The following is a 102,571-nucleotide window of genomic DNA, read 5'->3' on the forward strand; positions in this document are numbered from 1 at the left end:
TGGAAAGTACGTTGCGATCCTGGGCGGAAGCTATGGTGATGATGCTTATATTATCGCAGAACTCGTAGCAGATCCTGTTTATGAGACGGACAATCCCGCCTTCGAGAAGGGTGCAGTCGTATACAGGATACAGGTTGATGAAGGCTCATACTCCCAGACAACAGACAGACGTATCAGACTTTATAATCCCTATAATAACGCTGAGGTTAAGATATACAGGGATGGCAAGTGGGATGCTGTTTCATCAAAAGCCATAGGAAAGTATCTTGAGATCGAGCTTGAAAGTGAGGAAGCGATTTTTGCTATAGTACAGACCACTCCGCTGTTAACACGAATCCTGTATCTCGTAAGCCTTGTTGCGGTTGTTCTTTTAGTGTTGGCTATCGTCTACGCAGCTATAAAGAGGCGTGTAAAGAAAAATAATGCCAGAAATAGCGACAAGAATAAGATTGAGACGGATGAACCTACTTCTGAAAAGAATGAAGATTTACGGGATGAAAGGCAGGAAGAAGAACAGGATAATAAGCCGGAAGATAAACCCGAGAATAAGAGCAGCAAAAACTACTCAGGAAGAGGCAAAAAGAAGCGCCATAGAAGACATTAAAAATGGCAAGAGGAATAGCTGATGAGAAAATTTGATCTTTTAAAAAAAGTAACATGTACGGCGATATTGGCAGTTTTGACGATGGCATGTCTTATTCCCGGAGAAAAGGCATCCGCAGCTTCATCTGTGATCATGCAGACAAAGCTTTCCACAAACAGTGCTACCGTTAACTGGTCCAAGGTGACCGGTGCTAAAGAATATTACCTGGGACTTGGAGAGACCAAGGACGAGGCTGATACAGCAGCTATGGAGCACAGGGTTGTAGAAGGCGCTGATAAGATCAATCACACCTTCACAGATTTAAAGCCCGGTATGAATTATTATCTGACCTTAAGATACCGTTTCACAGGAGAGGATGGTGAAGCGGAAGCCAGGGCCGGCGGAGCAATGATAAAAACAATACCTGACAAGGTTACAGGAGTAACTCAGGCAAAGTGGTATACATTCAAAAAGAAAGTGTATATCACCTGGGAGGCTCAGACAGCTGGCTATTATAAGTATGTATTCATGAATAAGTCAGGTAAAAAGATCAAATCAGGCGAAGCTTTTACCAATTCCTATGACAGAACTATCGATAATGATAAGTGTTATTCCTTCAAGGTTAAGGCTGTTGCCATAATAAACGGTAAAACCTACGAAGGAGCCTGGTCTGACCGCATATATCTTTTTGCGCAGCCCATGATTAAGTCATATAATTATGGCAACGATTTTGACCTGAAAATAGAGGGTGGAAAGCTAAAGCTTAATTGGGACAAGGTAAAATACGCAAACGGCGGATACAGAATCTATGTGTCAAAGAGTCGTGATAAGGGATATGTTCAGGTAGCCAGAGCCGGAAAAAATAAGAGCGGCGCTGTGGTAAAAAAATTTAAGGGCAGCTCCTATAAAAAGAACGGAACCTATTACGTATATGTACAGGGGATAAGGAAGTCCGGAGGAAGAACCGGTACCAGCGGCATTGGATATGTGTGGTCTTATAAGAAGGGGACGGTAAGAAGAACTTATTATCACGGAAAATACTAAAATGCTTCTGTGCGGCCCCGGCGTTGCATCTGCCTATAAAAAGTTATAAAATCATGCGGTATATGTATGTCAGAAGTTTTAAAAAATGAGGTTAGAGGAATTATGTACGAGATCGGAAGTGAATTTAACTTTGAGAAAGCATCCAGGAGGCAGGACCTTGTGGCGTTGCTGTCTGAGACGGCACAGAATAATGACAGATACGCAGAATTTCTTAGATGTGGACGCGATGCCATAGGATTTGTAGCCGATGATATCATTGCTAAAAATAAAGATGAGATCCGAGTACTGATGCCGGCTCTGGCCTGTGATTCAATGGTAAGACCCTTCGAAGTCAGGGGAATTAAGGTGGAGTATTATAAGCTCAGCCCTGAATTAACAGTCGATGAAGGTTATCTTACAGAGAAGATAAACAATATCGCAGGAGAAAAAATCACACCCGTTGTTTTGATAATGAACTTTTTTGGCTCAGCGGGCATTGCAAATGTTTCCAAAGCAATTAAGGATGCCTGCAGAGGCGCGATCATAATTGAGGATGTGACACATATTCTTCTGGAGCCTGAAAAATATATCGTAAAGGATATCCTTGCAGACTATCATGTTGGAAGCATTCGCAAGTGGCTTGGAGTGCCTGACGGTGCTGTTGCCATAAGCAGTACGGAATTCGTGATGGGAGCTCTGACCGGAGAAACAGATTTTACAGGACTTAGAACGGAAGCGCTTATTGAAAAATCCGAATACCTTGATAATGGAGATCAGGAATTAAAGGCACATTTCAGGAAGCTTTTATCTGATGCAGAGGATTCCTTAAGTGATGGCCTTGATCCCTATCATATGTCAGATGTAAGTGCTGAATATTTAAGTGACCTTAATATTGAAAATATAAAAAACAGAAGACGTGCCAATTACAAAAATCTGTACAGACTTCTTAAGGAGGCTCCGCTTTTCGATAAGGCATACAGACTTCTTCCGGAGATACCTGCTAATAATGATGAGTACGAGTATACTCCGTTCATGCTTCCTATAGTGCTGGATATTGATTTTATGAAAAGAAGTGCCATCACTGATGAAGGAAAGAACATCACCCGTGATGGATTCGAGAGACGCCTTGCCAAGAGAGGTGTTTATGCTCCTGTTTTATGGCCTATATCAAAGGAAGCAGCTGACACCTGTGCTAATTCAGGCAGCTTTTCAGATAATATGCTGGCGTTTTGGATAGACCAGAGATATAGCCGTTTTGACATGGAGCGTGTGGCTGAGATTTTAAGAGACGAGCTCAGCAGACTATAAAGTAACGACTTGGAAAGATTATTATATGCGACTTAGTGTAATTGTGCCTGTTTACAATATGGCAGGCGACGATAAATTAAAGCATTGTCTCGATTCTCTGGTAGGACAGACTCTTCCTGACGGAGACATCGAGATTATTGCCGTTGATGACTGTTCAACGGATGATTCATTTGCGCTGATGCAGGATTATGAGAAGAATTATCCGGGAAGATTCATGGCTATTCACAGCCCTGTTAATCATCATCAGGGCGGCGCCAAGAATATCGGTCTTGGACGGGCAAAGGGTGAGTGGCTCGGCTTTATCGATGCAGATGACTGGGTGGTTCCCGATTATTATGAGAGGCTCCTTAAAAAAGCAGAGGAAACCGGAGCTGATATGGTGGGCTGTGACTACAGTCTTGTGGATACTTACACATTTGAACCCGGACAGGTGGTTCACAACAACACCGCCGATCAGACAGGAACCATGGATGAGGAGAAGTACAGAAAGCTTCTTCTTGATACAGGAAGCCTGGTAGTTAAGATTTATAAGAGAAATATTGTGCTGGGTGACAGAACTCCGGATGCTGATGGTAAGATCAGTGTTTTTCCGGAGGACATTTTTTACGAGGACAATGCTGTCAGCAACACCTGGATGCTGAGAGTAAAGCATTTTGAATACATACAGGAACCCCTGTATTTCTATTATCAGCATGATGCTTCCACGGTGCATACTGTCTCCAAGAAAAATCTTGAGGACAGAATGGTAGCGGGAAGACAGATTCTTGCTGAAGCCAGGGAGAATGGATACCTCGAGAAATACAAGCCTGAGATAGAGTTTATGTACACAGTTCTTTTCTATGTAAATACTCTGTTTTCAGCCATGCCAAAGCGCATGAGGATCGAGGACTGCTATAACTTTACGAAAAAAATGGGAATTGAAATGAAGGAGGCTTTTCCGGATTTTCAGGAGAATCCCTACTATAAAGAGAGAATCCACGCGGAAGAAAAGAAGCTTATCGGAATGCAGATGAAATCACATATGCTGTTCTATGTATATTACAGACTTTTGTGGATGTATAGAGATTTAAGGAGTTAATTTGCACGAGAGAATTTATGTGTGCCACACCTTCTATCATGTTTATGTGGCATGCCTTAAGGAATTTCATATATTACATCAGACTCATATTGAAGGACAGGCAGCAGGTAAGGGAAGTGAAGCAGCCGGCAGAGCAACACTGGTTCTGTCCAAGATGAGTAACAAATTTGGAAGTATGGTGGACAGAGCAAGGGAATGCGGCCTTTTTGAGGAAGTTATTGAGTATGATGAAAAGGTTGATACATTTTTTCCTGAGCTTAAGCCTCTTCGTACAAACACCGGAAGTCTTCCAAAGAACATGCTGAACAGAATAAAGTTTTGCAGAAGATTTGCACAGCTGCAGGAGCCTTATGTTCCGGTGGACTTCACAAAATACAAGGACATATACGTATTCTGCGATTCGGACCCAATAGGCTACTATCTGAATTATAAGAAGATCAGATACCATGCTCTGGAGGACGGACTTAACTGTATTAAATACGGAGATCAGGCCCGCTATGACAACAACGGACACTTTAAGTTCAAGGCGTGGCTTGCTTCCACAGGTCTTATTTTTATACAGAACGGCTGGGGAAGATACTGCATAGACATGGAGGTCAATGACATATCAATCCTTGACTATCCATGTCCCAAGTACATTGAGGTACCCCGCGAGCCTTTGGCAGAGGAGCTCACACAGTCCGATAAGGACCTTATGCTGAAGCTCTTTGTGGAAAATATGGACGAACTAAGGGATCAGCTTGAAAAGGGAAAAGATAAGCCAAGAGTACTTATTCTTTCAGAGCCTCTCTGTGACCTTGAGACAAGAGAGCGTCTTTTCAGGGATCTTGTTACAGAGTATGGAAGTCTTAATGGCAAAGAGGCCATCGTAATGATCAAACAGCATCCCAGAGACTACCTTGATTACAAGGCAAAGTTCCCGGATGTGATACTTCTTGCCGGAACATTTCCCATGGAAATGCTCAACTTTATCGATGGGCTAAAATTTGATAGACTAGTATCCGTATACACGGTGGTGGATTCAATAAAGTTTGTGGATGAGAAGCTCTTCCTTGGCGATGATTTTATGGACAAATATGAAGCGCCGGAGATTCACCGACTTAATGAACAGATAATAGATAACTAGGAGAAACATGAAAAAAATTTATCAGAAAATGATGGTGCTGCTTGATGCCCGTCAGAAGAAGCAGATGGTGCTTATAGTTTTAATGATGCTGCTGGGAGGTCTTCTTGAAACCCTGGGAATAGCTATTCTGCTTCCCGCAATGACAACGGTAATAGACCCGGATAAGGTGTCTGAGAGTGAGAAACTTTCCATGGTTTATAACATTCTTGGATGCAACAGCATTACGCAGTTTGCAATAGTAATTTTTGTGGCGCTGATAGCGGTTTTTGTTATAAAGAATATCGTTCTGTTTTTCATAAATGTTGTACAGCTTAGATTTGTTTATACCAACCAGTTTGCGACTTCAAGACGCATGATGATCAATTTCATGCAAAGACCCTATGAGTATTATCTCAATGCGGACACCTCTGTTATTCAGAGAAATATCACTTCAGATGTAAACAATATGTACGGACTTATCTTAAGCTGCCTTCAGCTTATTTCAGAGGTTATTGTTTTTGCGTGTCTTGTTGTAATGCTTCTTTTTATAGATGCCAAAATGACAATATCTATAGCAGTTTTGCTTGGTACCGTGCTTCTTGTAATTAAGTTCATTATCAAGCCTATCATGGTCAAGGCAGGTCAGGATAACCAGGATTACTACAGCGGACTTTTCAAGTGGATAGAAGAGTCTGTTATGGGTATCAAGGAGATCAAGATTGCCAATAAGGAAAACTATTTCATAAACGGCTATGCGGATTGCGGTGCCGGTTATGTGCATGCAGTACAAAAATATAACCTTTACAATTCAACTCCCAGACTTCTTATTGAGACAATAAGCGTAGCCGGAATGGTTGGGTATATGCTGGTTGTGCTTATGAGGGGTGAGGCGCTTAAGGATATGATAGCCTTAGTCGGTGTTATGGGCGCGGCTGCCACAAGACTTATTCCAAGTGCTAACAGAATCAACAACTACCTTACATCAATAGCTTATTTTGAGCCGTTTTTCATGAATGTAAGTGACAATCTTCAGACAGAGATCAATGATTCAAGCATCTCCTATAAGGCTGAGGATTATATGAAAATGGGAGAGGTGGAAAAGCTCCCTGTTCATAAGACAATTGAGCTTAAAAACATCACCTACCGTTATCCCAATTCAGAGGCCTACGTCCTTAAGAATGCTGACATGGAGATTCCTGTTGGTAAGGCTATAGGTATCGTTGGAACTTCAGGTGCAGGTAAGACAACAATAGTTGATATCATGCTTGGACTTTTGAAGATAGAGACCGGAGAGATCCTTGCTGACGGTGTTGAAGTAAGAGAGCATTATCCGGAGTGGCTTAAGAACATCGGATACATTCCGCAGACAATTTTTATGCTGGATTCTACCATCAGGAAAAACGTGGCCTTCGGAGTTCCGGATAAGGATATAGACGACAACAAGGTCTGGGCAGCTCTTAAAGAGGCTCAGCTTGATGAATTTATCAGATCACTTCCTGAGGGTCTTGATACATCTATCGGTGAGAGAGGTATCAGATTATCAGGTGGTCAGAGACAGCGTATCGGTATTGCCAGAGCTTTATTTGAGGATCCCGAGGTGCTTGTGCTTGATGAGGCAACCAGTGCCCTTGATAACGAGACAGAGGCAGCTATCATGGATTCCATCAACAGACTCCATGGCAGGAAGACGCTTATAATAATCGCTCACAGGCTTCAGACAATTGAGAAATGCGACATCGTATACAGAGTTAACGGACAGAAAGTAACTCAGCAGAGGTGAGGGGAGAAACTATGATAACGCTTTGGACCATCAGGGATAAAGTATTCAGACTTAAAAAATATCAGGAACCCATGGAAAAATGGCTCTTTCCGATTATTCTGCTCTTTTATCCTCTGATCGGGGTGACCCAGGGAGTGGATATCACTGATACTACCTATAGCCTTGGCAATTATCAGTATGGTGATGTGCTTGACCCCATGTGGATGATCGCCACATATATTCCCAATGTACTGGGAAGACTTTTTATGGTACTTCCCGGTGGTGACACCATGCTTGGAATGAACATTTACTGTTCATTTATTATAAGTGCGACAGCACTTGTGGCTTATTACCTTCTTCAGAGATGGATGCCCGGCTGGATGACCTTTATCGGCGAGCTTATAGCTATTAACCTGTGCTGGTGTCCAAGAGTTATTCTGTATAACTATCTTACATATTTCTGTTTTACTACAGGTACGCTTCTTTTGATGCATGCGATGACAGACTATGAGCTTACAAGGTGGAAGTTCATTCTTGCAGGAGCGGTCCTGGGACTGTCTGTTATGGTGAGATTTCCTAATATCATGGAAGCTTCCATGATTCTTATTCTGTGGTACTACGAGACAATCCATAGGCGCGATTTTAAAGAGATTTTGAGAAAAACCGGTCTGTGCATACTTGGATATGCGATAGGCTTCCTTATTCCTTTTATAGCAATATGTATTAAATACGGCATGGCGGCATATCCGGGAATGATCACATCCTTATCAGAGATGTCCAAGGGTGCATCCGATTACACTGCTATAGGTATGCTTGGCGCGATATTGAGAGCCTGGTATACCAGCTTTGCACACATGGCTATTATGGTTCCCTGTATGATAATGGGAATTATAATGATGATGTTAAAACCGGGAAAGTATTACTGGATAAAGAGAATGCTCTATATCGCCGGTATTCTGGTGCTGTTCTACTACTATTACACCGATGGAGTATTCACAAGGAGCTATCATTATTATGACTCCATGTTTGAGCCTGCAATGATGTTTCTTATTTGCGGGGCATGCTTCTTTATAGTAGGCGTGACCAGAAGGATTCACGGACAGGCATCGGAGAGAAGCCTTTGTCTTGCATCTCTTCTTATAATGATAATTACTCCTCTTGGAAGTAATAATTACACCTATCCTCTTTTGAACAATCTTTTCGTAGTTGCTCCGTTTATTATGTGGATGTTCAGAAGAATGAGACAGGCAGCAGGACCAAGCGAACTGAACTTCTCCTGGAAGGCAGTTTATATGGCTATTCTTGTGCTGTTATTTGTTCAGGGTTCACTTTTCCACTTAAAGTACAGCTTTGTTGATGGAACTGACGGAACAAAGAGGGCTTCCCTTGTTGGAACCAAGGACCTCCCCAAGGCAGCAGGGATGTTTACTACAGAGTACAATGCTGAGACACTCTCTGAGCTCCATGAAGCTATTACTGATTATGATCTGGAGGATAAAAAGCTCCTTCAGTTTGGAAAAGCACCGGGACTTTCATATCTTCTTGATATGGAGCCTGCTATTTTCACAACATGGCCCGACCTTGATTCCAATACAACAGAGAAATTTGCGGATGCTCTGTCAGGGTTTGAGGGCTGCAATCCTGAAGATTTACCTGTTGTGATCATCAATCCTGATTTTGAGGGAGAGGTGCTTGCAGAGGAAAAATATGACCTTTTATTGGACTTCCTCGAGACTTGGAAGTATAATAGTGTCTTTGATAATGATCGCTTTGAAGTTTTTGCGATCGAATGATTTGTTTTAGGAAGAGGAAGTTATGAATAATTTAATGCAGCAGATAATGAAGTTTGGACTTGTGGGCGTATTTTGCTTTTTTGTAGACTACTTTATTTACATTGGAGCAAACCTTGTTTTTGAAAATGTTGGTATTGCAGCCGCTTTTCCCAAGTACTACCTCGTATCTGCTCTTATCGGTTTCACTGTTTCAGTAGTAGTTAACTATATTCTTAGTTTTAAGTTTGTATTTGTACGTCGCGATGACATGAGCAGGAAGAAGGAATTTGTGATATTCCTTATCCTCAGCATCATCGGCCTTGGTGTTAACGAGCTTTGCCTGTTTGTGGGAATCGACCTTATTTATATGCACTGGGCATGGCTTAAGGGTATAATGAGTGAAGGCTTTGCTAAGAATATTTTCTTTAAATTCGGTGCTACAGGCGTAGTTATGGTATACAATTTTATTACTCGTAAAATTTTCTTGGAACAGAAGGACTAAACTATGAGAATAAACTTTAATGTGCCTCCCTATACCGGGAAGGAAATGGATTATATCAAGGATTGTGTGGAGAACCAGAAGATCTGCGGTGATGGTGAATACACCAAGAAAGATAATGAATGGTTCGAGAAAAAGACAGGGGTAAGCAAGTGCCTTCTTACTACCTCCTGCACCCACGCTACAGAGATGTCTGCAATCCTTGCAGGAATAAAAGAGGGTGATGAGGTAATCATGCCTTCATATACATTCGTATCAACTGCCAATGCATTTGTACTCCGCGGAGCCAAGGTTGTATTTGTGGATATCCGTCCCGATACGATGAATATCGATGAGAACCTTATCGAGGCTGCCATCACAGAGAAGACAAGAGCTATCGTTCCCATGCACTATGCAGGTGTTGGCTGCGAGATGGATACCATCATGGATATCGCAAAGCGCCATAACCTTTTTGTTATTGAGGATGCTGCCCAGGGTGTGATGAGTACCTACAAGGGTAAGGCACTTGGCTCAATCGGTGACTTTGGTAATTACAGCTTCCATGAGACCAAGAACTACAGCATGGGTGAGGGCGGAGCCCTCCTTCTTAGAGATGAGACCTATGTGAATGATGCGATAATCGTAAGAGAGAAGGGGACAAATAGAACCCTTTATCAGCTCGGTAAGGTTGATAAGTACACCTGGCTTCAGCCCGGATCATCTTACCTTCCCAGCGATATGAACGCTGCATATCTTTATGCGCAGCTTCAGGTTGCTGACGAGATCAATGATGCCAGAATGGCACATTACAACAGATATTATGATGCCTTTAAGGATATGGAGGAGGCAGGTCTTATAGAGCTTCCCTATGTTCCTTCAGAGTGTCAGCACAATGCGCACATGTTCTACATTAAGTGTAAGGACTTTGAGGAGAGAGAGGGTCTTATCAAGCATCTTAAGGCCAATGATATCCTCCCTGCTTCGCATTATGTTCCGCTTCACACTTCAACTGCAGGACTTAAGTACAGCAGATTCAACGGTGAGGATAAGTACACAACCAAGGAGAGCTTACGACTTCTTAGACTTCCTATGTACTACAGTCTTACTGATGAGGATCTCGATGAAGTAGTTATGCGCGTCAAGGAGTATTACAAGGCTAATTAAACAAATAACACTACGATAGATAATTTGTCTGACATGGAAAATAATAGAAAATCCCTATCATACAATTCTATAATTACAGGTCTCATGACTGCTGCTTATGCGGTGATCATGGGACTTTTGTACGCTTATTACTATGATCTCAACGATGATGTTCTAATGAAGGATATACTTTCCGGAGTATTTACCGGAAGTCCTGAGGGTCATAATATTCAGATGCTCTATCCTATAAGCTTCGTGATAAGTCTGCTATACAGAGTCTATGGGAAAACTGACTGCTATGGACTTTACCTTATTTTGTGTCAGTATATAAGCCTTTTTATAGTCAGCAGCTTCTCATCAGGGGTGATTGCGGAAGCAGTGCTTATGAGGCTTAAGAAAAAGAGCTTTAAGGGCAAGGAGCTTCTTGTAAGAATTGCTTCTGCGCTTATCGTGTTTATTGTGATCACGGCTCTTGTTCCGGGGCATCTGCTTATAGTGCAGTATACCTTTACGGTGGCTATGCTGTGCGCTGCAGCTGCAGTTCTTATTTTTGAGAAAAGGGATGCGGCAGCAGTTGTTCTGATCATCCTGGCGTTCATGACAAGGTCAGAGATGACGCTTTTGATGCTACCCTTTGTGTTTCTTGTAATTTTTTACAGGCTTATAGATGAGAGAAGGATTAAGCGCGAGCTTACGGTAGCAGCGTTTATCCTGGCAGGACTTCTTGCTTCCGAGGGGCTTCATTTTGTAGGTTATTCCTCTCCTGAATGGAAGGAGTTCACTTCGTTTTTTAACAGTAGAACTGATATTTACGATTTTTATCAGATACCGGATTATGAAGAAAACAAAGAGTTCTATGATTCCATTGATTTAAAGAAGAGTGAATATGAGCTTCTTGTTAATTACAATTTTGGACTGGATGATGCTATTGATGCTGGAAAGATGGCGCAGATAGCTGCTTATTCAAAGAGCATATGGCAGGGAGAGGGCCTTGTAGCAGGAATTAAGAGAGCGCTTCCTTTGTATTTATACAGGCTTAGAGCTGTCGGAACTCCGCAGAGCTATGAGTATCCTATGACAGATGCACCCTGGAATATTTTTGTGGGGCTTATGTATCTTACAGCCCTGGTTATCATGCTTGTAAGCTATGCTGATGAAAAGAACCTTGGCTTACGCATCTGGAATTCTGTGTGGAAGCTGATACTGCTTTTTGCAGGCAGATCTTTATTATGGATGTACATAATGGTACGTGGAAGGGATCCCATAAGGATAACCCATTCACTGTATTTTATAGAGCTGACATTGCTAACGCTTATTGCAGGGGAGAGGCTCCTTCACCTTGTAGAAAAAGCAGCTGTTAAAAGTAATGAAAAAGAGGATTATCCGTATATTCCGGCACATGCTTTTTCAGGCTTCTGTCTTGTGCTGGTTGTTGCTGCTTGTGCTGTTTATATACCTGTTCAGCTTTTTGTTTTGAGAGCTGAGTGTGACGGCAGGGGAGAATATAATAAGGCCTACGAAGAGCTTGATAAATATTTTAAGAATAACTCGGACAAGCTTTACCTTATTGATGTTTACACATCCGTATCCTATGAGGATAATGGATACACATATTCTCAGAAGATGCTGACGAATGTGGATAACAGCCTTTCTAACTGTGTGATGATGGGCGGCTGGGCATCCAAAAGTCCTGCGGAGAAGGATAAGCTTCATAATCTTGGCTATGACGAAAGCATGGAGGATATAGCTCTTGGTGACAACGTATTTGTAGTTACCGATAAGGACATGGATATGGTGTGGCTTAAGAACTACTATCTTGATAAAGAAAAATCCGTAGCCGTTACCAGAGAGGATGATGTGGCAGGAGAGTTTGTTATCTGGAAGGTAAAGCCTGCAGAGTAAGAAAAGAGATATTATGACAGATATAATCGGTAAAAAGGTGATTCTGAGGGATATAACCTACGAGGATACCCCACTTATAGTAAAATGGAGAAATAACCCCAGAGTCAGAAATAATTTCATATATAGAGAGACCTTCACGGAAGAGATACACAATGGATGGATGAAGAACAAGGTGGAAACAGGAGAGGTCTGCCAGCTTGTTATTCTTGAAAAGGCAGATGAAGATGCCGCAAAAAGTACAAGACCTGTAGGAAGTGTATATCTTCGTGATATTGATATGGAGAAAAAAACCGCCGAGTATGGTATTTTTATTGGTGAGGACGACGCCACAGGTAAGGGCTATGGGAATGAAGCGGCAGAGCTTATGTGCGATTATGCAGCTAAGGGGCTTGGTTTAAAAAGGCTTATTCTCCGCGTATTTTCATCAAACGAAGCTGCCCGCAAAAGCTATGAGCATGCAGGCTTTGTAAAGACAGAAGATATGCCCGCCGTTCAGTGCTCTGACGGAGCCCTTGGCGATATGATACTGATGGAAAAGATACTGTGAAATGGTGTAGAATAACTTTATGCGAAATAAATTAGTAAGTTTTGTGATTCCCTGCTATCGCTCGGAACAGACAATTGAAAATGTAATAAATGAGATCGAAGGCGCAATGGACATGCTTGTCCTTTACAGCTATGAGATTATCCTTGTAAATGATTGTTCACCTGATAATACCTGGGATAAGATCTGCCAGCTTGTTAAGGAGCATGATGAGATACGAGGCTATAATCTTGCAAAGAACTTCGGACAGCACGCTGCCATAATGGCCGGCCTTAATGCATCAAAGGGAGATATTGTTGTATGCCTTGATGATGACGGGCAGACTCCTGCTGACGAGGTTGGTAAGCTCTTGTATCAGATAGAGATGGGAGCAGATGTTGCGTATGCAAGATACTCTCAGAAAAAGCACAATCTTTTCAGGAATTTCGGAACAGCAATGAATGAGTGGATGGCTCACGTAATGCTGGGAAAACCTAAGGACCTTCATGTTTCCAGCTATTTTGCTGCAAGAAGATTTGTGGTTGATGAGATGCTTAAGTACAAGAGCTCATATCCGTATGTTATAGGTCTTGTCCTTAGAACTACCAGAAATATTGTCAATGTGGATGTCACTCACAGAGCAAGGGAGGTAGGAACCAGCGGTTATACCTTCTCCAAGCTTATGGCACTTTGGATAAACGGATTTACTGCATTTAGCATTAAGCCGCTGAGACTTGGAACGCTGATGGGAGGAATATTCGCCTGCATCGGTTTCCTCTACGGTATTTATACTGTGATCAAAAAGATCATGTATCCGGAGCTTCCGGTGGTGGGCTTTTCGGCACTTATGTCTGCTGTAACCTTCATGGGCGGAATGCTGATGCTGATGGTAGGCATGGCGGGTGAGTACATCGGAAGAATTTACATTTCACAGAATAATAATCCGCAGTATGTTATCCGTGATGAGGTTAAACATGAGGAATCAAAAGAGTAAGAATAAGACCTGGCTGATGCCGGTCTTATTTGGCGTATGCATGTCCCTTGGGATAGTGTGGGGCTACCAGCTTGAAAGCTCGGATCACATAGATATCGGCAACGTAAAAATGCTTCTTTTGTTTTTGGGGCTTTCTGTTTTCATAACCCTTGCTGTGAGATACAGCTGGAATAAGCTTCTTTTGAGAAGTCGAAAAGAGAAGCAGGGAATAACCTTTGTTTCAGGGAGAACCGACAAAGGTCAGGAGCTGAAAAAGGGCTATACAAGTGATGAGTTCTTAAAGGTATGGATGATAATTGCGGCTCTGAACTTCGTGGTTTTGCTGGGAGTTTATCCGGGTTTTTTCGTGTATGATGCCCAGACCGAAGTAATAGAGGTACTCTCAAGGAGCTTTAATACACATCATCCCCTTTTACATGTGCTTCTTCTTGGAGGGAGCGTTGCCTTCTTCCATAAGTTTACGGGAAGCTATAATGCCGGAATCTTTTTCTATATTTTAATGCAGATGCTGGTTATGACATGGATTTTCACCTATGTGATCAGCTATCTGAAAAAACACGGCGCAGGAAAAAAATACAGGGCATTCACGGCTGCATTTTTCGGAGTGTTCCCGACCATTGTCATGTATACGCTGTGCTCCTGTAAGGATGGCTTCTTTTCTGCATTTTTGATATTATCCGTCATTCTCATGCTGGAGTGGGAAGAGACAGAGGGCAGAGGCCTCAAGAGAAGAAAAGCCTGGCAGATAATCATAAGTGCAGTTCTTATGATGCTCTTTAGACATAACGGCTTTTATGCATATCTGGTATTTGCAGTGATTGTCATTGTGGCTGCCAAATTTGTAAAGGAAAAGGACAGGTACCACAGAGTGACATTCCTCATAGCGCCTGTCATAATATATTTTTGTATAAACACTATAATTGGTGCGGCTCTTTCTGCAGAGACAGGAGAGCATCAGGAAATGCTAACTGTGCCTATCCAGCAGCTTGCAAGAGTTTACTATTACGATAAGGACAGCTTTACTGAGGAAGAAAAGGAAGTGCTGTATACATACCTGAGTGAAGAGGCACTGTCCCATTACACACCCAGGATATCGGATATACTAAAGATGTATTTCGACAATGCTGCCTATGAAAAGGATAGCAGGTCATTTTGGAGGCTGTGGCTGGGGAAAGGTCTGCAGAACCCAATGAGCTATTTGAACGGATGGTTTTTAACATCCTATGGATATTGGTATCCGGGGGCAGTTATCAACGTATATCAGGGGAATACGGTATTTACCTTTACATACACTGACAGCTCATATTTTGGTTATGAGGTTGAGCTTCCGGGCGAGAGGAAAAGTCTTATTCCATTTATTGATGCCTTTTACAGGAAGCTTTCAATAGAGAAATTCCAGCAGAATATTCCGGTGGTTTCACTTTTGTTTTCACCGGCTGCATATTTCTGGCTTTTTATTTATCTGCTGATGACAGCAGGAGTTATAAGAAGAAAACTGGGAATGTATCCGTGGCTTCTGGTACTTCTTGTTTGGCTTACTATCCTGCTTGGGCCTACATACCTGGTCAGATATACAATATATTTGTGGTATAGTGTTCCGGTTTTGGTGTATACTGTTTTACTGCATAATCACTATGCGGTGGAGGATTTATGAGAAGAAAAGTTATTTACAGAAGTGTGGCTATAAGAGCAGTGATACTTATTTTTGCTGCTCTGTTTATACTGTCTGTTTTTCCTTTTAGAATCTGGCAGAGAACAATTACTGAAAATGGTGGCGGCGAGATCATTCAGACCTCGGAAAGAGTTAACGACTACCATGATGTGGTTCAGAAGTTTATAGCTCAGTATGACAGACTTGAGTCCATAGATATTTATGTAGAAGAGATAGAGCTCGGTAATTATATGAGCATGGTTTTCTACAATGAAAATATGGAAGAAATATACCAGAGAGGTGTGTATCTGAGAGACGCAGAGCTTCCTGGATATGTTCATGTAAGAGTGGGCCTTGATCTGAATGTAGGTGAGACCTACACCATGATCTTAAACGGTGCTTTTTCAACCTTCTATGTAGCTTATGAGCATGCAGGGGAGGATACTTCACCCTACTTTGTGTCATTTGCTTATCATGACACAACTGTTCAGGGGCTTCAGCTTGCTGCAAACTACAATTACAGACAACCTCTGACAAAGGGAATGTCACTTCTTATAATTGCAGGTATCATGGCGATCGCTGCAATACTTATCCTTCTTGAAAGAATGATCTTTAGAGATAAAAAGGATGAGCTTATTACTATCCATCGTGTTGTAAGAGTGGTTGGTAATCCCATAGCTGCAATTTCCATGATCGTGCTCATGGTTCTTATCTATCCCGTAAAGTATTTTGACAGCAGACCCATAGAGAATGCTTTTCTTGAGCTTGGAGTTTTGATAACATATGTCCTTGTGTTCTATGCGATCAACCATGAGAGTGATGCTACTCTTGATGAAAAGCTCTGGCATAACGTAAAGCACTTTGCACAGATGGGAATTATTGCTGCGGCAATCTGGTTCTGTTGTGAATATATGAATGCGCTTTTTACGATATATCAGACCCTTGCAGAGCGTAAGGAGATGATATGCCTTCTTCTGTTTTTATGCTTTGCACTTCCACTTGAGCGAGTACGCAGCATAAGAAATGCAGTATATGCGATTGTTGCTGTTGTAGCAGGAATATGTTACAGATCAGCACACCTGATGCCTGAGACAGAGAAAGAATACGATCTTCACAATGCAGCTATGACCTATGGAGTTATCATTGCTGTACTGGCAGGGTTCCTTATCTTTAATATTGCTGCGGATATTTATGGCAGGATTAAGGAAGAAGGCGGTCGTAAGCTGTCAGGAGTTAAGGTGAGCACTTTTGGAGTGCTTTTCGTAGTATTTCTTGTGATCCTGGTGGTGTTCAGAAATACCAGATGGTGGGGAGTTGCAATAGCAGCCTTTGTCATCGGTCTTATGCTTTGCTATAAGCTATATGGATTTAAAGCGTATCCGGAGCTTGTAGTTGGCGGACTTTTGCTGAACTTTGTAGTTTCTATGATATACTGCTGGATGCACAGAAGCTTTGCGGCTTTTAACACAGGAAGATATGCATTCGTTTTTCATACAGTAACAATTACTGCCGAGTACATGACAGTGATGGAGTGCGCTGCGGCTGTACTTCTACTATATAAGATATACACTACAAGAGAGCTTACTTCTTTCAGAAATCGCTTTAGATATCTCTGGAAAGAGTTCATTCTTTTTGGATTTGTATCCGCTTACATGATCTTCACTATTTCAAGAACATCCTATCTTGCATGTGTGGTTATGATCATGTGTATGCTGGCGCTTATGTCAACTGATTGCAAAAAGGGCAAGCTTAAGTATCTGGGGATGCAGATTGGAACCATGATCCTCGCGGTTGTTCTTTGCTTCCCTTCAGCCTTTGCGCTGCAGAGAATGTTCCCTGCGATAGTTGCCCGTCCCAAGAAGTTTCTTGTTGAAACCGGGAACTTTGGTTTATACGGTGGCGGTCAGCCTGACAATCATCTTTACATGAACATTGAGAGATTCGTTGATCTTTTTGCTGAAAAGATCCTGAATGTCGACATTATGGATTACAACTATCCTGAGGATGATAAGAACTTTAACAGTGAGGGATACTCAACTGTGGGTGAGAACGGTGTTCCCCTTACAGAGGAACAGTCCAGAGCGATGGTGTACTCACTTCCTGAAATCGTTGCCTCCAAGCAGACATCACCTGAGATAAAGGAATATCTCATGGAGACAGGCGGTAATGAGCTCTTCGAGAGAAGACGACTTGAGGAAGAGGCAGCTGCTGCACAGGCTGAAGCTTTGGCTGAAGAAAGTACTGAAGCTCCGGAAGAAACAAACGAGGAGCAGGAAGATCAGACTACAGAAGATGGAATTGAGGAATTCTCAAACGGTAGAATTACGATTTTTAAATCTTATCTCCAGCAGATGAATCTTTTTGGGCATGATGAGATGGGGGCAGTTCTTCCGTCAGGAGAGATTGCGGTTCATGCTCATAACACCTACATACAGGTTATGTATGATAACGGAATTCTTAGCGGAATAGTATTTTTGCTTGTGATGGCCTTTGCATTTTTTGGCGGAGCAGCATATTACATTAAGCACAGGGATGATGTTCCCGGAGCAATACTTCCCTTTGCAATGACTGTGGGCTTTGGAGTTGCTGCTATTTCCGAATGGGTATTCCAGTTTAGTAATCCCATGACTATTGCACTTGTTTTTTCACTTATGCCAATCGCATTTAAGAAAAATAATAAATAATTATCGGTGATAATAGGCTTGGTATTATGTAAAGCTAATTTATGATAGAATAAGAAGATATGAAATCAGAGAAGAAACCTTTTAATTTTGCAAAATTTTATAGAAGAGCCGGACTTATAGTTTATGATGTGCTAAGTATCATAATTGCAAGCTATCTGGCGCTCCTTATGAGATACGAGTTCAACATTGATCTTGTGCCCTATGAATTCATGGATCCGGTTACGGACTTTTTGGCTATCAATGTTGTTGTATCTTTGGCATATTTTTATCTGTTCAGACTTTATAACAGTCTGTGGGCGTATGCCGGAGAGACAGAGCTTCAGAATCTGGTTATAGCCTGCGTTGCATCAGGCGTTACCAATGTGTTCGGCCTTCAGTTTTTCAAGGTGGGAAGACAGCCTGTTCCTCAGAGCTATTACTTCCTGTACACATTTATTCTGATAACGCTTATTTTCATAAGCAGATTCAGCTACAGATTTATCAGAAGCGTAAAGCACAAGACAGAGAATCGTAAGAACACTACCTCTGTAATGGTGATCGGTGCCGGTGAGTCTGGTAACATCATCATTAAGGAGATCGTGAACAGTAATTTCTCTACAATGGTCATCAGATGTATCATCGATGATGACAGAAGTAAGTGGGGACATTATATCCAGGGTATCAGAGTAGTGGGCGGACGCGACAAGATCCTTGAGTGTGCCGATCTCTATGATATCGATGAGATTATCGTTGCAATTCCTTCACTTTCAAGAAGTGAGATGAAGAAGCTCCTTGATCTCTGTAAGGAGACTAACTGTAAACTTCGTTCACTTCCGGGTGTTTATCAGCTGGTTAATGGTGAGGTTAATGTAAGTAAGCTCCGTGAGGTCGAGGTAGAGGACCTTCTCGGAAGAGATCCTATCGCGGTTGACCTTAATCAGATCGCTGGCTATGTAAGTGGCAAAACTGTTCTTGTTACAGGTGGCGGCGGTTCAATCGGTTCCGAGCTTTCAAGACAGATTGCAAACCATAAGCCCGGAAAGCTGATCATCGTAGATATCTATGAGAACAATGCCTATGATATTCAGCAGGAGCTTAAGAGGGATCATCCCGAGCTTGATCTCGAAGTTCTTATTGCTTCTGTAAGAAATACAAACAGAATCAACAAGATCTTTGAGCAGTACAGACCTGAGATTGTTTATCATGCAGCTGCACATAAGCATGTTCCGCTTATGGAGGACAGCCCGAACGAAGCAATCAAGAATAACGTATTTGGTACCTTCAAGACAGCTATGGCAGCAGCTATGAACGGCTGTCAGAAATTCGTTATGATCTCCACAGATAAGGCTGTTAATCCCACTAACATCATGGGTGCAAGTAAGCGAATCTGTGAGATGATAGTTCAGACCTTTAATAAGCACTATGATACAGAGTTTGTTGCAGTAAGATTCGGTAATGTTCTCGGTTCAAACGGATCAGTTATTCCGCTTTTCAAGAAGCAGATAGCTGCCGGCGGACCTGTTACGGTAACAGACCCTAATATCATCAGATACTTCATGACTATACCTGAGGCAGTGAGCCTCGTTATGCAGGCAGGCGCTTATGCAAAGGGAGGAGAGATATTCGTCCTTGATATGGGTGAGCCTGTGAGAATCCTTGATCTTGCTGAGAACCTTATCAAGCTTTCAGGCTACAAGGTTGGCGAGGATATCAAGATTGAGTTTACAGGTCTTCGTCCCGGAGAGAAGCTCTACGAAGAGATGCTTATGGACGAGGAAGGAATGCAGGATACTGCTAACAGAATGATTCATATCGGTAAGCCTATCGATATGGACGATATGAAGTTCTTTTCACAGCTTGAGGAGCTAAATGGGGCTTCAAAGGCTGAGCACGCAGATGAGATAAGAGAGATAGTCCAGAAGATTGTTACAACATATCATCCGGAGGATAATGCGGATTCGCATTCAATCGAGCACCAGAGAGCGCTTGAGCGTGCAGCAGAGCTTATAAACGAGACGGAGTAATATTATGGACAGTAGATTTGACGGAATTAAGAGATTTGAGAAAAAGGTGTGGCTTGCGTCTCCTACCATGCATGGTGATGAGCTTAAGTGGGTAACGGATGCCATTGAGAAAAACTGGGTTTCCACAGTTGGTGAGAATATAAATGAATCTGAAAAGCTTGTTCAGGAAAAGATCGGAAGAAAATTTGCTGTAGGCTTAAGCTCAGGAACAGCAGCACTTCACCTTGCAATCAGACTTGCAGGTGAGAAGCTGTATGGACCTCAGCCCGCTAATGTCGGAACCTTATTAGGGAAAAAGGTATTTTGTTCCGATATGACTTTTGATGCTACAGTAAATCCTATAGCCTATGAGGGCGGTGAGGCTGTTTTTATTGATACTGAAACTGACAGCTGGAACATGAGCCCGGAAGCACTTAAGAAGGCTTTTGAGATTTATCCTGATGTTAAGCTTATTGTGGTTGCTTATCTTTACGGAACTCCCGGTAAAATTGATGAAATTAGGAAAATAGCGGACGAGCACGGCGCCCTTATTGTTGAGGATGCAGCCGAGTCCTTTGGCGCATCATACAAAGGCGTACAGACCGGTAAGTTCGGTGATTACAGTATTATATCCTTCAATGGAAACAAGATAATAACAGGAAGTTCAGGTGGAATGTTTGTTACTGATTCCGAGGAGGATTGCCATAAGGTACGTAAGCTCAGCACCCAGGCAAGAGAGAATGCTCCCTGGTATCAGCACGAGGAGCTTGGCTATAACTACCGTATGTCCAACATCGTTGCAGGTGTTGTGAGAGGTCAGATGCCTTATCTCGAGGAGCATATCGCTAGTAAGAAGAGAATTTACGACAGATATAAGGAAGGACTTAAGGATCTTCCTGTTTCAATGAATCCTATTCCGGATGACACAGAGCCTAATTACTGGCTTAGCTGCATTGTGATCGATAAGGATGCTATGTGTCCTCATGTAAGATCAGAAAAAGAGGTTTTGTATAAGAGCGAGCCCGGAAAGAGCTGCCCTACAGAGATACTCGATGTTCTGGCAAGCTTCAATGCAGAGGGAAGACCTATCTGGAAGCCCATGCATATGCAGCCTATGTACAGAAATAATATTTTTGTTACTACCGAGGGAATTCTTCGTGGTAGAAGCAATGCTTATATCGATGAGGGCGTAGCAGCAGATGTCAGTGCTGACATTTTTGAGAGAGGTTTATGTCTTCCTTCTGATAATAAGATGACCGAAGAAGAGCAGGATATCATTATTGATATCATTCACAGATGCTTTAAATAAAGAAGTGAGGGATTTTTGATATGAGCCTTTCACGCTCACACAGAAGAAAAAGAATATTGCTCATAGTAGATGCGGTTTCGCTTACCCTTGCTTATGTACTGATGATAACCATCAGATTTAACTGGCACTTTAAGAAGGAGTGGATGGTACCGCTCTATTCCATGATCTTTGTTATGGAGATTCTTTTTGCCACACTTGTAAATGTGTACAGGGGCAGAAGACTTGATTACAAGGCTATTGAGGATCTGGATCCCCTCGAGACCTTCACTGAGGTTTTCAAGAATCAGGTGATGCTGTTTGTGTTTTTGCTTGTGGTTCTTATGGCATCCAAGAATACATACCTGGTATCAAGGCTTGCAATGGCCTATCTTGTGGTTATTAACTTTGTCCTGGTATTTGCATTCAGGCTTATCTACAGAGGAATACTTATAAAAATGGGTAATCCTGATCTTCACAGAAGAAGACTGGTTGCACTAACCTATGCCAGGGATATGGATTATGTTAGGGCAAATCTCGAAAAAGACTTAGGGCTTGAATTTGAGCTGGAAGACATTTTTCAGCTTGATGATGCTTATGCTGAAGAAGCTACAAGGAATATTGACGATTATGAAGCTGTTATTAACAGAGAGCAGCTTGTAAGTAAGGTGAAGGAAACCGGCTGCAGTGATGTATTCCTGTGCATTCCTGATAAGCTTGATATTGTTGATTTTGTAAGAACAGATCTTGTCAGAAGGCTTGCCAACGAAGGAATAAACACATATTACGGACTTTCTCTTGATGGCCTCTGGGTGACAAGACATCTCATAAGAGGAATTGGTTATTTCCAGACTTCATATTATTCCGCAATGTCAAAGAGGTGCTCTGTTCTTGGTGTTAACTTTGCAGTTTCAAATGTAGAGAATGCAGTGCTTTATGTGAGAAGCCACATAAAGGAGCTGTTCGGAAAATATATTTGCTTTTGTAATGTTCATACTACGGTTGAAGCCAGCGATCATGCAGATTACATGGAGATTCAGAATGCTTCGGCGCTGACATTTCCTGACGGACAGCCGATTGTAAACAGAATTCAGAAGGCAGGGTTCGTAAAGGCAGAGAGAATAGCCGGTCCTGACTTTATGGAGACAATGTTTTCATCCACCATGGATGGTAAGCTTTCTCATTTCTTCTACGGATCATCCGAGGAGACAATAGAGCTTCTTAAGGAAAAGCTTCCCAAGAGATTCCCGGGGATGGATATAAGAGGTTTTTATTCACCGCCGTACAGAGAGCTTACTCCTGAGGAAGATGACGAGGTTATTGAGATGCTAAATGCCTCCGGTGCAGACTTCATCTGGATCGGACTTGGAGCTCCCAAGCAGGAAAAATGGATGGCAGCGCATGAAGGTAAGGTTCATGGTGTCATGCTGGGAGTTGGTGCAGGATTTAATTTTTTTGCCGGAAATATCAAAAGAGCGCCTATGTGGGTTAGAAAAATAGGTATGGAATGGCTTTACAGACTCTTCCAGGATCCCAAACGTCTTCTCAAGAGATACTTGGTTTCAAATGCAAAGTTTATCTGGAGAGCTTATATCATGCGGAAATAGTGGGTTTTATTTCTATACAGTTTCCGCTGACACGCTTTAAACCAGCAAAGTGTCCGCGACAGAAAGACAAAAGTTCGCCAGTGCTTGACTTATTTTATCATTTTGATATAATTTAATCTTGCTGGTGAGATTATTTTACTAACATACCCGACTAGCGAACGAAATGTCGGTATGCTATCGGTTTCATATATTGTTAATAAGATTTCGTTCGGTAGTATAATCTCGGTGTAGAAATTCAGATATTAATATTGTATACTTACATCTAGAACAACGGCGTTCCGACTTGCAAAGTGTAAGTTAGGAGCGCTTTTTTCGTATTTACAGGTTGTTTGTCGGAGATTTGATATCCGGCTTAGAATAGGATTTTAGTAGTAATGAGTATTTTGCATAATCCATACAAGGGAGATTATGATCACGCTCCCGAGATGGATAAGCGGGGGAGGTTCCGGGACAGATTCTTCTATAAAGGGGATATCTATGTTCTTCCTTTTGGCGAAACAGAGAAAAAGAAGACGTATCTTCCATGTGTAGTATATGGAATATTGATGTTTGCGGCTCTTGTTGTACAGGGGTTGCTTAATCAGACATCTTCACGAACAATTTGGGTGGTGCTCCCTTATTTTTTTCAGTTTTTGCCGGTGCTTTTCTTTTTTATTGGAATAGTTGAATATTTGGGTGCGACTCCAAGGATGACGAGAAGGCAATATGATAAGGGTGTGGGACGAATGCATTTTTGTGGTGTTGCAGTTATAGTTCTTGCGGCAATAAGCGCCTTATGTGAAGTAATCTATCTGATTTTAAGAAGAGGCCAGTATGATGTTCGCCTTGAGCTCATTTATCTGGCGCTTCACTTACCGGTGATTATAATAGCTTGTCTTTTTGCGAGATATTATAATAAATACTTTTCCGGAATTTCAGTTGAATCCGGTAAATGATTTCTATAACAATTACTTATGGTTGCTTATAGATTATTTATATTAGAAGGTTTAATTAAATAACTATATACTTTCAATCGTGATTTCGGTGACAACCACCAAGGTGGATGTACATAAATATTTGGGGAAGAGAACCCCAGAACGGAGGGCAATATGAAAAAGTTAGGCAAATTTCTGGCATTAGGACTTGCCGGAACAATGGTTGTTTCAGCTGTTGGCTGCGGTGGCAATGCTAACAATGGCGGCGACACTAACACAACAACAACCGAATCTGCAGATACAGCTGAGGCTACTGCAGACGCTTCTACTGAGGAGAGCAGCGATGCTGCTGAGGCAGAGTCAACAGAGGAAGCAGGAGACGCTGCACAGAGCACAGGAAGCGGAGCACCGCTCGTAATTGGAGAGTCTGAATTCTCTGAGAAGTTCAGTCCTTTCTTTGCAAATTCAGTATATGATAACAATGTTTCACAGATGACAACACTTCCTTTACTTACAGTTGACCGTTTAGGTGAGATGATTCTTAATGGTATCGAAGGTGAGACAAAGGAATATAATGGTCAGTCCTATGAGTACAAGGGACCCGCAAACTGCGTGATCACAGAGAACGAAGATGGTACAGTTGATTATGCATTTGAGCTTCGTGATGATATCAAGTTCTCTGATGGTGAGCCTCTTACTATCGATGATGTTATTTTCTCAATGTATGTAGTTGCTGATCCTTCTTATGATGGAGCTGCTACATTCAGTGCACTTCCTATTACAGGTATGGAAGACTACAGAAAAGGTTCTGATACACTCTTCAACCTTCTTGTTAAGGCTGGTGAGGACAACACAGACTTCACATACTTCACAGAAGATCAGCAGAAGAAGTTCTGGGAGACAGATTTCCCTGCAGCTAAGGAACAGTTCATCAATGATATCGCAGATTACTGCACAGCAAACGGTGCTGTATCTGATGATGAAGATATTGCCAAGGATCCTATTGCCAATGCAATGGCAAACTGGGGCTATGGTACAGTAGAAGGCGGCGTTCTTACAGCTCCTTCAGGTGCTACATTCGATGTTAAGGGTGGCACAGCTCCTACAGTAGATGATTTCTGGAATGAAATCGTTGCAGCTTATGACGGAGACGTTATGGCAGCTACTGACAAGGAGAAGGCTGGCGACGGCATCCTTGATATGCTTTCAGATGATTACAAGAACTCAATTGAGACAGGTGATTCAGCTCCTTCAATCACAGGTATCGAGAAGACAGGCGACTACTCAATGGTTGTTCACATGGACAAGCTTGATGCAACAGCTATCTACTCACTTCCTGTTGAGATCGCACCTCTTCACTACTATGGTGACAAGGCTGAATACGATTATGATAATAATAAGTTCGGATTCACAAAGGGTGATCTTTCAACTGTAAGAGCTAAGACAACACAGCCTCTTGGCGCCGGTCCTTATGTATTCGACAAGTTTGAGAACAAGATTGTTTACTTCACAGCTAACGAGAACTACTATCTTGGCGCTCCTGTAATCAAGGAAGTTCAGATGAAGGTTACTCAGCAGTCTGATGCTGAGCCTGCTATCGTTCAGGGTACACTTGATGTTGCTGAGCCTTCAGCTAACAAGTCAACTCTTGAGCAGATCGCCGGTGATAACTCAAACGGCGAGCTTACAGGTGACAAGATTTCTACTTCACTTGTAGACAACAATGGTTATGGTTACATTGGTATGAACTCACAGAACGTTAAGGTTGGTTCTGATGCAGGAAGTGAAGAGTCTAAGGCACTTCGTAAGGCTATCGCAACTGTTCTTGCTGTTCACAGAGACGTAGTTGTTGATTCTTACTATGGCGATGCAGCTAACGTAATCAACTATCCTATTTCTAACACATCATGGGCAGCACCTCAGGCATCTGATCCTGATTATAAGGTTGCTTTCTCAACAGATGTTGACGGAAATCCTATCTATACAGACGGCATGAGCGAAGATGAGAAGTATGATGCAGCTCTTCAGGCAGCACTTGGATTCTTCGAGAAGGCTGGTTACACAGTAACAGATGGTAAGCTTACAGCAGCTCCTGAAGGTGCTAAGCTTTCATACGAAGCTATGATTCCTGCTGATGGTAAGGGTGATCACCCTTCATTCGGTATCCTTACAGCAGCTAAGGAAGACCTTGCAAAGATTGGCTTTGATCTTATCATCAATGACCTTTCAGATTCTTCAGTTCTTTGGTCTGCAACAGAAGGCGGCACAGCTGAGATCTGGTGCGCAGCTTGGGGCGGATCAATGGATCCTGATATGTATCAGATCTATCACTCAGAAGGTGGTTCTGCATACATGTACAAGATTAACCAGCCTGAACTTGACGAACTTGTAGTTGAGGGTCGTTCAACAACAGATCAGGCAGTTCGTAAGGCTATTTACAAGGAAGCTCTTGATTATGTAGTAGATTATGCAGTAGAAATCCCGATTTATCAGAGACAGAACTGCTCAATCTATTCTTCTGAGCGCGTAGATGTTGAAAACTCAGATATGCTTCATGACGAGACAACATACTACAACTTCTTTGCTACAACAAGTGCTCACGACGGAATTGAGAGACTTATGACTAAGTAATTCGTATTTATAAATTCGAAAATGAATTTAGAGTTTTCGATGTGCTGAGAATCTGCTACAATAGTAGAGCTTTTAAGACAATCAGTTGCATAAATAATGCGCATAACTTTGTCCGTGGGGGTTATTTAGCTCCCGCGGACATGTTATGTACTTTTTTACTTCATAACTTTAAATCAACAGAGAATAGTTGCACTATTTAGAAAATGGATTAGAAAATTATATTTCGCCAAGCGAAATTTTTAGATATATTAACAATCCCCGAGGAATAATTTTTCAGGTGGAAGATATTTTATTTAGAAGGAGTATAGACAACAATGAAGAAATTCATACTTAAACGTCTACTCATATCAGTAGTATTATTGTTTTTCGTATCTATGATCATTTATACCATCATGAGATGCATGCCTACATCATATGTTGAACAGCAGGCTATGGCTTTATCTACTAAGCCGGGAGCAAAAAGCTACTCTGAGTGGGTTGAACAGTTAAATGCCCAGTATGGCTTGGACACGGGGGTAATCCAGGGATATTTCAAATGGGCATCAAAGGCAATAACACTTGATTTTGGTGATTCCTGGTTCTGGAATCAGCCTGTATTGCAGAAGTTCTCCAGCGTAATCTGGTATTCATTTGCACTGGGACTTGTTGTATTTATTTTGGAAATAATAATCGCTATACCTGCGGGAGTGGCTGCTGCAAGAAGACAGTATTCTGCAACAGACTATACCGTTACGGTTATCGCACTTATCGGAATTTCACTTCCGAGTTTTTTCTTTGCGACGATTTTGAAATATATTCTTTCTGTAAAGCTTGGCTGGCTTGACCTATACGGAATAGTTGGAAGATTTCATGAATCATATTCAGACGTGGGTAAAATCCTTGATATGGCTCGTCATATGATCATGCCTGTTATTACACTTACTGTTGTAAGCGTAGGTTCTCTTATGCGTTACACACGAACAAACATGCTCGAAGTTCTGAATGCAGATTATATCAGAACAGCAAGAGCTAAGGGTCTTTCTGAGGACAGAGTAGTTAATTATCATGCTTTCAGAAACACACTTATACCAATCGTAACACTTCTTGGCGGATCACTTCCCGGACTTTTCTCCGGAGCCATGATCACTGAGACTTTGTTCCAGATTCCCGGTATCGGTTATACATCATACCAGTGCGTAGTACAGGGCGATATTCCTTTCGTTATGTTTTACATGGTATTTATGGCAGTCCTTATTTTGCTCGGTAACCTTATCGCAGATATTCTCTATGCGGTAGTTGACCCGAGAGTCAGAGTAAACTAAGGAAAGGAGGCGGATGTAATGTCAGAAGAAAAGAAAAACGAAGTTAAAAAAGAAGAAATGCATCTTGATGATGCTAACAGAGTCCGTGTCCTCTCTCCGGGAATGATGGTTCTTAAGAGATTCCTTAGAAACAGACTCGCTATTGTAGGAATGGTAATTATTGTTGCAATGTTCCTGTTCGCCTTTGTAGGCGGTGCTCTCTATCCTTATTCAGAGAGCCAGGTGTTCTACAAGTCTGAGCAGGTAATGAAGGAGTTTGCAGGTGCTACTGTTATCGATCAGTTCCAGTTCCAGATAGCTGATGGAGCAACTCTCCCTTCAGATATTAATTCAAAGGCACTTATTGCTGCTTCCAAGAAAAAGTACGTATTCGAGACCCGTGGCGGTCAGATGATGGGAATGTCACCGGCTGCTGAGGATTCAGATGTTTATCTTATCTATTCACTTGAGCCTGCGCAGGTTTTCCTCAAGGGCAATAAGGAATTTGATGCTGCTGTAGAGGCAGGAAGAGCTGACTTTGAGCAGGATGGAAAGATTTACATGTTCGACGGTGAGGATTTCAAGGCTGATGTATATGAAGCTACTGAGCTTGCGGTTGCAAGTAAGAGATCATTCACAGGATACAGCAAGGATACAAAGTTCTCATATGAGTTTTACAGAAATGCTCTTGTAGCAGTAGCTACAGGTGCAACTTCTTTCGAGGCTGACGGCACAAGCTACACAGTTAACGATGAAGGTCTTGTAGAAGCAAACGGTGAGGGATACGCAGTTGTTTCAAATATGAACTTTAATGCTATCGATCCCGGAACCTTCCTTGATCCTACATATAAGGCAACAGCTCTTGAGGCATTTGAAGCTCAGGGCAATGCAGGTTCATTCGAGTATCCTGATGCTGACGGCAATATGGTTGAGTACAAATTTGAGGTTAAGACAGGTCAGTACACAATTAAGAAGTACCAGGAGACAAGACTTATCGATATTTATTCAGCTCCTTCCAAGGCACATCCTGTAGGAACAGATGCTAACGGTATGGACCTCCTTGCACGTCTTATGTATGGTGGACGTATTTCATTGCTTATCGGCTTTGTAGTAGTATTTATCGAAGTATTTATCGGTATGGTAATCGGTGGTGTAGCAGGTTTCTTTGGCGGATGGGTTGATAACCTTCTCATGAGACTTGTTGACGTAGTTTATTGTATCCCGGCCATGCCTCTTTACCTGATCCTTGGTTCAATCATGGACTATTATCAGGCAAGCCCCAGAGCACGTATTTATCTGCTCTGCGTAGTTATGGCTATTATCGGCTGGGTAGGAATTGCCCGTATCGTAAGAGGTCAGATCCTTTCACTTCGTGAGCAGGAGTTCATGGTAGCTGCTGAGGCACTTGGTATCAGCACATACCGTAGAATCTTCAAGCACCTTATACCTAACGTTATTCCTCAGCTTATCGTATTTGCCAGTATGGGTCTTGGTGAGGTTATCCTTTCAGAGGCTTCACTTTCATTCCTTGGTCTTGGTATCAAGTACCCTGCTGCTTCATGGGGAAGTATCATAAATGCGGTTAACGATTCATACGTAATGACCAATTACTTATTTGTATGGCTTCCTGCAGGAACATTTATCCTTCTTACAGTTCTTGCATTTAACTTTATTGGTGATGGTCTTCGTGACGCGTTCGATCCAAAGATGAAAAGATAATTCTGACAAGCGGCAGTACAAAATCTATGCTTGCATAAGATTTTGTGCTGACATTTGTCAGATAAGAAATCATGAGGAAGTAGAGCGAAAGCTCGGATTCCGAATGATTTCTAGTCTTGCGAGAGTGCAAAGCACGAAGCAAGACGCATTATCTGTATGTGTATAGGAGACAAAAATGGCTAAAAATTCAAATTACATCTCGGCTAAAGAGTCTAGAAGGATTTCACGCGAGAACCGTAAGATCACATCCGAGATTGAGAAAAAGAGAAACAGAAAGCATATTCCTGAAAGTGAATATGTTACAAAGATGAAGAACCCCGATAACTGTGTTGAGTTTGACAATGTTCACACATATTTCTTCACAGATATCGGTACAGTTAAGGCTGTTGACGGTGTATCCTTTGAGGTACCCCAGGGTAAGACAGTAGGTATTGTTGGTGAGTCAGGCTGCGGTAAGTCAGTTACCAGCCTTTCACTCATGCAGCTTGTACAGAGACCTGCAGGTCAGACTGTTGAAGGTGAGATCCGTTTCAATGACGGAGAAAGAACAATCAATGTTGTCAATGCACCTGCATCAGCTATGCAGAAGCTCCGTGGTAACAAGATGTCAATGATCTTCCAGGAGCCCATGACATCCCTTAACCCTGTATTCAGAATCGGTGCACAGGTTGATGAAGTAATCGCTCTTCACAATCCTGATATGACACCTGAGCAGGTTAAGGCAAGAACAATCGAGATGCTTCAGATGGTTGGTATCGCTAATAAAGAGGGTGTCTACCAGATGTATCCTCATGAGCTTTCAGGTGGTATGCGTCAGCGTATCATGATCGCTATGGCTCTTGCCTGCGATCCTAAGCTTATTATTGCGGATGAGCCTACAACAGCGCTTGATGTTACTATCCAGGCTCAGATTCTTGACCTTCTTAGAAACCTTAAGGACAAGATCAACAGCTCAATCATGCTTATCACTCACGACCTTGGTGTTGTTGCAGAGATGGCTGATTATGTTGTAGTTATGTACGCAGGCCGTGTTATTGAAAAAGGTACAGCAAGAGAGATCTTTAAGGATCCCAGACATCCTTACACAATCGGTCTTATGAAGTCTAAGCCCGTTGTTGGTAAGCATGTGGATAAGCTTTACAATATTCCCGGAAACGTACCTAATCCGATTGATATGCCTGATTACTGCTACTTTAAGGATCGTTGTGAGATGTGCGTAGAGAAATGTTCCGGAAAGTATCCCGGAGTTTACAAGATTTCTCCCACTCATGAAGTAAGCTGTTACAGATGCGAGGATTTCGCAAATAATGCAAAGACTGAAGAAGGAGGTGCAAAGTAATGAGCGATAATATACTTGAAGTAAAGCACCTCAAGAAATATTTCCCTATTAAGGGTGGTTTCTTCGGTGGTGTTACAGGAAATGTAAAGGCCGTTGATGATGTATCATTTACTATCCCTCGTGGAACAACAATGGGTCTTGTTGGTGAGTCAGGTTGTGGTAAGTCCACAACAGGAAGAACTATCTTAAGACTTCTTGAGAAGACAGAGGGTGATATCCTTTTCAATGGTGAAGATATCAGTAAATATGATAAGAAAAAGCTCCGTGAGCTTCGCACGAAGATGCAGATCATTTTCCAGGATCCCTATTCTTCACTTTCTCCCCGTCTTCCTATCGGTGAGATTATCGGAGAAGCTGTTCGTGAGCATGGACTTGTGCCCAAGGCAGAGTATAACGACTATATTACAGAGATCATGAAGGAATGCGGTCTTCAGCCCTATCATAAGGAACGTTATCCTCATGAGTTCTCCGGTGGTCAGAGACAGCGTATCTGCATTGCCAGAGCACTTGCAGTTAAGCCTGAGTTTGTAGTATGTGACGAGCCTGTATCAGCTCTTGACGTTTCTATCCAGGCGCAGATCATCAACCTTCTTAAGGATCTTCAGGAGAAGAACAATCTCACATATTTGTTCATCTCACATGATCTTTCAGTAGTTGAGCACATTTCAGATGCTGTAGGTGTTATGTACCTTGGAAGTCTTGTTGAGACAGGTAAGACAGAGGATATATTTGCAGAGCCTCTTCATCCTTATACAAAGGCACTTTTCAGTGCTATTCCGATGCCTGATCCGGATATTAAGAAGGAGAGAGTGCTCCTTGAGGGAGATATTCCTTCACCTGCTAACCCGCCTAAGGGATGTAAGTTCCATACAAGATGTCCTCACTGCATGGGCATTTGTAAGGAGCAGGATCCTCAGCCCAAGGATATGGGGAATGGACATGTAGTTAGATGCCATCTTTATGATGACAAATAAAACATGACAGTATCAATTCTGATCTATATTCGTAGAATGTAAAATTGATATAAAGAAATTCTGAAAAAACAGGGAGAAATATTTCTCTCTGTTTTTTTTATGTATAATTATATTGTAAAAGTATGCTTTAGGAGTCAGTATATGATCACTTTATTGAGTCTGGGGATCATGGCGGTCGGCATTCTGGCTATACGGGCAAGAAGTATCAGCCGTACTGTTGGTACGATCTGGATTGATCTGCAAATTGATGTGACAATCGCATACATTATTCTTATCTGGGCGCTTGATCTGTATGGAAGGTACATCGGGTTTAACAGCGACATTAAATATGTTGCAAGTGAAACGATGCTTGTGATCGCGCTGAATACCTATCTTTTGTGCGCCTTTAAGATAACAGTGGGACTTGTAAGATATCGTGAAAAAAGTCCATTGTTATCAGTTGTTCCTTATGCTCTTGGCGTAATCAATCTCCTGGTATTAAATCCAATAAATCATATTGCATATTTTGAAGATGTCAGAGGAATAATTACCTTTGAAAGAATAGTATTTATTGTGGTCAGTTCTTTCTTCGGACTTATTTATGCTGTTTTGTCGATTTTCCTTGCATGGAGACATATAAGACGTCTTGGTAAGGTGGCAGCATCAGTTATTACGGCCCTTGTAGTACTGGTAGATATAATGCTGATAATGAATGACCGCATCACAGATTTTAAATACATGGGCGCTGCCTTTGCTGCCTGTGTAACCTTCAACCTTGTTATGCTTTATCTTGTGGATAATCCTACAGATCCAAAGACGGGAATATACAATCAGAAGGCGTTTTTCAGGGCAGTAGAAGAGGATCTGATATTAAACCCTGTCATAGAATATCAATTGTGCGTTCTTGATATCAGAGACTTCCAGGATGTAAACGAGAGATTCGGTTTTGAGCGCGGAGATGACATCCTAAGGCGTATTGCGGCTGCCATGAGAAAACAGTTTTCATGGGAGGTTGAGCTTGCATATCTTGGAGAGGATAATTTTGTAGGGCTATTCCCGCAGGGCTCATATTGGATGCTTCAGGGTGTATTGTCGCTGGATGAGATGTATCCCGGTGAGGATATGGATTATAATCTGTCATTGTATTCAGGTGTCTACCCTATAACTGACAGAACCATGAATCCGCAGCTTATGATAGACAGAGCAAGATTCGCCATGCAGAAGATACGCTATGAATATGATAAGCATGAGCACATTTTTGATGAGAAGCAGAATCATGATTTTGAAATGCTGGCTTATATGCAGCACAACTGCGACAGAGCTATACATGAGCACGATTTTATGCCATACTTCCAGCCTATATATGATGCTGAGACAAAGAAGGTATGTAGTGCAGAGGCATTGGTAAGATGGAAGGACAGACAGTACGGTCTTATAAGTCCCGGTGATTTTATACCTTTATTTGAGCGTAACGGCTTCATTAACAAGCTTGATATCTATATGTGGGAAGAAGTGTGCAAACAGATAGCAGAGTGGCGTAAAGAGGGAATATTGGTGCCTCCGATATCTGTAAATATATCCAGAAGAGATTTGCAGCTTGATAACCTCTATGAAGTCATATTGGATATGATTAAGAAATATCATCTTTCGCCCAATGATATTAAGCTTGAGATTACGGAGAGCGCCTTCGTTGCAGAGAATCAGAGATTTTTTAATACAGTAGATCTCCTTAAAGAGGTCGGCTTCAGAATCCTGATGGATGACTTTGGAAGTGGATATTCCAGCTTTAACACATTCAAGAATGCCCATGTTGATATCCTTAAAGCGGATATGAAGTTCATGGATGGAATAGTATCATCTGAAAAGGGCAAGATTGTTATAAATACAATCGTTGAGATGACTAAGAAGCTGGATATGCCAATAGTTGTAGAAGGTGTAGAGACAGAGGAACAGTACGAATACCTAAGATCCATAGGCTGTGAGATGATTCAGGGCTACTATTTCTCAAAGCCTGTACCGGCAGAGAAGTTTAAGGAACTTATTGAGTGATGAACATAGAGACATAATAAAAGGCGTCGCAGTAATGCGGCGCCTTAATTAATGCGGATATTAAATTATTCAATAACGAGCTGATCCCATGTATCGGCAGGAACAAGAGCAATATAAGTCTTGCCGTTGTTGATCTCAAGCTCGTTAGCCTGTGAATCAAAGAACTGCGTCTTTACAAGCTCACCTGTCTTTGTCCAAACGATATCTGTTGCCTTACCATTTGTGCAGTAGTAACCGGGCTGGTTGATATCGATACAGTTGTAGATGAGGTAACCGTGATCATCAAGCTGGTTGAAGGTACATTTCTGAAGGATTACGTTCTTGAATGAAAGAACTGCTCCGTCTTCACCATCCTTGTGAGGGTTGCCATAATCATAGTACTCATACTCCTGAGTATCAGGGTTGTATACGAGCTTTGAGCTGTTATGCTCGAAAGGAATGATATCGATTGTGTTAGCATCAAGGCACTTAGCATAGCCCTTGTTCTCAAGGTTTATCTCATTACCCCAGGGAGTGAAGTTAAAGTGTGCTTCCTGGATTCCTTCGGGAGCAAATTCATTGTAGGTAGTTGAGAAATTGCTTCCTGAGAAGTTGTTTTCAAGATCGCCGGCGAGAATGTATTCTGTGTACTCTCTCTTCTTACCGTTATCTACACGAGAGAATGTTCCTGAGAAGTGGTTTGTTCCCCATTCCTTAGCAAGATAGGGATCAATGTGAACCTTAGGACCACCATCGTGGCAAAGTACTGCGTTCCACTCAGCTGAAAGAATGATGTTTGTGGGACGTGTGCTTCGGATAGAACCGAGCTGTTTAATAGCACCCCAATCCTTTACCAGACACATAAGACGTGTAATTCTGCCATTCTGTGTACTGTTCATCATTTCATAAACAACATCACATTCTGAAATACCAAAGTGAGGAAGTGCAATTGATTCGTTATCAACCATTGCAGCTATAGGACGCTGGTCCTTAATTGTCTCACTGATAGGTTCACCTGTGAGCTCACTTCTGTACATTCCTTCAGGAATCTCAGCAGAAACGATCTCGGGCTCAGCCTCTTCCTGTACTTCAGGCTCTTCTGAAGCTTCCTCAGCAGAATTGTCCTCGATAGACTCCCATGAAAGGCCTTCAGAAGAATCCTCCGCAGGCTTTTCCTTGCCACACCCAACAGCTGTTGTAAGTATCATAGCTGTAAGAGCGAGGCTTACGACACTTTTATTAAATTTCATAATAAATCCTCCTTAAAAAATGTGTAGGAAATGACACATCCTTATCATTTTAACAGAAAAGGTATAAAGGAAAAAGCCCAATTTTCAATTTTTGAAATTGGGCTTTAACATCTGTGTATTTATGAAAAATCTCTGCGCTTTCTGTCAGCTGCTTCGATAAGCATTCTGAGTTCATCCTCATCTCTGGGGGTTCCGTGGGAGTAACCACTTGTGTAATGTATTGGCTTATCAAGCTCCGGTACACTGAGGGTTGCCATATTTCTCTCCCAGATAGAGAGACGCTGAAGGGCGTCACTTAATTCAATATCCTGAAGAATGATAAGGAATGAATCTGAGCCGTATCTGTAGGAATGGCTCTCCGTAAGATGAGTTTTAATACAGCTTCCCACCTGGCCAAGAACGGCATCTCCGGTGGCCTGTCCATATTCCTCGTTTATCTTCTTGAATTCATCCAAATCTAGCATGACCACAATGATGTGATGATTCTGATATGAAGTGAAGTCGTCTCGAAGAGCATAACGGTTTTTCATATTGGTTATATTGTCGTGGACAGGCAGATTCTGAAGCATGTCATTCATGGTTTCAATGCGATGGATACGCTCCAGCTCGGTGGCCTGCATCTTGAATTTGTTAAAGGACCCGATGAGAGTAAGAAGCGAAAATACTATGTAATTAAACAGGTTAATATTCTTAGCTCCATCAAAAGAATACAGGATTAAATAAAATATAAAATATGATCCCCAGATCAGAACGGAACCGACTGCCGGAGGAAGTAGTATGAAATTCACAAGACAGAAAATGATTGCGAAGAAAATAAACATCTGCTGACCGTGATTATATTCATAAAAGGATGCAAACATACCAAAAAGGATGTACATCAAAAAGTATGCAATATAGCAGAAACGATAGGCACTAAAGGGGCGTTTTATATCCTTGAGCGCATAGTGGCTTATAACCAGTGCTATGGCACTTATTATTACTGAGTAAATAGCGCCGGGACCAATGAATGGATTGAGGAGCTTTTCTCTGTCAAATAACATATAATAAGCAATGACAAAGCATTCAACAATGGTGAAGGCAAAGGCAATATCGTGTGTGGACTGGATATTTTTGCGGTATAAGCCCTCCTTTATTGATGGATGTATATATGGATTCATGTAATTTTTGAATTTATTCCATTTGTCGGAAAAAGTTGCCATTCTTATCTACCTTCGCTAATATATTGATGCAGGCTAAATTAAAGCCAAAGAAAATTATACCATGAATACGGTATTTCCTTAAATAAAAATAATTATTGAGACGGGAGATTTTTGAGATGTTTTACGAACTTTTAATTGGACGGTTTACTCAGTTCCAGCTTTCAGCTATCGGAATGATCGTGGCATTTATATTCACATTCATAACTCTGAATATGAGATTTTCGTTCCTTCCGCAGGACCAGGGCAGAGCATTTGCCGTAAACGGCGCTCTTTCCAAGGGAAAGCTAAGGGGTGTGGGACTGGTCTTTGTGATAGATTTCATCCTGATGGCTGTATTATTCCTTCCGCTTTCCGTGGAGTTTCTGATCTATCTGGGACTGATCTTCCTGATCATGCTGAGCGGGTATATGGATGATGCATCAGACAAGCCCTGGAATGAATATAAAAAGGGACTCATTGACTTTGCTATCTCAGTAGGGACTATGGTGACCTTTTTATCGCAAAACAGCACAACTGTAACGGTGTTTTCATTTGAATTTACAATTCCTTATCCTGTTTACTTTATTCTTGGAGTTATTCTTATATGGATTGCTATCAACGTCACCAACTGCTCGGACGGTGTAGACGGTCTGTGTGGATCATTGGTAATCGTAACAGTGATGTCCTTTGTGATCATGTTTTCCGAAACGCTTGGAAGCATAGGAACAGCCGGACAGATTTTATGTGCTGTGCTTTTGGCATATCTGTATTTTAACTGTTCACCTAGCTCAATGCTTATGGGTGATGCCGGATCAAGAGCGCTTGGATTTTTCATAGCTCTTCTTGCAATGAAATCGGGACATCCCTTTGCGTACATTATGCTTTCTCTGGTTTTGATCATAGATGGAGGGCTTGGACTTCTTAAGATATCTCTTATCAGATTTTTGAAGCTCCATGTTATGACTAACTTAAGGACACCGATACATGATCATATGAGAAAAAATCTGGAGTGGTCAGACACGCAGGTGGTAATAAGATTTGTGATAATTCAGGTAGTTATTTCTATTCTTTTTGCAGCATTATAAAATAAAACATTTAAAGACGCCCTCCTGTTCAACCTGACAGGAGGGCGCTTTTTTTAAATTACGTAATTTTTGTTTTTTAGACGTTCTTCAAATTCTTCAAGGGACAAGGGCTTATCATAATAGAAGCCCTGAACCAGATCGCAGCCTACGTTCTGGAGGAATTCAATCTGATCCTGTCTCTCAACACCTTCCGTGATGACCTCGATATCAAGCTCCTTAGCCATCTGGATAATGTTCTTTAGAACAATTTCATCACGTTTTGTCAAAGTGTCGTTATCTATGAAGGACTTGTCAATCTTGATGGTGGATACAGGAAGATCTCTTAAAATACCAAGAGAAGAGTAGCCTGTACCAAAATCATCTATTGAGCTGGCGATATGCATTCCGTTCAGTTTATTCAGGAAATCAGCGATAAGTCCTTTTTCCTTCTGAGTTGCAGTCTCGGTAACTTCAATCTGTATATATTTAAGATCAACATTGTATTTCTTGGTGATCTCAAGAATCTGGTCTGCCAGATGCTCTTCTGCGAGATCACTTCTGGAGAAGTTTACGGAAACAGGCACAGGTTCAATACCTTTATCAATCCAGTGACGGATTGTCTTACAAACATCCTCCATAACATAGATATCAAGACCTATGGAATAGCTGTTTTTTTCAAGAATGGGTACGAATTCAGCGGGATAGACATACTCACCCTTGCAGAGCCAGCGGGAGAGAGCCTCCGCACCCACAAGAGTGTGGGTCTTGGTATCAACCTTGGGCTGATAGTAAACCTTAAATTCGTTATTTAAGAGACCATCTTCAAAGCGGTCTTCAATCTGCTTTTCACGGTAAACCCTGGTGCTCATCTCCTTGGTGACAAAGAGGAAGGGCTCGTTTGCAAGTGATCTTGCAACGCTGCACGCTATTGAGCTTCGGCCTATTATCTGGCCGGGAGCCTTTAATGAATCATCGATGTCGTATACACCTGCAACAGCGCTTATGTGAACGGGAAGTCTTTCGCCGTCACGGATACCGAAAACTTCGGTCTTTTCGAGGAGCTTTAAGAAATCGCCGGTGCGCTCCTTGCGGATGAGAGCAACAAAGTTGTCACCGCCAAGGTGTCCGATGGTCTCATCCTCCTTGCAGAACTCCAGAAGCGTTCTGGCATATCTGCGGATAATATTATCGGTTTCTTCACTGCCAAAGCGTCTGTTTATAAGGCCAAAGCCTTTTAAATTAAAATAATAGGAATTGTAATTCTTTATTTCTCCGGCAAACATCTTTTTTGTTGCAAAAGCGATGAATCCGCCGGAATTCGGAAGACCAGTGAGATACTGAGTCATGGAACTCTTCTGAACAAGCTCGATAAGTCTGTAGCGGTCCATGTGGATGAGGAAAATCTTAACGGCAGACTGAAGAAGCTGTCTCTCATCAGAGCTCCAGTTGGTCTCGATTGGAGCATAAACATGAGCCGTAATCACACCGTTCTCAAAGGTGCGTGTGGACTCTTCAAGCCATACTATCTCTGTAACTTCATCAGATGCCATTTCTCCAAGGTAAACCGTCAGATGTCTGACTTCGCCAGTGGGGGTCTGCCTGGTTTCAGGAATATTCAGATCAAGAATTATCTGTGAAATATTAAGAGATGGCCCAATCAAAGAAAAGGCCTGCCCTGCGGCGCGAAGGGTATCTTCGGAATCGGATAATAGCTGAATGAATTTGTCTAGAATTTTGGTTTTATCCATGTGTGCTCACTTTTTTGCAGGGTTGAATGCGACCATTTCTATTGTCCTACAAAACAATAATGAAAACAAGTAATTATTTTAATGTTTTAAACAGGCTTTAATTATCCGTCATTTTACACAATTTAAGGGAAGAATGTTCGGCAAAGGTGCTAGGACACAAAAATATAAATTATTGATAAAATAATAATATTCACAGTTTATAAAAATTTAACATTTGGTAGTAACCAAAGTCTCATGGGGGGAGAGTAATGGGAATAACTATCAGACAGTACTCATCGGTCGTGGTGACGATCAGTGAGCGCGAATCCGAAGCAGTCAAGCTCGCGGTGTCAAATCTGATCCGCGATTTCAAACGCGTGCTTCAAATTAATACAGAGGTATATGATCCTGACTCTCAGCAGATACTGGTGGGAACAGTTGGTGTGTGCGAAGACTTTGAAGAAGAGGATCTTGTCGGCCTTTTCAGTTCTCATGGCAGAAGGCGAAAGGAAGCTTATGTTATCAGAGACAGAAGAGGAAGGCTTGTTATTGCCGGATCAGACAGAAGAGGAACTGTTTTCGGAATCTATGAATTTTGCAGAACTGTTTTAGGGGTTTCACCCTGGTATTTCATGGCAGATGTACCGATTCATCCCAAAACTGAGATTTCTTTACCGGACGATTATCATGTTTCGGATCACCCAAGTATAGAATACAGAGGTATTTTCGTAAATGATGAGGAAGAGCTGGATCATTGGGCTCAGCGCTATCTCGGAGAGACTACCATAGGTATCAGGACCTATGAGAAAATTTTTGAGCTTATGCTGAGGCTGAAGATGAATTATATCTGGCCGGCTATGCATGTAAATGCTTTTAATGCCAACCCTGAAAACGCGAAGCTTGCAGACAGGATGGGCATCGTGGTAGGTACCTCTCACTGCGACATGCTGATGCGAAGTAACAACAAGGAATGGAGACCATGGCTTGAAAAGAAGGGCTATGGCGGAGTTCCCTATGATTTCACTGCTTCTGAAAAGAGCCGTGATGCCATAATCGAGTACTGGCAGGAGGCTGTTGAGCAGAACAAGGACTATGAAGTTACATATACTCTCGGAATGCGCGGAATAAATGATACCGATATTGAGCCTATAGCTCTGGCTGGACTTCGCGGAGAGGAACTTAGAAACGCTAAGATAGAGCTCTTGGAGGACGTAATAAGGGCTCAGGAGCAGATTCTTGATAATACACTTGAGCACACTCCTATGAAAATTTTTGTGCCATACAAGGAAGTGCTTGAGCTCTATGATAACGGACTAAATATTCCGGATGATTTCACACTCATTTGGGTAAATGATAATTACGGACATGTAAGGCGTTATCCCAATGAGACGGAGAAGAGACGTCCCGGTGGAAACGGACTTTACTATCACAATTCATACTGGGCACCGCCCGGAGCATCATATCTTTTCCTTTGCTCCATTCCGCTGTCTCAGACGAGAAATGAGCTCAAGAAGGCATACGAGGAGGGAATCCGTAAGCTTTGGGTGACCAATTTTGGTGCCATTAAGCCTCTTGAGCAGCAGATGACTTACTATGCCCAGCTGGCTTGGGATATAGGTAAAACAGAGACTATATGTGCGGATGAAATAGAGTTTTTGGCAAAGTGGATAGATGAAACCTTCAGCGGACATCATGGAAAGAAGCTTGCTCCCATGCTTGTTGAATTCGATCAGCTTACAAACGTAAGAAAGGTTGAGCAGATGGATGTGGATACCTTCTCACAGACCGCATACACTGACGAGGCCGTAAGCAGAATCCACCGCTACGAGTATATGTTCAAGACCGGAAACAGGATTTACCATTCACTTCCGGACAATGAAAAGGACTCATTTTTCCAGCTGATACTCATGAAGATACACGCAGCATACTATACCTATGCCATGTATTACTATGCTGACAGAAGTAATCTGTGCATAAAGCAGGGGAAGACCCACAGCGCAGCAGATTACACTACAAGGTCACTGGCCTTTGATCATGCAAGACGAAGCATGCTGTATTACTACAACCATGTGATGGCTGATGGAAAATGGGATGGCGTAATGACTCCCGAGGACTTCCCACCTACACGAACAGCCATGCATCCTGCATGTAAGCCGCCAATCATGAAATCAGATGACCATCTGATAGTGACATGTCAGAACGAAGAGAATTACCTGACTTTTGTTAAGCCTGTTGAAAAGTGGTTTGAGATAGCAAATGCAGGTGAAAACGAGATAGTTGTCACTGTTGATCTGCCTTCATGGCTGAGGGTAACAGATGAAAGTATAGTCGGCTTTGAGGGTCACGGAGATATAAGAATAAACGGTGAGGAGAGACTTCTTCTTGAGGTTGACTGGAATCAGGTTTCAGACATGATAGAACAGATGACCAAAAAGGGAGAGGTAAAGCCTGACGATAATGTGGTTTCAATAAAGGATGCCATTCATGTGATGGCTCTTATGACCGGAGAAAGCCATGTGATTCCTGTGGAAGCCAAGCTGTTTAGGGGTATAACTCTGCTTGGCCAGGGAAACATCGTATTCCCGCCCCACATGGAAGATGACGGAATGCTCAGAATTGAGGCTGACATGGTCAGAGACTTGTCCGGTGCCTGGGTAAGAATTCCCAATCTTGGCAGACAGAGAGGATCACTTGTAGAGGCGAGAACTGAGGGTGCAACTCTTACATACGAGGTTACTGTAACAAGTGAAGGCGCATTCCTTTTAGAGCTCCACAGATTCCCGTCCCTTAATTCTGTTGGAAGAATCAGGATCGGGGTATCGGTAGATGAGAATCCCATGGAGGTTGTGGAATCCGAAGCCAATGATGAATATAAGGGCGAGTGGAAGAGCAATGTAAGAAATAACGTTGATAAGCTCTATTTAAGACTACCCAACATCAAGCCGGGATCCCACAGAATTATATTCCATGCGGTAGATAAGTATTTCTCCTTCTCCAGATTCGTTATTTATACAAGAGAGCGCCAGGAGAATAACCTTGGTATAAGAGGCGGAGATTTAAGACTTCCGCTTAGCTTTGATGCAGCGGGCTTCTGCTGGGATTTCTATGGCAAGGAAGCTTACGAGCTGCCTCCAAGACCTGTGTATTATGCCTTCAGAAAACAGAAGGGCAATTGCCTTGAAATGGGTGAGCATATGGAGTTTTTACCTCACTATGGATCACCTATACCTGCTAAGGATATTGTTGCAACCGGTGAGCATACCGCCGTGGAAAAGGATGGAAGAATATTTATAGAAGCAGCTTCAGCCCTTATGCAGTCCAAGGCTGCATATACCGAGGGTGCAGGATGGGATTACTGCAATGCACCGTCTCATGGTGAGAGCGGGCTTGCCATGTATATCAGGGATGAAAAGGCGCTAAAGAACTACAAGGAAACAAGCTGGGGTGGTGTAAGTGCCATTAAGAAGGCTCCGTCTCTTCATTACAGCGTTGAGACAAGAGGTGGAAATTACAGAATATGGGGTAAGTTCCTGATGTGGGATGCCGAAAAGGCACACTTTACAATAGGAGTAGACGATAAGATTTACTCAGAGCAGGATCTCTATGGTGGACAGTCAATTTGGAGATTCTCTGCGGAGAATATCTGGCGATGGGTACCACTTATGGATGTGAAGCTAAGAGGTGGAAGACATATTATCAGATACTTCTCATTATCCGCAGGAGTCAGAGTTGAGCAGTTCTATCTGACTGCGACAGATGAGCTCCCGCCGGCAATCGTGTAATTAAAAACATCTTCTCTTCTATAGGGTGTTTATAGAGGAGAAGATGTTTTTTTATGCATTAGTCGGTAATACTGAAAAATGCCAGTGCACTTCCCTGTCCCCAGGGATAGTGACCATAAATCTGCCTGTGCACTGCAAGATCCTCACAGCTGCTCAATGACTGAAGTACAGAGCCGTTTTCAGTGTTCTCAAGGAGAAAATCCTTAGCCCTTTGAATGGCCTCTTTTGCCTCTTCACTTAGCTCTTTTGCATGAGACTGGAACATACCGCTTCTTAGCCAGTTTGCCATGGAATATGCGATCATAGCTGTTGCGGAGGTGTCGGCTTCACCCTCTACTGCGGGAAGGAGCCATGAAAAACCGCCATCAGGTCTCTGATATTCCAGTGTCACCTTTATCAGGCTGTAGAACTCAGACATGAGCTTTTCGGAGGTGCTCTTTAATATGGCGTCGCCGATAGGGCCATCGCCGTGATTCTCTTCTTTATTGATGTTGGAAAGTATTTCGGAATATCCAAGCATAAGCCAGCCTACAGCTCTTCCCCAGCCGATGATACCAGCCTTTTTTTCTTCTGCCAGAGAAAAGGCATGATAGGGCAGGCCTGATTTTTTATCGAAACCGTTATTATAGAAATTGATCAGTTGCTTTGCTGCAAGGGCAATGGCATTTCTCTTATGAAAAACTGTTCCGTATTTTGCGAGGAACATTGCTGCCTGGCCTGCGCCGTCTGCGTATATCAGGTCATTTCCCCTGGCGGGATTGTAGATGATGCTCTCTTCATCGTTTTTAGTAGCCTGGGAGAGGAAATTGGCTATTTTTGCAGCACCGTGATGGAACTGCCTCTCTCCGGTAGCTTCATAGAGCTTGATCATGGTTATGCCGGCAACAGAGTCATCAACAAAGGATACCTCCTTGCCGCTTTTTATCCATTTATCTATATATGCGCGAAGATTACCAATTATTTCAGAATTAAGCTCTTTGGATATCAGCTCGGAGGTGCTGTCGGAAGGAGATGTGGCAGCTTCGGAAAGACCAAGCATCAGTAATCCGGCAGGCCAGAATATGGGATCGCGGTTAGTTACGCCTCTTTTCAGAGCCTTTTTTGCAACATCCTTTAAGGCATCTCTGGCAGAGTAGTTATTGATTTCCGAAAGATCCTTTTCTGTAACCCTTATAATTTGTTCGATGGTTTCTTTATTCATGCTTTTCCCAGCTTTCTTAATACAATGCCTTTAAGATACTCATATTCCTCAGTCTTGTGGTAAATGATCAGGAATACAGCGTTAAATACTACAGTAACGATTACGATCATCAGGGCAAAGGAGAGGATCGTTATATTCTTCATGATCACGGTACCAAGCAGATACAGAACAAGGATTGTTGCTGCCTCTGTGATAATATACTTTGCGCTGTCTGCAAAGTAGGATATTGAGCTTTTATCAAAGCATACCTTGTATATGATTATGGGCTTTGTTATGTTAGCGATAAGGCCGGACACAACAGTTCCTACATAAATTCCGGCAAGTCCTATCTTTTGAACCAGAACGATGGAAAGAACAAGGTTTACAATGCCCTGTATCAGAGCAAGATATTTATCCTGTTCAAAAACACCGGCAGCGGTCTTGTAATTTGATAGAACGATTCTGTCGCCCTTAAAGTAATAGTCAGTTAAAAACAGGTAAACAGCCAGGTTCCCAAGCATCCAGTCCGGTCCGTATTTTTGTACTATCCATAGGTAGATAAGGGGCTGCAGAAGAATGAAAAATCCGCAGGCTGAAAATCCGTAGACCCAGGAAGCAAAGAACCTATAAACCTTGAAGGTCTTGAACTGCTTTTTCTTGGATTCCGTTGCTATAAGATTACCAAAGCCTGAAATTACCGAGTTGAAAATAATATTTACAAAATTGGCAATTGTTCCGGTGACCATGGTGTAGTTGCCGACAACAGCGGCCATGCCGACTTCTATAAATGAGGAAATGATCAGGGTGTCTGTCTGGAGTCTTGCGACATCGCCAACCTTGTGTAATACAAGAGCTCTGGTTTTTCGCCATATCTCCGAGTGCTCCTCCGTGGAGAGCGGCGTTACATTTTTATCGGTCAGATATGGATAAAGTCTGTTCAGATAATTATTTACAAAAAGCTTTTGAATGAGCTGAACCGCTGCATCAGCAAGAAGATACAGATACAGGTTCGGAATCACCAGAAGGATTATGATTTGGAAAAAAACCGTGATAATCTTGGTGATCGTATTAATATTGGTCTGTATGTAGTTTTTCTGCTCAGCATTAACGAGACTGTATTTATAAGAAACAAAATAAGTACTTACCGTATTGAACAGAAAAATGAGATAATAAAGTGTCATATCCCTGACGGTAATCTCGCCGGGCTTTTTGACAAAGTATTTTAGAAATGGAGTGAGGGCAAGGCCGATAACAGCTACAACAATGGCTATTGTGTGATATGCCTTGCGATACATCTGCATGTAGGACTTGACCTTTTCGGTGTCCTTTCTGGCTACAGGTGCATATAGACTGAAATTAAGAGCAGTTCCTATTCCGAGCTCTGCCATTGACAGAAGTGATAGGATATTGCTATAGAGATCATTGACACCAAGAAGGTTCCTGGACAGGCGTGCGATGAAGATGGTACGCAGGATAAAGGACATCAGCGCTGTTGCCAGCTGTCCTACATATCCGAATGTTATATTTTTGGCAGCAAGCTTTGTTCTGCCCATAAATTGACCTCCAGGACTTTTTTAACTATCATGTTATTATATCATTTTAAGGAGAAATTTTAGCAATGAAAGAAAAAAATGTAAAACTTAATGGTAAAACCGTTCTTATCACAGGTGCTGCAGGCTTTATCGGATCACACCTTGCGGTAAGGCTGCTTGATGAGTTTGAAGATATAAAAGTTGTCGGCTATGACAATGTAAACGACTATTACGATGTAAGACTTAAGGAAGAGAGACTTGAGAATCTTTCAAAGTATGAGAACTTCATTTTTGTGAAGGGAGATATTGCGGATAAAACAGCTGTTGATAAGGTTTTTGCTGAGTATAAGCCCGCAGTTGTTGTAAATCTTGCAGCTCAGGCAGGTGTCCGCTATTCAATCGAGAATCCCGGCGCTTATATCGAAGCAAACGTGATCGGATTCTACAATATCCTTGAGGCATGCAGACATTCAGAGCCCAAGGTAGAGCATCTTGTTTATGCTTCCAGCTCAAGTGTATATGGCGGAAATACAAAGCTTCCTTTCTCAACAAAGGATCAGGTTGACCATCCCCTTTCACTTTACGCTGCTACCAAGAAATCCAATGAGCTTTTTGCTTATTCATACAGTAATCTCTATGGCATGGCTACAACAGGTCTTCGTTTCTTTACTGTTTACGGACCTATGGGACGCCCTGACATGGCACTTTTCCTCTTTGCAGACAAGCTTCTTAGAGGTGAGACAATCCAGATATTCAACTATGGTAATTGTAAGAGAGACTTTACCTATGTGGATGATATCGTAACCGGAGTTGTCAATGTTATGCAGAGTACACCCGATGAGGATGAAAAGGGCAACAGATATAAGGTTTACAACATTGGTAACCACAACCCTGAGAACCTTATGGATTTCGTAGATTATCTTCAGCAGGAGCTTGTTGCTCACGGAGTGCTTCCTCAGGACTTTGATTTCGAGGCTCACAGAGAGCTTCTTCCCATGCAGCCCGGTGATGTAGAGGCTACATTTGCAGATGTTGACGACCTTATGAATGATTTCGACTTCAAGCCGGATATGCCTCTTAAGGAAGGTATTCACCGTTTTGTTGACTGGTATGCAGGATATGTAAAGCGCAGAGACGCATAAATCGGGGGACTATGGACAAAATTATGCAAAGCCGTATGGACCGCGGCTTTTTCAGACATCAGGATGAATATGAAGCAAAAGCCCTCGAGGTACTTCGCTCAGGCTGGTATATCCTTGGCAAAGAGGTGGAGAACTTCGAGGAGGAGTTTGCCGCTTATGTAGGAACCAAATACAGTGTAGGTCTTGCCAGTGGACTTGATGCCCTCTGGCTTGCCTTCAAGGTTCTTGGCATAGGGAAAGGTGATGAAGTAATCGTTCAGGGAAATACATACATAGCAAGTGTTATGGGTATTACTATTAATGACGCAACACCCGTTTTTGTTGAGCCTGACGAATACTTTCAGATCGATGTAGATAAGATTGAAGAGAAGATAACCGATAAGACCAAGGCAATACTTGTTGTTCACCTCTATGGACAGTCCGCGAAAATGGACAGGGTTCAGGAGCTCTGTAAAAAGTACAATCTTAAGCTTGTTGAGGACTGTGCTCAGTCTCACGGAGCATGCTTTGATGGTAAGATGACAGGAAGCTTTGGAGATATCGGATGCTTTTCCTTTTATCCCTCAAAGAATATGGGAGCCTTCGGAGACGCGGGTGCTATAACCGCTAACGATCCGGAGCTGGCTCGACTTATGAAAATATACCGCAATTATGGCAGTGAGAAGCGCTACCATAACATGGTTGTAGGGGCTAACTCCAGACTTGATGAGATGCAGGCAGGGCTGTTAAGAGTTCGCCTTAAATATATTGATGAAATAAATACCGAGCGTTCTGAAATAGCTAAAAAGTATGCTGAAGGTATTACCAATCCGCTTGTTATTAAGCCTCAGGTAAGAGATGGCGCTACAAGTGTATGGCATCAGTATGTCGTAAGAGTGAAGGATTGCAGGGATGAATTTATGGACTACCTTGCTCAGAATAACATAACAACCATAATTCATTATCCTATTCCGCCTCATCTTTCAGAGGCATATAATTATCTTGGCCTTAGTGAGGGAACACTTCCCGTTACTGAGTGCTATGCGAACGAAGTTCTTTCGCTACCCATATATGCAGGAATGACTGATGAAGAACAATCGTATGTTATCGATTGCATCAATTCATTTAAATAATCCCATCCGGAGCAAACCATGAAAAGGAATATTAAGCTCAAAGCATTAAGGATAACTCTGTTTCTGGTAAATGTAATAGTAGTTCTTCCCATACTTATTCTGGCTTTTTATAATGTGCCTTCGGCTGATGATTTCAGCATGGCGTATGAAGTACATGAGTCTTATGTATCGGGAGGCTTTTTTAGCGCGATAATAAAGGCTATATACATGGGAATCTGGTATTACTTTAACTGGACCGGAGTTTACTTTAGCAATACGCTTACAGCGCTGGCGCCCAGTGTTTTTGGTGAACATTTTTATTTTATCGGAACCTGGGTGGTTCTTTTTATGTTTGCTTTGGGACTGTGGTACTTTTTCAAGCAGCTTTTATGCGAAACACTCCGTGTGGAGAAGCATCTGGCAGGATGCATAACAAACATTATGTTTTTCCTTCTTGTTCAATGTATGCCTGTCGGAGCTTCAAGAGTGGAAGGCTTTTTCTGGTATAGCGGAGCAATCAATTATCTCTTTATGTTTGGTTTTGCGCTTCTTTGGCTTGGAATGATTTTGCACCTTGCCAGCCTTGAGTCTGTGAAGGGATATCTGGTTCCGATATTGTCAGTTATGGGATTTCTACTTGGAGGTGCCAATTATATGACATCTCTCAGTCTTGCAATAATATCGGTGTGTATTTTAATCATTTCAATAATAGCAAGTGTTTCTGTAAAAGCTCCTCTTGAAAAACAGATCGAATTAAGAAAACATGAGATATTTAAAATTGCAGAGAGGTTTGATGGCCTTAAGCGGGCATATATTCCTACTATCTGCATGCTTGTAGGTTTTGCTTTATCGGCAATTGCACCCGGAAATAAGGTAAGATCTGACTCGGCAGCCTTTAATCCGATCAAAGCTATTCTAATGGCTGTTTACTATACTATGGATGCCATGCTTGGAAAGTGGTTGACCTGGCCGACGATTATTTTGCTTGTATTTTTGATTCCTTTTTTGTGGAAGGCAACAGGCCGCATCAAACGCTTTTATGGCTTTGAGCATCCGGCTCTTTTTACAGCCTTTTGCTTTTTGCTTTCAGCAGCGTCTATAACTCCGCCGATCTATGCAACAGGAAGCATTGAGGCAGGAAGGATCCAGGCTTTGTTCTACATGCAGGGAATGATTCTCCTTTCTTTGATAATAGGCTACATGTGCGGCTGGATACGCTATGTCATTAAACCTGCCAAGCTTATTGACGGAGATGTACTTGCTAAAAGAAAGCCAAAGGATTTTCTGGAGGACGCTTATCTTGGACAGCATGCCACCAGAGTGGTCTTTGCGGTTTCAGCAGCCTTTATCGCAGGCTCACTTCTGGCAGTAAAGCCTGAGCCTGACCTGTATACAGGTACTGCAGCGCTTGAGGATATTTTCAGTGGTGATGCTTATTGCTATATGAAGGAATTTGATGAAAGACTTAAGGTTCTTAAGGATGATAATGTAAAAGAAGCAGAATTTAGTGCTTTTTCTGTGCATCCGCAACTTTTGTTCTTTTCAGATATCACAAAGGATGAAGGGGACTGGCTTAACAAAGCCATGGCTGAATATTATCATAAGGACAAAGTGGTTTTACAGAATGACTAAATCAAAAAGGTGGGGACTTTCTTGGGAAGAGATAGTAAAAACAACAAAAATACAGAGGCTGTTGGCGGAGTAACGGGATTTGACAGAGCTCTTACAGGCTTCGTAAATTCCAATATTGATAAGATCGCGCTGGCTGCTTTGGTGCTTATAGGAGTTCTGGTGCGTATTTTTCTTATTCCGGAAACAGAGCTGTCACCTGACTATAACAGCTATTATCTGCCCTGGACCCTTGCTTATAGGGACTATGGCTTCTTAGGCGGACTTTCCAAGGATATTGGAGATTATTATGTTCCCTACAATGTGATGTATGCTATTTGCTCGCTGTTTCCCTGCGAGCCCTACATACCTATTGCTTTGTTTTCCATGGCAGCTGAGTTTGTGAGCGCATGGTTTGTAAGAAAGATTCTTCTGCTCCTTTTAAATGAAAAGGGTGTTGATGAGAAGAGGGCTGGTCTTATCGCTTCCTTTGCCGCTGCTATCACATTACTTTTGCCCTTTGTTATCTGGAATGGAGCACTTTGGAAGCAGTGTGATGCCATTTATGTTGTATTTCTTGTGATTTCTGTTTATTACCTTTTAAAGGACAATTACAGGGCAGCATTTATTTTCCTTGCTGTTTCCTTTAGCTTTAAGCTTCAGGCGATTTTCTTTGTGCCGCTTTTCCTGGTACTTTATTTTGCAAGAAAGAAATACAGTATACTGGAGTTTTTATGGATTCCTGCTATGTATCTTATAATGGGACTCCCCTGTGTGCTATGCAGACGAGGACTTCGCGCAACCTATCTTGCGTACTTCCTGCAGACCCAGGAGGTGTCCACGGAAGGCTATGGAATGGTATCCTATTATCCCAATTTCTATAACTTTGGTCTGGATAACTATGATGAGATACTCACGAAGCCTGCTATTTTACTTGCTGCAGCGGTTTTGGGCGTGTTTGCGGTTTATGTGATCTATCACAGACAATTTCTTGAAAACAAAGAGAATACTCTTTACTTTGGGCTTTTTATGGCATGGACCTGCTGTATGTTCCTGCCTGGAATGCACGAAAGATATGACTATGCAATAGTTCTTCTGATGACTGCATATTGTCTTGCTATACGCAGAGACAAGCTGTGGGTGGCAGCACTTATGAATGTTAATTCAATGCTTGTGTATATCGCTGTTCTATTCAAGGAGATGGTGGTTCCGATCACAGTGATATCAGCGATACAGATAGCCATCTACGCGTTTGTCGCATTTGATCTTGTAAAGAGGATTGGAGGAGAACGTGCATAAAATTCTTCAAAAGCTTTCAATGATCTTTTTTATACCGTTTACTGTATTAAGCTTGCTGATTCTTGGAGCAAGCTTTTTTACAACTATATACTACGACATAGATCAGGGAGCGGATCTTCCAAGATTCGGGTCGGAAAAATATCTGCTCCTTTTGGTAGGAGTCTTATTGTTCCTACTGGCTGCATATTTTGTAGGCAGAGTTAAGCCCGGGAAGGTTCTTCCTGTAGCGCTTTTACTTGAAGCAGTAGTCTGTCTTTTTATTATTTTTACGTCAAAAGCGGTGGCGGTTACTGACGGACTTACCCTGGATGAGATTATAAATGCATTTAACGCAGGTGATTACAGCAGTTTGGATAAAGGTGGTTACATGTTCGTATATCCTTTTCAGATTGGATATGTGGCTATAGGTCAGATAATCGGCAGAGTGTTTGGACCAAGCAATTATCCGGTTTTCCAGGGGATAAACCTTGCTGCTATTTTAATCTCCTTTGTGTATTTGAATAGGACCACAAAAGAGCTCTTTGAAAATGAAAAAGTATGCAGCATATTCGCACTTTTGTCATTTATGATGTTCTTTTTGTTTGCGTATGTGACCTATGTTTATAACGATGTATGGTCAGTTGCTCCCGGAATCATGGCAATCTGCTATGAAATCTGCTACCTCAAAAGGCATAAGATAAAGGATGAGCTTCTGGCGGCACTATTTCTGGGTGTAGGGTGCCTTTTAAAAACAAATCTCTACATAGCACTTATAGCTATGGCAATATTGCTGGCTGTTGACTGCATTGACGGAGTGTTATTAAAGTCTGACGAAGCAGGAAAAAAGAGCGTAATAAATATTGCCTTTGTGATTCTTTTAGCTGTCTGTGCTCTTTGCCCCTTGAAAATTCTTGGTGCAGGCTATGCCAAGGCAGCAGGCCTTAGCGAATACCCGGCCGGTGTTCCAAGCTCAACCTATTTTGCCATGGCGATGCAGGAGGGCGAAGGAGAATGGGGATGGTATAACGGATTTAACAGGAATACCTTTGATGAAAATGATTACGACAGAAATATGACGGATAAGGCAGCTAAGGAAGCGATTTCGGCAAGGCTTTCCGAGTTTAAGGACAGGCCCCTTCATGCAGTTAGATTTTATGTGAGAAAGTTTCTTACTCAGTGGGCTGATCCAACATTTGTATCCATGAGGAATTATGAGCTATCCATGCGACATTCTGATTCTCAGTCAGGCTTTGCCAGGTCGCTTGTGAGTGGCTTCTGGTCCAATGTTTTTCAGGGAATAATGGATATAGCACATTTCCTTGTTTATCTTGGAGTTTTCATCTACTGCGTGGTTACCATAAAGAAAAAGAGCCTTGATCTTACTCAGGCTCTTCCGATACTCTTTGTGTTTGGCGGTATGCTGTTTCATGAAATCTGGGAGGGCTCTTCCAGATATATAATCAGATATTATCTGATGCTGCTTCCCTTTGCAGCCTATGGAATAAATACTGCAGTTGATTTTGTTTCTTCAAAGCTTTTCAGGAAGAGTTAAGACCCGTTCCCTGAAATAACAACGAAGTTCCCGAAGGTTCTGACATTCATAAGCTCGGAAGCATCTTCCTTATCAGCGCCTACAAGGCCAAGCTGTGAGACGTGGAGTATGAAAATATCTCCAGCCCCAAGATGCTCACCTGCACTGTCTCCTATATCTTCGGGAAGACCAAATTTAAAATGCGTAAAGGAATCAGCGATGCGAAACTCAGCATCCGGATCCTTATAATGAACCGTCTGAAGGAAATCTTTGGGCGGTGTTTTTGTGTAATAAAGCGCGATCATAAAAGGTGCAGAGACATGCTCATAGGTGGAGTATATCGTAGAGCTGTCACCAGCGAGCTTGTCAGCATAGGCGCAGGCTTCTCCGTAACCAGGCATATAGCTCTCTGCGCTCAGGCTGTTGAACTCAGTAATGTATGTATTTGAAAATAATATAGATGCTACTACAAAAAGAAGTGGTACTACTGCCTTTGCAAGTATGGCAGCGTATTTCTTTACAGCTGAGGCGGAATTCTTTTCAATTGTGACAAATTCGCCAACTACAAATATGAAGCCCCTTGCAAGATAGTAAATCACAGGGATGAATATCAGCACCATTCTTGTGATATCCTCTTCCACAAAAAGTCCGAAAATCAGAGAGGGGAAGAAGAGTGTATGAATAACAAGGTCAATCAGTTCACCTCTCCTTGAGCGGATAATACTTATTACGATTCCCAGTAATGACATAGGGAAGGTAAAGGCATAAAATGGCGGAAAGCCAGGTATGTAATTTAGTATCTGCTCGGATGAGTCGCCAAGTGTCAGGTTTTTGATTATAGTAAAGAGGTTTTTGCCTACAGAAAGAAGAATGCCTGAACCTGAAGCGAATACGGACCTTTTGGCAGTAAACTTCGTTATTGTGAAAAACGGAGTAACTATTGCGGGAAGGTCTAAGGCATTGATTATATAAAAAGTAAAGAGCGGTGCTGTAAATAAGGCAAATACCAGCACTCCGACTATTATCTGAAAGGTTGTCATCCGCTTGTTTTTCTTAAATATTATGCACATCAGAATGAGATGTGCCGGTATTACGAAGGTGGATGCGCCGTAGCTGTAAAGCGAAATCGCATACAGAAATGCGGAAAGTGCGTAGAGCAGTGTGGCAGCAGTATTGGATGCGCTAAGAGATCTGCTCTTTTTTCTATCTCTGTATTTAAATAAAATACCGATATTCTCGAAGGCTGAGGAATCCTTCTGCTTTGTGGATGCGATGACAAATACCAGAAGGGCTGTAAGAACCCAGAAGGGGGTGGTGTTACTGTCAAGACTCCATCTTGAGAGCATGATGTGCCAGGGGCAAAGAGCGATGACACAAAGGCTTACAAGTGGTATCCACAAATATTCTCCCGTGACATACTGAAGGGATGTTGCACTCTCGCTTTCCAGTACGGATTCCAGACTGAGTTTTTTTATCAGAAGAAATGCTATTACAAGTGTAAGACATCCAAGAAAAGCCGGAAGAGCACGCAGAGTTAATGCGTTACTTCCAAAAAGAAAGGTAGTAACAGCGTTAAGGTATATCATCAGAGGGCTTCCGCCGCCTGAACCATAGGTGATTGGATAAACAGGGTATCTGTTGCCGTCACGGTCTATTCCAAAGACTGAGAGAATATATGCCTCATATCCAATAGAAGCTTCATCCTGATGGAGTCCCTCCGGGATTTTTGCAAGCCTATATAATCTAAGAGCGGTACCAATCACTATGATTGCCACCGGTAGAATGATCGTATATATCTTATTGTAGGTAATGCCTGACAGATTTATCTGTGAAAAGGATGACTTATCTCTTTTTGAGTAGAGAAAAAGCGAAATTATGATAATGCCCAAATAGCTGATAAGGAATACCGGGTTAATAGTCTGCATAACTTTCTCCATGGTAAAACATGCGTTATATAGCGGTAGTTCTTTAATTATAGGTAACTGTGAGGTGGCAGTCAAACGCTAAGTTGAAAAAATAATTACCTATGATATAATAAGCGCTGTTATAGATATTTATTTGGAGGAAATAAAATGCCAATCAAGGTAAACAGCTTTTTGGGTAAATTTGGATGGTTCGCTAGGAAGCATTTTCCTATGCTTGCAAGTGAGGCATATCTTAAGCTTCAGTTTGCTACCCGTCATAAGCAGCAACAGGATTATATAGATTATTTCATGAATGCTAAGGAAGTTCCGATGCCAAACGTGGTAAACATCGAGACTATAAACAGATGTAATTCCACCTGCGCATTCTGTACAGCTAATGTACATGCTGAGAAGAGACCTCTTTGCAAAATTGATGATGATCTTTATAAGAGCATTATCGACCAGCTTGCAGACTGGGGATATAAGGGACACCTTACACTCTATGGAAATAATGAGCCCTGGCTTGATACCAAGATTGTTGAGCGTCATAAGTACGCAAGGGAGAAGCTTCCGGACAGTTTTATTTTCATGAGTACTAACGGACTTATTCTTGATATCGATAAGGTTAAGCAGATTAAGCCCTATATCAATCAGCTTATTATTAATAACTACAGCATGGAGTTTAAGCTTCATAAAAACATCCAGGAAATTTATGAGTATGTTAAGGCTAATCCCGATGAGTTCAAGGATCTGGATATCGAGATTCAGATGAGATATCTCCAGGAGGTTCTTACTAACAGAGCGGGATCAGCACCTAATAAGCAGGCTACAGAGAAGGTAATAAAGGAGACCTGTCTTCTTCCCTTCACAGATATGTGGATCATGCCTAACGGAAAGCTTGGATTGTGCTGCTGTGATAACTTTGAGGTTACTAATTATGCAGACCTTGCTACCACAAGTCTTAAGGACGGATGGGCATCAGAGGAGTTCATGGCTGTTAGAAGGAAAATCGCATCTGGCAGACAGAATGAACCCTTCTGCAAGCACTGTGATTTCATAGATGCAGGCTTCCGTATGACAATAGTTAAGGCTATTCTTGAAGGAAGAGATCCCAATAAGCTTGGTGGTCACGAGAGAATGGGACTGTTTAAGAAGGAAGACTGATAGGCAATCGGAGGGATTGTGAAAACAATAGCAGGAAGAATCGCAACGAGATGGCACTACATCCTCGTAGGAATGTTTATTATAGCTGCTTCTTTGATGTATCTGATAGTCGGTGAAAACAGCTATATTGCAATACCCGATAATCTGGACCTCTTTGTGGCCCAGTATAAAATGATGAAAAACACAGGGACATTCTGGGCACATGCCGTGGATGTCCCGTTTCTTAATGGAATCAGCAGGGACAACCTCCCGGGTGAATTCTATTTATACAGCATACTTTACATGATATTCCCTACATATATAGCGTATATTGCGGGGTATATCCTGAAAATAATAATAGCGCTGGTTTCATGCCTCCTTCTTTGCAGGGATTTCCTTCCTGATGAGAAGCCCGGAGATATTGCATGGATCTGTGCGTTTGCCTATGGAATCCTCAACCTGTTTCCGGCATTTGGAATATGCTTTGCATCTATTCCGCTGGTAATTTACTTTTTGAGGAAAATCTACAGACTGGGATTTTCAAAGCCTGCCATAAAGTACTATGTTTTATTGTTCCTTTACCCGGTAGTTTCCTATTTTTCTTATTTTGGAATGTTTATTCTGGGATATCTGGTACTGGCTATAATATGGAGACTTATAGCGGATAAAAAGCTTTCACTTCCGCTTTGCGTTGCACTTGTAATTCTCTCAGCGGGTTTTGTGATCTTTGAATACAGACTCTTTGGAGCGATGCTTTTTTCTGATGAGGTGACAATAAGAAGCACCATGAAGGATGCATCCATGAGCTTCTCAGAGATTTTTGCACAGTGCGCTGATGTATTTAAAAATGGAATGATGCACGCTGATGATGCTCATTCATATTTTGTTTTGCCTGTATGCACCTTTTACTTTTTCTTCCTTAATATCCGCTATATCATCAGGAAAGATTTTAAGGGAATGGTGCATGATATATATAATTTGTTTGCTGTTCTTCTCGTATTTAACAGCTTTGTCTATGGTATATACTACAGCGAAGGAATGAGAGATTTTGTAGCGCTTGTTCTTCCGCCGCTTACCGGATGGCAGTTTAACAGGACTATATTTTTTAGTCCGTTCCTATGGTATGCTTCGCTTTTCATAATATGTATCAGAATGGCGAAGAGGGAAAATGTAATTCTGAGGCTCCTTGCGAGGATGCTTCCCGTGGCAGCAGTTTTTGTAATTCTGCTTGGATCAAAGCATTACAATGACCTCTACGACACGGCTTATGGAACTCTTTACAAAATACGAACCGGACATGAAGTGGACAGACTTAATTATTCGGAGTTTTATTCTTCGGAGCTATTTGATACAATAAAGAACGATGTCGGCTATAATGAGTCCGACTGGGCCGTTGCATACGGAATGCATCCGGCAGTGCTGGAGTACAACGGCATTTCAACCCTTGATGGGTATCTTGGATTTTATTCTCAGGAGTACAAGGAGAAGTTCAGGAGGGTCATTGCCCCCGCTCTTGAGAGAAAAGAGAACACCAGAATCTATTTTGATGACTGGGGTGCAAGGTGTTACCTTTATTCCGGAACAGATGATTCCATTGTTATGGCAACAAGGAGTATGACCGGGGTAACGGATAACAACATTTATATTGAGGATAAAGCTCTTTCTGATCTTGGATGCAGATACATCTTTTCCAGAATTGAGCTTGAAAATGCGGATGAGAAGAATCTGACTCTCAGGGGAGAATATGAGGATAGCTCATCGCCGTATAAAATATATGTTTATGAACTAAAAAAATTTAAAACGAGAGGTTAGAGATGGATAAGATAGCAGTTCTTGTTCCCTGCTACAATGAAGAGCAGACAATTGAAAAGGTTATTAAGGATTCAAGGGAGGCTCTTCCTGATGCGGTGATTTATGTATATGATAATAATTCGTCAGACCGCACAGCAGAGATCGCTGAAGCTAATGGCGCAGTTGTTCGTCATGAGTACATGCAGGGAAAAGGAAATGTTATTAGGAGGATGTTCAGAGAGATAGACGCTGAATGCTACATCATGGTTGACGGCGACGATACATATCCTATGGATTCTGCTCCCGGAATGTGTGAACTGGTTCTTGAGAAAAATGCAGATATGGTTGTAGGTGACAGACTTTCATCTACATATTTTACGGAGAATAAGAGACCTTTTCACAATTTTGGAAACAGCCTTGTAAGAGGAAGTATCAATCATCTTTTTGACTGCGATATCAGAGATGTCATGACAGGATTCCGCGCTTTCAGCTTTGAATTTGCCAAGACATTCCCTGTTTTGTCTACCGGATTTGAGATTGAGACCGAGATGACTATTCATGCAGTCAACAACCATATGCAGATTGAGAATTATATCATCGAATTCCGTGACAGACCTGCCGGATCTGAATCAAAGCTCAACACATATTCGGATGGCATGAGAGTGCTCATGACAATTGCCAGACTTTACAGAGACTACAAGCCAATGGGATTTTTCTCTATTGTTGCTCTGATTTTGGCACTTATTTCCGTGGGGTTCTTTGTTCCGATCTTTGCGGCATATCTTGAGACGGGATTGGTTGCGAGGTTCCCTACTCTCATCGTATGCGGATTTGTAATGCTTGCTGCGATTTTGTCATTGTTTGCAGGTATGATATTGCACAACATGACAATTAACCACAGGCGTGAATTCGAAATGCGACTTATCAGTCTCCATTCCGAGAAGAAAAGGCTATTGTAATCCGGCCTTTTGCGTTAGGAGGTAATCTATGAAAAAAAGATTTGCTACAAGTATTTTAGCTATAGTAATGGCAGCTACAGTTTTTGGATGCGGAGATCCTTCAAAGCTCACATCCAAAAAGAATGACACTACAGTTAGTCAGGAGCAGGAAAGCGTTGCTGATTCCAGTAATGCGGCAAGCGCAGCAGACGCTGCATCATCTGAAGAGATAACTCAGGAGCAGAATACTGAGAATCAAAATGGTGACAGCGCAGTTACTGATGGTGATACTGCTTCAGCAAGTGCAGATATTTCTGTTACAGAGGAAGAGATCGTTGTACCTGAGGTTCCCACAGAAGAGGTTCAGCAGCCTGTTGAGACTACAGAAGTAGAAGAGACCAAGGAAGATGAAGAAGATAAATACTATGATATAGTTTTTATCGGAGATAGTCAGTTTGATAATGCAAGAGGAACAGGTTCTGATATTCCCGCATATACCTGCTCACTTCTTGGTAAAAAGGTGAAATTTTACAACCTGGCGATTGGCGGAACGGCAGCATCTCTTGGAAGGGAGATGTCCACAGATTTAGAGACCTTTGATGATTCAAGCTTCATTGGAATCTGCTATGCACTTGCAGGTAAGATTAAAACAGATTTCCTTGATCAGTATCCTGCAGGAAATGAGCTTAAGAAGGTTAAGCCTAAGAATGTTGATCTTTACATCATAGAATATGGTGCAAATGACTATATAAACGGAAAAGATCTGTACAACTCATCAGCAGGACTTGATCCTCATACATATAGTGGAGCCCTTTCAGCAGGTATTGGTGAGTTACAGGCTATAAGCCCTGATGCAGATTTTATTCTTTGCGGACCCTCCTATGGTTATTGGTATAATGGCGAAGGCGTATTTATCGGTGACAGCTTTTCTGTAAGTAAAGGAATTGGTACCCTTTCAGAATACGCCAATACTGCCAGTAATCTGGCAAGCTCTATGGGAATCACATACTTTGATTCCATGTATGCTTCCCAGTTTGACTTAAAGAATGAGACAGCAGAGGATTATCTTGCCGACGGTCTGCACTACAATGAAAAAGGACGACAGATCTACGCAGCTGTTCTTGCACACACGATTCAGAAGCTTAGAGGTAAGGACGACAGCGAGATGCCTTATCTGGAGATCAATAGCTTTGACTTCTGGGCATATAAAGATAGCCTGAAAAAATAATGATATTTTAAGAAGTGTCGGTTTATAAAGCCGACACTTCTTTTATTTACATAATTTTGGTATACTGTTATGTAATTTAGGCGGAATTATATCCGCACATTTTTATACTATGAGGTCGAACAATGCAGTTGATTTCTTTCGAGTTTTTAATCTTTTTGCCGGCTATGGCGCTCATCTATTTTTTGATTCCCGCTAAGTTTCGACATATCTGGCTTTTTTTGATTAGCTGGGGATTTTATCTTTCACTGGATTTACGAGGATTTCCGATTCTTTTATTTACATCGCTTTCTGTATACTTTGGCGCAAGGATCATGGAAAAGTTTGAAGATGCAAAGCGGAAGGCTGTTCTTGCTGTTGTGATCATTTCAAACCTGATAATACTTGGTCTTTCCAAATATAGTGGACTGACCTTCCTCTCAGCTGTGGGAATGTCATTCTTCATGTTCATGGCCATAGGCTATATGGTTGATGTTTACAGGGGAGACCTTTACGCAGAGAAGAATTTCTTTATTCTGGCGCTGTTTATTTCCTTCTTCCCTCAGATTACATCAGGTCCCATAGAGCGTGCAGGACACATGCTCAGACAGTTCAGGGAGCCTAACGACTTTTCATATGAGAGAATGAGAGACGGCCTGCTTCAGATGATGTGGGGCTATTTCATGAAAATGGTGATAGCAGACAGATGCGCTATTATCGTTGGAACAATATATGGTGATCCTGTTAAATATGCAGGAACGGCCACACTTATTGCTTCAATTCTCTATACCTTTGAAATTTACTGTGACTTTGGCGGATACAGTAATATTGCCATTGGATGTGCCAAGGTTCTGGGCTTTGATCTTATGAAGAACTTTAATGCTCCTTATCTTTCGGCCAACGTGCAGGAATTCTGGAGAAGATGGCATATCTCCCTCTCATCATGGTTTAAAGATTACGTATATATTCCTCTTGGGGGAAACAGGAAGGGTAAAACAAGAAAATATATCAACATTTTGATAGTGTTTATATTGAGTGGAATCTGGCATGGCGCTAATTATACCTTTGCAATATGGGGACTTCTTCACGGAGTTTACCAGGTTGCAGGTCATATGCTTGCACCGGCAAGAGAGAAGCTTTGTGAAGTATTCAAGGTACAAAAGAACAGCTTTTCACACAGGCTTATAAAGATTATCATCACCTTCATGCTGGTAAATATTGCATGGATATTCTTCAGGGTTCAGGATATCAAGGCTGCTGTGTACATGGTTCTTAATATCTGGAAGCCTGCACCGTGGTTTATCTCAAAGGGCACAATTTATGAGCTTGGCCTGGACAGACCTAACGTGCTTCTACTTATGGCATCCATTGGGCTTCTTATAGGTGTGGATATAGCCAATAAATATGGAATTAGCATAGCAGAGAAGATCAAAAACCAGGGCATATGGCTCAGGTGGCTTATATATATTGCAGCTGTGGTTCTTATCGTAACCTGTGGAATATGGGGACCCGGATATGATGCTGCCGGCTTTATTTATCAGAACTTTTAAGGAATTACGTCATGAAGAGAAAACTGATTCTTATTATAAAAACATTTATATTTCTTGTGCTGCTTGCAGGCGTACTTGTAACGGTAATGCTTGTGACTGAGCGCAAGACCAGTTACATGAAAAACAAGGACTTCTTTGAAGAAGCAAAACAAGACCATCTTGATGTACTTTTCATCGGATCGTCGCATGTTATAAACGGTATAAATCCGCTGGATCTTTATGAGGAATATGGAATAACATCCTACAATCTTGGAGGTCACGGAAGCCTGCTAAAGGAGAGCTACTGGCAGCTTATAAGAGCGCTTGACTACTGCAAACCCGATTATGTGGTTGTTGACTGCTTTATGATGGACAGAAACTATGAGTACATTGATGAGATGTACGAGGAGACTCCCGAGGAATTCAGACAGGCAGCCATAAGTCAGCTCCACCTCAATATGGACGCATATCCGCTTAGTAAGCTCAAAATGGCAGCAGTTAAGGATCTTGTACATGATCCGGAGATACAGAAGCAGTATCTGTTTGATTTTATCGTGTATCACAACAGATGGAATGAACTGGAGCAGAAGGATTTCCAGAAGCTTACAGGAAAATCCGAGTACAACATGCTCATGGGTGCTGAGATGAAGCACGAGCTTGAGGATGATATTACCTACGACTACGAATATGATAATGAGGCAAGACTCCCGGAGCACACCGTGTGCGAGGAGTACCTTATGAAGATCATAGATGAGTGCCAGAGAGACGGCATAGGAATTGTTTTAACTTTCCTTCCCTTTGCCGGAGAGCCTCAGGATTTTCAGTCCGCCAATTCAGCAGCAGACATAGCGGAGGCCTATGGAGTGCCTTATATCAACATGCTTCAGATGGGAGACATAATCGATCCCAAGGTTGATCTGAGCGACCCCGGTCATCTGTCAACTACAGGAGCTAAGAAGGTTACTGATTATATCGGGGCATGGCTTTCTGAGAATGCCGATCTTCCTGATCACAGAGGAGATGCAGAGTATTCAAAGTGGGATCAGCTCCTTGCGGATTATAATGACGAGCTTAAGGATAAGTCAGTAAGATACAGACAGCTTTCCACACAGCTCAACATGCTTTCGCTTAACAAGGCCAGTGCTATCCTGTATCTTACAGAGGATTCACCTGCATTACAGGATCCGTGGTTTAGACATATTGTTTCAAATTTGTCGGGAACGGATAAAATAGAACAGGCTGCCAATAATCATCAGCAGTATTTCCTGCTTGTAGACAGGGCTTCAGGCAATATTTATGAGGCTGTGGACTATGAGTCAATCGAAAATATGACCACCTCAATGGGAGAAATGACATATATTCCTATTGAGAAAAGATTCCGTTTGTTGTATCTTACATCAGATGAGAACAATAATTTCTTATATGATGATGATCATTTAAGTGAGGATGTTCAACTTATAACTTATGATAATGAAAGCGGTGAAGTGCTCTCTCATATATACTGTGAGTCTTCTCACAACTATGAGATAGAGGAATGATCCGTGAAAGAGAGAGGTTTTATGAATAAAATTTGTATCGTAGGAATAGCTGGAGGTTCTGCTTCCGGAAAGACCACCATCGTAAACAGAATCAGAGAACAGTTTGGTGATGATATCGTGGTAATAAGCCATGACTCATACTATAAGGCTCACAACGATCTTTCTTATGATGAGAGATCAAGACTTAACTACGATCATCCGTCATCTTTTGATACAGAGCTTCTGATTCGTGATGTAATGAAGCTGAAAAATGGCGAGGAAGTTGATATCCCGGTTTATGATTACGCTATTCACAACAGATCCGAGCAGACCGTACATGTAATTCCCAAGCCGGTTATACTTCTTGAGGGTATTCTTATTCTTGAAAATAAGCAGTTAAGAGATCTTATGGATGTAAAGGTATTCGTTGACACTGATGCAGACGAGAGACTTATGCGCCGTATCAGAAGAGATACCATAGAGCGTGCAAGAAGCGTGGCTTCAGTTCTGACTCAGTATTCAGAAACAGTTAAGCCTATGCATGAGCAGTTTGTAGAGCCCAGTAAAAAGTACGCAGATCTTATTATTCCCAGAGGTGGAGAGAACCTCACAGGTATCAATATCTTTACAGAGCACTTGAAGGCAATGTTGCGCGAGGAGGTCAACTGAGTATGGTGGTATTATCCGCTCTTGCTCTAATATTATGGCTTTTTATAGTTCCGATGGGGATGGGACTTTTAATTCAGAAAATATTGCCCACCACCAAAAAGACCATCGGGATAAATTTTTTATGCGGATATCTTTTGTCCTTTGCTGTATTCGAGGTCATCGCCATCTGGTGCATGATCAGGATACAATATGGGGCTTTTCATAAGTGCACCATCGTGTTTGCAAGTATAGAGGGTATTCTTGCGATAGCAGGCTACGCCTCTAAGATTTGGGAAATCCAGAGAGAATATGATAAAAACAGCAATCTGTTCTATCTGTTTTTTCCGGGAGATGAGAGATCAAAGCCCGAAGCCCTCATGAGTCCAAGGACTGACGTAAGGGTTATGAAGTTTCAGTACACAAGAGAAAGCCTGTTGTATTGGGGGATATTTTTCCTAATAGTACTTTTCCAGCTGTATAAGGCAGTGACAATGGCACCCTTTGATGGAGACGATTCCTACTATGTTGTGGAATCACTTCTGGCTCAGCAGGCGGATGTTATGAACACCATTCTTCCCTATACAGGAAGCTCCACCGCGCTTGATATCAGACATGCCATGGCGGTATTTCCTATTTGGATAGCCTTTATAGCTAAAATGAGTGGAATTCATGCGACTATAGTATCTCATACTATTATGCCACTTCTCATAATTCCCATGGTTTATCTGATCTATCTTGAGATGGGACGCATCCTGCTCGGTGTCAGACAGGACATGATTCCTGTATACATGATCTTTATCTCGATGTTTACAATGTTTGGAAATACTTCAATCTATACACCTGAGACATTCCTCATGATGAGAACCTGGCAGGGAAAGGCCATGGTTGCGAACTTTGTCATTCCTTTTGTTATCTGGCTCTTTTTGTGGATGTTTGACGACTGCAGAAAGCCCGGATTTTTGTGGAAGGAAGAGACAGCGGGAGGACTTAGAATTGTAAGAAACAGCACCTGGCTGCTACTGTTTTTCCTTAACATGGCAGCAGGAATAATGAGCTCCATGGGAATCATATTTGGAACAGCTCTGGCAGGACTGTTTTCATTTTTGCTTCTCATTTACACCAGAGACTTTAGGATTATTCCCAAAGCTTTGCTGTCAGTAATTCCGACGGGAGTATATCTGCTAATTTATACTTCTCTTTAAAAATATCCAGGGGAGACATTTTATGTACGGAATTTTTATGGAGTGCTGGGATATCTTTAAACAATACGGTGGTAATGGGTATCTTCTGGCACTTTTTGTTGCATCATTGATCTATCTTCTGATCGCTGAAAAGGATAATAGGAAAAGACTTGTTATAGCCGTTGCTCCGCTTATGGTGCTTGTGGGATTTTTTATTCCGCTCACCAGAAAGGTGTACGTGAGGGTTTTGAGCGATGGCGGGGACACCTACTACAGACTTATGTGGCTGATTCCCATCGGGGCATGTATAGCGTATGCCGGCTGCAAGCTTTTCATGAATCATAAACGCATTGGACTTGTTGCTGTCAGTGCGGCGATTATTCTGTGCGGAAGTCTTGTTTATAAAAATGAGAATATGTTCAAGGCAGAAAATGCCTATCATATTCCGCAGCTTGTTGTGAAAATATGTGATGTGATAAGACCTGAGGAGACAGAACCCAGGGTCAGAGCGGTTTTCCCTTCAGAGCTTTTACAGTATGTAAGACAGTATGATACAAATATTCTCATGCCCTATGGCCGTGATATTATTCACTGGAACTATTACAATGCGGTTCATGAGGCCTTTGAAAACACTGAGGTCATAAATGCCGAGGAGCTTCTTGAGGCAACAAGGCAGGCGCAATGCAGATATATAGTTATGCATGAGAGTAAGGAAATAGATGTATCCCTTGAGGAAATGGGACTTACACTTGTTGATAATGTTGAGGGCTATAACATTTACGAGGATGCGGAGTACGTTCAGTAATGAGTGCCCGTGGTAGCAGGTAAATATGACATTTAATTCATATTCTTTTATCTTCATATTTTTGCCGGTGTTTTTGGCCGGAGTATGGGTGATTCAGAGCTTTTATCCTGAGAATGGTTTTAAGGAGAAGCTTATGAAAATTTGGCTGATAGCGATGTCAGCCTTTTTTTTCGTGGGGTACGGACAGTTTAGCGTGCTGATTTTCGGCAGCAGTATACTTGGTAACTTTCTGTTTTTATTCAGAATTTCCAGGAGACTTAAAAAATGCAACGGAAACACAGATGACTGGCTCATAAGACTCTATAAGATTTCTGCAATTATCTTAAATGTTATCCTACTTTGTTTCTTTAAATACTTTGGAACAGGAGCTATGCCTGTAGCCATAAGCTTTTATACCTTCTCACAGATAATGTATGTGGCTGACCTGGGAAAAGAGGATAGCTTTGATGCATTGGATTACCTTAGCTATATCACCTTCTTCCCCAAAATCCTTCAGGGACCTATCGCGGACCATAAGAGCATAAAGGAGGGGCTTGAAAAGTTACCTTCCGGAAGAATTAATTCGGATGATATATCAGCAGGAATCATGCTCTTTACGCTGGGACTTTTCAAAAAGGTAATCCTGGCGCAGGTCCTTGGTGAGGCTGTGGATTATGGCTACGCAGGTCTTGCAGGTATGACCGCCCTTGATGCAGTTATTCTTGCGGTTTCTTATTCCTTCCAGCTTTACTTTGATTTTAGCGGCTATTGTGATATGGCGGAGGGAATATGCAGAATGCTTGGAATGGAGCTTCAGATGAACTTCGATGCTCCCTATACCTCCGGAAATATCGCAGAATTCTGGGACAGATGGCATATTTCGCTTACTAAGTTTTTTACAAGATATATCTATATCCCCCTTGGCGGAAGCAGGAAGGGAGTAGTCAGAACCTATTTAAATATTCTGATAGTGTTCTTTATAAGCGGTATCTGGCACGGAACAGGGCTGACCTTTATTGTATGGGGAATGATGCACGGTGTTCTGATGGTCCTTACAAGAATTTGTGGAAAAAAAGCAGGCAGTGGGAGGAAAAATCCTTTGAAGGTGCTCCTTACCTTTATGTATGTGACGGCTGCGTGGGTGTTCTTCAGAGCACCTTCACTTTCAGATGCCATGACACTTCTTTGCAAAATAGTTAACCCTGATGCCTGGAGCGGGCTCCATATATCCATTAAATTTGCTGAATGCTTCATGGTGGATGAGATATGGTATGTCTTTAAGGTTACGCCCATTCCTAACTGGAACAAGAGTAATTACATCTGCATGTGGATAATTCTCTGTGTGTCTGCGCTTTTAGTGTTCTGGGGCAAAACTGCGAAGAAGATTGCTGCAGGAAGCGCGAATGTAATAACCTCTGAAGATGATAAAAACAAGATGAAAAAGTGGGCAGTATCCGTAGCGTACGGTATACTGTTTGTCTGGTGCGTGCTCAGTCTTGGCGGAGTAAGTACCTTCCTTTATGTGAATTTTTAATTTGGTGATCATATATGAGCTTAAAAAGCAAAGGTGGAAAAAACTTTATAAGACGTTTTATATGTGTGGTGCTGTTGATTTTAATAATGGTTTCGGCTCTTGTTATTTATATAGATCCGTTTTTCCATTATCATGCACCTCTCCCGGGATTTCCGTATATTGTTGATAACCAGCTCTCTCAGAATCCCGGGATGGCAGAGTGGATGGATTATGACAGCTGTATCATAGGGTCATCCATGACAGTTAATTTTCATACAGATGATTTTAATGAGCTTATGGGGCTTAATACGCTTAAGCTTTCCTATAGCGGTGCTTATCCGAGGGATGATTACAATATTCTCAGCATTGTATTTGATGAGAAGACTCCTGCCAGGAAGAATAATAAGGTTAAGGCGGTTTTCCTGGGGCTGGATATTCCTACTCTCACAGCAGAGGTGGATGAGATCAAGTATGAGCTTCCCATGTACCTCTACGATAAGAATCCAATAAACGATGTTAAGTACCTGTGGAATAAGGATGTTTTGCTTGAATATATTTTGAAGCCGATCATCCAGAAGAAGGGCACGAACTTATCGGAGGTCTATGCCAGCTGGTGGACAGAGGATTACTACAATATCCAGTATGTAATGCATGGCTATGAGGCTCCTGAGCCTGTGAGTGAGGAGATGGATCCGGAACTTTTACTTCCAAAGACGAAGGAGAATCTCGATGTGAATATTCTCCCCTTCATAAGAGATAATCCGGATACTGATTTTTATATCTTTTTCCCGCCCTATAGCATTCTTTACTGGAATAATGTACTTACGGAAAACCATATGGAAGCCACAGTGAATCAGTACAAATTTGCGGCAAATGAGCTTTTGCAGTATGATAATGTGCATCTGTTCTATTTTCAGAATATGGAAGAAGTAGTGACAGACTTAAACAATTATGCGGATTATACGCACTATAATCCAAGGATCAACCGATATATGACTGAATGCTTCGCAGATGGAACGCATGAGGTTAAGAATATCGAGGAATTTGAAAATGAGCTTAATGAAATGAGACGCATTGTGGAGGAGTTTGATTTTGAGGCGCTCTTTTCGGAGGAGTATTAAAGAGAGGTTTTTATGGCGGATTTCAGATCAGATAAGAGAAGGAAAAAAGAGAACAGTGAAGGCGGAATACCCGGATGGGTCCACCTTGTTGTACTGGGACTTATAGTCGCACTTATTGCTTTTGGAGCGATCAAGCTGGTTAAGTGGAACAAGGGAAGAGAGCTGGAGCAGGTTGAGGTAGATGCTTCCGAGTATGAGGTTGAGCGTCTCGATCAGATCTTTTTACTTCCTTCTGAAAAAAGGGAAGGCCACGAGGATGATGGCAAGGAGACAATCCTTGTGCTCGGTAATGATGCGATTACCTATGACATGTCAGAGGACGGTGTCTGTGCTCAGATAGCTGATAAGACAGGTGCTGAGGTTATAAATGCCGGTTTTTCAGGCAGTACCATGGCTCTTGCAAGCCCTGAGGGCGAGGGAGATTACTATGATGGCCTCAGCTTTTACAGTATTGCCAAGGGACTTACGGAGGGTAATGTACAGAGCATCGTCGACTCCACATGGGGACTTGGTGATAATACCATGCAGGAACAAGCCGAGAAGCTTGCCACTCTGGATATGAATACTGTGGATACGCTTGTAATCTACTACGATGCAACTGATTATATAAAGCTTCGCCCCGGAATGAATCCCGGTAATCCGATGGATCCCATGACATATATGGGCGCCCTTGATTCAGGAATAAAAATGATTCAGGAAAAATATCCTTTTATCAGAATCGTATGCATGTCCTTTACCTTCTGCTATGCCTATGACTCAGACGGAGTTCTGAAAAATGGCGACAGAGTAGACTTTGGTAACGGTAAGCTTACAACATATCTTCAGCATATGATAGATACCTGCGGTGAGACCGGTGTTTCCTTTGTGGATAACTACTATGGAACAATTGATGAGGGTAACAGTGCGGATTATCTTCTAGATAACATTCATGTAAACAAGGATGCCAATAAGGTTATCGCCACTCATTTTGCAGAGGTGATCTACGGATAATTATGAAAAAGAACGGACTTACTGCAATTCTGGTACTTCAGGGAGCTGTACTGATATATTCACTTACTACTGTTATCAGTAAGCTTGTATCGAATTACAGAATTTTATCAAAAGAATTTATACTGCTTTATCTGTTGGATTTTGCGGTGCTTGGAATTTATGCCGTTATGTGGCAGCAGCTTTTAAAGCGTTTCGAGCTTTCAATAGCCTATGCCAATAAGGCGATGACCCTTCTGTGGTCACTTCTTTGGAGTGTATGGCTATTTCATGAAAAGGTGACTGTGCCTAAGATAGTAGGCGTGGCACTGGTTATAGCAGGAACTATTATTCTTAACAGACCTTCGGAAGAAGCTGATGCTAGCGAAGAGATGAAGGGAGGAGCAAAATGATTCCTTTCATAATACTTGCGCTGTTTGGGCAGCTCCTTGCATCTGTTTCCCAGATACTACTTAAGAAAAGCTCAGGGAAGGAATACCCTAATTTTATAAGGCAGTACCTTAACGTCCTTGTTATAGGCGGCTATGGACTTCTGGTCATTTCCATGCTTGTGGCAATTATCTGCTACGGACACATGCCATATATGTATGTGGTGATCATTGAGCCCGTGGGATACATACTTGTTATGTTTCTTAGCAGATTTTTGTTTAAGGAAAAGATCACGAAATCCAAGCTTGCAGGAATGGTGCTGATTTTAAGCGGAATTCTGATTTTTTACCTGATGTAACATCATGATTTAAAGGATTTGCATTTATTTCTTTAAACAGTTAGAATACATTAGAGATTTTTCATCGTATATAATTACGGAGGGTTTATGAGAACATATCTTGTAACAGGCGGTGCCGGATTTATCGGTTCCAATTACATTCATTACATGTTTAAAAAGTATGACAATGAGATTCGCATTATCAATGTGGATGTCCTTACCTATGCAGGTAACCTTGAGAACCTCAAGGACGTAGAGGGCAGAGATAACTATACATTTGTTAAGGCTAATATCTGCGACAGAGAGGCTATTAACAAGATTTTTGAGGAGAACGACATCGACCGCGTTGTACATTTCGCGGCTGAGAGCCATGTTGACAGATCAATCGTTAATCCCGAGATTTTCGTTGAGACTAACGTTCTTGGTACAGCTACAATGCTGAATGCAGCTAAGAAGGCATGGGAGCTTCCCGATGGCTCATATAAGGAAGGTAAGAAATTCCTTCATGTAAGTACAGATGAGGTTTATGGTTCACTTCCTGAGGATCCTGACGCATATTTTTATGAGACAACACCTTACGATCCCCACAGCCCGTACTCAGCTAGTAAGGCAAGCTCAGACATGCTTGTTAAGGCTTATATGGATACATATAAGTTCCCTGCAAATATTACTAACTGCTCCAATAACTACGGACCATTCCAGTTCCCGGAGAAGCTTATACCTCTTATGATCCACAATGCACTTGAGGGCAAGGCACTTCCCGTTTACGGTGATGGTAAAAACGTTCGTGACTGGCTCTATGTTGAGGATCACGCTAAGGCGATCGACATGGTTCAGGAAAAGGGCAGACTTTTTGAGACCTATAACATCGGCGGACACAATGAGAAGCAGAACATTGAGATCGTTCAGACAATCATCGACGTGCTTCGTGAGTCCCTTGATGATTCTGATCCCAGAAAAGAGAAGCTTACTTATGACCTTATAACTTATGTTGAGGATAGAAAGGGACATGATCGTCGTTATGCTATCGCTCCTGATAAGATTAAGGCTGAGATTGGATGGGAGCCTGAGACAATGTTCAAGGAAGGCATCAGAAAGACAATCAAGTGGTTCTTTGCTCATGAGGACTGGATGGAGCATGTGACAAGCGGAGACTATCAGAAGTACTACGATGACATGTACAGCAGTAAGTTTTGATAATTTAATTGGTTAGGCAGTAATATAGATATAACAGGAGAGCTTTGGTAAGGCTATTTTACCGGGCTCTCTATTGTTGCGTTATAGAGCCCTCATCGGGCATGGAGAAAAAATGAGTAAAATATCAATAGTTGTTCCGGTGTATTACAATTCAGATACACTCGAGATGCTCTACGAGGATATGAAGGAAAAAATTCTCGGGAAGCTTGGAGATTATGAGATAGTTTTTGTTGATGATGGATCAGGGGATAACTCCTGGGAGATCATGAACAAAATAGCTGCGCAGGATAAGAATGTGGTTTGCACAAGGCTCTCAAGAAACTTTGGTGAGCATGCTGCAATCCTTGCAGGTCTTTCTGTGTGCACCGGTGACTGTGCAGTTACCAAGCAGGCAGATCTTCAGGAGGATTCCACACTTATTCTGGATCTCTACGAGAAATGGAAGGAAGGCAATAAGGTTGTTCTTGCGATAAGAGCTGACAGAGACGAGGGTGCTGTAAAGAAGTTCTTTGCAGGTATGTACTACTGGCTTGTAAGAAAGACTATAAATAAAGATATGCCCCAGGGTGGCTGTGACTGCTATCTCCTGGACAGACAGGCAATCAAGGTCATCCAGCTTATGGATGAGAAAAATTCATCCCTTACACTTCAGGTTATGTGGATTGGCTTTAAATCTGCCAAGGTTTATTTCCACAGAAAGGACAGGACAGTAGGTAAATCCCGCTGGACCTTTGCCAAAAAGTATAAACTTGTGGTGGATTCCATGATGAGCTTTTCCTACTTTCCCATCAGGGCTATAAGCATGATAGGTACTCTTGTAGCGTTGGCTGCCTTTGTGGGAATAATTGGCGCAATATACGAGAAGCTTACTGTAGGAACTCCGATAGCCGGATATGCATCACTTATGTGCGTAGTCCTCTTTGCAACGGGACTTATTATGTTGACTTTGGGAATCCTTGGTGAATATGTGTGGCGCGCGCTTGATGCATCCAGATCCCGTCCGCCATTCATCATAGATGAAGTTCGTAAAAGCGAGTAAGAATTTAAGCACAAACAAATGATAGATAACGCCGTTTATGTTATAGTATAAGATGGTGTAAGTTTATCAATGATATAGATAAATTGAATTAATATTGTTGATTTTGGAGGTATTATCCATGAAGGGAATTATACTTGCCGGAGGTTCCGGAACAAGACTTTATCCGCTTACAAGAGCGATTTCAAAACAGATCATGCCTGTATATGACAAGCCTATGATCTATTATCCTCTTTCAACCCTGATGCTTGCAGGGATCAGAGAGGTACTTATAATCTCTACCCCCAGAGATCTTCCTATATTCGAGGATCTTTTCGGAACCGGTGAGCAGCTTGGAATGTCATTTTCATATGCAATCCAGGAGGAGCCCAGAGGACTTGCTGATGCATTTATTATCGGTGCTGACTTTATCGGTAATGACAGCGTGGCACTTGTTCTTGGTGACAATATCTTCTATGGCCAGAGCTTTAGTAAGCTCCTTAAGGAGGTTGCTTCCAGAGATAAGGGTGCAACAATCTTTGGATACTATGTTCGTGATCCCAGAGAGTACGGTGTTGTAGAGTTTGACGAAAATGGTAAGGCTATTTCCATCGAGGAGAAGCCTGAGCATCCCAAGAGCAATTATGCGGTTCCCGGATTATATTTCTACGACAACGATGTTATTGATATAGCTAAAAACGTAAAGCCCTCAGCCAGAGGCGAGATCGAGATAACAAGTGTTAATAATGAGTATCTTCGCAGAGGTGAGCTCCGTGTTGAGACCATGGGCCGAGGCTTTGCATGGCTTGATACAGGAAATCATGATTCTCTTCTTGATGCTGCTGATTTCGTCTGCGCATTCCAGAAGAGACAGGGACTTTATGTTTCATGTATTGAGGAGATTGCTTACAAGAGAGGATTTATCAGCAAGGAGCAGCTTCTTAAGCTTGCTGAGCCTCTTATGAAGACCGACTACGGCAAATATCTTGTTGAGGTAGCAAATGGACTCTAAGACATTCAGATTGTCTATATTGGCTGTAATTACCACTATGGTTCTTATTGCAGTGGTAGTTTATGCTGCAAACAGAGATAAGATTAATTCCATGATAGGCAGTGGAAAGGCTCCTGAGACCGAGGTTGCTGTTTCCGAGGGTGATACTATGGAAACAGCCTATGGAGAGCAGATCGGAGATAATCTCAAGGGATTTCTTACCGCCAGTGATTTTTTTGATAAGAGCGAGCAGAGACCGTCAGTTGTCGTGGTAGTGGATAATGTTCCGGTACCTGCAAATGCGGATGAGCCTGTGGAAAAGAACAGGCCTACTGAAGGTGGCATATCTTCAGGTAATGCTGAGCTCGTACCTGATGAGCACGGAATGCTTCATGAAGCTCCGGGCGTATTAGAAGGAAATGCTAATTGATTTTGGAGGAATATATTTAAAATGGGTCAGTTAAATGTTGAGACATGCGAGATTGAAGGACTTAAGGTAATAACACCTCAGGTCTTTGGAGATGAGAGAGGTTATTTCATGGAGACCTACTCAAAGAGAGATTTTGAGAAGATAGGTATCGACATGGAATTTGTTCAGGATAATCAGTCCGCATCCAAAAAGGGAGTATTAAGAGGACTTCATTTCCAGAAAAACTTCCCTCAGGATAAGCTTGTAAGAGCTATCAAGGGTGAGGTTTTTGATGTTGCAGTAGATCTTCGCGAGGGCTCAGCTACTTTCGGTAAGTGGTTCGGCGTTGTCCTTTCAGCAGAGAATAAGAAGCAGTTTTTCATTCCTAAGGGATTTGCACATGGCTTCCTTGTTCTTTCCGATTATGCTGAATTTGCTTATAAGTGTACTGATTTTTATCATCCAGATGATGAAGGCGGAATCCTCTTTAAGGATCCCGAGATCGGTGTTGAATGGCCTTATGAGAACGAGGCAGATCTTACTCTTTCAGAGAAGGATACAAAGTGGGGAACACTTTCTGATTATAAAAAGGATCGTGGAGTTAAGTAATGGCTAAAGGAAAAGCTGAGAAACTGCCAATCATAAGTGAGCTTCCCAAGCAGGTTGGACTTGGCATATTCTATGCTCTTGCACTTGTTCTTATGCTGATAATCGTTCTGCATTCCAATCCTCTTGCAGACCAGCATACAGAGATGCTGAAGAAGATATGCGCATGTATACTCATCGTAATGTCGATGATACTGTTTACTGCCTGGTATGATAAGCTCATGGTTCTTCCGGTGGAGCTTTTTAATTCAAGAAAGCTCATCAAAAGATTGGCGATAAACGATTTTAAAAAGAGATATGCCGGCTCTTATATGGGCGTTGTGTGGGCACTGGCTCAGCCAGTGGTCACTGTTTTGATGTATTGGTTTGTTTTTAGTGTGTTTTTACCTCAGAAGGGTCAGCTTGCCGGTGGCGGCACGGAAGTTCCTTTTGTTCTGTTTTTGACAACAGGTCTTGTGCCCTGGTTTTTCTTTACTGAAGCATGGATGAATGGTACTACTTCTCTTCTTGAGTACAATTATCTTGTTAAAAAGGTGCTCTTTAAGATAAGCATCCTTCCGTTGATAAAGATTATTGCAGCACTTTTTATTCATGTATTTTTTGCAGGAGTAATGCTTATAGTAGCCTGCATGTATGGTTATTATCCGACAATTTATTCTATTCAGATTTTCTATTATGCTATTTGTGAGTTTATTCTGGTATTATCACTAAGCTATACAACCTGCGCAGTTGTGGTGTTTTTCAGAGATCTTACCCAGATTCTTGCTATCGTTCTTCAGGTAGGGCAGTGGGCTACTCCTGTATTGTGGAATATAAATGCTGAGAGATTTGATAAGTATAAGTGGATTATTAAGCTTAATCCAATGACCTATATTGTTGAAGGCTACAGGAATGCTGTTTATGGCGATGAGTGGTTCTTTGAGCATTTCTATTCAAGTACTTATTTCTGGATAGTGGTTGTAGCTTTGTTCTGCATAGGCTCTGTAATTTTCAAAAAGACAAAACCGCAATTTGCAGATGTACTTTGATAATTTCTGGCACGGAAAGACTACTTTATGGATAAAGATATAGCGATTCAGGTCTCTGACCTGACTAAAATGTATAAACTTTATAACAAGAATTCCGACAGGTTAAAGGATGCCCTTGGTCTCCTTAAGGGAAATGGCTACACAGAGCACCTTGCACTAAACCACGTCAATCTCACTATTAAAAAAGGTGAGACCATTGGAATTATCGGAACTAACGGTTCAGGAAAATCAACAATTCTTAAGATTATTACCGGTGTATTGTCACCGACCTCCGGATCTGTTGAGGTTGATGGACATATTTCAGCACTTCTTGAGCTGGGTGCCGGCTTTAATATGGAGTACAATGGAATTGATAACATTTTCTTAAATGGTATGATGATCGGCTTCTCAGAGGAAGAGATCAAAGCCAGAATGGATTCAATCCTTGAATTTGCTGATATAGGAGACTATGTTTATCAGCCTGTTAAGACCTATTCAAGCGGTATGTTTGTGCGACTGGCCTTTGCGGTTGCAATAAACATTGATCCTGAGATACTTATTGTAGACGAGGCGCTTTCAGTAGGAGACGTATTCTTCCAGGCTAAGTGCTATCACAAGTTTGAGGAGTTTAAGAAGCAGGGTAAGACGATACTTTTCGTATCCCACGATCTTTCTACGATAAGCAGATACTGTGACAGGGCAGTTCTTCTCAATCAGGGTGTTATCCTTGGCGAGGGAACTCCTAAGAAGATGATCGACATCTATAAACAGGTTCTTGTCGGTCAGTACCCGCTTCCGGAGAATGACTTTAAGTCGTTGCTTGAGGATGAGGATATCAGAGAGGCTGCCGGTAAAAAGGCAGATGGTAATAAAGAAGCCACAGCTGAGAAAAAAGAGCAGGAGGCTGCAAACACCACTGAGAATTCGGATCTTCTTGAATATGGTAATAATGCGGCGAAGATTACGGAATTCTATGCCACAGATTCCAAGGGACTTAAGACTAATTCGGTTATTAAGGGAACAGAGTTCACTATTCACATGAAGGTGAAGTTCCTTAAAGATATAAATGCTCCGATTTTTGCTTTTACAATTAAAAATGTAATGGGAATAGAGATTACAGGAACCAATTCTATGGTTGAAAAAGCGTTCCTGGAGCCTGTACATGCGGGGGATGAGAAGGATATTACATTCACGCAGAGGATGCTTTTGCAGGGAGGCGAATATCTTGTTTCCTTTGGTGTAACAGGATTTGAACAGGACGACTTTGTTGTATATCACCGTCTTTATGATGCACTGAATATTACGGTGGTTTCTGATAAGAACACCGTTGGATATGTCGATATGGAATCGACAGTTAACGTAAGTGATGCTAAAAAGGATTAAGACATGCAGGAAGAAGTATTTATTGGGAATGTAAAACTGAATTTCAAGCACTATGCAGGACTTGACCTGTACAGTGATGGTCCTGTTGAGCAGGAAATATTCGACATTGTTAGAAAGCATAAGAAGGAAGAGTATCCTGAGATTATCGAGAAGAAGGCAAGCTGGCCGATTCTTTATCATCTTTCAGAGCTCAGAAGTAACATTGTCGAGTGGATACCCATGACCGGCAAGGAGAAGGTTCTTGAGGTTGGTGCCGGCTGCGGTGCTATCACAGGTATGCTCTCTGAAAAGGCAGGCGAGGTAATTGCCTGTGATCTTTCAAGACGCAGAAGTGAGATAAATGCCACAAGAAATTCAGATTGTGACAATGTAACCATTCATGTTGGTAATTTCAGGGATATCGAGCCTGATCTTCCGACTGATTTTGATTTCATTTTCCTTATCGGTGTATTTGAGTATGGACAGGGATATATCGGAACAGAGAATCCCTATGAGAATTTCCTTATCATGCTTAAGAAGCACCTGAAGAAGGACGGACGAATCGTTATCGCCATTGAGAACAGGATCGGACTTAAATACTTCGCCGGTGCTGCTGAAGATCATCTTGGTGGTTATTTTGATGGAATAGAGGGCTATTCCAAGGATTCAGTTGCAAGAACCTTCACAAGAAGCGGTCTTATCAGGATATTTAAGAAGTGTGGTATGAATGATTATCATTTTTACTACCCTTATCCTGACTACAAGCTTATGACTGCGCTTCACTCAGATAAATATCTTCCGGCATACGGAGAGTTGCAGGATAATGTACGTAATTACGACAGAGACAGACTTCTTCTTTTTAATGAGAAAAGGGCATACGAATGTCTTATAAACGATGGAATGTATGCAGATTTTGCCAATTCCTTTGAGGTCATTATTGGACCTGGGTTTGACACTGTTTACTGCAAATATTCAAACGACCGCGCGGATGAGTTCAAGATAAGAACAGATATCGTGGTCGATAAGCTTGGAAGAAAGCTGATCAAGAAGTATCCTCTTACCGAGGCTGCTGAGGATCACATTTTCAGTATGCAGGACGCTTACTACGCACTGCGCGAGAGATACAGAGGCGGAGACCTTGAGGTCAATGATTGTCAGCTTGATGAGAAATCAAGATGTGCGATGTTCTCATTTGTAAATGGTATACCGCTTACAGCTCTTTTTGATGCGTGCCTTGAATCTGATGATATGGATTCCTTCAACGCTCTTTTCAGAGAGTACATGCGAAGGATGGGATACAGACCGGATTATCCTGTGACGGATTATGATCTTATTTTCCCTAATATTCTGGTTAATGGTCCTATATGGACAATCATTGATTACGAGTGGACCTACGGAAAATGCATACCGCCGAAGGAGATAGCGTTCAGAGCTCTTTACAGCTACATGTTGGAGGACAGAAGCAGAGACAAGCTTGATGTCAAAGCACTCTATGAGCAGATCGGTATCTCAGATGATGATATCAAGTCACTTCTCAGTGAGGAAGCTGACTTCCAGAAGTACGTTACAGGTAGAAGAAAATCCTTCGTCGAGCTCTGGAAGATGATAGGAAGAACGGCAATTGTTCCTAAGGAGCTTGCCGGCTCAACCGAGACTGCAAGAAGCGCTGAAGAGATTCAGATATATGTTGATGAGGGCGATGGATACAGTGAAGATGATTCCATTTTCCCTGATGATACATACGATGATCATAATATGGTTACTTTGGATGTAGAGTGCAATGACAGCGTGCAGAATATCCGTATTGATCCTGCATTTGCTACATGTATAGTAACTATCAAGCAGGTAATCTGGAATGATGTGTCCGTAGAGGATGGTGAGACTTATATTTCAATACACCCCAACGGATCCTGGATTTCAGAGGATAGTATTGTATTCGGTACAGACGATCCCAATATTGAATTTGGTTTCGCTGATGACAGAATAGAGAAAAAGCGCGAAAATCATCTTAAAATAACAATGATGACAACGCTTATTCCGAAAGAAACTGCCACAACACTTGAGGATTCACTCAGAGTAGGGCAGGAAGAGACTACGGAGGAGAAGGGAGAGTTCCTTCGCAAGATAAAGAGGAAACTGCTTCCAGGCTAAGGGCAGTGAAAAATGTTAAAAGAAGTCGCTAAGAATATTCTTATTAACAACAGAAAAAGGGGCTACCAGAAAAAGGTTAAGGAATGTAAGAATGCCTATAACATCTGGGAGCACAGACAGGAAAAGCACCCCATAATGGTATCAGGCGGGGCTGCTTCCAAAGTCACGGGGAGACTTCAGCTTTACACAGAGGTTGTATCCTACACCAAGGTGTGGATGGATGCGGATCCTACTGCTACAGCTGAGAAGATCCTGATTTTTGTGAGCCCTAAGGGAAGACTTGCCGGACATGCGGTCGAGAATATCAGAAGATATTTTGAAGCTCATCCGGAGATAAATGTCGTTTACGGTGATGAGGATGAGATGATCGGCAGAGGAAAGTACGGACATCCGTATTTTAAGCCTGACTGGTCACCGGATACTTATCTGAATGCTTTTTATATTGGCAGCGTATTTGCATGCAGGGCTAATACCTACGAGGCAGCAGCTGCTGAATACGATAATGCTCTCAAGATGCTGGGGGGAACTACAGGAGTTAAGAAGAATTCCCCTGAGGCTGTTGGCCGTGAAGCAAGCATGCTCTCAGCTGACGTTTTGTTCTGTATGCTCGCAATCGAGGAGAGAGCCTTTGCAAAAAGAGCGGATATGGAGTTTCCTATTGGACATATAGGTGAGATCCTGTTCCACAGAGATCCTGAGACAGATGTGTTTTATGGAAGAGGTTTTCATAATTCAAGACATATGCTTATGAAGCCTGCGACCCTTAGCATAATCATCCCTACCAAGGATCATCCGGATATCCTTTTCCAGTGCCTAAAATCTATAGTTAATACTACTCACGAAAAGAATATAAAATATGAGATTGTTGTTGTGGATAACGGCAGCAGTGCTTATAACAGAGTAAGATATGGCTCTTATATAAATCAGATAGATAAGACAGGCGGACTTACCAATATATCTTATCTGTACAAGGTGGAAGAGTTCAATTTTTCACACATGTGTAACCGCGGTGCTACTCGTTCGGGCGGTGAGTATCTGCTGTTTTTAAATGATGATATAGAAGCTACGCAGGATGGCTGGCTCAGAGAGATGCTCTCACAGGCGCAGCTCAGGCACGTTGGTGTGGTTGGTGCTAAGCTCCTTTACCCGGATTCTGACCTTATACAGCATGCTGGAATCACTAACGTGAGACTTGGTCCTGTGCACAAGCTTCAGAGAATGCATGACCAGAAGTCACATTATTTTGGATATAACAGAGGAATACATAATCTCATAGGCGCTACAGGTGCATGCCTGATGCTCAGCCGCGAGAAATTTAATGAGGTTGGCGGCTTCCCTGAGGAGCTTCCGGTTGCATTTAATGATGTTGACCTGTGTTACAGCGTGTATCAGAAGGGCTATTACAATGTCTGCTGTAACCATATCAGCCTTTATCATCACGAATCACTCAGCAGAGGACTTGATACTCTTGATATGAAGAAGATGGAGCGCCTTGCCAGTGAGTACGAGGTTTTGATGAAGAGACATCCGGGATTCTATAACAAGGATCCTTTCTATAGTAAGTACCTTACAGATGATGAGACCATAAGTGCTATCATTCCCTGTGAAGACTTCACTCCGGTGCTTGATATTCCTTATCACAGCATTAAGGTACATGAGGACGGCTTTGCTGAAGCAAGGGAAGATGCATGTCTTAGAATCGGTGTCGAGTATGCGGGTACCATGGAAAACTGGATGTATGGCGTCCGTGACGGAGATGTGGTTGATGGCTACTTTGTAAAGGGCTACAGCTTTGTTATAGGTTCAGACAATGCATTTTTTGAGAGACGACTGGTCCTTCGACAGGTTGAACGCTCAGATGATGGATCAAGACCCGCTTCTTCGGTGGTATACAGTATGCCGGTTTATACATGGTACAGACCGGACATAAAGTTAAGGCTTCAGGACCAGATAGATGTTGACCTTACCGGATATAAGGTAAGGATTGCTGCAGGGAAGCTGGCACCCGGATATTATCAGGTGGGAATGGCGGCGCTCGATCAGACGGGCAGCCTCAAACTGATAAACTGGGTAGCAAATTTACTTAAGGTGAAATAAGTTAATGACTGATAATACAGAATTTGATTATAAAACAGCATATGAAAAAGAGAAGCTTAAGAGTGCTGATCTGGCACAGAGAATAGCTGATCTTGAGGATAAGAACCAGGAACTGGAATTTAAGCTTAACCGCATAAAAAATAACCCGATCTGGAAAGCAAGCACACCTGCAAGAAATGCAATGCATTTTGTGATCCGTCAGAAAGATCGTGTGAAGAATGCAGGTTCAGTAAGCGGCGTTATTGCTAAGCTTAAATACAAGCAGATAGAGAGAAGAGCCAAGGTTCATTATGGCACAGAGAGTTTTCCTTCAGAGGAGACTATTGCAGCTGAGAGAGCTGAGCACTTTGAAAAGATGCCTCTTATCAGTATTCTGGTGCCACTTTACAATACTCCCGAGAATTTCCTGAGGGATATGATAGAGTCTGTTCTTGATCAGACTTATACAAACTGGCAGCTTTGCCTGGCTGATGGTTCTGATGCAGAGCATGATTATGTGGAGAGCATCGTTAAGGAGTATCAGAAGGATGCGAGAGCAGGAGGTGGTAAATCCGACAAATCCGGAATTCTCTATCACAGACTGGAGAAAAATACCGGTATCTCAGGTAATACCAACGAGTGTTTAAAGCTTGCTTCGGGTGAGTATATAGGACTCCTTGATCATGATGATATTCTTCATCCGGAGGTTCTTTACTATTACGTAAAGGCCATTAATGAAGAAAATGCAGACTACCTCTACTGCGATGAGGCTACCTTCTCCGGTAAGAGTATTGATCATATGATAACGATGCATTTTAAGCCTGATTATGCGCCGGATAACCTTAGAGCTAACAACTATATCTGCCATTTTAGTGTATTCAAGAGGACACTTCTTGACGGTACAGAGCTGTTCAGGTCCAAGTTTGACGGAAGTCAGGATCACGATATGATCTTGAGACTTACTGACGCGGCAGAGCAAATAGTTCATATTCCCAGACTTTTATATTACTGGAGATCCCATGCAGGAAGCGTTGCATCTGACATAAGTGCCAAGAGCTATGCAATAGATGCTGCAAGGGGAGCTGTAGCCGATCACCTCAGAAGACATGGCTACGATCATTTTAAGATAACAAGTACCAGAGCATTTGAGACTATTTTCAAGATCGCTTATGAAGTTGAGGGATTACCCAAGATTTCAATAATAATTCCCACATGTGAGCATCTGGAGGACTTAAAGCGCTGCCTTACTTCTATATATCAGAAGTCAACCTATGATAATTATGAGATTATTGTTGTTGAAAATGGCAGTACTTCTAAAGAAATAAGAGCTTATTATGATGAGCTCAGAAACGGAGCTATGAGCTGTGTCCTTAAGATAGTTGATTTTTATGAGGATAAGAGCAATCTCAATCCTGATGGATCAAAGCCTGCCTTTAACTTTTCTGCAGTAGTTAATTACGGTGTAAAGCATTCAACAGGAGATTATATTCTTCTTCTTAACAATGATACTGAGGTTATTACTGTAAACTGGCTGGAAGAGCTGCTCATGTATGCTCAGAGAAGTGATGTCGGTGCTGTTGGCGGAAAGCTCTATTTCCCCAATCGTAAGATTCAGCATGCAGGCGTTGTTTTAAGACTTGGAGCCCACAGAACAGCAGGGCATTGTCATTACGGACAGGAGGGTATGAACCTGGGATATATGGGAAGACTTTGCTATGCACAGAACATGTCTGCAGTGACAGGGGCATGTCTGATGGTATCAAGAGCCAAGTATGATGAGGTTGGCGGATTTGATGAGGGCTTCCGGGTTTCACTCAATGATGTTGATTTTTGTTTGAAATTACGTGAAAAAGGATACCTGAACATTTTCACTCCTTTTGCTGAGATGTATCATTATGAGTCAGCATCCAGAGGACTTGACCTCGAGGGTGAGAATGCTAAAAGATATGATGAGGAGTCAGAGCACTTTAAGAATAAGTGGAAGGAAGTACTGGATAAGGGGGATCCGTACTATAATCCGAATTTCTCACTTGATAGAAGTGACTTTTCACTCAATATCGAAGGGTACAGTAGTTTGCGCAATTCATGAGCAGTTCTTTGGCAAAGCATGAATTGACTTTTAACAGTAGTAATGATTTACTAGATATAATTGAGGATAAACCTCACTTATAAGGAGGAAGATGATGAGTGACGCAATGAAACAGCTTGAGTATTGGTTAAATGATCCATATTTTGATGAGGATACAAAGAAAGAGCTGACAGCTATTCGTAATAATGGGGATGAGGTTCAGGACAGATTCTACCAGGAGCTTGAATTTGGTACAGGCGGACTGCGTGGTGTTATCGGTGCCGGAACCAACAGAATGAATAAGTATGTTGTACGTAAGGCAACACAGGGTCTTGCTAATTACATCAAGAAAAATGGTGGAGCAGACGGTGCAAAGAGAGGGGTAGCTATTTCTTATGACTGCCGTAGATTCTCACCTGAGTTTGCAGACGAGACAGCAAGATGCCTTGCGGCTAACGGAATCAAGGCTTATGTCTTTGATGAACTCAGACCTACTCCTGAGCTTTCATTTGCTTTAAGAAAGCTTGGATGTATTGCCGGAGTTATGATCACAGCCAGCCACAATCCGCCGGAATATAACGGATACAAGGCTTATTGGGAGGATGGCGCTCAGGTTACACCGCCTCACGATACAGGTATCATAACAGAAGTTAAGGCTATCACAGATTACAACGATGTTAAGACAATGTCTAAGGAAGATGCCATGAAGGCTGGTCTCTATGAGATCATTGGCAAAGACATTGATGACGCATACATGGTTGAGCTCAAGAAGCAGATCATCCATCTTGATGTTATCAAGGAAATGGCTGAGAAGCTTACAGTTGTTTATACTCCTTTCCACGGAACAGGTCTTGTTCCTGTAAAGAGAGTTCTTGCAGAGCTTGGATTTAAGAATGTATATATTGTTCCTGAGCAGGAGCTTCCGGATCCTGAGTTTACAACTCTTGATTATCCTAATCCCGAGGATCCTAAGGCGTTCAAGCTTGCTCTTGAGCTTGCAAAGGAAAAGGACGCAGATATCGTTCTTGCTACAGATCCCGATGCTGACCGTCTTGGTGTATATGCTAAGGATACTAAGACTGGCGAGTATGTACCTTTCACAGGAAACATGTCAGGAATGCTTATCGGCGAGTACATTCTTCGTGAGAGAAAGGCTACAGGCACAATGCCTGAGAGACCTGCGTTCGTAACTACTATTGTTACAACAAACATGGCTAGAAGAGTTGCTGAGAAATATGGTCTTCACTATATCGAAGTTCTTACAGGCTTTAAGTATATCGGTGAGCAGATCAGACTTTTCGAAGAGAACAATCAGGAATACAATTATGTATTCGGTCTTGAGGAGAGTTATGGATGCCTTGCAGGTACACATGCCCGTGATAAAGATGCGATCGTAGCTGTTATGATGCTTTGCGAAGTAGCTGCATACTGCAAGAAGAACAACATGACACTTTGGGATGCTATGGTTGATATGTATGAAGACTATGGCTACTATAAGGAAGGTCAGTACTCCATCACTATGAAGGGTATGGAGGGTGCAAAGGAAATCGCTGCACTTATGGATAAGCTCAGAAACAATCCGCCTAAGACATTTGGTCAGTGGACTGTAGAAGAGTTCCGCGATTATAAGACAGGCGAGACCATCAATCCTCAGACAGGTGAGAAGGGTAAGACAGGACTTCCGGAGTCAAATGTTCTTTACTTTGCTCTTGATAATGATTCATGGTGCTGTGCACGTCCTTCAGGAACCGAGCCCAAGATCAAGTTCTACATGGGTGTAAAGGGTACAAGCCTTGAGGATGCTGCTAAGAAGCAGGATGAACTTACTGCTGCTGTTAAAGCTCTTATAGAATAATAATAAAGATCCTTTTAGCAGGGCTGTCGGTTTGCCTGACAGCCCTCTTTTTATAAATATGATTAATAGTATTAAAAAGACAATTGCATACGCCAGAAGAAACGGCATAGGTAACACAGCGGTTGCTGTTATGGAGAGGCTGCGGGATCAGAGAAGCGATAACTATACTTATGTACCTCCTACTGAAGAAGAACTTGAAAAGCAGAGGAAGTGGTATAGGTCGCTCCTTAATAATGCAGATAAATCCAAGATGCTTCCACTGATCAGTATCCTTGTGCCCTGCTACAATACTGACAGAGAATTTCTAAAGATGATGATAGAATCTGTCCAGAATCAGACTTATGGTAAATGGGAGCTCATTTTGGCTGAGGCTCCGATAGTATCAAAGGGCAGAGCTATCTATCCTCTGACAGAGATAATAAAAGGGTATTCTGCAGCGGACGGAAGGATAAGGCACATTCGTCTTAAAAACAATGCCGGTATTTCTGAAAATACAAATGCTGCACTTGATGCATCCCGTGGTGATTACATGGCGCTTCTTGATCACGATGACGTCCTCACACCTGATGCACTGTGTGAGGTTGCTATCGCTGCAATCAAGAATTATCCGAGACTAATCTATTCTGACGAGGATAAGTGCGATGCAGAAGGTGACAGGTTCTTTGAGTACCACAGGAAAAAGAAGTTTAATCCCGATCTTTTCTTGTCGAATAATTACATCTGTCATTTTACTACAATAAGATCGGATGTTATTCATACCTGCAGGTTCAGGGGTGAGTATGATGGCGCTCAGGATTATGATCTTTTTCTAAGGGCTGTTGGAAGAATTATGTGGACAACAGACTATGAGAAGCAGATCATCCATATTCCAAAAGTGCTGTACCATTGGCGTAGTCATGACAGCTCAACCTCTGCTAATCCCAGAAGTAAGATGTATGCTTATGATGCTGGCAAACGTGCGGTACAGGATTTTTTGAAAGCAAATGGTATCAATGCTTCTGTAAGTCATTTGAAGCATGTGGGATTTTATCGTGTTGACTATACTGATAATATCTTTACGGCTAGAAAGGATATTGGCGTGGTCGGTGGCAAGATCGTAGATAAAAACGGAACTATGATTGGCGGCAATTACCGAGCTGATGGCAAGGTGAGATTTGATGGACTTCCCAAGGGCTTTAGTGGCGGTTTTCAGCATCTTGCAGTTCTTGAGCAGAATACAGACGCTGTAGATATAAGGTGTATGAAAATCAGACAGGAGCTGACAGATCTCTACAAGGAGATATTCGGCGTTTCATATAAGGATACAACTGAGGGAAAGAGCATCAAAGCTGAATCGATAGGTACTGATGCCGAGATCAGGGAGAAAAGTATACGATTCGGACAGGCTGTCAGACAGCTGGGATACAAGGTGTTATGGGATCCCAGATATGAGACAATGATTTGATAAAGAGGGTTATTTATTGTGAGTGATAAAGTAACAATAGTTATCCCTAATTATAACGGAGCGAAGTTTCTTGATGAGTGTCTAAGAAGTCTTAGGAAGCAGAGTGTAAGTTCAGAAGTTATAATTATAGATAATGGATCAACTGACAGCGGAATAGAGACTTTGAGAAACAATCTTGCCAAACATGAAGATCGTTATCCCAAGGTACTTATCCATGAGCTTACAAGTAATACTGGATTTGCCAATGCCGTAAATGTTGGTATAAATCTCGCTAAAACCGAGTATGTTCTGCTCTTAAATAACGACACTGTCTCAGATGAGAAAATGACAGAAAATCTGCTTAAGGCCATAGATGGAAAACGAAATGTGTTTTCTGTCGGAGCCAAGATGCTCCAGATGAAGGAGCCTCATAACATTGATGATTCCGGCGATTTATACTGCGCTCTTGGCTGGGCATTTTCACCGGGAAGAGATAAGGACAACAAGAACTATGATAAGAAGGCATCCATAACATCTGCCTGTGCCGGAGCTGCCATATATAAAAAGGATGCTCTGGTCCAGATCGGTGGCTTTGATGAGGCGCACTTTTGCTACTTAGAGGACGTGGATGTGGGCTACAGAGCCAGGATTTACGGATACAAAAATCTCTATGAGCCTTCTGCAGTTGTTTATCACGCAGGAAGCGGCACAAGCGGATCAAGATATAACGTTTTTAAGGAAGAACTGACGGCTGGTAACAACTTATATCTGATATATAAGAACATGCCATTTTTACAGATTTTGATAAACCTTCCCCTTATAATTCTGGGGATTGTAATAAAGCAAATATACTTTATAAAAAAAGGACTTGGCATTGCTTATCTCCACGGGCTTGCAGTAGGGGTGAAGAAGATCATTAAGAACAGTGACAAGAAGGTTCCTTATAAAAAGGGACACCTGAAAAACTACCTCTGCATTGAGCTGGAGCTACTTGTTAACTGTGTTCGCAGGCTTGTTGGATAAAATAAAATGTTATAGAATGAAATAGATATGATTAAGGATAATCAGAAAAACCTGAACATGCTGCACGTCGCTGGGGACGGCATAATTGTGGCCTGTTCCTATATGCTGGCTTTTTATCTGAAATTTGAATCACCTTTTTCAGGGCCGGAGGGAGGCTACCTTTCAATGGGGACATATTTTACTGCCCTCTATTTTTTGGTGCCCGCATATATGGTTCTTTACAATATGCTCAATCTCTACACACCCAGGCGTGCCACGAGGATGAGATATGAACTGTATAATATCCTTCGTGCGAATGTAATAGGACTTATAGGATTCTTCGTTGCATTGTACATGATCAAGCAGATTGACTTCTCACGTACGATGATAATCATGTTTGCTGTTATCAATGTGATCCTGATGAGCTTATCCAGGATATTACTCAGAAGGTTCCTTAGATATATCAGACGTAAGGGCTATAACCTGAAGCACATACTTCTTGTAGGTTATTCCAGAAGTGCGGAAGGATACATCAGCAGAATTAACAACAATCCTCAGTGGGGATATGTGGTTAGCGGAATACTTGATGATACAGTTCCGCTTGGAACTACTTATCATGGAGTTAAGGTAATATCTACTATAAATAAGCTCCCTGAACTTCTTGAGAGCAACGAATATGATGAGATTACCATCACACTGCCTCTGGATAGATACGACAGACTTGAGGAACTGGTAGATGACTGTGAAAAGTCAGGAATACATACGAAGTTCATTCCGGATTACACCAGCCTTTTCCCGAGTAATCCTTATACCGAGGAGATATTGGGACTTCCTGTTATTAATATAAGATATGTTCCGTTGACTAATGGCTTTAACGTATTGCTTAAGCGTATAGTTGACATTATCGGATCAATTATTGGAATAATTATTTCTTCGCCTATAATGCTGATAGCTGCAATAGCGGTTAAACTGTCCAGTCCCGGCCCTATTATTTTCAAACAGGAGAGGGTTGGTCTTCATGGTCAGAGCTTTATGATGTACAAATTCCGTACCATGCAGCTCCAGTCTGAAAAGGCTGAGAAAAAGGGCTGGACCACAAAGGATGATCCGCGAGTAACAGGTGTAGGAAGATTTTTGAGATCCCATAGTATTGATGAGCTTCCGCAATTGTTCAACATCCTTATTGGAGATATGTCCCTTGTAGGGCCGAGACCTGAAAGGCCTCAGTTTGTAGAGAAGTTCAGACAGGAAATACCGAGATACATGGTTAAGCATCAGGTAAGACCCGGTCTTACCGGTTGGGCTCAGATAAATGGCTACAGAGGTGATACTTCCATAAGGAAGAGAATTGAATTTGATATTTATTATATTGAAAACTGGTCTATGGAATTTGACATCAGAATTATGATTGGAACTATATTCCATGGCATTATCAACAAAAACGCCTATTAATGACTTTTGCTTGTATAATTATTATTTTTGTGGCAAAATAGGGCAGTGAAGACTAAAAATTCAAAGGAGATTTATGATATGTCGAATCGCAGGAGTGGAAACTCAGGCAGAAGAGGCAGAAAGAAGAACACAAAGAGAGCACTTATAATATTCGGTGTTGAGATTGTTGTTCTCCTTATACTTCTTTTTATAGTATGGACTTTATTTGGAAGAATTAAGGTTGATAAGGTTGGCAAGGTTAACCTTGATGAGAAAAAGATTGCAGAGAGTGTTAACACAGGTGTCGAAGAAAATGAGCAGATGACAGGATATACTAACATTGCTCTCTTCGGTGTAGACTCCCGAGAAGGTGATCTTGATAAGAACACCAGAAGTGATACCATAATGATTGCTTCAATTAATAATGCAACAGGCGATATCAAGCTTGTATCTGTATATCGTGATACATATCTTAATCTTAGTAACGATACATATACAAAATGTAATGCAGCTTACAAGGCTGGCGGACCCCAGCAGGCTATATCCATGCTGAACATGAACCTTGATATGGATATCACTGATTTTGTAACCATTGGCTTTGGCGGTCTTACAGATGTAGTAAACGAACTCGGCGGAGTTGATATCAATATTGAAGAGAATGAGATCACTCATTTGAACAATTATCAGTCAACAATGGCTGAGGAGCTGGGAATGAAGTATACTCCTGTAACTCAGACAGGTATGCAGACACTTGACGGACTTCAGGCTACAGCTTACTGCCGTATCAGATACACAGCCGGAGATGATTTCAAGAGAGCAGAGAGACAGAGAACTGTCCTTATGGCTATTTTGGAAAAGGCAAAGACTGTTAATATTTCTGAGCTTGAGAATGTAGCAAATAAGGTGTTCGGAGAGACTTATACATCTCTTGGACTTGAAGATATTATTAAGCTTTTAGGCAATATAACAAATTATAATGTAGTGGCAAATGATGGCTTCCCGCATGCGGATATGAGAGCTACCGGAACAGTTGGTAAGAAAGGAAGTTGCGTAATTCCTGTTGATCTTGCTTCCAATGTTAAGTGGCTCCACGAGTTCCTCTTTGAGGACACGGAATATCAGGTATCTTCCAGTGTAGAAAAGTATAGTCAGAAGATTGCTGCTGATACGGATGAGTATATTGACAGGTAATAAAGTTTGACACTTGGCCCCGGTATCAGCCGGGGCTTTTTTCAACCTTATAGTGAAATTCTATTTGGAATCCAACATAGAGGATAACTATGTATACAGTAGATGTAATAATACCAACATATAAGCCGGGTTCAGAGCTTTCAATGCTCATCGATGAACTCGAGAAGCAGGCATACAGACCTGAAAAAATAATAATAGTTAATACAGAGAAGCGCTATCTGGTTGAGAAAAAGGATGCGATGGACGCTATAAATAAGTATGACAACATAGTAGTTCATCACATTTCCAAGAAGGAATTTGATCATGGCGAGACAAGGAATCTTGGAGTAAGTCTGTCTAACGCAGATTTCTTTTTGATGATCACTCAGGATGCCGTTCCGAGGGATTACCAGTTGATATCCAATCTGGTTAAGGCTGTTGAGGATCCGCAGGTTGCGGCAGCTTACGCAAGACAGTATCCCAAGTCAGACTGTAATCTGGCTGAGAGATATTCCAGAAAGTTCAATTATCCTACTGAGCCCATGAGGAAGACTATCAAAGACCTTCCCAAGCTTGGTATAAAGACCTTCTTCTGCTCTAACGTCTGTGCCATGTATAGAAGGGATGTATTCGATAAGATTGGCGGCTTTTTGCACAGAGCTATTTTTAACGAGGACATGGTCTATGCAGGTAATGCTATGTATAAAGGCTATGCTATCTGCTATGTGCCGGATGCGGGAGTGATTCATTCCCACAATTATTCCTGTGCACAGCAGTTCCACAGGAATTTTGACCTTGGAGTATCACAGACTGATCATCCTGAGATCTTTTCCGGAATCAAGTCAGAATCTGAAGGAAAGAAAATGGTCAGGGATACTATCGAGCACTTCAGACATATTGGTAAAGCATATCTTATTCCGCACTATATAATTATGTGCACCTTTAGATTTGCAGGCTATAGAATGGGAAGAAGGTATAAAAGACTTCCTAAGGGACTTGTGAAGGCCTGCTCTCTAAACAAAGCGTATTGGGAACATTAAACAAAGTTTATTGGGGGAATCATTATGGAATCCAGATTTTCAGATGGAGATATAAAAAGCTGGGAAGAAGTCAGTCTATTATATAATTCTGCTTTGAAGCAGATTAACACAAAAATAGAGATACTGAATGATGAATTTCAGGAAGTACACAGATATAATCCTATAGAGCACATAAAATCAAGAATAAAGACTCCGGAGAGTATCGTTAAGAAGCTTAGACGCCATGGCTATGAGTCTACGCTTGAAAATATGATGAAATACATTAATGATATCGCCGGAATAAGGATTATCTGTTCCTTTACATCAGATATATACAGAATAGCTGATATGATAAGCAATCAGAAGGATATCAAGGTCCTTACCATAAAGGACTATATCATGAATCCCAAGACCAGCGGATACCGCAGCTACCATATGATAGTGGCAGTTCCTGTATATTTATCAGACCATACAGCGGAGGTTAAGGTTGAGGTTCAGATCCGTACAGTAGCCATGGATTTCTGGGCAAGCCTTGAGCATAAAATACAGTACAAATTCGAAACAAAAGCGCCTGCCAATATAAAAGCGCAGCTTTTTGAATGTGCAAGAATGGTAGCGGAGCTTGATGACAGAATGTTGTCGCTTAATGAAGAAATACAGGCAATTACACCTCAGGATGAGTAAAATCATCCTGTGATTTGCCTATTAATGAGGAGTGCCCAGGCACCTCTCGGCACCCGGGCTATTATGAAAAAATTTATCTATCTTTCGGAGCTACTGTTAGAGCTTCGCAAATGAACCTTGTTTTCCTTGGTTCTGTCTAATTATAACAATGAATTATGAACAAAATATTAACAAAGTTTAAACTAGAGGTTAATATAAACAAAAGAAGTACCAATTCAAATGTTTTATTGTACGAAATGCATAAATGATGTAATCTAGTATTTGACTGTAAAATGAAAAAGCACTAACTATGTGTATACTCATGTTTATAGAGGAGGAGCCATGGAAAACATAATGGGTAAAATTGCAGGAAAGATCAGTGCACAGGAAATGATCAAGGCTAATACAGCTGCTGAGGCTGCTCACAGAGAGCAGATTGAGAATCAGAACAAGCAGTATGAAGAAGAGATGGGTGTTCTTCGTCAAAATGCCAAAAACATGGAAGACAGACTGAATGCCATAGAAGATGTGCTCAAAGATCTAAAGGCTGAGAAGGCTGAGTCAGAGGTAAGTGCCCAGGAGTTGGACAATGCAATAAAGGAGCTTAAGGAGAACTTAAGCGATCGTCTTAATAAAAGTGACGAAGCAACCCATGATGTTGGTGTGCGCATTTACAGAAATGTACAGGCTTCTGTTATTGATGAACAGAAGAAGCAGCTTGATTCGATAAAAGAAGATCTTAATAAGCAGATGGAGGCTATCAGAAGCGAGTTCACAGTGCTCGTAAGACAGCTTGATTCCATGCAAAGAGCAAACAGAGCTAAGAATCGTGGAATTATGCCCCTGACGGTTTTGATATTCCTGGTAGCTGCTGCTGATCTTGTACTGATGATTTTAAGAATTATAGGTTTGGTTTAAGAATGAGTTTTTTACGACATAAAAAAGTTAGAATCGGCTTGATAAAAGGCGCTGCAGCGGCTATTGCCACATGGATAATATTGATATTACCCGTATTTTCACCGGTAAAAAACACTGGGGATAATATCTTCACAGTATCCCTGAACGGAGTTGAGGTAGGAACACTCGCATCAAGACAGGCGGCTGAGAAATGCCTCAGGGACGCCAGAAGAAAGCTTGCAGAGGGAAGCGAGGAATTGGTTCTTGCAAAGGCAGATTTAAGCCTTGAGGGCAGGGAAGTATTATTTGGACAGGTAGATTCTAAGAAGGCAGTTAGAGAAAAGATGCTCGAGGTGTTGCAGAATAACATTTCGTCGACACTGGAGCGTTCATATACAGTAAAGATAAAGAAGTATTCAGTGAATTTGTCCAGTAAGGATGATGTTTTTACACTCCTTGATGAAGCGCTGAACAGATATGATACTGAGCACAAATACAAGGTTGATCTGGTGACTGACCCTACCCGAGAGGTCAATGTTCTGACATCTCAGGTCCTGTCAGTGGAGGAAGCTACCAAGGATGAGGAGATCAAGCTTCCTGAAGCTGGATTGGACCAGGCTATTTCTGATGTATTTAGTCAGATCAAGCCTCTAATCGAGGAAAAGGATTTTGATGATTACGAGCTGGGCCTTTTATCCATTGATTTTGGAGACAAGGTCGAGGTAGTTGAAAGCTATCTTCCTGCATCTGAGATTACTGATATAGCTACAGCTATAGATGAGGTAACAAAGGATCAGGAGACAAATCAGATTTACGAAATTAAGTCAGGTGATACGCTTGGAACTATAGCGGAAGACTATGGAATTCCGCTGGATCAGCTTATTGCCATGAATGAGACCATAGAGAATGAGAATTCCACAATCAGAGTAGGAGACGAGATCATAGTAACAGTTCCCGAACCGGAGCTTTCAGTGGTCTACACTACCCAGCAGTACTACGAAGAGGACTATGAGGCTGATATAATTTATAAGGATAATGATTCCTGGTATACGACAAGACAGGAAGTTGTACAGGAGCCTTCAGCAGGTCATAGAAAGGTAGTAGCTAAGCTTTCTTATGTAAATAACAGTGAGATAGGCCGCGATATTCAGAAGGAAGAGGTGACCTATGAGGCAGTTCCAAAAATCATTGAGAGAGGAACTATAGTGCCTCCTACATATATCAAGCCTATTTCCGGAGGAAGACAGTCATCAGGATTTGGAAGAAGAAGTGCGCCTACCAAGGGAGCAAGCACATTCCACAAGGGTATAGACTGGGCTACACCTGTAGGTACAGCGGTTATGGCATCCAATGCGGGCGTTGTTACAAGAGCCGGTTGGGGTAGAGGATATGGATATGTTGTCTATATCAGCCATTCTGATGGAAGAGAGACCAGATACGGACATCTGTCCAAGATTCTTGTTAAGCCCGGACAGTCAGTATCTCAGGGCCAGAAGATAGCACTTAGTGGTAACACTGGTGTCAGTACCGGAGCGCATCTCCACTTCGAGATATTGATAAATGGCTCGCAGGTTAATCCGCTTAATTACCTGAATTAACCCTTCCGATTTTACAAATGCGTTTATTTGTGGTATAACATAAGCCGTTAATAAAAATAGGGGAGAAAGTTTATCAACTAGTAAATTCACAAAGGCGTGAATATTAGGAAATTATGGAAAAATACGTTATTAAAGGTGGAACACCACTTGTAGGAGAGGTCGAGATTGGTGGTGCGAAGAATGCTGCACTTGCTATTCTGGCAGCAGCTTCCATGACTGATGAGACTGTATATATTGATAATATGCCTGATGAAGCAGACACTAATGTAATGCTTCAGGCCATGGAGAGCATTGGAGTCCTTATTAAGAGAACAGGGCGTCATTCTGTTATAATCAATGCATCTCAGGTTAGTTCTTTTAGAATTGAAAATGAATTCATTAAGAAAATAAGGGCATCATACTATATGCTTGGAGCATTTCTTGGAAAATACAAGAATGCTCAGGTTGTGTTGCCTGGTGGCTGTAATATAGGTCTTAGACCTATCGATCAGCATATCAAGGGCTTCACTGCACTTGGAGCTAACGTAGCTATCGAGCACGGCATGATAAATGCGCATGCTGATAAGCTTGTAGCTAATCATATTTATCTTGATATAGCCAGTGTTGGTGCGACTATCAATATTATGATGGCTGCATCAATGGCAGAAGGTAAGACTATTATCGAGAATGCCGCTAAGGAGCCTCATGTAGTTGATCTTGCCAACTTCCTTAACAGTATGGGTGCTGATATCAAGGGTGCCGGTACTGATATTATCAGAATTAAGGGTGTTGAGAAGCTTCATGGTACAGAGTACACAATTATCCCTGACCAGATTGAGGCCGGAACATTCATGATGGCTGCAGCAGCTACTAAGGGTGATGTTACAATCAAGAATGTCATCCCTAAGCACTTAGAGTCTATTAGTGCTAAGCTTATCGAGATGGGATGTCAGGTTCTTGAATCTGATGATGCGGTAAGAGTAGTAGCTACCAAGCGTACTAAGAGTGTTCACGTTAAGACACTGCCATATCCCGGATATCCTACGGATATGCAGCCTCAGATTACAGTTGTTCTGGGACTTGCAAGTGGAATCAGTCTTGTTACAGAGTCTCTTTTCGAGAATCGTTTTAAATACGTTGATGAGCTTACCAGAATGGGAGCCAATATCAAGGTTGAAGGAAGTACAGCTATTATTGAAGGCGTTGATCAGTATACTGGAGCAGAGGTTGCTGCACCTGATCTTCGTGCCGGAGCTGCACTTGTTATTGCCGGACTTACAGCTGAGGGCTTTACTACTGTAGAGGACATCAGATACATCGAGAGAGGTTACGAGGACCTCGATATGAAGCTTCGTGAGCTTGGTGCTCAGATCCAGAAGGTTGATACAGATAAAGAGCTTCAGAAGTTCAAGCTTAGATTTGCATAATTAAAACGCCGCAGAGTTGCGGCGTTTTTTCTATACTATAATACTATTTTTATTACAAAATTTCCTCGATATACAGATTCGAGTGCTGAGACAGATCCAGATAATCGTTGTCGATCTTAATCGTAGGTTTGGACAGATGATCCCTGTTTATGAAAATAATCTCGCCTTCCCTGCCGTCATTTAATCTTACCCTGTTGAGCAGATACGTATTAACAATATTCTGAAGGAAGGTCATGATGGCATTTGTGTCGTACTTCTGCAATCCCTCAGATTCAAACATCTCAATTGCAATAAACGGACAAAGAGGATCTCTGTACACTCTTGCTGAGGTCATGGCATCATATACATCCGCAATAGATACGCACTTTGCAAAGAAATCTATCTGAGGGCCTTTCAGGTGTGCGGGATATCCAGTACCATCGCAGCGCTCGTGGTGCATAAGCGCAGCGTTTTTTACGTGATCACTAAGATCAAGGTCTGTAAGGATCATATACCCCTGAGCGGGATGAGTCTGAACTACTGAGTATTCATCGGAACTAAGCCCTGACGGTTTTGTAATGATCTCATTTGGAATAAGCAGTTTTCCGATATCGTGAAGGAGACCTGCCTCTGTGAGAATCATAATATCATCGTCACTCATTTTTAGCCACTGGCCCAGAATATTGCATATCATGGCAACGCTTATACAATGAACATAGGTGGCGTCATCATAAGTTCTCAGGCTGTGGAGCATATCAAACAGATTGGATGAACTGTTCCCCTTGCGAACCAGATCATAAATAGGAGATATGATAGAATCGATATCAAAATGCTCCTTGTCGTTTATGAGATCTCCGATACCTGCCTTGAATTTTGAGGCGCAGTCTTCGAAGTCTTTTTTAAATTCTTTGAATTCTTGGGTTTGACGCAGTCTTGCTGCATAAGAACGGCTGTTGTCCTGTGGGGAGACCATCTCTTCCGGAGGGTCTTCAACAAGAACATTCAATACGGAATAAAAAGATAATTTAGTAATGGCCTGGTTATCCAGCACGCAACCCTTGGGCAATATAAGCTGATTATTATCATGCGCATACACATTGTCCGACAAGATCATGCCAGGAACCAGTTTTTTAGTAATCAATCTTTTCATAAAGAAGGCGCCTCTTTGACAGTCATCAGTGAATATAGATACAAATTAATCTTATGGTTCACTAATGTAAAAGTCAAGAAAGGCGCCATTTTCATGCTATAAAAAAACGATAAACAAATTATAAACGGCTATATAATCATGCTTCAGATTCAGTCTCTGCTTTTCTGGTTGATACGATTGTTGTGTTTTTAAGAATAGGACTGATCTTTTTGTATACGAGAATTGTGATAGTACTTAATACGCCGCCCTTTAAGAGGTTTATGGGAGCAACTGCGAAAAGAACAAATGTAAACATGTTGCTGATTGCAGGATTGATAGCTGTTCCCATACCAATCAAAGCATCAAGTGGCATGCCATAGAGCTTTGCAAATGCAGGAAGAAGATAGAATGCATTAAGTGAGCTTCCTACGATTGTGATTATCATTGTTGCTGTAAGACATGAAATAAATGCTGTCTGGCGGTTCTTTTTGAAGATATAAATGATTGAAGCGGGAAGTACATAGCTGCAGCCTACTACAAAGTTTGCAAGCTCTCCGATAAATGCTGTCTGTGTTCCGTTAATGATAAGGTTTAAAAGGATTTTGATAAACTCGATCATAACGCCTGTCATAGGGCCGAATGCGAAACCACCGATCACTGCAGGGAGATCTGAGAGGTCAAGCTTGTAAAAGCTTGGAGCAAAGGGCATCGGAATTTCAAAGAGCATCAGCACTGCAGATATAGCAGAGAAGATACCGATGATAACCATTTTTCTGGTGCTCAATCCTGGATTTTCCTCACCGGTCTTTTTGGCAACATAGTTCTCTGCCAGTCTTGCTGCTACGAACATAGTGACAATTAACAGAATGAAAATCGATACGAGAACGGTATTTTCTGCAATTGAAGCTAATAAATTGTTTTTCATGGTGTTTTCCTCCTGATTATGTCGGGGAGGATAATGACTAGACTACGCGCGCTCTATCTTGAAATAAAAAACGAACCAACATAGATGCTGATTCGGGAATAGAAATAAAACGCATCTTCTATCATCCAGACTATACTGTCGGTTTTGGAATTTCACCAAATCGGCCGCCGAAGCGGTTCGCGGACTTCTGATAACAGTCACCGCCGGTAGGGAATTACACCCTGCCCCGAAGATTATTTTTACTAGTCCCATTATATAACAGATGTAGTCGGCGTCAATACCTTTTCCTGTCCGACTTGCTTTTTTTCAGACGCTGGAATATTCTGATTATATGAGTACAATATTAGAAACAAATTCATCGGAGGAAACCTTCGAGTTCGGAAAAAGAATAGGAGAGACCGCTGCGCCCGGATCAGTTTATACACTGATAGGAGATCTTGGCGTGGGCAAAACCGTCCTGACACAGGGAGTAGCTGCAGGACTTGGAATAGAGGGACCTGTCAACAGCCCTACCTTTACAATACTTCAGGTTTATGATGAGGGACGAATCCCTTTTTATCACTTTGACGTTTACAGAATTGGTGATGTCAGTGAGATGGATGAAATAGGATATGAGGACTATTTCTATGGACAGGGACTGTGCTTTATTGAATGGGCCAATCTTATAGAAGATATTCTCCCTGAAAAATACACGGAGATATGCATTGAGAAAGATCTGAAGAAAGGAACAGACTATCGCCGCATCACACTTGAGACGATAGATAATAGATAAAATATGAAAATTCTTGCACTTGATACATCCGGTCTTGTATGCAGCGTCGCCGTTATGGAGGACGACAGACTTCTCTCCGAGTTTTCAATCCAGCACAAGATTACACATTCAGAGCTTCTTCTTCCTATGATGGAGGAGATTAAGAAGAGAATAGCACTTGACCTTAACACAATAGATGCTGTTGCTGTTTCAGCAGGCCCGGGTTCTTTCACAGGCCTTCGCATAGGCTGTGCAACTGCCAAGGGACTCTGTCTTGCAATGGACAAGCCTCTTGTAGCGGTGCCGACTCTTGATGCCATGGCGTATCAGTTTTATGGAAGTGAAAATGTGATATGCCCCATGATGGACGCCAGAAGAAGCCAGGTTTATACAGGAATCTACACCTTTGTTCCGGAAAAGGAAGATGAGAAACATTTTGAAACATACTTTTCAATGAAGACAATCAAGGCTCAGGCAGCGATGGCTGTAGAGGATATTGCAGAGGAGCTCAATAATATAGGAAAAACGGTTGTCCTTCTTGGCGATGGAATACCGGTATACAGAGATAAGCTTGAGAAGCTTTTGAAGGTGAACTATATAGTAGCGCCTGCTCACATGAACAGGCAAAGGGCTTCAGCACTTGCTGCTCTTGCACAGATATATTTACGTGACGGAAAAACTGTGGATGCAGACAGCTTTTCACCCGAATACTTAAGGGCATCACAGGCAGAGCGAGAGGCCGCTGAGAAGAAGGCCGGCGGGGATGCGCAGAAGGCATCTGAGAATAAGACAGATAAGAAAAATAAAAAAGGAAATGATTCTATTTATATAAGAGACCTCAAGGCTGAGGATATAACTGCAGCTGCACAGCTTGAAGCAGTCAGTCTTGGAAGCGAGGCCTGGAGCGAGAAACAGCTCCTTGAAGCCAGCGTTCTTGACGATACTGTTTATCTTGTTGCGGAAAAAGCAGGAAATGTAGTAGGATTATGCGGTGTTCGCAATATTTCAGGAGAAGGCGAAATTACCAATGTATCCGTAGCTTCAGAGTGCAGAGGAAGAGGCATAGCCTACGATATGCTTGAAAAGCTCCTTCTTAGAGGAAGGGCAATCGGATGCGGCGATTTCACGCTCGAAGTAAGAGCCGGAAATGTTGCAGCAAGAGGATTATATGAGAAACTTGGATTTGTAAATGAGGGTGCAAGACCCGGATTTTACGATGGTCCAAAGGAAGATGCAATAATATATTGGAAGAGAAATAGTACGAATGATTGATGTATGTCTACTTGGAACGGGTGGCATGATGCCGCTTCCGAACAGATATCTTACGGCACTTATGGTGCGTTATAACGGTAAAAGCATGCTTATAGATTGTGGTGAGGGCACGCAGATCGCCATGAAAAAAAGGGGATGGAGTCCCAAGCCCATCGACATGATATGCTTTACCCACTACCATGCGGATCATATTTCAGGACTTCCCGGAATGCTTTTGACCATGGGAAATGCTGAGAGAACAGAGCCGCTTTTAATGGTAGGCCCCAAAGGACTTGAGAGGGTAGTGAAGGCACTCCGGACCATTGCGCCAGAGCTTCCTTTTCAGATCGAGTTCCACGAGATTTCCGGAGATGAGGACGAACTCACACTGCCGGGAATGCCTGAGTTTAAGATCAAAGCCTTTAAGGTAAATCACAATATCACATGCTACGGCTATTCAATGCAGCTTGCAAGAACAGGTAAATTCAATGTTGAAGCTGCAAGAGCCAATGGAATAGAACAGAAATACTGGAATCCGCTCCAGAAGGGGGAGATCATCCATACTGATGACGGAAGAACCTTCACCCCTGACATGGTATTGGGTGAAGACAGAAAAGGACTGCATCTTACATATGTTACAGATTCAAGACCTACAGACGGAATTATAAAAAATGCTGAAGGGTCAGATCTTTTCATATGTGAAGGAATGTACGGCGAGCCTGAAAAATTGCAGAAGGCTAAAGAAAACAGGCATATGACAATATATGAGGCAGCGGAACTTGCGAAGAAAGCAGGGGTAAAGGAAATGTGGCTTACACATTACAGCCCGTCCCTTGTTAATCCCAAGGAATATCTGCCTGAGGCAAAAAAGATTTTTAGTAATACAGTTGCAGCAAAAGATGGCAAGGCTGTGACGTTAAGGTTTGAGGAAGATTCATAAATTATTGTACTTTTTTATGAGGAGGCACAATGAACGAGTCTACGAAGGGCGGTATTATTAGATCTGTCATACTGATGGTTCTGGCTGCAGTTGTTGTACTAGGCGTCTTTTTGATATTTACAAGGAGAGGCAGTAATACCAATACAACTACAGAAGAAACAGAGCTTACAGAGGTTCAGAAAATTACCACAATAGACCTTACAAAGAATTACCCCAAGACACCTCCGACAGTGGTGGATCTTTATGCTCGTACCATGAAGGTTATGTACAAGCAGCAATACAGTGATGAGGAATTCGATAAAATGGCGTCGGTATTGGCGGGTATTTTTGATTCGGAATTTCTTGCAGCACAAAATAACTGGCCCACCGGGCTTAAGGATGAGGTTAATCAGAAAAAGAAAGAAGATTACTCCATCACCAAATATGAAGTGCTTACTTCTGACCTACAGGAGAAACGCGACAATGGTGAGGAAATAGCTAACGTTGTCGCTAAGATCAATTTAAGACATGGTACACACACTGTATCTTATAATTACTTATTCGTACTTCGTAAAGACACAGAGGGTCTTTGGAAAATAATGGGATGGACAGTAACAGAAGCAACAGGCACGGAAGAATAAAACTATGAATGAAAAGAATGCTGAAAAGATTGAGCGCCGTACCGAAGAGGACGGCGTAATCTTTATGTCGATTAAAAATGAAGAAGAAAAGGAAAGCGTTTCTACTGACAAGGATATTACAATCCTTGCAATAGAAAGCAGCTGTGATGAGACGGCTGCCGCAGTTGTGCGAAACGGAAGAGAGGTATTATCTAATATAATATCCTCTCAGATTGCGCTTCACACAATATACGGAGGAGTCGTTCCTGAAATTGCATCAAGAAAGCATGTTGAAAAAATCAATGGGTGCGTCAGAGCTGCACTTTCAGAGGCTGGTCTAAAGCTTGAGGACATAGATGCAATAGCTGTAACCTATGGCCCCGGCCTGGTGGGAGCACTTCTTGTCGGCGTTTCCGAGGCGAAGGCTCTTAGCTTTGTAACAGGAAAGCCACTGGTAGGGGTGCATCATATTGAAGGCCACATCTGTGCTAATTTCATAGAAGATAAAAGTCTTGAACCGCCTTTCATGTGTCTTGTCGCATCGGGCGGACATTCTCACCTTGTATATGTTAAGGATTACGGTGAATACGATATTATCGGACAGACTCGTGACGATGCAGCGGGAGAAGCCTTTGATAAAGTGGCAAGAGCTATAGGTCTTGGTTATCCCGGCGGGCCCAAGGTAGACGCTGCCGCAAGAGAAGGTAATCCTGACGCCATTAATTTTCCCAGGGCTAAGACCACGGAGAAATCCTATGACTTCAGTTTTAGTGGCTTGAAATCGGCAGTCCTTAACTACCTGAACCAGGCAGAGATGAAGGGCGAAGAGGTAAATAAAAATGATGTTGCGGCATCCTTCCAGAAAGCAGTAGTAGATGTGCTTACAGAGCACACCATGGAGGCAGCTGCAGAGTATGGATGTAAGAAGATAGCTATAGCTGGCGGCGTGGCTTCAAACACAGCGCTCAGGGAAAGACTTGAACAGGAATGTAACAATAGAGGTTATACATTCTATAGACCTTCACCTGTATTATGTACAGATAATGCAGCAATGATAGGTGCTGCTGGTTATTATGAATATCTAAAGGGTTCCCGCAGCGGAATGGATTTGAATGCAGTACCCAATTTGCCACTTGGTAACAGGGAAAGAAGATACCATGGAAGATCATAATATGAAGACAACAGCGATAATATTGGCAGCCGGAAGCGGCAGCAGAATGCAGAGCAGCGTAAAAAAGCAATACATGGAGATAAAGGGACGTCCCCTTCTTCTCTATGCAATTGATGCTTTTGAAAACAGCTTTATTGACGATATAGTAATTGTACTTCCTTCGGAAGATATAGATTATGTAACTGATAACATCATCAATCCGGAGAATTATAAAAAGATAAAAGCTATCGTACCGGGTGGCAGTACCAGATATCACAGCGTAAGACTTGGCATTGAGGCAGCTTCCGCAGATACGGAGGCTGTTTTTATTCACGACGGTGCCAGACCCTTTGTCGATGACTCAATGCTGAAAAGAGCATATGACGCGGTAAAGGAGTATGGAGCATGCGTGGTTGGCATGCCTGTAAAGGACACTATCAAAATATCCGACGAAGATGGCTTTGCAAAGATGACACCTGACAGAGATAAGACCTGGCTCATACAGACTCCACAGGTGTTCCTGTATCCTGAAATTCTTGATCTGTATGAAGAGCTTGCAAGAAAAGAGCAGGAGTTACTCGATAATAATGTAAATATTACTGACGATGCCATGGTGATGGAAACCCTCGGAAAGCGCAGAGTTAAGCTTGTTGAAGGCTCCTATGACAATATCAAAATCACCACTCCGGAAGACATTACATTAGCTGAATCTATACTGCTCAGAAAAAAATAAAAAAAATAATAAAATTAATATTGACATTATATATTCCTATGGATATAATAAATTTCGCTGCTGAGGAAAACACCTCACAGCAGCGACAATAAGAAATATGGAGCGATATCGAAGCGGTCATAACGAGGCGGTCTTGAAAACCGTTTGGCGGCAACGCCACGAGGGTTCGAATCCCTCTCGCTCCGCTCAAAATTGAAGAGTGAAGAGATAAGTCAACACTTTTGCAGAAGTACTCAAGAGGTTGAAGAGACACCCCTGGAAAGGGTGCAGGTCGTTAACAGCGGCGCGAGGGTTCAAATCCCTCCTTCTGCGTTCCTCATCAGTAACATCGATGAGATGCACTTTGACAATAAAATAGTAATGCAACCCTGAAAATTCCAAAAAGAAATTTCAGAGAACAAAACAACCTAACTAAAGGTAAAACGGACAGAACAAAAGCCAAGCTTAAGTTCTGGTCAGACGAACGATCAAGTCACTTCGGTGATGAGATACATTTAAACGTGAGAGTTCGATCCTGGCTCAGGATGAACGCTGGCGGCGTGCCTAACACATGCAAGTCGAACGGAGATTTAACGCTGATGAGGCTTCGGCGGAATCTTGTTAAATCTTAGTGGCGGACGGGTGAGTAACGCGTGGGCAACCTGCCTCGTACTGGGGGATAACAGTTGGAAACGACTGTTAATACCGCATAAGCGCAC

The 102,571-nt window shown here is 42.0% G+C and carries 79 protein-coding genes, 2 tRNA genes, 1 rRNA gene and 1 riboswitch (1 of these 83 cut by a window edge); of the genes, 74 read left to right on the forward strand and 8 right to left on the reverse strand.

Annotation, left to right across the window (positions count from 1 at the left end):
* The 24 genes from G601_RS0101525 to G601_RS0101640 all read left to right on the forward strand — a co-directional run.
* Positions 1-604: the 3' portion of a hypothetical protein gene (locus G601_RS0101525; protein WP_026664253.1), read on the forward strand. 3,062 nt of this gene lie to the left of the window's left edge; only the last 604 of its 3,666 coding nucleotides appear in the window; its start codon lies off the left edge, out of view; the stop codon is at positions 602-604.
* A gap of 21 nt (positions 605-625) precedes the next feature.
* Positions 626-1,627, forward strand: a complete 1,002-nt coding sequence (locus tag G601_RS0101530; protein ID WP_026664254.1) for a fibronectin type III domain-containing protein — start codon at positions 626-628, stop codon at positions 1,625-1,627.
* Between the two features lie 66 nt (positions 1,628-1,693).
* Positions 1,694-2,914 (forward strand): hypothetical protein, encoded by a 1,221-nt coding sequence (locus G601_RS0101535; protein ID WP_026664255.1) that lies wholly within the window; start codon positions 1,694-1,696, stop codon positions 2,912-2,914.
* A gap of 25 nt (positions 2,915-2,939) precedes the next feature.
* A complete protein-coding gene (locus G601_RS0101540; protein ID WP_026664256.1) occupies positions 2,940-3,992 on the forward strand; it encodes a glycosyltransferase family 2 protein in 1,053 nt (350 codons plus the stop codon).
* A 1-nt stretch (position 3,993) separates the two neighbouring features.
* Complete coding sequence (locus G601_RS0101545; protein ID WP_026664257.1) at positions 3,994-5,118, forward strand: glycosyltransferase family 52; 1,125 nt, start codon at positions 3,994-3,996, stop codon at positions 5,116-5,118.
* Positions 5,119-5,125: 7 nt separating this feature from the next.
* On the forward strand, positions 5,126-6,877 hold the full coding sequence (locus G601_RS0101550) for an ABC transporter ATP-binding protein (RefSeq protein ID WP_026664258.1): 1,752 nt from the start codon (positions 5,126-5,128) through the stop codon (positions 6,875-6,877).
* A gap of 11 nt (positions 6,878-6,888) precedes the next feature.
* Positions 6,889-8,649, forward strand: a complete 1,761-nt coding sequence (locus tag G601_RS0101555; RefSeq protein WP_026664259.1) for a hypothetical protein — start codon at positions 6,889-6,891, stop codon at positions 8,647-8,649.
* A 22-nt stretch (positions 8,650-8,671) separates the two neighbouring features.
* Positions 8,672-9,130, forward strand: a complete 459-nt coding sequence (locus G601_RS0101560) for a GtrA family protein (protein WP_026491593.1) — start codon at positions 8,672-8,674, stop codon at positions 9,128-9,130.
* Positions 9,131-9,133: 3 nt separating this feature from the next.
* Positions 9,134-10,270 carry a dTDP-4-amino-4,6-dideoxygalactose transaminase gene (gene rffA / locus G601_RS0101565; protein WP_026491592.1) on the forward strand — a complete coding sequence of 379 codons (1,137 nt, stop codon included), beginning with the start codon at positions 9,134-9,136 and terminating at the stop codon, positions 10,268-10,270.
* 33 nt (positions 10,271-10,303) lie between these two features.
* The gene (locus G601_RS0101570; RefSeq protein ID WP_155834432.1) at positions 10,304-12,151 is read left to right on the forward strand and encodes a hypothetical protein; all 1,848 of its coding nucleotides are present in this window, start codon (positions 10,304-10,306) and stop codon (positions 12,149-12,151) included.
* Between the two features lie 13 nt (positions 12,152-12,164).
* Positions 12,165-12,698: a GNAT family N-acetyltransferase gene (locus G601_RS21485; protein WP_051205465.1), complete on the forward strand. Its 534-nt coding sequence runs from the start codon at positions 12,165-12,167 to the stop codon at positions 12,696-12,698.
* A 19-nt stretch (positions 12,699-12,717) separates the two neighbouring features.
* Positions 12,718-13,668, forward strand: coding sequence for a glycosyltransferase family 2 protein (locus G601_RS0101580; protein ID WP_026664261.1), 951 nt, complete (start codon positions 12,718-12,720; stop codon positions 13,666-13,668).
* Positions 13,649-15,322, forward strand: coding sequence for a DUF6020 family protein (locus G601_RS0101585; RefSeq protein ID WP_026664262.1), 1,674 nt, complete (start codon positions 13,649-13,651; stop codon positions 15,320-15,322). The genes G601_RS0101580 and G601_RS0101585 overlap by 20 nt, the downstream gene beginning before the upstream one ends.
* Complete coding sequence (locus G601_RS0101590; RefSeq protein WP_026664263.1) at positions 15,319-18,003, forward strand: O-antigen ligase family protein; 2,685 nt, start codon at positions 15,319-15,321, stop codon at positions 18,001-18,003. The genes G601_RS0101585 and G601_RS0101590 overlap by 4 nt, the downstream gene beginning before the upstream one ends.
* Positions 18,004-18,062: 59 nt before the next feature.
* Positions 18,063-20,006, forward strand: a complete 1,944-nt coding sequence (locus G601_RS0101595) for a polysaccharide biosynthesis protein (RefSeq protein ID WP_026664264.1) — start codon at positions 18,063-18,065, stop codon at positions 20,004-20,006.
* Positions 20,007-20,010: 4 nt separating this feature from the next.
* A complete protein-coding gene (locus tag G601_RS0101600; RefSeq protein WP_026664265.1) occupies positions 20,011-21,294 on the forward strand; it encodes a DegT/DnrJ/EryC1/StrS family aminotransferase in 1,284 nt (427 codons plus the stop codon).
* Between the two features lie 20 nt (positions 21,295-21,314).
* On the forward strand, positions 21,315-22,877 hold the full coding sequence (locus G601_RS25595) for a WecB/TagA/CpsF family glycosyltransferase (protein WP_081673336.1): 1,563 nt from the start codon (positions 21,315-21,317) through the stop codon (positions 22,875-22,877).
* 374 nt (positions 22,878-23,251) lie between these two features.
* The gene (locus G601_RS0101610) at positions 23,252-23,812 is read left to right on the forward strand and encodes a hypothetical protein (protein ID WP_026664267.1); all 561 of its coding nucleotides are present in this window, start codon (positions 23,252-23,254) and stop codon (positions 23,810-23,812) included.
* Positions 23,813-23,965: 153 nt separating this feature from the next.
* A complete protein-coding gene (locus G601_RS0101615; protein WP_051200830.1) occupies positions 23,966-26,422 on the forward strand; it encodes an ABC transporter substrate-binding protein in 2,457 nt (818 codons plus the stop codon).
* 314 nt (positions 26,423-26,736) lie between these two features.
* Positions 26,737-27,723, forward strand: a complete 987-nt coding sequence (locus G601_RS0101620; protein WP_026491582.1) for an ABC transporter permease — start codon at positions 26,737-26,739, stop codon at positions 27,721-27,723.
* Between the two features lie 18 nt (positions 27,724-27,741).
* On the forward strand, positions 27,742-29,421 hold the full coding sequence (locus G601_RS25600; protein WP_026491581.1) for an ABC transporter permease: 1,680 nt from the start codon (positions 27,742-27,744) through the stop codon (positions 29,419-29,421).
* 175 nt (positions 29,422-29,596) lie between these two features.
* Positions 29,597-30,760: an ABC transporter ATP-binding protein gene (locus G601_RS0101630; protein ID WP_026664268.1), complete on the forward strand. Its 1,164-nt coding sequence runs from the start codon at positions 29,597-29,599 to the stop codon at positions 30,758-30,760.
* Positions 30,760-31,734: an ABC transporter ATP-binding protein gene (locus G601_RS0101635; RefSeq protein WP_026664269.1), complete on the forward strand. Its 975-nt coding sequence runs from the start codon at positions 30,760-30,762 to the stop codon at positions 31,732-31,734. Before G601_RS0101630 ends, G601_RS0101635 begins: the two co-directional genes overlap by 1 nt.
* A gap of 141 nt (positions 31,735-31,875) precedes the next feature.
* Positions 31,876-33,762, forward strand: a complete 1,887-nt coding sequence (locus G601_RS0101640) for a putative bifunctional diguanylate cyclase/phosphodiesterase (protein WP_196808784.1) — start codon at positions 31,876-31,878, stop codon at positions 33,760-33,762.
* A 65-nt stretch (positions 33,763-33,827) separates the two neighbouring features.
* Here the strand turns inward: G601_RS0101640 and G601_RS0101645 are convergent, their stop codons facing one another.
* Positions 33,828-34,991, reverse strand: a complete 1,164-nt coding sequence (locus tag G601_RS0101645) for a DUF3048 domain-containing protein (RefSeq protein WP_026664271.1) — start codon at positions 34,989-34,991, stop codon at positions 33,828-33,830.
* A gap of 119 nt (positions 34,992-35,110) precedes the next feature.
* Positions 35,111-36,148, reverse strand: coding sequence for a GGDEF domain-containing protein (locus tag G601_RS0101650; protein WP_207638004.1), 1,038 nt, complete (start codon positions 36,146-36,148; stop codon positions 35,111-35,113).
* Between the two features lie 158 nt (positions 36,149-36,306).
* Here G601_RS0101650 and G601_RS0101655 point away from each other — a divergent pair, with 158 nt between their 5' ends.
* Positions 36,307-37,254, forward strand: coding sequence for a phospho-N-acetylmuramoyl-pentapeptide-transferase (locus G601_RS0101655; protein ID WP_051205467.1), 948 nt, complete (start codon positions 36,307-36,309; stop codon positions 37,252-37,254).
* A gap of 53 nt (positions 37,255-37,307) precedes the next feature.
* Here the strand turns inward: G601_RS0101655 and G601_RS0101660 are convergent, their stop codons facing one another.
* Positions 37,308-38,981, reverse strand: coding sequence for a GGDEF domain-containing phosphodiesterase (locus G601_RS0101660; protein ID WP_026664274.1), 1,674 nt, complete (start codon positions 38,979-38,981; stop codon positions 37,308-37,310).
* A 248-nt stretch (positions 38,982-39,229) separates the two neighbouring features.
* Between G601_RS0101660 and G601_RS21490 the strand changes: the two genes are divergently transcribed.
* Positions 39,230-42,742, forward strand: a complete 3,513-nt coding sequence (locus G601_RS21490) for a glycosyl hydrolase 115 family protein (protein WP_051205469.1) — start codon at positions 39,230-39,232, stop codon at positions 42,740-42,742.
* Positions 42,743-42,800: 58 nt separating this feature from the next.
* Here the strand turns inward: G601_RS21490 and G601_RS0101670 are convergent, their stop codons facing one another.
* Together G601_RS0101670 and G601_RS0101675 are read right to left on the reverse strand one after the other, a co-directional pair.
* Positions 42,801-43,943, reverse strand: coding sequence for a glycoside hydrolase family 88 protein (locus G601_RS0101670; protein ID WP_026664275.1), 1,143 nt, complete (start codon positions 43,941-43,943; stop codon positions 42,801-42,803).
* Positions 43,940-45,475, reverse strand: a complete 1,536-nt coding sequence (locus G601_RS0101675) for a lipopolysaccharide biosynthesis protein (protein ID WP_026664276.1) — start codon at positions 45,473-45,475, stop codon at positions 43,940-43,942. The genes G601_RS0101670 and G601_RS0101675 overlap by 4 nt, the downstream gene beginning before the upstream one ends.
* 65 nt (positions 45,476-45,540) lie before the next feature.
* On the opposite strand from G601_RS0101675, the gene G601_RS0101680 reads away from it, so the two are divergent.
* Genes G601_RS0101680 through G601_RS0101700 form a run of 5 tightly spaced genes read left to right on the forward strand, consistent with a single transcriptional unit; the run spans position 45,541 to position 52,125 of the window.
* Positions 45,541-46,596: an NAD-dependent epimerase/dehydratase family protein gene (locus G601_RS0101680; RefSeq protein ID WP_026664277.1), complete on the forward strand. Its 1,056-nt coding sequence runs from the start codon at positions 45,541-45,543 to the stop codon at positions 46,594-46,596.
* 11 nt (positions 46,597-46,607) lie between these two features.
* Positions 46,608-47,708, forward strand: a complete 1,101-nt coding sequence (locus G601_RS0101685) for a DegT/DnrJ/EryC1/StrS family aminotransferase (RefSeq protein WP_026664278.1) — start codon at positions 46,608-46,610, stop codon at positions 47,706-47,708.
* A gap of 18 nt (positions 47,709-47,726) precedes the next feature.
* Positions 47,727-49,319 (forward strand): DUF6056 family protein, encoded by a 1,593-nt coding sequence (locus tag G601_RS0101690; RefSeq protein WP_026664279.1) that lies wholly within the window; start codon positions 47,727-47,729, stop codon positions 49,317-49,319.
* Between the two features lie 21 nt (positions 49,320-49,340).
* Positions 49,341-50,594, forward strand: a complete 1,254-nt coding sequence (locus G601_RS0101695; protein ID WP_026664280.1) for a hypothetical protein — start codon at positions 49,341-49,343, stop codon at positions 50,592-50,594.
* Entirely contained in the window at positions 50,587-52,125 is a 1,539-nt protein-coding gene (locus tag G601_RS0101700) for a glycosyltransferase family 39 protein (protein WP_026664281.1), read from the forward strand. Before G601_RS0101695 ends, G601_RS0101700 begins: the two co-directional genes overlap by 8 nt.
* Here G601_RS0101700 and G601_RS0101705 read toward each other — a convergent pair.
* Positions 52,122-54,041 carry a hypothetical protein gene (locus tag G601_RS0101705; protein WP_207638005.1) on the reverse strand — a complete coding sequence of 640 codons (1,920 nt, stop codon included), beginning with the start codon at positions 54,039-54,041 and terminating at the stop codon, positions 52,122-52,124. The genes G601_RS0101700 and G601_RS0101705 overlap by 4 nt on opposite strands.
* A gap of 135 nt (positions 54,042-54,176) precedes the next feature.
* Between G601_RS0101705 and G601_RS0101710 the strand changes: the two genes are divergently transcribed.
* The 34 genes from G601_RS0101710 (at position 54,177) to G601_RS0101875 (ending at position 94,416) form a co-directional block, all read left to right on the forward strand.
* Positions 54,177-55,172 carry a radical SAM/SPASM domain-containing protein gene (locus G601_RS0101710; protein WP_026491565.1) on the forward strand — a complete coding sequence of 332 codons (996 nt, stop codon included), beginning with the start codon at positions 54,177-54,179 and terminating at the stop codon, positions 55,170-55,172.
* An 18-nt stretch (positions 55,173-55,190) separates the two neighbouring features.
* Complete coding sequence (locus G601_RS0101715; RefSeq protein ID WP_026664283.1) at positions 55,191-56,963, forward strand: DUF6044 family protein; 1,773 nt, start codon at positions 55,191-55,193, stop codon at positions 56,961-56,963.
* Positions 56,964-56,965: 2 nt separating this feature from the next.
* Complete coding sequence (locus tag G601_RS0101720; protein ID WP_026664284.1) at positions 56,966-57,901, forward strand: glycosyltransferase family 2 protein; 936 nt, start codon at positions 56,966-56,968, stop codon at positions 57,899-57,901.
* Between the two features lie 28 nt (positions 57,902-57,929).
* Entirely contained in the window at positions 57,930-59,108 is a 1,179-nt protein-coding gene (locus G601_RS0101725) for an SGNH/GDSL hydrolase family protein (RefSeq protein ID WP_026664285.1), read from the forward strand.
* Between the two features lie 311 nt (positions 59,109-59,419).
* Complete coding sequence (locus tag G601_RS0101730) at positions 59,420-60,634, forward strand: MBOAT family O-acyltransferase (RefSeq protein WP_196808785.1); 1,215 nt, start codon at positions 59,420-59,422, stop codon at positions 60,632-60,634.
* An 11-nt stretch (positions 60,635-60,645) separates the two neighbouring features.
* The gene (locus tag G601_RS0101735; protein ID WP_026664287.1) at positions 60,646-62,151 is read left to right on the forward strand and encodes a hypothetical protein; all 1,506 of its coding nucleotides are present in this window, start codon (positions 60,646-60,648) and stop codon (positions 62,149-62,151) included.
* 21 nt (positions 62,152-62,172) lie between these two features.
* Complete coding sequence (gene udk / locus G601_RS0101740) at positions 62,173-62,799, forward strand: uridine kinase (protein ID WP_026664288.1); 627 nt, start codon at positions 62,173-62,175, stop codon at positions 62,797-62,799.
* A 2-nt stretch (positions 62,800-62,801) separates the two neighbouring features.
* Entirely contained in the window at positions 62,802-63,980 is a 1,179-nt protein-coding gene (locus G601_RS0101745) for a DUF6077 domain-containing protein (RefSeq protein ID WP_026664289.1), read from the forward strand.
* A gap of 22 nt (positions 63,981-64,002) precedes the next feature.
* On the forward strand, positions 64,003-64,764 hold the full coding sequence (locus tag G601_RS0101750; protein ID WP_026664290.1) for a hypothetical protein: 762 nt from the start codon (positions 64,003-64,005) through the stop codon (positions 64,762-64,764).
* Positions 64,765-64,789: 25 nt separating this feature from the next.
* Positions 64,790-66,277, forward strand: coding sequence for an MBOAT family O-acyltransferase (locus G601_RS0101755; protein WP_026664291.1), 1,488 nt, complete (start codon positions 64,790-64,792; stop codon positions 66,275-66,277).
* A gap of 74 nt (positions 66,278-66,351) precedes the next feature.
* On the forward strand, positions 66,352-67,377 hold the full coding sequence (locus G601_RS0101760) for a hypothetical protein (RefSeq protein ID WP_242834361.1): 1,026 nt from the start codon (positions 66,352-66,354) through the stop codon (positions 67,375-67,377).
* 12 nt (positions 67,378-67,389) lie between these two features.
* Entirely contained in the window at positions 67,390-68,367 is a 978-nt protein-coding gene (locus G601_RS0101765; protein ID WP_026664293.1) for an SGNH/GDSL hydrolase family protein, read from the forward strand.
* A gap of 2 nt (positions 68,368-68,369) precedes the next feature.
* On the forward strand, positions 68,370-68,756 hold the full coding sequence (locus G601_RS0101770) for an EamA family transporter (RefSeq protein ID WP_026664294.1): 387 nt from the start codon (positions 68,370-68,372) through the stop codon (positions 68,754-68,756).
* Positions 68,753-69,091: a multidrug ABC transporter gene (locus tag G601_RS0101775; RefSeq protein ID WP_026664295.1), complete on the forward strand. Its 339-nt coding sequence runs from the start codon at positions 68,753-68,755 to the stop codon at positions 69,089-69,091. The genes G601_RS0101770 and G601_RS0101775 overlap by 4 nt, the downstream gene beginning before the upstream one ends.
* 87 nt (positions 69,092-69,178) lie before the next feature.
* Entirely contained in the window at positions 69,179-70,267 is a 1,089-nt protein-coding gene (rfbB, locus tag G601_RS0101780) for a dTDP-glucose 4,6-dehydratase (protein ID WP_026491551.1), read from the forward strand.
* 112 nt (positions 70,268-70,379) lie between these two features.
* Positions 70,380-71,306 (forward strand): glycosyltransferase family 2 protein, encoded by a 927-nt coding sequence (locus tag G601_RS0101785; RefSeq protein ID WP_026664296.1) that lies wholly within the window; start codon positions 70,380-70,382, stop codon positions 71,304-71,306.
* Positions 71,307-71,424: 118 nt separating this feature from the next.
* The gene (gene rfbA, locus G601_RS0101790) at positions 71,425-72,294 is read left to right on the forward strand and encodes a glucose-1-phosphate thymidylyltransferase RfbA (protein ID WP_026491549.1); all 870 of its coding nucleotides are present in this window, start codon (positions 71,425-71,427) and stop codon (positions 72,292-72,294) included.
* The gene (locus tag G601_RS0101795) at positions 72,284-72,703 is read left to right on the forward strand and encodes a hypothetical protein (protein ID WP_026491548.1); all 420 of its coding nucleotides are present in this window, start codon (positions 72,284-72,286) and stop codon (positions 72,701-72,703) included. Before rfbA ends, G601_RS0101795 begins: the two co-directional genes overlap by 11 nt.
* Before the next feature lie 21 nt (positions 72,704-72,724).
* Positions 72,725-73,291 carry a dTDP-4-dehydrorhamnose 3,5-epimerase gene (gene rfbC / locus G601_RS0101800; protein WP_026491547.1) on the forward strand — a complete coding sequence of 189 codons (567 nt, stop codon included), beginning with the start codon at positions 72,725-72,727 and terminating at the stop codon, positions 73,289-73,291.
* Complete coding sequence (locus tag G601_RS0101805; RefSeq protein WP_026491546.1) at positions 73,291-74,316, forward strand: ABC transporter permease; 1,026 nt, start codon at positions 73,291-73,293, stop codon at positions 74,314-74,316. Before rfbC ends, G601_RS0101805 begins: the two co-directional genes overlap by 1 nt.
* A gap of 27 nt (positions 74,317-74,343) precedes the next feature.
* Positions 74,344-75,678 (forward strand): ABC transporter ATP-binding protein, encoded by a 1,335-nt coding sequence (locus G601_RS0101810; protein ID WP_026491545.1) that lies wholly within the window; start codon positions 74,344-74,346, stop codon positions 75,676-75,678.
* Positions 75,679-75,681: 3 nt separating this feature from the next.
* A complete protein-coding gene (locus G601_RS25605) occupies positions 75,682-77,808 on the forward strand; it encodes a class I SAM-dependent methyltransferase (RefSeq protein WP_081673338.1) in 2,127 nt (708 codons plus the stop codon).
* 12 nt (positions 77,809-77,820) lie between these two features.
* Positions 77,821-79,905 (forward strand): glycosyltransferase family 2 protein, encoded by a 2,085-nt coding sequence (locus G601_RS0101820; protein WP_026664297.1) that lies wholly within the window; start codon positions 77,821-77,823, stop codon positions 79,903-79,905.
* A gap of 4 nt (positions 79,906-79,909) precedes the next feature.
* Positions 79,910-81,973 carry a glycosyltransferase family 2 protein gene (locus tag G601_RS0101825; protein ID WP_026664298.1) on the forward strand — a complete coding sequence of 688 codons (2,064 nt, stop codon included), beginning with the start codon at positions 79,910-79,912 and terminating at the stop codon, positions 81,971-81,973.
* Between the two features lie 94 nt (positions 81,974-82,067).
* Complete coding sequence (locus tag G601_RS0101830; protein ID WP_035790155.1) at positions 82,068-83,807, forward strand: phospho-sugar mutase; 1,740 nt, start codon at positions 82,068-82,070, stop codon at positions 83,805-83,807.
* 58 nt (positions 83,808-83,865) lie between these two features.
* Positions 83,866-85,251, forward strand: coding sequence for a glycosyltransferase family 2 protein (locus tag G601_RS21500; protein ID WP_207638006.1), 1,386 nt, complete (start codon positions 83,866-83,868; stop codon positions 85,249-85,251).
* 18 nt (positions 85,252-85,269) lie between these two features.
* Positions 85,270-86,253: a glycosyltransferase family 2 protein gene (locus G601_RS0101840; RefSeq protein WP_026664300.1), complete on the forward strand. Its 984-nt coding sequence runs from the start codon at positions 85,270-85,272 to the stop codon at positions 86,251-86,253.
* A gap of 27 nt (positions 86,254-86,280) precedes the next feature.
* Complete coding sequence (locus tag G601_RS0101845; RefSeq protein WP_026664301.1) at positions 86,281-87,684, forward strand: undecaprenyl-phosphate glucose phosphotransferase; 1,404 nt, start codon at positions 86,281-86,283, stop codon at positions 87,682-87,684.
* 78 nt (positions 87,685-87,762) lie between these two features.
* The gene (locus tag G601_RS21505) at positions 87,763-88,854 is read left to right on the forward strand and encodes an LCP family protein (RefSeq protein WP_035786021.1); all 1,092 of its coding nucleotides are present in this window, start codon (positions 87,763-87,765) and stop codon (positions 88,852-88,854) included.
* 89 nt (positions 88,855-88,943) lie between these two features.
* Complete coding sequence (locus G601_RS0101855) at positions 88,944-89,873, forward strand: glycosyltransferase family 2 protein (protein ID WP_026491539.1); 930 nt, start codon at positions 88,944-88,946, stop codon at positions 89,871-89,873.
* A gap of 24 nt (positions 89,874-89,897) precedes the next feature.
* The gene (locus G601_RS0101860; RefSeq protein WP_026491538.1) at positions 89,898-90,536 is read left to right on the forward strand and encodes a GTP pyrophosphokinase; all 639 of its coding nucleotides are present in this window, start codon (positions 89,898-89,900) and stop codon (positions 90,534-90,536) included.
* A gap of 321 nt (positions 90,537-90,857) precedes the next feature.
* Positions 90,858-91,433, forward strand: a complete 576-nt coding sequence (locus G601_RS0101865; RefSeq protein ID WP_026664302.1) for a hypothetical protein — start codon at positions 90,858-90,860, stop codon at positions 91,431-91,433.
* A 2-nt stretch (positions 91,434-91,435) separates the two neighbouring features.
* Complete coding sequence (locus G601_RS0101870) at positions 91,436-93,010, forward strand: peptidoglycan DD-metalloendopeptidase family protein (protein WP_026664303.1); 1,575 nt, start codon at positions 91,436-91,438, stop codon at positions 93,008-93,010.
* Positions 93,011-93,123: 113 nt separating this feature from the next.
* Positions 93,124-94,416 carry a UDP-N-acetylglucosamine 1-carboxyvinyltransferase gene (locus G601_RS0101875; RefSeq protein WP_026664304.1) on the forward strand — a complete coding sequence of 431 codons (1,293 nt, stop codon included), beginning with the start codon at positions 93,124-93,126 and terminating at the stop codon, positions 94,414-94,416.
* A gap of 52 nt (positions 94,417-94,468) precedes the next feature.
* Here G601_RS0101875 and G601_RS0101880 read toward each other — a convergent pair whose 3' ends face one another.
* Together G601_RS0101880 and G601_RS21510 are read right to left on the reverse strand one after the other, a co-directional pair.
* Positions 94,469-95,545, reverse strand: a complete 1,077-nt coding sequence (locus G601_RS0101880) for an HD-GYP domain-containing protein (protein ID WP_026664305.1) — start codon at positions 95,543-95,545, stop codon at positions 94,469-94,471.
* Positions 95,546-95,681: 136 nt separating this feature from the next.
* Positions 95,682-96,449: an ECF transporter S component gene (locus tag G601_RS21510; RefSeq protein ID WP_051200822.1), complete on the reverse strand. Its 768-nt coding sequence runs from the start codon at positions 96,447-96,449 to the stop codon at positions 95,682-95,684.
* A 109-nt stretch (positions 96,450-96,558) separates the two neighbouring features.
* Positions 96,559-96,687, reverse strand: a riboswitch (FMN riboswitch).
* A 93-nt stretch (positions 96,688-96,780) separates the two neighbouring features.
* Between G601_RS21510 and tsaE the strand changes: the two genes are divergently transcribed.
* The 9 genes from tsaE to G601_RS0101930 all read left to right on the forward strand — a co-directional run.
* The gene (gene tsaE / locus G601_RS0101890) at positions 96,781-97,221 is read left to right on the forward strand and encodes a tRNA (adenosine(37)-N6)-threonylcarbamoyltransferase complex ATPase subunit type 1 TsaE (protein WP_026664306.1); all 441 of its coding nucleotides are present in this window, start codon (positions 96,781-96,783) and stop codon (positions 97,219-97,221) included.
* 3 nt (positions 97,222-97,224) lie between these two features.
* Positions 97,225-98,472, forward strand: a complete 1,248-nt coding sequence (gene tsaB, locus G601_RS25610; RefSeq protein ID WP_026664307.1) for a tRNA (adenosine(37)-N6)-threonylcarbamoyltransferase complex dimerization subunit type 1 TsaB — start codon at positions 97,225-97,227, stop codon at positions 98,470-98,472.
* On the forward strand, positions 98,465-99,391 hold the full coding sequence (locus tag G601_RS0101900; protein WP_026664308.1) for a ribonuclease Z: 927 nt from the start codon (positions 98,465-98,467) through the stop codon (positions 99,389-99,391). Before tsaB ends, G601_RS0101900 begins: the two co-directional genes overlap by 8 nt.
* 29 nt (positions 99,392-99,420) lie before the next feature.
* A complete protein-coding gene (locus G601_RS0101905) occupies positions 99,421-100,011 on the forward strand; it encodes a DUF6715 family protein (protein ID WP_026664309.1) in 591 nt (196 codons plus the stop codon).
* Positions 100,012-100,075: 64 nt separating this feature from the next.
* A complete protein-coding gene (tsaD, locus tag G601_RS0101910) occupies positions 100,076-101,161 on the forward strand; it encodes a tRNA (adenosine(37)-N6)-threonylcarbamoyltransferase complex transferase subunit TsaD (protein ID WP_051205482.1) in 1,086 nt (361 codons plus the stop codon).
* Positions 101,148-101,873 carry a 2-C-methyl-D-erythritol 4-phosphate cytidylyltransferase gene (gene ispD, locus G601_RS0101915; protein ID WP_242834362.1) on the forward strand — a complete coding sequence of 242 codons (726 nt, stop codon included), beginning with the start codon at positions 101,148-101,150 and terminating at the stop codon, positions 101,871-101,873. The genes tsaD and ispD overlap by 14 nt, the downstream gene beginning before the upstream one ends.
* Positions 101,874-101,972: 99 nt before the next feature.
* A tRNA-Ser gene (locus tag G601_RS0101920) sits at positions 101,973-102,058 on the forward strand.
* A 38-nt stretch (positions 102,059-102,096) separates the two neighbouring features.
* Positions 102,097-102,185 (forward strand) — tRNA-Ser (locus G601_RS0101925).
* Positions 102,186-102,369: 184 nt separating this feature from the next.
* Positions 102,370-102,571, forward strand: a 16S ribosomal RNA gene (locus tag G601_RS0101930); the annotation flags it as partial.

The organism is Butyrivibrio sp. FC2001 (assembly GCF_000424125.1).
GTDB lineage: Bacteria > Bacillota > Clostridia > Lachnospirales > Lachnospiraceae > Butyrivibrio.

What these genes read in the sequence shown, in the direction of transcription:
- G601_RS0101530 (WP_026664254.1), top strand. Translation starts at nt 626, where the DNA reads ATGAGAAAATTTGATCTTTTAAAAAAAGTAACATGTACGGCGATATTG.
- G601_RS0101535 (WP_026664255.1), top strand. Translation starts at nt 1,694, where the DNA reads ATGTCAGAAGTTTTAAAAAATGAGGTTAGAGGAATTATGTACGAGATC.
- G601_RS0101540 (WP_026664256.1), top strand. Translation starts at nt 2,940, where the DNA reads ATGCGACTTAGTGTAATTGTGCCTGTTTACAATATGGCAGGCGACGAT.
- G601_RS0101550 (WP_026664258.1), top strand. Translation starts at nt 5,126, where the DNA reads ATGAAAAAAATTTATCAGAAAATGATGGTGCTGCTTGATGCCCGTCAG.
- G601_RS0101555 (WP_026664259.1), top strand. Translation starts at nt 6,889, where the DNA reads ATGATAACGCTTTGGACCATCAGGGATAAAGTATTCAGACTTAAAAAA.
- G601_RS0101560 (WP_026491593.1), top strand. Translation starts at nt 8,672, where the DNA reads ATGAATAATTTAATGCAGCAGATAATGAAGTTTGGACTTGTGGGCGTA.
- rffA (WP_026491592.1), top strand. Translation starts at nt 9,134, where the DNA reads ATGAGAATAAACTTTAATGTGCCTCCCTATACCGGGAAGGAAATGGAT.
- G601_RS0101570 (WP_155834432.1), top strand. Translation starts at nt 10,304, where the DNA reads ATGGAAAATAATAGAAAATCCCTATCATACAATTCTATAATTACAGGT.
- G601_RS21485 (WP_051205465.1), top strand. Translation starts at nt 12,165, where the DNA reads ATGACAGATATAATCGGTAAAAAGGTGATTCTGAGGGATATAACCTAC.
- G601_RS0101580 (WP_026664261.1), top strand. Translation starts at nt 12,718, where the DNA reads ATGCGAAATAAATTAGTAAGTTTTGTGATTCCCTGCTATCGCTCGGAA.
- G601_RS0101585 (WP_026664262.1), top strand. Translation starts at nt 13,649, where the DNA reads ATGAGGAATCAAAAGAGTAAGAATAAGACCTGGCTGATGCCGGTCTTA.
- G601_RS0101590 (WP_026664263.1), top strand. Translation starts at nt 15,319, where the DNA reads ATGAGAAGAAAAGTTATTTACAGAAGTGTGGCTATAAGAGCAGTGATA.
- G601_RS0101595 (WP_026664264.1), top strand. Translation starts at nt 18,063, where the DNA reads ATGAAATCAGAGAAGAAACCTTTTAATTTTGCAAAATTTTATAGAAGA.
- G601_RS0101600 (WP_026664265.1), top strand. Translation starts at nt 20,011, where the DNA reads ATGGACAGTAGATTTGACGGAATTAAGAGATTTGAGAAAAAGGTGTGG.
- G601_RS25595 (WP_081673336.1), top strand. Translation starts at nt 21,315, where the DNA reads ATGAGCCTTTCACGCTCACACAGAAGAAAAAGAATATTGCTCATAGTA.
- G601_RS0101610 (WP_026664267.1), top strand. Translation starts at nt 23,252, where the DNA reads ATGAGTATTTTGCATAATCCATACAAGGGAGATTATGATCACGCTCCC.
- G601_RS0101615 (WP_051200830.1), top strand. Translation starts at nt 23,966, where the DNA reads ATGAAAAAGTTAGGCAAATTTCTGGCATTAGGACTTGCCGGAACAATG.
- G601_RS0101620 (WP_026491582.1), top strand. Translation starts at nt 26,737, where the DNA reads ATGAAGAAATTCATACTTAAACGTCTACTCATATCAGTAGTATTATTG.
- G601_RS25600 (WP_026491581.1), top strand. Translation starts at nt 27,742, where the DNA reads ATGTCAGAAGAAAAGAAAAACGAAGTTAAAAAAGAAGAAATGCATCTT.
- G601_RS0101630 (WP_026664268.1), top strand. Translation starts at nt 29,597, where the DNA reads ATGGCTAAAAATTCAAATTACATCTCGGCTAAAGAGTCTAGAAGGATT.
- G601_RS0101635 (WP_026664269.1), top strand. Translation starts at nt 30,760, where the DNA reads ATGAGCGATAATATACTTGAAGTAAAGCACCTCAAGAAATATTTCCCT.
- G601_RS0101640 (WP_196808784.1), top strand. Translation starts at nt 31,876, where the DNA reads ATGATCACTTTATTGAGTCTGGGGATCATGGCGGTCGGCATTCTGGCT.
- G601_RS0101645 (WP_026664271.1), bottom strand. Translation starts at nt 34,991, where the DNA reads ATGAAATTTAATAAAAGTGTCGTAAGCCTCGCTCTTACAGCTATGATA.
- G601_RS0101650 (WP_207638004.1), bottom strand. Translation starts at nt 36,148, where the DNA reads ATGAATCCATATATACATCCATCAATAAAGGAGGGCTTATACCGCAAA.
- G601_RS0101655 (WP_051205467.1), top strand. Translation starts at nt 36,307, where the DNA reads ATGTTTTACGAACTTTTAATTGGACGGTTTACTCAGTTCCAGCTTTCA.
- G601_RS0101660 (WP_026664274.1), bottom strand. Translation starts at nt 38,981, where the DNA reads ATGGATAAAACCAAAATTCTAGACAAATTCATTCAGCTATTATCCGAT.
- G601_RS21490 (WP_051205469.1), top strand. Translation starts at nt 39,230, where the DNA reads ATGGGAATAACTATCAGACAGTACTCATCGGTCGTGGTGACGATCAGT.
- G601_RS0101670 (WP_026664275.1), bottom strand. Translation starts at nt 43,943, where the DNA reads ATGAATAAAGAAACCATCGAACAAATTATAAGGGTTACAGAAAAGGAT.
- G601_RS0101675 (WP_026664276.1), bottom strand. Translation starts at nt 45,475, where the DNA reads ATGGGCAGAACAAAGCTTGCTGCCAAAAATATAACATTCGGATATGTA.
- G601_RS0101680 (WP_026664277.1), top strand. Translation starts at nt 45,541, where the DNA reads ATGAAAGAAAAAAATGTAAAACTTAATGGTAAAACCGTTCTTATCACA.
- G601_RS0101685 (WP_026664278.1), top strand. Translation starts at nt 46,608, where the DNA reads ATGGACAAAATTATGCAAAGCCGTATGGACCGCGGCTTTTTCAGACAT.
- G601_RS0101690 (WP_026664279.1), top strand. Translation starts at nt 47,727, where the DNA reads ATGAAAAGGAATATTAAGCTCAAAGCATTAAGGATAACTCTGTTTCTG.
- G601_RS0101705 (WP_207638005.1), bottom strand. Translation starts at nt 54,041, where the DNA reads ATGGAGAAAGTTATGCAGACTATTAACCCGGTATTCCTTATCAGCTAT.
- G601_RS0101710 (WP_026491565.1), top strand. Translation starts at nt 54,177, where the DNA reads ATGCCAATCAAGGTAAACAGCTTTTTGGGTAAATTTGGATGGTTCGCT.
- G601_RS0101720 (WP_026664284.1), top strand. Translation starts at nt 56,966, where the DNA reads ATGGATAAGATAGCAGTTCTTGTTCCCTGCTACAATGAAGAGCAGACA.
- G601_RS0101725 (WP_026664285.1), top strand. Translation starts at nt 57,930, where the DNA reads ATGAAAAAAAGATTTGCTACAAGTATTTTAGCTATAGTAATGGCAGCT.
- G601_RS0101730 (WP_196808785.1), top strand. Translation starts at nt 59,420, where the DNA reads ATGGAAAAGTTTGAAGATGCAAAGCGGAAGGCTGTTCTTGCTGTTGTG.
- G601_RS0101735 (WP_026664287.1), top strand. Translation starts at nt 60,646, where the DNA reads ATGAAGAGAAAACTGATTCTTATTATAAAAACATTTATATTTCTTGTG.
- udk (WP_026664288.1), top strand. Translation starts at nt 62,173, where the DNA reads ATGAATAAAATTTGTATCGTAGGAATAGCTGGAGGTTCTGCTTCCGGA.
- G601_RS0101745 (WP_026664289.1), top strand. Translation starts at nt 62,802, where the DNA reads ATGGTGGTATTATCCGCTCTTGCTCTAATATTATGGCTTTTTATAGTT.
- G601_RS0101750 (WP_026664290.1), top strand. Translation starts at nt 64,003, where the DNA reads ATGTACGGAATTTTTATGGAGTGCTGGGATATCTTTAAACAATACGGT.
- G601_RS0101755 (WP_026664291.1), top strand. Translation starts at nt 64,790, where the DNA reads ATGACATTTAATTCATATTCTTTTATCTTCATATTTTTGCCGGTGTTT.
- G601_RS0101765 (WP_026664293.1), top strand. Translation starts at nt 67,390, where the DNA reads ATGGCGGATTTCAGATCAGATAAGAGAAGGAAAAAAGAGAACAGTGAA.
- G601_RS0101770 (WP_026664294.1), top strand. Translation starts at nt 68,370, where the DNA reads ATGAAAAAGAACGGACTTACTGCAATTCTGGTACTTCAGGGAGCTGTA.
- G601_RS0101775 (WP_026664295.1), top strand. Translation starts at nt 68,753, where the DNA reads ATGATTCCTTTCATAATACTTGCGCTGTTTGGGCAGCTCCTTGCATCT.
- rfbB (WP_026491551.1), top strand. Translation starts at nt 69,179, where the DNA reads ATGAGAACATATCTTGTAACAGGCGGTGCCGGATTTATCGGTTCCAAT.
- G601_RS0101785 (WP_026664296.1), top strand. Translation starts at nt 70,380, where the DNA reads ATGAGTAAAATATCAATAGTTGTTCCGGTGTATTACAATTCAGATACA.
- rfbA (WP_026491549.1), top strand. Translation starts at nt 71,425, where the DNA reads ATGAAGGGAATTATACTTGCCGGAGGTTCCGGAACAAGACTTTATCCG.
- G601_RS0101795 (WP_026491548.1), top strand. Translation starts at nt 72,284, where the DNA reads ATGGACTCTAAGACATTCAGATTGTCTATATTGGCTGTAATTACCACT.
- rfbC (WP_026491547.1), top strand. Translation starts at nt 72,725, where the DNA reads ATGGGTCAGTTAAATGTTGAGACATGCGAGATTGAAGGACTTAAGGTA.
- G601_RS0101805 (WP_026491546.1), top strand. Translation starts at nt 73,291, where the DNA reads ATGGCTAAAGGAAAAGCTGAGAAACTGCCAATCATAAGTGAGCTTCCC.
- G601_RS0101810 (WP_026491545.1), top strand. Translation starts at nt 74,344, where the DNA reads ATGGATAAAGATATAGCGATTCAGGTCTCTGACCTGACTAAAATGTAT.
- G601_RS25605 (WP_081673338.1), top strand. Translation starts at nt 75,682, where the DNA reads ATGCAGGAAGAAGTATTTATTGGGAATGTAAAACTGAATTTCAAGCAC.
- G601_RS0101820 (WP_026664297.1), top strand. Translation starts at nt 77,821, where the DNA reads ATGTTAAAAGAAGTCGCTAAGAATATTCTTATTAACAACAGAAAAAGG.
- G601_RS0101825 (WP_026664298.1), top strand. Translation starts at nt 79,910, where the DNA reads ATGACTGATAATACAGAATTTGATTATAAAACAGCATATGAAAAAGAG.
- G601_RS0101830 (WP_035790155.1), top strand. Translation starts at nt 82,068, where the DNA reads ATGAGTGACGCAATGAAACAGCTTGAGTATTGGTTAAATGATCCATAT.
- G601_RS21500 (WP_207638006.1), top strand. Translation starts at nt 83,866, where the DNA reads ATGATTAATAGTATTAAAAAGACAATTGCATACGCCAGAAGAAACGGC.
- G601_RS0101845 (WP_026664301.1), top strand. Translation starts at nt 86,281, where the DNA reads ATGATTAAGGATAATCAGAAAAACCTGAACATGCTGCACGTCGCTGGG.
- G601_RS21505 (WP_035786021.1), top strand. Translation starts at nt 87,763, where the DNA reads ATGTCGAATCGCAGGAGTGGAAACTCAGGCAGAAGAGGCAGAAAGAAG.
- G601_RS0101855 (WP_026491539.1), top strand. Translation starts at nt 88,944, where the DNA reads ATGTATACAGTAGATGTAATAATACCAACATATAAGCCGGGTTCAGAG.
- G601_RS0101860 (WP_026491538.1), top strand. Translation starts at nt 89,898, where the DNA reads ATGGAATCCAGATTTTCAGATGGAGATATAAAAAGCTGGGAAGAAGTC.
- G601_RS0101865 (WP_026664302.1), top strand. Translation starts at nt 90,858, where the DNA reads ATGGAAAACATAATGGGTAAAATTGCAGGAAAGATCAGTGCACAGGAA.
- G601_RS0101870 (WP_026664303.1), top strand. Translation starts at nt 91,436, where the DNA reads ATGAGTTTTTTACGACATAAAAAAGTTAGAATCGGCTTGATAAAAGGC.
- G601_RS0101875 (WP_026664304.1), top strand. Translation starts at nt 93,124, where the DNA reads ATGGAAAAATACGTTATTAAAGGTGGAACACCACTTGTAGGAGAGGTC.
- G601_RS0101880 (WP_026664305.1), bottom strand. Translation starts at nt 95,545, where the DNA reads ATGAAAAGATTGATTACTAAAAAACTGGTTCCTGGCATGATCTTGTCG.
- G601_RS21510 (WP_051200822.1), bottom strand. Translation starts at nt 96,449, where the DNA reads ATGAAAAACAATTTATTAGCTTCAATTGCAGAAAATACCGTTCTCGTA.
- tsaE (WP_026664306.1), top strand. Translation starts at nt 96,781, where the DNA reads ATGAGTACAATATTAGAAACAAATTCATCGGAGGAAACCTTCGAGTTC.
- tsaB (WP_026664307.1), top strand. Translation starts at nt 97,225, where the DNA reads ATGAAAATTCTTGCACTTGATACATCCGGTCTTGTATGCAGCGTCGCC.
- G601_RS0101900 (WP_026664308.1), top strand. Translation starts at nt 98,465, where the DNA reads ATGATTGATGTATGTCTACTTGGAACGGGTGGCATGATGCCGCTTCCG.
- G601_RS0101905 (WP_026664309.1), top strand. Translation starts at nt 99,421, where the DNA reads ATGAACGAGTCTACGAAGGGCGGTATTATTAGATCTGTCATACTGATG.
- tsaD (WP_051205482.1), top strand. Translation starts at nt 100,076, where the DNA reads ATGTCGATTAAAAATGAAGAAGAAAAGGAAAGCGTTTCTACTGACAAG.
- ispD (WP_242834362.1), top strand. Translation starts at nt 101,148, where the DNA reads ATGGAAGATCATAATATGAAGACAACAGCGATAATATTGGCAGCCGGA.